We start from the raw sequence: 115,343 nt of genomic DNA on the forward strand, positions 1-115,343 counted from the left end.
TTCAAGATCATCTTTTTCGGAAGGACGATCTAGCTTGGTCATGATGTTAACATCAATACGGCCAGCTTTAATATTTGATTTAAGAAAATCGGCTAATTCCTTTTTCTTAGTATCGTCAGTGGTTTCTTGCATTTCAAAATACACCTGACGCAATGGATTTTCGTCAGGTAGCATTTCAAAGTATTTGTTTAAGTCAGAGCCTGGGCCAAACTCTCCCTGCTTCATCTCATCCACTTGGTAGCGAACGATTTTATTGATCAGGTTGAGGTAATCAGTGATTCGTCTGGCTCTGTAGTCAGTGCTTTTATCACTGATTACTTCATAAGTAAGGCCAAACTTTTCTCCCCAGGTTTGATAATAATGTCTTCTTGTAGTTTCTATAAGTTTATCCTGAATAATGGAGACTACCGAATTGATACCAAAGCGCGCTACCTTTACAGGCGAATCTATGGTAAAAGCCAGACCCATTACCGGAATGTGAAATTTATGCATATCAGTTAAATTCATAGCTTGTGATGTGTTTTGAAAATTAGGAGCTATATAGGTAACTCGGTTTTTTCATGTGTTTGATTTAATTGTTTCTGCTGCTTACCTGTGCTGCATAATACTCAAAGTATGTAATAATGGAGGCCGTAAAAAATGACTTATATCATGCTTCTTGGAGAAGTAAATCATTTTCGCCCCTGTGATCAAATGGGGAGGGGTAGGTAAAAGGTGCGGTTGATCATTTCAGGAAGAAAATTGGTCAATAAACAGACAGTTTTCTTCCATTTAATCATTTATATGATCGGAGTTATGACTTTAATGAGCTGGGCAGGTAGCCGAACTTCTTCTTAAAGGCAGTGGTGAAATGCTGCGGATTTTTATAGCCAATAGAATAGGCCACTTCAGATACACTACAATTATTCAGCAGCATTTTTTTGGCTTCCTCCATTCTAATACTTGTAAGGTATGCGAATATTGGCTCGTGAAAAACAGCCTTAAAATTCCTTTTCAATTTAGATTGATTAATGCCGGTAAGTGCTGAAAGCTCTTTAATGGTGATGGTTTTATTAAAGCGTTCTCTCAGGATTTTTTCCGCTACCAGTATTTGTGCTTTCTCTTTATCAGAAATAGAAATGAAATCTGTGCTATCTGTTTGCTTTGAAATATTCCATAATAACAAGCTGAAGATCTCTTTTACCTTTGATTCCAGATACACTTCTTTAATTTCGACCTCATAAGAACACTGAATAATGTCTTTGATGGTAAGTAACAAGTTAGAAGGTATAGGTTCACTCTCCTCAAACATTTTAAAAGGCTTATGCTCGTTGAGTGCCAGAGCAAGTGGAGAGATGTTTTTTTCAAAATGGCCTTTAAATGCGTTTCTTAAATATTCTTCTGTAACTATTATTTCCAGGTTTTTTCTGGTACCAACTTTATAATTTAACCTTCCCGCTACTTCAGGCAAGTAAAAAAAGTTGTATTGGCCTCCTTTAATCTCTACAGGTACGCTGCTGGTATTCGCAGGGGTATAATTACTATAGCCTTCTATTTCGAACTGTACTTTAATATATGGGAAGCTATGCTTTACTTCTACAGTTAATGGTTGGGTGATATGTTCGTGACGAACCACCATCATAATGCCATCTAAAAGTATCTCACGATTATCAATGGTAACATGATCACGCTCCAGAGCATCATGGTTTTCCTGCATGCTGGAGGTGTGAAAACCCGCCTCTTGTTGCTTAACTAGCGGTTTTTTGTCGTCTTTATTAATGATAAAAGTAGATTTCATCTCGTAAAAGTAATGGTTCTTCTTATAGCAATTGACCTTTTTGCGTAGGTAATAATTCCTTTTGCGTTAACAAAATTAAGTAGGCCAAGATAGCTTTGCGTCACTATTAAGATTCAGTCTAAATAAATGTAAAAGTAGTAAAATATTCGATGTGTTTAAAATATATCACTTTTTGGCTGTGCCTGTTAGCCAGTTTTTCACTGTATGCACAGTCGAGTATTAAAGGTAGGGTTAGAGATGAGGAAGGGGAAGCACTAGTTGGAGCTAGTGTAGAGCTGCAAGAAACTGGCAAAGGAACCATCACCGATATACATGGAGATTTTAGTATAGAAGGCCTACAGGCAGGGGATTATAATCTGGAGATACATTATATAGGTTATGAAAAGCAGGTAGTATCAATTACGCTTGCTGAGAATGACAGCCAATCCATATCTATTCAGCTAAAATCAAAAAATGAGCAGCTCGATGAAGTAGTGGTTAAAGGGAAGTCAGTAGAGCAGGCCAAGCGTGAAGAACCTATAAAAGTAGAGGTAATTGATACTAAAAAGTTTCAATCTCAGTCTATTAGCTTGCCTCAGGTTATTAATCAGGTTTCTGGGGTTAAGGTGCGGCAAAATGGAGGCATTGGTAGTGGTGCTACTATTAATATTAACGGGTTGCAGGGAAATGCTATCCGTTTCTTTAAAGATGGCATTCCTTTAGACTACCTTGGCAGTGCGTTTAACCTTACGGTACTGCCTGTAGATCAGTTGGCTAATATTGAAATTTATAAAGGCGTGCTGCCTGTAGATCTGGGAGCTGATGCGCTGGGAGGTGCAGTCAATTTTGTTTCCAGGGAAAATTATGATAATAACCTGGATGTTTCTTACTCTTTTGGTTCTTTTAACACTCATCAGGCCACAATAAATGGTTATTGGAATATCCCTAACACCAAGCTTTTTGCCTCTGTTTCGTCTTATTTTATCGCTTCGGCTAATGATTATAAAATAGATGTAGAAATAGCTGATCCTGAAACAGGAGTAAATCAGGAGCAAGAAGTAAGGAGGTTTCATGATGGAATAAACACATCATTTATTGAAGGTAAAATAGGTGTGAAAAATACCAAGGTGGCTGACCTATTTGAGGTAGGAGCTGCTTATTATGATCTTGAAAAAGAGTTGCAGAATAACATCAGGCTCACAGATGCTTATGGAGAGGCCATGAATTATGAAAATGACCTTATATTTAGCTCTCGCTATAAGAAAAGAATCAATAAACTTACCGTTGATCTTTTTGGTGCTTACAGTAATAGAAATACACTTTTCGATGATACACCTGAAAACCGATATAACTGGTTAGGAGAGCCCACTACCATTTCTGATAATGGTGGCGAGACGAGTTTAAATGTACAATCTTACCGAAATCTGGATTTTGATAACTGGATGGTACGCCTAAACCTACAGTATAAGCTAAGTGAAAATCAAAAGTTAAGCTTCAACCATAACTATATCTACGAACATAGAGTAGGTTCTGATCCGTATGCGGAGCTTTATAATGATGAAGTAGATGTGCTTACATTCCCTGCGAAATATGTGCGACACATCAGTGGTTTAGGTCTTACTTCACAGTTTTTTAATGGCCGTTTAGAAAATGTTTTTTCACTAAAGCGATATGCCGTAGTTACCAGCTCTGTCACTTCTTCAGCTGAGTTTTATGGTGAGGTGCCAGAGTTTTCTGACGACAGTTACGGCGTTAGCAATTCCATTAAATATAAGTTTAAAGAAGCTCAGTTTATAAGGCTTTCTTATGAAAGAGCTACCAGAATACCAGAATCAAGAGAATACTTTGGAGATGCAGTATTCATTACCGGTAACCCTGAGCTAGAGCCTGAGTATAGTCATAATGTTAATCTGGGCTTTTTCTCTGCATTGAGTAAAACGGGTAAGCTATCGCTAGATGTTAATGGCTTTTATAGATACGTAGAGGGTAATATATTCTTGAGGCCTTATTATTTAATCTCTTCTCGTTATGAAAACACAGATGACAGCCAGGTGCTGGGTGGCGAGATGACTTTAAAAGGAGCTTGGTTCGATGGTCGGCTCAAAACTAACCTGGCATTAACCTATCAGGATATTAGGCGCAAGAATGTGGACATTACCTCTATGCTGCTGCAAGATGCAAGACAACCCAATATCCCTTATTTCTTCGGGAATTTAGGGGCCAGGTATACGCCAAAATCATTCATAGATGGAGCCAATTGGGAGTTTTATGCTAATTATAATTATGTAGAAAAATACCTGCTTAACTCCATTCCTAAACAACAGGAGCCATCATTATTTGGCAGTACCAGTCATTTATCAGGAGCTGTAGTTATACCCAGTCAACATTTGGTAGATGCCGGGGTCACTTGCCGGCTGCAGAAAATGCCTTTGCACGTGAGTTTTGAGCTTAATAACCTGCTCAATGCGGATGCCTATGATGGCTTCAGAGTGCAAAAGCCAGGCATTAATTATCGTGTGAAACTTAAATATTCAATAAACTAAACTTTATAATGAAAAGAACCTTTTTTAAAAGCTTCGCAGTGGCATTAGCTATGACTGCTGCACTAACGAGCTGTTCTGATGATGATGATAATGAAGAAGTAATACCGGGAGGGAATGCTGATAATGGCGTAGCTATGTGGGTAATCACTGATCCTAATAATCTAAGTGGTGCTTTGCTAACTAATGAAGGCATGTTCTCAGGACAGGTAGACGTTGCTTCTGCTTCTAATGCTATTCAGCTTGGAGCTGCCCGTGATGCAGGAATTGTTTATAACGGAGACTTATATAACCCTTCAAGTCCTTCAGGTGATGTGGGCTTACAGAAATTTACTTATGAAAGTGGACACTTAACTGAAGCAGGTTTCATAGCAGTAGGAGAAGGCCGCTTTATATTCGAAATAGTGAGTGATACTAAAGGATATTATACTGATTCTGATAGAAGTACTACCGCTATCCAGACTTTTAATCCTAGTACTATGCAGCGTACAGGTGAGATAGATATCGCTGAAGAAATGGAGCCTTATATGTCTGCTGATGTGGTAAGAACCAGAGTAGGATCTTTTATGCTGGAAAGTCAGGGTAAATTATACACTCAGGTGTTCTTTTATGGTGAAAACGGAAATCATGTAGATGACAAATCTTATGTAGCCGTGTTTGACATCAATAGTGATGAGTTTATTGGCTTTGCTATTCATGATGATTTCATATGGTTAGGTTTCGAAAGAAAGAACCTTCATATGGCCTCTGTAGCTGATAATGGAGATGTTTACCTGGCCAGTGTAGTAGGTAATGTTACTGATCAGGCACATGCAAGATGTGTACGAATTAAAGCCGGAGAAAATGACTTTGATGAAAGCTGGAAGTTAGATTTCAATGATGTTATTGGCGAAGAAGGTAGCTACCTGCTAAGTGGACCTACAGTAGTAGGAGACAAGCTTTATGTACGCCTAAAAGGTGACGGCATGGCTCTGGATTATAGCAACAATGCTGAAGAGAACATTTATGCTTATGAGATTGACATAGAAACACAAACTGCTGACAGAATAGAAGGTATACCTGGTAGTGGAGCTGCTGGTTATAGTGTAAGTGGCCCCGTAGTAAGTGAAGGTAAAGTCTATTTCGCGGTTAGTAACTCTGACTATCAAGGATATTATGCTTATGATCTCAGTACAGGAGAGGTGGAAGAAGCATTTGACCTAACAGGTGGTATTCCAAGTCATTTATTATTAATTAATCCATAATACGTTATGCTTAGTGTGTCGGTTTTTATCATGTTCCTTTCGATATGGTGCTTATATGCCATTTCAGGAAAGGTAGAGTATGTCAAAACAGGCCTCACCTTAATATTATCAAAAAACAGCAGGGCAGCCACTATTGGCTCCCTGTTATTATTTGCGGTCTCTGTGGTGTTGTTATGTTTGAGCTATGGTCTGGTAGCGGGTATATTTTCAGCTTTAGTGCTATGGATGACCCTGGCTTCTAGCATAGTGCTTTTGGCACCTGCTCAGAGAATTAAATGGTTTCATATTGTCATTTTTTTAATGGCTACCGGTACGCTGGAAGTCCTTTATTTTTAGAATATGCCTGCCAATAAAAAATATCTTGCTAAGTCTGGCTGGACTAAAGCCAGCAAGCTATTGGCCTCTCTGGTGGGAGGAGTGGTAGCTTCAGTATCCATTCACCTGGCATTGGCCTTATGGTTAGGAGCTGAGTATATAGCCCCCATATCTCTATGCTCAATTTTTATGCTTTGGGGCTTTTTTATGGCCATAGTGTATTGGATCAAAAAGCCCTGGATGGCATGGAGTGTACTCACACTCGTGTCTCTCATTTCGATAGGCTTTATTTATATAGAAAAACTTTAATTAGATGAACAAACGGGTTTATAACGTATTTTTTAATGTTCACACCGTTAGCGGAATAGTAATGAGTGTTGGGTTGTTTGTATGCTTTTTGGCGGGAGCCTTTGCCTTGTTTATGGGTAATATTAACAAATGGCAAATTAATGCTAAGAGTGCTGAAAACGTAAAGGTAGACTATGAGGGTATGATCTCTGTGCTGGATGATGAGGGGTATAACCTGAATGGTCGTACCATGTTTATGCAGCTGGTAGATGATCCTATGCCGTTCGTAATGGTGATGTCAAGACCGGTGAGAGGTGGTGAAAAAGGGGCAACCCGTAATGTGTATGAAAACAGTGGAGAAGGAATAAACCCTAATGGAGCCATTTCCCTCAAAATAGACCCCGAGACCTTTAAAATTATTGATAGTGCCGAGGCTGAGCCTAGTAATTACTTAGGCACCTTCCTCTATCATTTACATTATTTTGATCAGATTCCCCGTGTGGGTTTATATTTAAGCGGCTTTGTGTCATTGTTTTTCTTGCTGGCCATTATTTCTGGTACCATAGTTCATTGGCGCAAAATCGTTTCTAACTTTTTCACCTTCCGATTAAAAGCCTCTATTAAAAACTTCTGGACTGATGGCCATACTGCTTTAGGTATTATTGGTTTGCCGTTTCAGTTTATGTATGCCGTTACCGGCGCTATGCTGGGGCTGTTAGTGGTTGTGCTTATTCCTGCTAGTATGGTGCTTTTTGGTGGCAACACAGCCAAGTTGCTCGGCTATATTGCACCTGCTTACAAAACTTATGAGAAGGCCAATGAAATTCAATTAGAGAGAGAGAATATCAATGACCTGGTGCAGCAAGCACGAAAGGATCTCGATGTCCCGGATTATAAAATGGCAGCTGTTAATGTGGTAAATTATAATGATAAAAATGCCTATCTAATGGCTGAGTTCAGGCAAGAAGGAGAGAAGACCTTTTTTGATGATGGTCATGTGGTGTATCGCTTAAATGATGGTGAGCAAGTGGAAATAAAGCCATTTGGTGATAATGGATTGACCAAAGGAGGAGTGCTGCATACTATCAGGAAGCTACATTATGCTCATTTTGGAGGTTATTTCATGAAAATCATTTACTTCATCCTTGCCTTAGGTACCTGCTATGTAATACTCTCAGGGGTGATGATTTGGCTTGAAGCCCGAAATTCTAAAAAGTATGCTTCAAAAAAGAAGTTTAACACTGCCGTAGACGCTATTTATATGGGTACCTGCATGGGCTTGTTGCCTGCTATAGCCTTCTTCTTTTGTCTTGCCAAGCTCATGCCCGAAGGAATAGTAGATAGATTTGCGATGATGAGTAATATATTCTTCTTGTTTTGGCTCGGTTATATTGTTTATGCTTTCATTATTAAAGATTTATACAAAATAAACAAGCATGCACTTTTTCTTACTGGTATTTTAGGGCTTATTATACCTGTATTAAACGGTATTACTGCAGGCATGTGGTTTTGGAAGGCATTGCCATCGGGCTATTATGATTCCTTTTTTGTAGACTGCAGTTGGTTGCTGTTAGGCGCTATTTGTTTGATAGTGAGCAGGTACGTTAAAAGGCTGAAATGCTATAAAAAGGTAAAAGCTGCTCAGGTGTAGCAGGTTTGAAAATCGTATCTTTTGGTTTGACATTCTTTTTTTAGGCTATATGCATACGTCTATATTTGCATTATAGAAAAGAAAAAAGAATGTCATTAAATCTACTACATCGCACACCAGGAGTAGGTGAAGCCTATAAGCTTGATCGTGGCTATGTATGTGCTATTAAGCATTTTGAGAAGCATTCTAAAATCTTTTGTGAGAAGGGTTTTTACAAGATCTGCCTGGTAGCCAATGGCCACTCTTCTGTAGGAGCAGAGGCTCTATTGTTTTATGGAAACCCGAAAGCTTCTTGTTCTTGTGAAACTATGCCTGCTCCGGGCTTGGGTTATACCTTTCTGTTTTCTGAAGATTTTGTACTGTCATCCCCGGCAGGGAAACAAGTGCTTCAGTCACCCTTATTTAATAGTTTGAGTAATATCTTTTTAAAAGTGAGCCCTAAACATGCCAGCTTCCTTTGCAATGTGTTTAAGCAAATGATGAATGAGCAAGATTCACATTATTTGTTTAAAGGTGAACTCATGCTTAACTACCTCAATATCCTCGTGTTTGAGGGTATGAAAATATCTTACAAGCAAGGCGAATAGTTCTTTCGCTTTTAAAGCAAAACGGCATTTCTGTTACCCGTTTGTGACCGAGGTTTGAATTTATTAGTTTATGGATTGATAATCTTTATCTTAAAAATATTGACCATTCTAATTTTGTGTTATAGAAGGGAAACTTTTTTTAAGGATCAGAAGAGATTGTTAAAAGGTTTCTGTTAACAAAGAAAGTGTCTGGTAATCAAGGAATATGAGGCGTTTTGCCTCACAGGTAGATAAGGTAGGATGGCCAGGCTAAAACACTAACATAAAAGACAGAAAATTATGAGTAATCTTTCAGAGACAATAACAGAAGAAGAAGTAAAGCAAATTGCTGAGAAAAATGATTTTCATATAGCCCCATTTAGAGAAGATGGAGAGACTTATGGTACGCTTACCTGGATATGGTCTGTAGAAGTAGATGGCGAGCTATATGTGAGAGCCTATAACGGGACATCATCAAGATGGTATCAAGCTGCCTTGAGTCAAAAAGCTGGTAAAATAGAAGGGGCTGGCTTAGCTAAGAAGGTGAAGTTTGAGCCCACAAGCGGAGAAGATATTAATGCTAAAATTGATGATGCTTACCGTGCTAAGTATAGTGACAGCCCATACCTGAGCTCTATGATTAGCGAGCGAGCTAAGGCAGCTACGGTTAAAATATTACCTGCTGCTTAAGGCATTTTAATTTCACACAGGATTGAACAGTTAAAAATAATTCAACAACCAAAAGAACAAAATGGAAACTATTGATTCAAAAGCCTATGGCGCGGAAGCTGCAGAAGCTCCCGTGAAAGAAATGGACATTAAGAGAAGGACCATTCTCTCTAATGACGTGGAAATAGAAATTTTATATTGTGGTATTTGCCATTCTGATCTACATGCGCTTCATAATGATTGGGGTGGTACTACTTATCCTATTGTACCAGGACACGAGATAGTAGGTAAGGTAACTAAGGTAGGGCCTGCAGTTACTAAACTTAAAGAAGGAGACTTAGCAGCCATCGGTTGTATTGTAGATAGCTGTGGCCACTGCCAGCACTGTAACCATGGTGACGAGCAGTTTTGTGAAGAAGGTTGGACGCTTGTGTTCAATGCTCCTGACAGACACCTTGGTGGCGTAACTTACGGTGGATTTTCTGAGCGCATAGTAGCAGATGCTGATTATGTGTTGAAAATGCCTGAATTTGATGATCTTGCTGCTACTGCACCACTTTTATGTGCAGGTATCACGGTATATTCTCCTTTAAAACATTGGGAAGTAGGCCCTGGTAAAAAAGTGGGTATTGTAGGTATTGGTGGTTTAGGTCATATGGCTATTAAAATTGCCAAAGCTATGGGCGCTGAAGTTACCGTATTTACCACTTCTCCTTCTAAGGTAGAAGATGCTAAAAGACTTGGTGCTGATGAGGCAGTATTGTCTAAAGATCCTGAGCAAATGAAAGCACAGTCTGGTTTTGATATGATTCTGGATACAGTATCGGCTAAGCATGATGTAAATGCTTATATCAACACCTTAAAAGTTGATGGTAGCTTAGTATTAGTAGGTCTGCCTAATGAGCCATTAGAAATAGGAGCATTTAGCGTGGTGAGTGGTAGAAGAAGCTTCGCTGGTTCAAATATCGGTGGTATTGCCGAAACTCAGGAAATGTTAGAGTTCTGTAAAGAGCATAACATTACTGCTGATATCGAATTGCTTAAAACAAGTCAGATCAACGAAGGATTTGAAAGACTTGAAAAAAATGACGTGAAATACCGTTTTGTAATAGATTTAAAATCTTAATCTATACTTTGTAAAGCACCTGTGGCGCACTTTGCCATAGGTGCTTTTTTTTGATATCGGTACTCAGGTATTAGCTTCTATAACCATTCGCACTTATGAAATCCCTTTCATTTATCTCTCTACTGTGCATTATCAGCTTTACAGCATGTACTCAGAATAAAGACAAACAAACTACTCACAAGCAAGAAATACTTCAAAATATGAAATTGAAAATAAAAATAGGAGAGGTGGAGCTCACGGCCACCATGTATGATAATCCTACTACTAAGGATTTCATTTCTATGCTGCCTATTTCTACTCCTTTAAAGGACTATGCCAGCAATGAAAAGATTTTCTATCCTGAAAGAAAACTAAGCACGGCTGATGCTCCCAGTGGCTATGAGGCCGCTAAAGGAGATATTACCTACTATGCTCCATGGGGAGATATAGCCATTTTTTATAAAGATTTTAGTTATGCAGGCGGCCTTATCAGTCTTGGTAAAATAGATGATAACCGCATAGAGCAACTAAAGACTCTATCAGGTGATAAAGAGGTAACTTTTGAGTTAGCTGACTAATCATAAATAAAACATATCAATCTTAATCTTAAATTTTTAATCACTAGTGTCCGACTAAACTCTGGTCTAAGAAATTTTAGCGATTCTAAGCAAAAATAAAGTGGTTTTCTTCTAATCTGGAAAAGTGAGCCCTCTATGGACTAAATAAAGGGTATTGATTGGTTTTATATATTGTTTTTTGAAGTTCTAGGTCTGGATTGTTTAGAAAGCGGGTAAGGTGAACATAGGCCATCAAGTGAAACCTTACCAATGAGACCATATTAGAGAAGGCCCATCTTTTTTTGATCTGTTTTCGGACTACTTCCATCAATAATAGACAGATCAGGGCACTCCAAATTTGGATCTCAATAGCATTTTGGTTGTCCCCCAGAAAATATTTGAGAGGAAAGTTCTGCTTCAGCTTTTTAAATAAAAGCTCTATCTGCCATCGGTATTTATAAATGGCCGCTATTGTGGCTGCTTCCAACTCCATATTATTGGTCATAAACACTAATAATTTATTATTGAGGTCATCATAATAGGCTATTCTTCTATTTTGAAGCTCTTGCACTTGTCCATCAGTCTTGAAACTGATAACAACTTTTTCATCCTTAAGTACACAAAAGTCTTTATCTTCAGGCAGTTCTAGCTCATCTATTGATTGATATCTGGCATTTTCCTTCATTCTAGTAATGTAAAATATCCCTTGATGACTCCATTGTGCGTATTGTCTATAATCGATATACCCTTTATCCATCACCACATAGGATCCTTCTGGGAGTTGTAATTGCTTTAAAAATGTATGATCATGCTGACTTCCCTTGGTCAACCGTACTAAACATGGCATTAATTCTGCCGCATGAATCATTACATGAGCTTTAATGCCTCCCTTGCTTTTGCCATCTTTTCTAGGGCGTCCTGCTACCTTGAGAATATCTTTAAACAGACTAATAATCGTTGAATCAACAATATAAAGTTTATTGAGAACTTCCATTCTCAAGCGGCTGTCCGGCAAAAGGTGCCGATACTTTTTAAACAATTTCATGTAAATGTCTGCAAAGACTATACTACTGCGTTTTTTGTTGCTATCTGATAAAGTGGAACGTCTGGGTATAAATTGAATACCTAAATGGATCAGCTTGTTTTGGCAGGCCAAAAGCCCCGTAGTAAGCTCTCTGAGAGCACTTGCCCCACTGAAACAGCAGTATAACATGCTTACTAGGTGATGCCAAGTATTCAATTTCTTGTAATATCTGTCAGATTGGTATTTTGATATTATTTGATTTAACACCGATTTATCTATCAGCGATAATAGTTGAGAAAAGATTGGCTGTCCGTAGAAATATGTATTTTTACTCATGTGTGATTTTTTGTTGTGGTAAACCGAAAATACACATTATGGGGCACTCTTGAAATTATTCAGAGGCCCCTATCTTTTTTCTCGGACACTAGTGATTTTTAATGAAGAAACTTCAATTAACCTTATTAGGAATGTTAACGTGCATTCTTACTCACGCACAAATTACAGTTCCATCTCCAAGTCCCGCAGGCTCAGTGTATTCTAAGGTAGGACTTACTGACGTAACCATTGATTATCACAGACCTAAAGTGAGAGATAGAATCATTTTTGGTGCAGGAGAAGAGGCATTATTGCCTTACGGAAATTTGTGGAGAACAGGAGCAGGTAACGGAACCATACTCACCCTTTCTACTGATGCTAAAATAGCTGGTAAAGAAGTGAAAGCCGGTAAGCATTTAATATTAACCATTCCTGAAGAAGAAGATTGGACCTTCATTTTGTACAGTGATTTGGATATTGATGGCGCTAATTTGAGCGGTAATTTCACTGAAGATAATGTAGAATTAAAAACTACAGTTACAGCTACTACACCTGCAGAAGAGGTGCAGTCTTTAACCTTCCAAATAAGTGATATTAGTGATGATAACACTACAGCTAATATCGTTTTTTCTTGGAGCGACGTGCGTTTTGAGGTGCCAATAGAAGTGTCTTTTGATGACATTGTGCTTCAAGATATTGCCAATAAAACAGTAGTAGAACCTATTAACTACATAAGAGCGGCCAGCTATTATTACACCTATGATAAAGACCTGGATCAGGCTCTGACATGGGTTAATACTTACCTTGATATGGAAGGGCATGATACTCATTTCTGGTATATGTACCTGAAAGCTCAGATCTTGGCCAAGTTGGGTAAGAAAAAAGAAGCCATTAAAACTGCCACACGATCAATAGAATTGGCCGAAAAAAGCCCAAGAGGAGATTTAGGTTATACTAAGAAAAATAAGGCTTTAATCGCCTCTTTAAAGTAGTAAATAATCAATTTCATTAATCTGGTTTGAATTTCTTAATTATTGATTTGAAGGTTATTAACCTTTGTTATGCTATGTAGCGGAATTTTGTATTCATAATAAGCAAACAAAGAAGTGATCATGGAAAATTCAGAACAGAACGATAAAGTAGGGATTTTAGAAACACTAAAATCCGGCGAGTTGGTAAAAATGGATCATCCTGAAATAGGGCATCTGGCAAAGATAGCTACTGATGCCTTTAAGATTTTGGAAGAATTCAATCGTACTTACGACATTCCAAAAGCAAGGTCCATTTTTGGTAAGCTAATAGGTAAAACGCTGGATGATAGTACTACCGTTTACCCTCCATTTTACACTAACTACGGAAAAAATATATCACTCGGAAAAAGGGTGTTTATCAATCACGCATGTTCTTTTCTTGATCTCGGGGAGATAGTAATAGAAGATGAGGTAATGATAGGCCCCAGAGTGAATATCACTTCAGAAAACCACCCGGTAAAACCTGCGGAGCGTAAAGCCTTGGATCCCGCCAAAGTGACTATTAAGAAGAATGCATGGTTAGGAGCTGGAGTAACTATACTGCCTGGTATTACGGTAGGAGAAAATTCAGTAGTTGCTGCTGGTGCGGTAGTTACTAAAGATGTGCCTGCCAACACCGTGGTGGCCGGAGTACCTGCTAAAGTGATAAAAGAAATAGATTAATAATTTGAAAAACTAATAAATACAATGGCCTTATTAGATGATTTGAACTGGCGTTATGCCACTAAAAAATACGACACAGAAAAAAAAGGTTTCTGATGATGATATCGCTAAAATAGTAGAAGCAGCTAGAATGGCACCTTCTTCATATGGTATTCAGCCTTGCAGAGTAATAGCAGTGAGTAATCAGGAGCTTAAAGAGAAAATGGTGCCTGTAGCCTGGAATCAAAAAATAGTTGCAGAGTGCTCTCACGTGCTGATATTTGCCGCATGGGATAAGTACACTTCTGAGCGTGTTCATAACATTTTTGACTATACTACAGACCAAAGAGGAACGCCAAGAGGATCAGCCTTTGGTTCTCATACAGAAGCAATAGCTAATTCGCAGATAGAAATGACTGATGAAGAAGCATTGCAAGATACTTCACGCCAAGCATGTATAGCTTTTGCTATGGCTATAGCTCAGGCTGCAGAGCTTAAAATAGATAATACGCCTATGGGTGGTTTTACTAATTCAGAAATGGATGAGCTTTTAAGTCTAAATGAAAAAGGCTTGAAAAGTGTTTATATGCTCGCTTTAGGGTATAGACAAACAGAAGGAGACTGGTTAGTAGATCTAAAAAAAGTAAGAACTCCTACTGAGGAATTTCTTATTGAAATGAAATAAACTGGTATTGGCTTTTTAGTCAATAAAATATTTCCTTAAGCAATTGGAGTGTCAGGTGCTTGGCATATAGTGGTCTGGCACTCCATGGTATTGAGCCTGATAACAAGTTTATAACCTTAATAGATACTGATTTATTATAAGCCGCTTAATCTCCATCAAACCTAATTCATTCGTCAGAATCGAAATAATAAAGTCAGTTTAAAATACAATAGTCATTTATAACCACCGGTAGTCTGTACTTATCAAGTGCAGGGGTGGGATTGCTAGATCAAAAAAATAATGGAAATAATTAAAGATAAGTTTTACGAAGGGGAGAGGCCTCTTTATGCGGCTAAAGATGTGCGTTTAGAGAACGTAAAGTTTTACCCGGGAGAGTCTGCGCTTAAAGAAGCTAGTAACATAGAGGCTGATAACTGCTATTTTATGGGTAAGTACCCTTTTTGGCACAATGAAAATACAGAAATAAGAAACTCTCTGTTTACGGTATATGGAAGAGCAGCCATTTGGTACTCTAAAAACATTAGAATGTATGATACGGTAGTAGAGGCTCCTAAAATGTTTAGAGAAATTGACGGCCTGTATCTGGAAAATGTGAAATTGCCTAATGCCGGTGAAACTTGCTGGAACTGTAGAGATCTGGAATTGAAAAATGTAGAGGCATATGATGCTCCTTATATTTTCATGAACAGTCAAAATATTAAAATTGAAGACTTCAAGCTTAGAGGAGATTACTCTTTTCAGGATGCTAAAAATGTGGTTATAAGAAATGCCCATTTAGATTCTAAAGATGCATTTTGGAAAACGGAAAATGTTACAGTATATGATTCTGTAGTAGATGGAGAATACCTGGGTTGGCATTCTAAAAACCTTAAATTTGTTAATTGTAAAATTAATGGTACTCAGCCGTTTTGTTATGTTGAAAATCTCACATTAGAGAACTGTGAAATGTTGGGTAACTGTGACCTTTCGTTTGAATATAGCACAGTAAATGCTGATGTAACTACACACATTGTAAGTGTGAAAAATCCTATGGGTGGCGTTATTAAAGCGAAGAGCATAGGTGAGATTATTATGGATGAAAACGTGAGGAAACCAGGAGAATGCAAAATTGAAGTGCTTGAAAATCAGAAATAATGAAATATAACTTTGATAAATCTGTGGATAGGCGTAATAGTAACTCTTACAAATGGGATGCTAATACCGCTGAAGATATCCTCCCTATGTGGGTGGCTGATATGGACTTTCGTACGGCAGAGCCTGTAATAGAGGCTTTGACTAAAAGAGTACAACATGGAGCTTTTGGATATACTAAAGTGCCACAGGCTTATTTTGATGCTGTTACCGGCTGGTTTGAAAGGCGGCATAATTTCAAGTTTAAAGCAGAATGGCTATTGTATACTACCGGAGTGGTTCCGGCATTATCCGCAGTAATTAAGGCACTGGCTCAGCCTGGTGATCAGGTGATAGTACAAGGGCCGGTGTACAATTGCTTTTTCTCTTCTATTCGTAATAATGATTGCGAAATGGTTTCTAATGATTTAGTATATGCCAACGGCACTTATAGCATAGATTATGATGATTTAGAACAGAAAGCAAAGAACCCGAAGGCCAAGTTAATGCTTCTTTGTAGCCCTCATAACCCGGTGGGTAGAGTGTGGACTAAAGAGGAGTTGGTGCGTATAGGTGAAATATGTATTAAAAATGATGTGACTATCATTTCTGATGAAATTCATTGTGATCTGGTATATGAAGGTCATACGCATATTCCTTTCGGTTCTATTAGTGAAGAATTTCTAATGCATTCGGTTACTTGTTCTGCGCCAAGCAAAACGTTTAACCTGGCAGGGCTTCAGGTGGCTAATATACTGGCTGCTGATGCTGAAATGAAAAAGAAAATAGATAAGGCCCTTAATATTAATGAGGTTTGTGAGATCAATCCTTTTGCAGTAGAAGGGCTCATAGCTGCTTATAATCAAAGTGAAGATTGGCTCGATCAGTTAAGACCTTATCTGAGAGAAAATTACCTCTATCTAAAAGGCTTTTTTGAAGAGCATCTGCCGCAGTTTCCGGTATTACCATTAGAGGGTACTTACCTGGTTTGGGTAGATTGTGCTGTGCTTAAAAAGAAATCAGAAGAGCTATCAAAAGAATTGGTAGAAAAGGTGAAGTTGTGGGTTAATGAAGGTACACTTTACGGAGAAGCAGGTGAGGGATTTTTACGTTTCAATATTGCCTGCCCTAGGGCCCGCATGATTGAGGGGCTCAAGCGATTTGAAGAAGCCTTTGGCACAGTAAGAGGTTGATGCCCAAGCAAAGGATAGTTGCTTTTCTTGTAGAGGCTGGGAAATGATTTTAGCTTCACGAGCCTTCTGGTTGGCTAGTCTTACAAGTCATGAATTAGATACTTTTAAATTAACAACTGTGCCTGCCTATGTTTGGTGGGCATTGCTGTATCTGGTCACTTTCGTATCGATGTTGCCTTATTTCGCGGTTGTTTGTATAGTGCTAAGTAGTTGCCATGCTCCAAGAAATAGGTTTGATATTTATTGTCAGCGGTATTGTAGTAGTGCAAATTTCGAATAATCTCTAATAGCCTTCAATTTCTTATAATGGTTAATGGAATGGTGAACGTATAATGAGTTGATGCTGAGATTCTTTTAACTAATAATTCGCTGAATTACTGCTTAAATACCGGCTTGTTTTTATAAAAATTAAAGCATGTTTGATTTTTATAACTTTTGGTTTGGATTTTATATAAACTAAAAAAGAATATAGTAGTTTATATAAGTGAGGTTTCACTAATGAAGCTTCAGAGTTTTAATCAAAAGCGAATAAAGATGAAAGTATTAATAATAGGAGCAAATGGTAAGGTGGAAGAAGAATCGCTCAGCAAATGAGCGAGGCAGAAGGGTTTGAGCCCACCGCATTTATAAGAAAGGAAGAGCAGAAAGATTATTTTGATTCCATTAATGTCCCATCTATTGTAGAAAGCCTTGAAAGTACTGAAGAAACTATTTCTGGAGCCATTAAGGGCTTTGATGCTGTAGTGTTTTCTGCTGGTTCTGGCGGGTCAACCGGTTATGATAAAACCATTGAAATAGATCTTTATGGAGCGGTGAAAAGTATTAATGCAGCAAAAACAAACGGTATAAAAAGGTTCGTTATGGTAGGAGCGGCATTTTCTGATGTGCCTGCTTATTGGTCAGACACTATGAAGCCATACTATATCGCTAAACAATTGGCCGACAAAGAATTGATAAGAAGCGGTTTGGATTATACGATTTTAAGGCCTGTTAAACTTACAGACGAAGATGAGCCAGGTAAAATAACTATAGAATCAGATCCATATCAGTTAAACAAAGAAATACCTAGATCGGCTGTAGCTAAAACAGTTTTAACTGTGTTGCCAGATGAAAGCTCATATGGTAAAATTCTAGAAATGAGTGAAGGTAATAAAGAGATAGAAACAGCGATAAAAGAATTTGTATGACAGGTTTATGGCAACTTTAGGTTGCTCATTTAGTCAGTACTACTGAATGTAAATGTGCTAAAAACTTAAAGTTGCCTTTTTTAATCTGCTGCTGACATTAAACTTCACTTTTAGGTTTGAATTTATTAGTAATTGATTTGAAATTATTACAAACTTTTAAGTGATTGAAGAGTTTAATATAGTATAGGTTAATCGCGAAATAATACAAGGAAAACAAAACCCTAAACAGCTAAATATTTATTAACAAAAAACAAAATACACTATTAGAAGAAAAATATAAATTAAATAACGGAGTAGAAATCCCAAAATTAGGTTACGGAACTTGGATGATTGATAATGCTGATGCTCCGGATGCAGTAAAAGAAGCTTTAAAAATAGGATACAGACATATTGATACCGCTCAGGCTTACCAAAACGAAAGCGGAGTAGGAAAAGGTATTAGAGAGTCTGGTATTAACAGAGAAGAGATATTCGTAACTACCAAATTAGCTGCAGAAGCTAAATCTTACGATGAAGCCAAAAAAGCTATTGAAGGTTCTCTTGTAGCACTTGACTTGGAATATATTGATCTAATGATTATTCACAGTCCTAAACCATGGGCTAAATTTGATGGAGAAGACAGATTCTTCGAAGGAAACCTGGAAGCATGGAAAGCGCTGGAAGAGGCTTACGAAGCAGGAAAAATTAAAGCTATTGGTGTATCTAACTTCCAGATAGAGGATATTGAAAATATTGTGAATAATGGTAAAGTAAAACCTGCTGTTAACCAGATTTTAGCTCATATTAGTAATGTGCCTACAGAGCTGATCGAATTTGCTAAATCAAATGATATCTTAACAGAGGCATTCTCACCAATTGGTCACGGAGAGTTATTTAAAAACGAAGAGATAGAAAAAATCGCTAAGAAATACGATGTTACTATCCCTCAGTTGGCCATTAGATATGACTTACAATTAGGTCTTCTTCCACTACCTAAAACAGGTAATCCTGATCATATGAAGTCAAATGCAGATGTTGACTTTGTGATTTCAGATGAAGATATGGAAACATTAAATAACCTGGAAGAGATCAAAGATTACGGTGAAGCAAGTAACTTCCCTGTATTCTCAAAATAAGAAACTACCACTAAATAAGTACACAAAAAATGATTGAGTTACTGCGGTTCTGACTTTGAGCCGTAGTAACCTCTATGATATAATTATGTATTTGTCAGTGATATTAAGTATAAATTAACCCTGATTATGCATTAGAAAACTAAAAGTTTAGAAAATCCTTCGATAATTGTGTAAAAAGATCGATTTTGATGAGGTATAAAAATCACCAGAATGGTTACTCAAAATATAGGGTCTTTACCCATTGAATATTCCTCCAAGCCAGTGACACCCTTTGGAGGGATGAGTTTAATGAAACGATTTATCGATCAGGTAGGGATACGAGAAAAATTAGCCGAACTGGCACTTCCATCTCCTGGTTCTAACCGAGGGTATGACCCCAAGCAAATCGTAGAGAGTTTTTGGCTGAGTATCTGGACAGGGGCTAGTAGATACATCCATTGTGACTGGTTGAGATATGATACTGTTTTACAGTCAATTTTTGGATGGGATGGTATGCCTAGCCAAAGTACCTACAGTCGTTTTTTTGGAAAATTCTCTCAATCCCTAAACAACGAAGTATTTCCAGAGCTTCAACAATGGTTCTTTGACCAGCTCCGTTTAGGAGCACTCACCATTGATTTTGATAGTACTGTGATCACTCGATATGGAGATCAACAAGGGAGTAGTAAAGGTTATAACCCCAACAAAAGAGGGAGAAATTCACATCATCCTTTGATGGCCTTTGTGAGTCAAACCAGAATGGTGGCCAATGCATGGCTCAGGCCAGGCAACACAGCGGCCAGTAGTAGTTGCAGGGAGTTCATGGAAGAAACCTTTAAGCACGCCTTGGCAGGACAAAAAGTAGGTCTGGTAAGGGCCGATAGTGGTTTTTACAACGAAGAAATCATGTCATATCTAGATGAAGAACTCATCAATTACATTATGGCTGTACGCATGTACCCCAATGTAAAAAGCGAAGTTTGGGGACTTAAAGATTGGGTCAAACTGGCAAAGGGAATAGAGCTGAACGAGATGGTTTTCAGTCATGAAAACGGTAAGCCAAGACGATACATTATTGTAAAAAAGCAAGTTGACATCAGGCCACATGCAGGAGGCAAGGAACTTTTTGAAGATCAGCCTGGCTATCGATATAGTTGCTATGTGACCAATATGGATTTACCTCTGGATCAGATTTGGAACATGTACAACACCCGCGCCGATTGTGAGAACAGAATTAAGGAATTGAAACAAGATTTTGGGCTTGAAAATTTTTGTTTACAAGATTTTTGGGCAACAGAAGCCTCCTTTCGCTTTATCATGGTGGCTTACAATTTGATGAGTTTATTCAGGCATTTTGCGTTGAACCATCATCGAAAAGCAACCCTATCAACCCTCAGATCCTATTGCTTTGCATTAGGAGCCTGGACAGCAAACCATGCTAATAAAAAGGTTTTAAAAATCTCATTACCCTCCAAAAGAAGACCCTGGATGGAGGGAATATTCTTGAACATATCGTCTACTAGTCCTCCTTTTGATTATTCTAATGAATAATCCGGGATTAATTTCAAGAGCAGCATGATTATTTAACCAAAAAATCTACTGCTGTAGGAGGAGAAAGAGATGAAAAAATCATTAGAAGGAAAAACAGCAATAATAACAGGCGCTAGCAAAGGTATAGGAAAAGCCATTGCAGAATTGTTCGCAGAAGAGGGCGCCTCTGTAGTATTAACTGCAAGAAAAGAAGATGAACTGAACGAAACTGTAAAAGGAATTACTTCAAAAGGCTACCCTGCACTTGGTGTGGTGGCTGACGCAGGAGATCCTAAATCTCCAAAAGAAGTATTTGACAAGGCTATTGCCGAGTTTGGGCAAGTAGATATTCTTGTAAACAATGCCGGATTTGGTGAGATGGCCAGTATAGAAGAAACTACTGATGAGCACTTTGAGAATACCTTACAGGTAAACTTATTCGGTGTGTTCAGGTATAGTAGAGAAGCTATACAGCACTATATACCTAGAGGTAAAGGTGTTATCATAAATATATCATCAGTTAATGGTAATAAGCCTGTTAATGGAATATCATACACCACCAGTAAAGGAGCGGTTAATACCATGACTAAGCATTTGGGTATGCGCTTCGCAGGTACGGGCATTCGTGTTAATACTATTGCTCCTGGTGTTACCGTGACTGATGCTTCTAAAGCTTGGAAAAACGGAGAGCAAGAAGGTGGAGAGGAAATGATGAAAGTGACACAAAAATATGTAAATCTGGAAGTAGAAGAAGCTGACCCTATAGATATGGCTCATGCGGCTGTTTATTTTGCCAGCGATGTTTCTAGAAATACTACTGGTCAGATTTTGCAAATAGATAATGGTGGATGGCTATAAGCCAACTGCTATTTAGGTGAAAAATGGTAGAGTAACTCAATGGAAAACTTTTATAGACCGATGCTTGTGATAGCATTAGCCATTACTGTTTGTTTAGGCTGTCAACCTGAAGGAAAAACTGATAATGACATCAGTTATATTCAACAGGGAACACTAGCTTCTAAAGAAAATAATACCGGTAATGTGTGGGTGAAAATGCATTTGGAGAGTGACAGTATTTATAATACTATGGTAGTGACTGAAGCATTTGAACTTGGAGCCAGAACTAACTGGCATATTCATCCTTCCGGAGAAATATTGGTTATAACAAAAGGTAATGGTTTTCATCAGTTACGAGGTGGGGAGATGGAAAAAGTGAAGAAAGGCGATGTGATTAAATGTCCTCCCGGAGTGGCTTATTGGCATGGAGCGGATAGCAATAATGTGCTTAGTCACATTGTTGTGGTCCCTAATACTGAGAAAGGAATGGTGAACTGGTTAGAGCCCGTTACTGATGATGAGTATTCACAAGCAAAGCGTTTATAAGGTTTTCTGAGTATGTTTAAAACTAGCAAAGCCACATGGAATTATTAATCGGTTTCATGTGGCTTTTGTTTTTAGCAGGCTTTTCATATGATCATTCATAGGTTAGCTTACCACATTTTAAAGATACACACAATAGCGTCCTAAATAATAAATGAGAGGCCGTGAATTTAGCCTAAAAAGATTATTTTAGGTTTGACTCCAAAAACACACGCCTCTCATGAGTAATATTACACTCTTTTCTCAGATTATTAAAAAGATTGATCGGTCTATTTTCAATAAATTGGTACGGGAAAAACAAGCCGACAAAGGATGTAAGGGTTTTAATAGCTGGACTCATTTGGTATCCATGCTATTTTGCCATTTTGCCAAGAGCACATCGGTCAGAGACATCTCCAATGGGCTTCGTTCTGCAACAGGAAACCTCAACCATTTGGGTGTTAGGAAAGCTCCGTCCAAGTCAAGTGTAAGCTACCAAAACAAGCGTAGAGATGCGGATTTATTCAAAGATCTGTACTATTCACTGCTGAAAAGTTTAGGACAGCAGGCAGCTCTGAGACGGGTAAAACTGAAGGTCAAGGTTCCGGTATACCTGCTGGATGCCACCGTTATCAGCCTGTGCCTTTCGGTGTTTGACTGGGCTACCTTTCGGACAAAAAAAGGAGCTGTAAAAATGCATACTTTATTGGACTATGATGGAAAGCTCCCTGTTTTTGTGAACATTACCGAAGGCAGTGTGGCCGACAACAAAGGGGCTTATGGTATCCCATTGGAGAAAGGGGCAGTGATCGTGGCCGACCGCTATTACAATGATTTTCCGATGATCAACGTCTGGGACAGCAGCGGGGTGTATTTTGTCATCAGGCATAAAAAGAACTTATCTTATACCTCTATCAAAGAACGGGACCTGCCAGAGCACACTGCACAGCATGTGCTCAAAGATGAGGAGATAGAACTGTCCAACGCCCAGTCCAAGGCTAAATATCCAAAAACGCTAAGACGAGTGGTGGTTTGGGATGAGAGAAACGGGCAAACCATTGAAGTCATCACTAACAACTTCAAGTGGGCAGCACAGACCATCGGAGAACTATACAAGGCCAGGTGGGAGATAGAGGTGTTTTTCAGAGATATCAAGCAATTACTGCATATAAAAACTTTTGTGGGCACTTCCAAAAATGCAGTGATGATACAAATATGGACTGCATTGATTACAATACTGCTACTAAAAGTAATGAAAGCAACGGCAAAATATGGCTGGCACTTATCAAACCTAGTGGCCTTTATACGGCTCAATATTTTTGTTAAAATTGAGCTTCAAAAGTGGCTCGACAAACCCTTTGAAGTACATAAAGAACCACTCCTAGATGTGATACAGGGGGATCTATTTTCAAATTAAGTTCAAATTGCAAAGGAAAGATATCTCAACAAAGAAAATTTCAACAAACCAATTTATTTAGGACAGCATTGAGATACACAAGTAAATGAAAGAGCTTTAATCAGCTGCTGAATATCGTGTTTCAGAACCGATTAATGTTTTGTAATAACAAACAAAAAATTAAACATGAATAAAGAGAGATGAAAAAAACTGTTTTTACAATCCTGCTTATGTGGTGGGTGGCATTCAATATACATGGTCAGCAAAATATATTTGGACCAAAGCAGCTGGAATCCCCAGTAATCAATCAGGACAACTCAGTCACTTTTAAGGTGATGGGACCAGAGGCCAGTAAAATATCTATTACCGGAGATTGGATGGCCAGAGAAGGGTTCAATACGCCGTATCAGGCCTTGCAAAAGGGAGATAGCGGAGTTTGGACTTATACTACTCCGCCTTTGGAACCGGAATTTTATAGTTATTCCCTGTTAGTGGATGGTGTCAGAACTTTAGATCCTGCTAATGCACATGCGGTTAGAGATGTGGCTTCGCTCTCAAATGTTTTTATCATAGAAGGAGGTGTTGCAGATTATTATAAAGTACAAGCTGTGCCTCATGGTACAGTAGCTTACCGGTGGTATGATTCTCCGGGTAATGATAAGCAACGTAGGTTAGCGGTTTATACACCACCGGGTTACGAAAATAGCAAGAAAAAATACCCCGTTCTCTATCTTTTACATGGTATAGGAGGAGATGAAGAGGCTTGGTTGGGGTCTGGTAGAGCCAGACAGATATTTGATAACTTAATTGCTGCCGGGAAAGTGGAACCCATGATAGTAATTATGACCAATGGCAATGTATCTCAAAAAGCGGCTCCTGGTCAGTCAGATGCAGGTTTTGTTACACCTTCTTTCATGTTACCTCATACCATGGATGGTAAGTTTGAGGAGACTTTTGTAGATGTGATGAAGTTTGTGGAAGATAACTACCGCACTATAGAAAAGAAAGAAAGCAGAGCAATAGCAGGCTTGTCTATGGGAGGTTTTCATACTTCATTTATTTCTAGAAATTACCCAGATACTTTTGATTATGTAGGCCTTTTCTCACCGGCTATCAATGTGCAGGCGCCAGACAAGGAGACTTCACCTATTTATCAGAACCGTAAAGAGAAGCTTAGAAAGCAAAAAGAGAATGGCGTAGCATTATACTGGATCGGCTTGGGTGAAGATGATATGGAGCAATTGTATAATGGCGTTCAGAAATTTCGTAATGATCTCGATGAGGTAGGTATGGATTACGTGTATAAAGAAACCAGCGGTGGTCATACTTGGGATAATTGGCGCCAATATTTAGTAGAGTTTAGTCAGCAGTTGTTTAAGTAAGCAGAATGATTATGACTCGTTTTAGTGTTTGCACCGTGATATTCATGCTGTTCAGTAGCATTAGTGTCATAGCACAACCACCCAGGTCGGCACCAACTCCTAATGACACTTTGCAGTCTGTACGTGTCATGGATGACGGTAGGGTAGAATTTAGTATTTATGCTGCAAAAGCTGAAGAGGTACTGATAGATGGTGATTTCCTGAGCCTATCCGGACAGGTTTTTGGAAGGAAAACCGCCATGCAAAAGACTAATAATGGTGTATGGAAATATACTAGCAAGTCATTGCCCGCTGATGCTTACACTTACTCATTTGTGGTGGATGAGGTGAAAACACTGGATCCTCTTAATGCCTTGATGAAGGAGAGTGAGAATGGCTATGATAATTATTTTGTAATGCCTGGCGATGCCGCGGCCTATTGTCAAAATGTAGATGTACCTCATGGTTCCTTACAGGAAGTATGGTTTCACTCTGATGTAACCGATAAAATGACCCGCTTTCATGTATATACTCCACCTGGGTATGAGTTGATGAAAAAGAAGCTTCCGGTGCTGGTATTGCAGCATGGAGGTGGAGATAATGATGGTTCATGGTCTACTATCGGTCGGGCTAACTTCATTATGGATAATTTATATGCCAAAAAGGCGGCTCAGCCCATGGTGATAGTTATGCCTATGGGGCATCCCACAGATGGGTTTTATTCTAGCCTGGGCTTAGATGATGATCCTTATTATGATCAGTTATTTAAGGAGATACTGCCTTTGGTAGAAAAGAGATATCGGGTAAAAAATGATCGTTATAGCCGAGCGTATGCCGGCCTTTCTATGGGCGGCATGCAGGCGCTGAACATTGCTTTGTTTGCTCCGGAGAAATTTGGTTATGTGTTGCCATTGAGCACGGGTTTCTTCGAGCCCCAGAGAAAGAAACTGGTAAGTGATTATGAAGAGGTTTTGAAAAACCCGGAAATCAATAAGTTGAAATTATTCTGGATTGCCATGGGCGGTGAAAAGGATATAGCTTATGAAAATGGGAAAGCCTTAAACAAGATTTTTGATCAGTATAATATCAAATACCAAACCAGTACTTATGATGCAGGTCATACCTTCATAACCTGGAGGCATAACTTGCTGGAATTTGCTCCACTGTTGTTTCAGGATTAAAACCTGACAAAGGAGTGATTTAAAATAAATAGTAAGCTGACTTATGAGTTAGCATAAATAATAGAAAAGAAGAATTATATGTTTGAATTTAAAGGAAAGGTGGCCATAGTTACCGGTGCTGCCAGTGGAATGGGCCTTGCCGCAGCAAGAGCTTACGCTAAAGGAGGCGCAGCCGTAGGGTTGGTAGATATCAATGACGCTTCTGAATATGTGAAGGAAATAGAATCAGCAGGAGGAAAGGCCATTGCTATTCAATGTGATGTTAGTGATGAAAATAGTGCCAAAGAAGCCGTGAAAAAGGTGGTTGATACCTTTGGTCGCTTAGATGTGGCTTTTAATAATGCTGGTATTCAAAATGATGCTAAAGATATAGTGGAAGTAAGCGGTGAAGAGTTTGATAAAACCGTAGCCATTAATCTTAAAGGCATTTGGAATTTCATGAAATATGAGCTGGAGCAAATGGGCAAGCAGGGCAGTGGTTCTGTGGTAAATAACTCTTCACTCGGCGGCTTGGTTGGTGTAGCAGGTAGAGGGGCTTATCATGCCGCTAAACATGGTGTGCTAGGGCTTACTAAAAGCTCTGCTTTAGAGTATGCCGAAAGGGGAATTCGTATCAATGCGATATGCCCGGGAATTATAGAGACACCTATGGTTACGGCTATGCTAGAGCGAGAACCTGATGCTATGAATTATCTGATAGAGGATGTTCCCGCTAAGCGTTTAGGTGAGGCTGAAGAGATAGCAGATGTAGTTATGTGGCTATCAAGCAACTACTCTAGCTATGTAACAGGACAAGCAATACCAGTAGATGGTGGATATACTAGTAAATAGTTTATGATCGAAAAGTTAAACCCGGATTATTCATTAGAATAATCAAAAGGAGGACTAGTAGACGATATGTTCAAGAATATTCCCTCCATCCAGGGTCTTCTTTTGGAGGGTAATGAGATTTTTAAAACCTTTTTATTAGCATGGTTTGCTGTCCAGGCTCCTAATGCAAAGCAATAGGATCTGAGGGTTGATAGGGTTGCTTTTCGATGATGGTTCAACGCAAAATGCCTGAATAAACTCATCAAATTGTAAGCCACCATGATAAAGCGAAAGGAGGCTTCTGTTGCCCAAAAATCTTGTAAACAAAAATTTTCAAGCCCAAAATCTTGTTTCAATTCCTTAATTCTGTTCTCACAATCGGCGCGGGTGTTGTACATGTTCCAAATCTGATCCAGAGGTAAATCCATATTGGTCACATAGCAACTATATCGATAGCCAGGCTGATCTTCAAAAAGTTCCTTGCCTCCTGCATGTGGCCTGATGTCAACTTGCTTTTTTACAATAATGTATCGTCTTGGCTTACCGTTTTCATGACTGAAAACCATCTCGTTCAGCTCTATTCCCTTTGCCAGTTTGACCCAATCTTTAAGCCCCCAAACTTCGCTTTTTACATTGGGGTACATGCGTACAGCCATAATGTAATTGAGGAGTTCTTCATCTAGATATGACATGATTTCTTCGTTGTAAAAACCACTATCGGCCCTTACCAGACCTACTTTTTGTCCTGCCAAGGCGTGCTTAAAGGTTTCTTCCATGAACTCCCTGCAACTACTACTGGCCGCTGTGTTGCCTGGCCTGAGCCATGCATTGGCCACCATTCTGGTTTGACTCACAAAGGCCATCAAGGGGTGATGTGAATTTCTCCCTCTTTTGTTGGGGTTATAACCTTTACTACTCCCTTGTTGATCTCCATATCGAGTGATCACAGTACTATCAAAATCAATGGTGAGTGCTCCTAAACGGAGCTGGTCAAAGAACCATTGTTGAAGCTCTGGAAATACTTCGTTGTTTAGGGATTGAGAGAATTTTCCAAAAAAACGACTGTAGGTACTTTGGCTAGGCATACCATCCCATCCAAAAATTGACTGTAAAACAGTATCATATCTCAACCAGTCACAATGGATGTATCTACTAGCCCCTGTCCAGATACTCAGCCAAAAACTCTCTACGATTTGCTTGGGGTCATACCCTCGGTTAGAACCAGGAGATGGAAGTGCCAGTTCGGCTAATTTTTCTCGTATCCCTACCTGATCGATAAATCGTTTCATTAAACTCATCCCTCCAAAGGGTGTCACTGGCTTGGAGGAATATTCAATGGGTAAAGACCCTATATTTTGAGTAACCATTCTGGTGATTTTTATACCTCATCAAAATCGATCTTTTTACACAATTATCGAAGGATTTTCTAAACTTTTAGTTTTCTAATGCATAATCAGGGTTAAAACAGAGAGGCAATGAATCTATGAGGTTCATTGCCTTCCTTTTTTATGCCAGTCACCTTAAGTGATAATCAAACAATTTTAATAGCTGAAAAAAAGATGCAAGTGTCTGGTAAATCACTTGTCAAGGAGCATAGTTTAAACAGAACCTATTGAATGAATAAAGACCGAAAACAGGGAATTATAGCTATACTGATAGCCAATACTATTTTTGGATTAAATATTCCTGTAACCAAGCAGATAGTGGCGGAGTGGATGTCGCCAATGGGATATACAACTACCAGAATGGTGCTAGGTGCAATCATCTTTTGGATAATTAGTGTTTTTCAAAATAAGGATTCTGTAAAAGGAAAAGACCTGATTATCATTTTTATAGGAGGGCTTATTGGGTCTCTGGGTACTCAATTTTTATTTTCAAAAGCCTTAGAATATACCACTCCAGTGGTGTTTTCTCTCATTATGGCACTTACACCAGTAGTGGTGTTATTGATGTCTGCTATTTTCTTAAAGGAGGTTATACCAGTTAGAAAGGCCTTGGGTATACTCATCAGTATATCGGGAGCTGCTATGATTATTTTGGTAAGTGGCTCCTCAGATCATCAAGGTAGTAATAATGTATTGGGAATAGTAGTAGCATTGTTTTGTGTACTCTGTTACGGTGGATATATGATGCTTACCAGAAATGTTTCTATGAAATACAAACCAGTTACGGTGGCTAAATGGATGTTCTTTATTTCAGCCATTGTAGCATTTCCCTTGAGTTATCAGGAGCTGCCAGAGCAACGTATGTTTTCGGCGGAAGCTAATTTTGAAGCATATAGTCTTATGGCTTTTGCTATTGTCTTTTCTACTACACTTGCTTTTTTTCTTATGCCGGTGGCACTAAAAAGACTCGAAGCTAATACAGTAAGTATTTTCATGAATATACAGCCCATTGTAGCTTTAGTGGTAGGACAAGATGTATTTAGCTGGGATAAGCCAGTGGCAGTGCTTTTAGTGGTAACAGGCGTATATCTGGTTACTGTGCAGAAGAAAAAGGCCATGCATGAGATCAGTGAATGAGTAGATGTTTTTGAACAAAGGCTATTCTTAATAGGTTAAAAGTTTCTTAGAATAAAATAAAGTCATGGATAGAAAGTCATATAATAATGGTAGTGAAGTAGAGCATATTAGAGGAGCCAGGGAAGCACCAGTTACCATTATAGAATATGGCGATTTTGAATGTCCTTCATGTAAAGATCTTTTTCCTGTTTTAAGAAGAATACAGAATAAGTTAGGCGATCGGCTAAAATTTGTTTTTCGTCATTATCCGCTTGTCGATCAGCATACGCTGGCGTATCAGTCGGCACAAGCAGCAGAGGCAGCCGCAGCTCAAGGCTCGGAGAAGTTCTGGCAAATGCATGACCTGATGTATAAGTCTGATAAGGCTTTGAAGTTAGATACACTAAAGGAATTCGCAGAGGAAATAGACTTGAATGTAGACAAGTTTGTTGAGGATATTAATGATGGTGTTCATAAGAATAAAATAGAGCACGACATTAAATCAGGAAAAGATGATGGTGTATCAGGAACGCCAATGTTTTTAATTAATGGAGAGATTTATCAAGGGCCTTTAAAATATGAGGCCTTATTAGAAGAAGTGGCTAAAGCCGGTGATTATAAGGATATTATAAAATCACTTACTCATCAGAATTATAAGATACGCGAGACTATAGATAGATCTAAGCGTGGAGCACCCGCAGCAGGCCAGGCAGTCAGAGATAGGTTTTCATCAGATGAGATTTTTCAACGCGTAATGGCCAGTGCTGATGAAGAGATAGACAGAGGGACACGCCTTTTGTTCTTTAGTGGCTTAGCTGCAGGGCTGATTATTGGAGCTAGCTTTTTCGCTCGTGTCATTATGACAACCGCCTATCCTAATGATACTGTGGGACTGGGCAACTTACTTTACCCTGTTGGCTTTGTGGCTATTGTGCTTGGCGGTTATCAATTGTTTACAGAAAATACATTAACTCCTATTACCCTTGTGCTTACCAGGCGCGCAAGTCTGCCTAGTTTATTAAGGCTTTGGGGCATAGTTTTATTTGCTAATATCAGTGGAGCCGCTATTGGGGCATTGCTCTTTGCTAACACTGATGTGTTAAGCTCAGAGGCTGCTAAAACAGCAGCGGAAATAGGGGAGCATGCTCTTAGCTATAGCGCTTCTACTTTGTTTAATAAAGCTACGATAGCCGGTGGACTGGTGGCTACGATGGTTTGGCTGGTGCATGCTGCCAGAGATACCATTTCCAGACTATTCATAATCTATATGACCATGATTTTGATTCCGGCAGGGGAGTTGTTTCATTGTGTAGTAGGGGCTTTTGAGATTTTCTATTTGGTTTATCAGGGTACGGCTAGTTTATATGACGTATTTATAAACTTTTTTGCTCCTGTAGTAGCGGGTAACGTTACCGGCGGAATACTCTTTGTGAGCTTCGTTAATTATGCCATGACCTCTAAAAGAGATATTCCTACTTATAATTTTAGAAAAAAGCTTTCTATTACCGAATGGTTTCTTGGTGAGAAGTTAGCAGAAAAAGTAAGTGGAAAAGAAGGAGAGTAAGAGGGAGTTTAACTCTGCCTTAAATGACTTGATAATATAAAAACCCATGCCTTTAATTCTTATAAAATAAGGTTAAAGACATAGGTTTTCTTTGCTTGATAAGCTTAAGTGGACTTATATTTTTTTGAGTAAGATCTTTTTCTGTGTGAAGTCATATGACTCATCTAGGAATTTTACCATTTCTGGCCATTTTTCGGCCTTTTCAAAATTATGGTTATAGTATTTTTTAGAATGAATAATCAGTTCGTCACCCTTTAATTCGGCGCTAGCAGTGAAGCCTCCTGTACTATTAACCACCTCAGTGTTTAAATCCTCCACACCATCAACGGTGTAACCCTTTGGAATATTTAGAGTAATACTGTATTCGAATGATCTTGCATATGGCATGTAAATATCATATTCTCTAATGCGTTCAGAGTCAGTTAATTGTACCTGCATATCAAGGAATTTGCCAATATCCATTATGTAGTTATTACCAACCTTCTTTAGAGCTCCACTGGCTTCTACATTACAGGCAAAAACAAACTCAGGATTCTCATTATAGCGGCCTGTTTGTAGAATAACCAGGCTGTCTGCTTTTTCTAATTTCAGGTCATAGTCATTAACCATCGAGTTTTTTAAGGCTTCATTAAAGTTTTCAGTTCTATCAGCTAGGTATTTCTTTTTAAGCTGCTCTAATCTTTCTATTTCCTTTTTTTTGCCACTGAAACCATCAGTATAATTATATCGTTTTTGTTCATCCTCATTGTAAGTGTAATAGTCCATTAAAAGGTCTTGGTAATACGCTTTACTTTCTCCTTTTGCTGAGCGCTTTAATTGAAACTTAACCAGATCCTCATCTAAATCTCTAATGTCAATACTTACATTAGAGATTGTGCTATTTTCATCTGCAAGAGATACAGGAACTAGCACTGACTTCATTTCTTTACTAGAAGGAGTCTGCTTCCATGAATAAACAGTAGAGCCTTGTAATGAAGGATTAATGCTACCATAGCTTCGGTTGATTCCGAGCTCGCTGATATAGAATGGATTTTTTGTATTTACTTTCAGCATAAAAATAAGCTCATTTTCTAATATCAAACCTTGTAGGTCAGAGATGTGCCTTGGGATTCCAATCAGAATTTCATGAGGAATTTTCATTCTACTGTAATACTTAGAAAGTTCGAATAAATCTTTTGAAGAACGGTTTTCAAAGTACTCCATATCACCATGGATGAGGGAGCTTTCATTAGCGCGGTAAGAGGTATGCCTAGATACATCATAAGCTTTTCGAGCGAGTTTATCTAAATCTTTCTCCTTGTTAAGCTTATTACTCTTCATATAAGCCCATAAGGGAGAAGAAATTTCAGAATGGTCATATAGGTATTTACAAACTTCTAATACTTCATCTTCAGAGATTTCTGATTTTAATTCTTCAGGTTTTCCATGAAACCCAGGGAATGATCTTGCTGCAGATTTCTCAGCATATATTACTTTAAATTTTATAGATGGAATTTGTCGGTACGGATAAAACCAGCGTAGATCATCTATGCTTTCTCTATTCTCATCTTCCAGGGTATAATAGTTTTTATCATTGGCTTTATCTTCTACTAATTTAAAAGCTGGGGTGCCGTTTAATGTTTTTAAGTTGATATAGCATTTTCGCATAACATCAAATGAAATCTTTTGCTTCATTATAGGATAGTCGGCCTGGAGCTTATAAAGGACAGGGTCAAATATATGATATGTATATGTAGGCATGAAGTTAACTTCTTCAGCTATATAATAATCAATTATATCACCTACCTCAACATTTGGAATAGCTAATTTTAGAGTTTTAAATTTGTCATAATTCAATTTTCTTTCCTCTAAAACCGCATCGGATACCGGAATAATAATTTCTTCACCATTAGCTTTTATTAACTTGAAACCGGCGTAGATGACAGAGCTTTTAAGATATGATGACTTAGTTTCCGGGAACGTGAATTGGGAGTATTCTTCTATAGCTTTATTGTCTAGCAACTTTATACGATAGTGTGTATAATTGTCAGAGTTCAGCCTCTGAATCCAAACAGACTTTTTATAGCTGAAAAGCATTGACTTCGCTATAATCACAGCTGATTCATCTTTCCATTTATCAGGAATTTCTGTGACATAGAAATTTTTATCGTCTCCATTCCACATAGATTCTCTTATCTCTTCAGAGCGCTTGGCATTATCATTTACTGCCAGCAAAGAGCCAGTAGCCGAAAAAAGAAAAATGAAGGCTACGGTAAGTGTTTTTAAAAAATTAGTTCTCACGAGTAAGAATGATTAGGTCGTTGTAAAATTTGTTTAAGTCTTTTATTGAGGCATTCCATTGGCCGAATTCGTTGGTAGGTAGCACTGTCTTTAATAATTTAATTTCTTTAAAATAGTAGAGACCATCTTCCTTTTCCTCATATCTGGCATTGAATGAAAAGTAATCGCTATCAATAGAAATAGCGTCAGGAAGGTGGTTCACTTTATAGCCTGCAGGTAGTAATACTTTTGCATGAGTACGACTATATCTTTTACTGGTAAAGGCATATGGGATTTTCCTTTCTTCCTCAATTTCTAAATTTTTATAATCATCAGAAAAATCAAGATCTAGGTACAATTCAGAACCAAAACTGCTAACCTGATCAGCTAAATTCATATTATATTCAATATGAATGGGAGTGTTTCTATTGATCTCATTATAGTTGGCTATTTTAAAATCATCAGGCTCACTACTTCCTGATACTATTACTTTTAATAATTCATCCTGGTCCGCTTTATCAGCCGTGAAGATGTAGTTCATCAGAATTTTTTGATATTCCCCTCTTATATCCGTTGTTCCTTTTCCTTGGAGGCTTCCATCTATAATGGTGTATTCCCAATTTTTTTCTTCCAAATAATCCTCCAGAGGTTGTTCGGCTACTTTGTCTCGTAAATAATTATCTCCATTTTCTATTAATACTTCTTTTCCCTGAATTCGCTCGGCATTAAAATTCATAGGGTTATATTTTTCGGTAGCATCCAGAATATAGCGATTGCCATTTAATAAAACTGTACACACCATATGGTTGTCTACCGCTAATGATGGAATATCATAAGTATAAGGAATTTTGTTGGTGCCTATCCAGGTTAATCGGGCGTCATAACCAACAAGGCGTAGCATTTCTTTGGTAAGATTAGCCATGCCTTTACAATCACCATATTTATTATAAAATACCTTGTTGGCAGGATCAGGTTGAAAACCAGCCAGACCGTTTTCAAAAGCGATGTATTTAATGTTATCCTGAACCCAGTAATATATGGCTTCTATCTTTTCCTTATCGGTAGTTTTATCTTTTATGAGCTCATTTACCTTACCGCTTAGTTCTGAAGACTTATTGTCAATGTTAGAAGTTAGCTCATGATACCATTTGTAGAGATCATTAGTTGAAGCTAATACTGGCATTCTACTACCTTGAGAGTTTTTATAGCTCTTGGTTAAAATTAATATATGCGGCATATAATGCAAATAACCAGGATCATGTTCCTGTGCTGTCTGGGCCGGAAGGTCTTCCAGGGTGTAGATGAATTTATTGCCAACGATTTTCTTTTGTATATCGTAACCTTCAAAGTTAATTTCTTTTAATTCTACCTCTATTCCTACAGGTATTTCAAATGTAATTTCCTTTTTTAGTACAGGTAAGTCTTCATGAAAAAACACATATGTCAAATATTTAGGATCCGAATAAGTGGTTTCAGTAGAAAAATGAACTACTGTTCCTGTTCTAGTTAGGTTAAGCTTATATGCACATATTTGCGCATCTGAATAAAATATTTCACCAGATTGGTAATGGCCGCAGAACTTATTATGATCAAATGATTTTCCTCTCTCTGTAGTGATGGATGTTTTTCCCAGCTCTACATTATCATTATAATGGATCCGCTTTACGTATTCTGAGTGATCTTTTAAACCTATAAAAAGTTCGTTTTCTTCATTAAGAACACGAATATTATCATCCTTTTTATCAATTGAAAAGGTATACTTTTCGGTAGACATAAGCGCTGCAACCGAAGCATCTTTATAATTAGAGCTTATTTCGTCAGAATCTTTTACTCTTTCAGGATCAATTTTCTTTTGTCCTAAAGAGAGTGAAGAAATAAATATAAATAAAGTAAAAGTGCAGCCTAATATAGAGTATTTATGTAGCACGGTAAAATGTGAATATGGTAAGTTTAAATTGAATTACTATATGTACTATATACTCGTAATCAGCTATATGTGACCACTAAAGGCTGCAAAAAAATCATTAATTTTTTAATATAAGAGAATGGATAATCTTAATGGGCAAGGGGAGTGAATAAAAGATAATATAGTTGATGAAAATTCTAATGTGACTCATATTATATAAACCAGAAAACAATTGTAACAAGGAAGAATCATTATTACTTTAGCTTCTTTAATCAATAAAATTTGGGAAGTATTATTTCCCCTTGCAGAGAGATGAATTCAGTTTTTAAGATTTGGAAGAGAAATAGGGAGCTCTATCAAGAGTTCTTTGAAAAATATAGTTTAGAGCAGCTAAACAAGATCCCGGAAGGTTTTAGCAATAATCTGATATGGAATATTGGGCACGTGCTGATAGCGCAACAGGTTTTAATTTATAAGTCTTCTGGACTGGAGGGGTATGTTTCTGATGATTTGATCAATAAGTACAAACCTGGTACACGACCAACTGATCCTGTTTCTGAAACGGAGGTAGCTCATATTAAGGAGCAGATGTTACAATTGGTATAAAAAACGGAAACTGATTTTCATGAAGGTAAATTTCAGATTTACAACGAGCGAACCACTAGCATGGGATTTCATTTGGCCACTTTTGAAGAGGCACTGACCTACAATAACTATCATGAAGCGCTTCACCTGGGATACATGATGAGTATTCGTAAGCTTGTTTAAGTAAAAGAATATGCTTGTTTCACTGTGATTTAAAAGATTAGAAAATGAATAGGGTAGAGAGCTATTTGTACAAAAGGAAGTTTTTAAAATTCACAGAAGCAAAACTCGCGGCTTGGAATGAAGGCGGATGCATTGATAACTTAATCTTTGCTGCCGAAAACGGAATGTTTAATATACGATATACGTGTATTAAATTGCTCTCATCTAAACTAGATCAATCAAAAGTGAAATATCTATTGATTACCATGATTAGAGATGATGTAGAACTGGTTTCCGAAGCTGCTATAGAGGCCTTAAAACCTTGTATAGATTCTAATATTTCTAAATTAATAGAGGAAGTCAGGAGTCAGCGAAAAATAAATAAAATGGCTAAAAACCCTTATTTATCTAATATTGGTTTTCATGAGGAATTAAAAGAACGCCCCAGTGATCGTTTGATGAATAGGCTTAAGGAACAGCAAAGGGTTAATCATCCGCCTTATTTTTGAGTATTAAATAGCTCATTATCTCCCCACCTCCTATAACTCCCCCGCAACACCCTCATGGCCATATCACTTCAGCTGCTTTGATTGCGTAATTCTCTTTCCTTCCATTCAATATTAAATAATTGGCTCATAATAAGGTGATTTTCTGCGAATAAATTGTTCTTTCACGTGCATTTCTGCTGAGTTATGATTAACTTATAACTGAAGAAGAATAGGGAATAGAAGCAAAGTGATATGTCAGATTTTAGTCAACTTATATACCGAAAAACACCTGTATTAGTAGATTTTCATGCCAGCTGGAGTGAATCTTGCAAAAAGGTGAATCCTGTATTAGAAAGAGTGAAATCAGAGCTGGGAGACAGGTTGAAAATTCTTAAGGTAGATGTAGATAGAAACCCATCAACTGTAAAAACATATGATATTTGGCGGGTGCCTACTTTGGTTTTGATATGGCGAGGTCAAAGACTTTGGAAGCATCATGGTATTATAACCACAGGTCCTTTGCTAGAGCAGATGAAAAGGTTTTTCTCTAAAAATATACTTAAGGGCTAGCTGAGATTTATAATTTATAGCCCTCTGGTTAACCATTTTATGTGAATAAACGTAAACTACACTTATATAAATTTGGGTGAACGATAATTACTAGTAACCCGTTTGCCGGATATAAAATCAACCTTAAATTTATGACTAGAGAGCAGGAATTAATTCAAATCCATGAATATGCAGAGAAGCTTAAGCAGGTAAGTCTTGAGATAAGGTCTAAGCTTACCAGCGTTATTTTATCTACCGAAAGCCGTGAACATCTTACTGATACTGATAAGGATTCAATCCTTCAATTATGTGACCTCATTAAATTTAAAGATGACGAACTGGTGTCAGTAGAAGGTAAGCTTCTGGAAACGGTAGACAGACTCAAGAAGGAGAGAGTCACCGCACATATATAGCAGTATTCACTTTAATAAAACTTAATATTTAGATATATAGTAAGGTCTTACTTATGACTGATTGATATGATTCAACGGTTTATAAATAAGACCTTTTTTTAATTATACTCTAAGTTTGTTATATGAAACCTTACATGATTATTTTCATTGGCTTCTCTAATAATTCTACTATTCTTTTTAAAAAGGCAGCGGCCTCAGCACCGTCTATTAACCTGTGGTCATAAGACATAGATAGAGGAAGTATTTGTTTGGGTTCCCATCCTTTTGATTCCTCAGAGTAAACAGGTTGCGTACTAGCTCTGGAGACCCCAATAATAGCTACATGTGGAGGAAATACTATAGGCGTAAATGCAGATCCGCCAATACCTCCCTGATTAGAAAGTGCTATATTTCCGCCTTCCATAGCCTGAGGAGCTAATTTTTTATTTCTCGCTTTGTCTGCAAGGGTATTTAATTCCTCCGCTAACTGCCTGACGCTTTTACTGTCTACCTTCTTAATTACTGGCATGAGTAAGCCGTTATCAGTGGCCACAGCAATGCTTATATTATAATAATCTTTGTAGATTACCTTTCTGTTGTCTAAGTCAAGACTAGCGTTAAATTTAGGGAATTCTTTTAGAGCTACCTGCATTACTTTAGTGAGTACTGCTGTGAGGGTCACTTTTTGCTCGCTATTCTCATTTTCATCTTTTAAAAATGAATTTAAGACTGTTATGTCAGCATTGTCAAATTGAGTAACCTGCGGGATTTCCTGCCAGGACAGTAGCGTCTTTTGGGCTATGGTATTTCTTATGGAGCTCAATGGCTTTTCCTCAATATTTCCCCATTTAGTGAAGTCCGGTAGCGTGATTTTGCTACTCGACCCACCTTGATTATTACTATTGCTGATGAGAGCTCTGGCATGTTCTATAACTGCATCATGGGTAATTCTTCCCTGTTCATTAGGATCAATTTCATATAGGCTGATACCTAACTGGCGGGCAAGCTTCTTAGCAAGGGGAGCTACAGCGGGTGAATCATGGTCTGGTGATTTGACTGATTTATCATCAGTATTGGTATCTTCTTTTGGCTCTCGCTTAGGTTCTTCCTCTTTAGCTTGAGCTGGTTGCTTTTTTTCTTCCTTTGTGGATGAATCTTCTTTATCATCTTTAGGCTCTTCTGTCTTTGCTTCAATTTCTTTATCATCCTTTGAAGAATTCTTATCTTCTGAGGCATCGTTGTCCTCTTTTTCATCAGCATTAGAGCTATCATTTTCCAGAATCATGATCAGGTCTCCTGCACCTATTTCCTGATCTTGCTTCACTTTGATAGATTTAACCGTTCCTTCTTCTTCTACAGGTACTTCTACGGCTGCTTTATCACTTTCTACTACTATTACGGCCTGTTCTTTGTCTACATGATCACCTTCAGAAACCAGTATTTCACTGATCTGACCTTTTTCTGCGTTATCAGATATTTTTGGGAGTGTTACTTCTATGTCCATATTATTAATATTCTGTGGGGTTGTTTTTACCTTTTTTGATTTTGTATTGATCTTTGAAGCGGTTAAGGACCTTCTTGTTAAGGTCGCCTGTGTTATAAAGCGCATGCAAAGCGGTCCAGGCGATGTGTATGGCATCGACCTCAAAATGGTGGCGTAGCTCGTTAACAGTATCACTCAGGCCAAAGCCATCGGTTCCTAGTACTGTGTAATTTTCAGGCATCCAACTTGAAATGGATAGGGGTAACGCTTTCACATAATCAGTAGCAGCAATGCAGATATCATTTTTAGAAAAGGCTGATTCTGTAAGAGATTGTTCTTTTTTACCTTCTATATTATTCATACGAGCGCTGTCTCGAGCATTGTCATATAGCTTTTTGTAGCTAGTAACACTCCATATAGACACTGGTATTTCAAATTCATCTTCTAAAATTTCAGCTGCAGCCAGTACTTCTTTCATGATGGCTCCACTACCTAGGAGATTCACTACCTTGTTTTTACTCTTGTTTTTCTTGGCTTCTTTGTAGCAATAAAGTCCATCTATAATGCCCTGATCTACTCCTGATGGCTTTCTGGGCATGGGATAGCTGTCATTATTGACGGTGATGTAATAGATCAGGTCTTCTTTCTTCTGATACATCCGTTGAATTCCCTTTTTTATGATGGCGGAAGTTTCATAAGCAAAAGCAGGATCATAGGCCTCTAAATGAGGAAAGGCGAGCGCAAAGAGATGTCCTTGTCCATCTTGATGCTGAAGTCCTTCACCTGATAGGGAAGTTCTACCAGCAATACCACCAATCATGAAACCTCTGGTGCGGGCATCTAAAGCGGCCCAAATGAGATCACTTATTCGCTGAAAGCCAAACATACTATAAAACATAAAAAACGGAATGGTATACAGCTTTTCTGCATTATGGTGAGTGCCAGCCGCTATAAAAGTAGATATGGCTCCCGCTTCGGTTATTCCTTCTTCTAATATCACGCCTTTTTTCTTTTCATTATATTGAAGAAGGCTGCCTCCGTCTACAGGATCATATTGCTGCCCCTTGGGGTTGTATATTCCTACATTGCCAAAAAGCGCGTCTAATCCTAGAGTCCGCGACTCATCTGGAATGATGGGTACTATATGATCTGTCGTGTTTTTATCTTTTAGCAAAGAGGAGAGAAGTTGCATAAAAGCACCATTGGTAGTGGCCTCTTTCTCGCCTGATCCGCTGTCAAATGACTTGAATATTTTGGCAGAAGGCATTTTAAAGTCATAGTCCATTACTTCTCTATTGGGTAATTGGCCTAAGAGATTTTTCCTTCTTTGCTTGATGTATTTTACTTCATCACTGTCTTCTTCAAAACGATAGAAAGGGTAGTCCTTCAATTTCTCATCGGTAAGTGGTATTTCTAGCTTATCTCTATAATCTTTTATTTCTTCTAGTGAAAATTTCTTTTTTATTGTGAGTGACATTACTGGCTTCTCCTGCCTCTCCCTGACCATGTCCCTTGGTGGTGTGAGCCAGAATTACTACCGGACCGTCTTTGTATTCTACGGCTTTTTTATAAGCGTTATAAATCTTTACTAGGTCATGACCTCCTTTGCCCAGTCTTTCCAACTGGTCATCAGAATATTCTGCTGCCAGCTGTTGGAGTGATTCACTTTGGCCAAATAGCTCTTCTCGTAATTGGCTACCAGAAGCAATGGACCATTTTTGTAGCTCGCCATCTGGGGTTTCTGCCAGTACTTTCTTTAGTGCTCCTGACGTATCTTTAGCCCAAATCTTATCCCACTCACTATTCCATACTACTTTTATGACCTTCCAACCAGCTCCTGAAAATATATTGGCCATTTCAGAAATAATATGGTTGTTACCCCTTACAGGTCCATCTAGTCTCTGTAAGTTGCAGTTAACTATAAAGATAAGATTATCTAATTTTTCTCTACTAGCTATGGCAAGTGCCCCGGTAGATTCTGGTTCATCCATTTCTCCATCTCCAAGATAGGCCCATACCTTAGTCTCTTTATAGGAGGTTAACTCGCGGTGCTGTAGGTATTTGAGGAAACGAGCCTGGTAAATGGCTTGAATAGGCCCAAGACCCATTGATACAGTGGGGAATCTCCAGTATTCAGGCATAGACCGAGGGTGGGGATAAGATGGAAGACCATCTTTATACTGAATTTCTTGTCGGAAATGCGTGAGCTGCTTCTCAGTCATATCATGAGCCACATATGAATAAGCATATAGCCCTGGGGCAGCATGGCCTTGCCAGTAAACTATATCAGGATGATCCCCCTCATAGCCTCTTAAAAAGTGATGTAGCGCTACCTGAAACAAATCTGCCTCAGAAGAAAAAGTAGAAATATGACCTCCTAATCCACTATGTGTATGATTAGCCTTTGCCACCATCATCATGGCATTCCATCGTATCGCCCTATCTATCCTTTGTTCCAGATCAATATCTCCCGGGTAGGCTACCTCTTCATCAGCAGAAATAGTGTTAACATATTGTCCAGATTGGGCCGTGCCGTTGAGATTTATGCCATATGACTCCGCTTTTTGGTTAAGTAACTTCAATAGTTGAGAAGCATGGGCCTTAGATTCATTTTCTATTATCCATTCGAGAGATGATATCCATTCTTGTTCTTCTTCCGTGTTGGTTAGTTTCTGATCCGCCATAGTAAAATATTTTATTAAAATGTGTCAAAAATTGTTCCTCAGGCCTTGATGAGCTCAGAGCTGGATTGGGCTGATTTGGTGTGAAAAAATATGCCCGATTTGTGGATGTTTTCGTAATGAAATATGCTGAGCCAAGTTAAGCGTTCAGAGGCTTAGTGGAGCAGTGTATATTTTTCTACGAAATAGGATAAATTTTGTGATATGTATTAAAAGTGTATTTTTTAAATTAAAAGTAATAGCTTCTCAATAATAGGGAGGTTAAATTAGTTTACCTATTTAAATCATTAAAGTTTAACCTAAACTACACCCTATGACAAAAGCTATAAAAACGGATAATTTTTTCCACCACGGTCTTTTTATGACTACTGTAAAATTAAAATAACTTCTTGATTTACAGTAATTACTACTAACCTGTACTACAGTTTCATTATTATTTAGGGTTCAATATCGTCGGTGTTGAGTAAGTAAGGCTTGGTTACCAGTAATGTAATTTAAGCTTCAGACTGACCTTTATATCCTTAAAGATTCTGTACAAACGTCAACTATTAGCTTCATGCGGCAGCTATAATAATAATGTTTCATCTGGCTAATATTTTTAACCAAGTGTAAGGTAAGTCCTTCAACTTGTGATTAAACGCACTTATAGTATTAAGTAACTGTATTTAACCTTGCTTTAAGGTAGAGATTGATGCAGTTATATCATCATTAAACACAATTCTTATGTTTAAACATTTAACTACTTTAATCTTATTATTATTAATAGGATCTGGAATAATTAATTATGCCAATGCCTATGAGCATGAGGTATGGCAATCAGGAGGTCGTTATTATTGGAAGACCTTTGATGTAGAACGAGGAAGTTCAACCGATTTGGCTGTAGCCGTAGAAGGGGCCATGGGAGATTCAGGTAATCGTGACATTCATATATTAACCAGTGGCACCTTATACTCTACCATTAATGTATCTCGCCCTGGTGTAAGGATACATGGACATGGAAACACATTTACCTGTAGTTTCTCAGGAAGTGGTATTCTAAACAATGGGCATGACGGATTTGAAATGCATAACTTAACCCTTAGAAATGTAGTGGGGGGCTACGGTATTCGAAGTAGTTCCGCCAGTAACCTTAGTTTTACTGACCTGAATTTGATCAATATCGATTGGATCGGTATACGCATAGATAGTAGAACCAGTAATCCGTGGAACTACACAGAGTACAATCTTTATATGAGAGATATTCTTGTTGAAAATATTGGCTCTCACGGCATCGAAACTTACAGTATTGATGGTGTAGACTTCGATGGTACGATGACTGCTAGGAATACTGGAGGTTGTGGTGTATTGCTCAATCAATCGCATAACGGAACTATTGAAACTGTAGATGCCTACAATTGTGATTGGGGAGGTGGTTATGCTGGTTTACGTTTCGCAAATGGATGTAGTAATATCACTGCCGAAACTCTCTATGCAGATCGTTGCGGAAGAGGATTTTTCATTGTTCAGTCAGGCCCTACCATCAATTGCCATTTGAATTACGCAGAAATTCGTGAATGTTCTGATGTCGGTATTTGGATAGAAAACGGAACTAACTGTAGCGTTGAATCAGGATGCAGCGAGTCAGGGGTAGCCGTATCCGGAGCCGGAAGTTATGCTAACGTAACAAATAATTGCTCTGGTGGCGGCTCAACCTCGTATGTTCAGTTTCAAAACCGTGCTACAGGCTTATATCTAGATGGCATGGGGCGTACAGCTAATGGGGAGACATGTGGACAATACGCTAATACCACTCATGTCAACTCACAATGGGAACTGGTAGATGCTGGGGGAGGCTATTATCAATTGCGAAACCGAGGTACGGGCTTATTTCTAGATGGGATGGGTCGTACCAATAATGGGGCCGAGTGCGGGCAGTATGCCAATACTACCCATGTGAATGCCCAGTGGTCTCTGCAACAATACAGTGGCAATTATTATCGGCTACAGAACCGGGGAACGGGCTTATTCCTGGATGGTCTGGGCTACACCGCCAATGGAGACGTGGTAGGACAATGGGCAAATTCAACCAGTCAGAATGCGCAGTGGCAGATGATCAATGTAGGAGCCGGTTCGCGTGTGGTTGCTACCAAGACCACCGTAATACCCCATTTAAATGATGTTCCCGATCAAATAGGAACAGAACTTTTTTATCCAAATCCGACGACCGGCGTGTTAAACATCCGGTTGAAAGAACATGGCGAAACAACGGTAGCCAAAGTATATGATCAGGCTGGGCAGATGGTGATGAGCGAAAAACTCACTTATCAAAACAGTCAGATTGATGTGTCTTTTTTAAAGTCGGGGGCCTATTTTGTAGAAGTATCAACTGCTTCAGGAATTAATAGGTGGAAGCTAATCAAACAGTAAGATATTCTTCCACCATATACTAGATTGCTTTAGTATAGGAAGAGAATAATGTCAAGGCAGCATTTTTTTATTAACTCTTTTAGCCACTCTATGGCCAGTGAGTAAAAATTATGAGCGCTGCCTTTCATTCGATCTTCCTATGCCAATTATCTCACAAAAGTCAATCAATACTGATATGAACAAATTACACTCAATTTTTAGCCTGCTATTGATAGCTGTTTTTTCAGTGACGGGCTACCTAATAGCTGAAGCGCAGGTAATTCAAAATAACGAATTTTGGCATGATACAAGCGGAAACCCCATTTATTCTCAGGGAGGAGGTGTGTTGAAAGTTGGCGATACGTACTATTGGTACGGCGCTAAGTACCGGGGCGCAATTACCTATTTTAACGATCCTTATTCAGGGAAGAACGGTGACACTGGGTTTCTTGCCATCACATGTTATTCTTCAACGGACCTGGCAAATTGGACGTATGAGGGGGATGTGATGACTCCTGCTGATGGTTTACAAGCTGGCTGGGTCGGTCGGATTGGTTGCGCCTATAACGCCCCAACCGGTAAATATGTGTTAATAGCCCAAATGTACCCTGGTCTCGCGTTTGGCACCAGCGACACCCCTACCGGCCGTTTCACCTTGGCTGCTACGCAATCGACCATCGGTAACGTGGTCAACGATATGTCCGGAGACCAATCGGTATTTACCGATGACAACGGGCAGGCTTATTTGGCTTTCTGCAACGTGCGAGGAAGGAACAACCAGTATGTTTCGCGGCTTCGCCCTTCTGATTATCTATATGTAGAACCGGCAACACGAATTCACCGGGCGTCCTCAGGCCGTGAGGGAAATGTGATGTTCAAACACAATGGCACCTATTATTTCATTTCGTCGGACCTTCATGGCTGGAATACATCAAGAACATATTGCATCACCGCATCAAACATTTTAGGACCATATTCAAATGAGTTTGTGATTCAAGGTTCAGAAAGGGATTACTCACATGTGACACAGAGTGGACTTGCATTTGCCGTTAATGGCACGTCCGGGTCTTTCGTTATGTTTGGTGGCGATCGCTGGGCCGACTTTGCCGGAAACGGAGTAGGGTACAACCAATGGGTGCCCATTTCTTTCAATGGAACAACCCCAATCTTTCATTCGCTGAGTCAGTGGAATATCAATGAGTCTGCAGGTACATGGTCGGTTGGCAGTGGTAACAACTACGTGCTAAACCCTAATTTTGAAGCCGATAGAATTGACGTGAGCACCGTGACCGGCTGGACTAACTGGGTAGGTAGTGGTAGCAACCCCAATGGAAATCTTCAAGGCAGCCATTTTCCCGGACGCTTTTGTTTAGAGCAGTGGAGTTCCTCGCCTTATGAGGCTAGTATGTTTCAAACGATCTCACTGCCCAATGGAACCTACACATTGAAAACCTGGGTAAAAAGCAGCGGAGGACAGACTGCTGCTCGCATATATGTCAAGGGCTTTGGAAGTAGTGAAAAGACTTATTCAATCAATCAGTCCATTAGCTCCTGGACCGAAATCACTATCCCAAATATCAACGTAACCAATGGCTCAATTGAAGTAGGCGTTTACTCTAACGCCAGCGGAGGAAATTGGGTGAATGTAGACGACTTTAGTCTGATTTCCACTGGCGGTGCTAATCCTGGTACTACCTACGTCCGGTTTCAAAACCGCGCTACCGGCTTGTTTCTGGATGGCATGGGCCGTACAGCCAACGGAGAAGCCTGTGGTCAATACGCCAACACCACTCATGTGAATGCACAATGGGAACTGGTAGATGCCGGAGGCGGATACTATCAACTACGAAACCGTGGCACGGGTTTATTTCTGGATGGGATGGGCCGTACCAATAACGGAGCTGAATGCGGACAGTATGCCAACACTACCCATGTCAATTCCCAGTGGTCGCTGCAACAGTACAGCGGAAGCTACTACCGGCTACGAAACCGCGGAACAGGATTATACCTGGATGGTCTGGGTTACACCGCCAATGGAGATGTGGTAGGACAATGGGCTAATTCTACCAGTCAGAATGCGCAGTGGGAGATGATCAATGTAGCGACTAATGCGAGGGTAGTTACTCAAGAAAATATAATGCTTGAACCAGAAGCTGGAAAAACCTCTGATGATATTCTCTTTTACCCCAACCCGACAAGCAATATGTTCAATATACAATTGAAACAGAATGATAGGGCTGCAGGTGTGAAAATCTTCAACTTATCTGGCCAGGTCGTGATGAGTAGTAAACTATATAACAGAAACAACCAGATTATTGTGAAGGATCTGCAAGAAGGGACTTACTTTATAGAAGTAACGTCTGATTATGGAACTACTAGGTTCAAGATGATTAAAGAATAAAAAACCCATTTCGGCAACTTTCTGATTAGGTTAGGCCCCTCATTTTAAACTGAGAAGGAGGGGCCAACCTTGCCTATAGATGTATTTATATCGGAAAAGCCAACCAGAAGCTACCCTTAACTAGAAAATTTATTAACCAATCAACCTAATTTTTTTATGCAACAACAGAATATCCTAAGGCAGTCTTTCATGATATTTTTCATGATAGCATCTGCTTTAAGTTTTAAGCCACAGATAGCATCAGGGCAGATTCCCAGTACTTATTCTACCAATGGAGCCTGGTGTTGGTTTGGTGATCCTCGAGCTGTTCATTATCAGGGAAATTCTGATAAAACCTATATAGGCTGGATTACCAGCGACGGATCTATTGTCGTATCCAGTTACAACCACGGCAATGGCAACGTTACTGACAAGGTTTTGGCGCCTCAATTTCAGCAAGATGATCACGCAAATCCATCAGTTTTTGTTAGAAATGATGGGCGTATTATGGTGTTTTATGCTGCACATTTTGGGGCAAGAATTTACTGCGTTACATCCGATAATTCTGAAGATGTTAGTTCATTTAGCAGCCCGATTACTTTTGGATCAAACGTTACTTACCCTTGCCCATTCCAGATTGGTGAGTCTATTTATGTTTTCTTTCGCGGAGGTTCGGATTGGCATCCGTATGTGAGTGTATCTCATGACGGCGGGCAGACATGGAGTACACAACGTCGATTTATTGAAGGAGGAGGCCAAAGACCATATACTAAGTATGTTCAGGATGATTCAGGTGGCATTCATGTAGCATTTACTCATGGACATCCCAGGCAGGAAGGTAACAACAAAATTTATTATGTCTATTTTAAAAATGGCAATTTCTATCGTGCCGACGGTTCGCTAATAAAGAGTTATTCAAATTTTACAAACCCAATCAATATTGACTCCGTAGAGGCAGAGGTGGTCTACGATGCCAGCAATGGCAAGGGGTGGATATGGGATATTGCTGTTGATAGCAATAATAGACCAGTATTGACTTATGCAGCTTTCCCTACTGATAATAATCATCAATATTACTATGCTCGCTGGAACGGTTCGTCTTGGTCAAATTATTATGTTTCAACGGGAGGCTCTTGGTTCCCACAAACTCCAGGAGGATCAACCGAACCAGAACCGAATTACTCAGGAGGTATTTGTATAGATCACAGCAACTCAAATGTAGTTTATCTTTCGAAGCCTGTAAACGGAAGTTTTGAAATTTTTCAATATTCAACTGCTAACGGTGGTGTCTCATGGTCTTCCTCTCAGGTGACATCAAACACGCCAAACGGGATTTTAAATGTTAGACCTTATGTTCCTGTAAACCGCAAATCTGGTGATGTTGATTTGCTTTGGATGCGGGGTACTTATGAGTACTATACAGATTATCACACAGCGATTATGTGCAGAAAATCAGAGGTGGAGCCAGTGTATAGAAACAGCTATAATTTAGATTTTGGAACATCAGAGTCACCCGTAGCACCCGGAGCGATAAGAGTTACCGAAGCTACTACTATGGGCGCATCTTTTGGCTGGGTTTCTGGTGTAGGGCTAAATTCAAGAGATAGGGGCATATCTAACTCAATAGAGACCGATTTTGTTTTTGGTGCCACTGGCCGGTTCAGGGTCAACATTGACAATGGTAACTATCAGATCTCCATAATTCAGGGAGACAATAATTATGAGCATGATAATATGTCGGTTACTGCTAATGGTAAAACAGTGGTCTCCAATCTGTCCACAACCGCTGGTGAATTTGTTACTACTGAGTTTGAGATTAATGTTACAGGTAATACGATTGATTTTGATTTTACTGATGACGGTGGTTCTGATGCTTATTGGGTAGTTAACTTGATTCAGATTTCACCTATCGATAACGCATACGGATATGTTCAGTTTAAAAATCGTGCTACAGGGTTGTTTCTTGATGGCATGGGTCTTACAACTAATGGAGAGGCTTGCGAACAATATGCCAACACCTCTCATGTGAACGCTCAATGGGAGCTATTAGATGCTGGAGACGGATATTATCAACTTAGAAACCGTGGAACAGGTTTGTTTTTAGATGGTATGGGGCGTACCAATAACGGAGACGAATGTGGACAGTATGCCAACACTACTCATGTGAATGCCCAGTGGTCACTGCAACAATATAATGGCAATTACTATCGGCTACAGAATCGGGGAACGGGCTTATTCTTGGATGGTCTGGGCTACACCGCCAATGGAGACGTGGTAGGACAATGGGCAAATTCTACAAGTCAGAATGCACAGTGGCAAATGATTAATATTAACACTAATAATCCTAGTGCAAGGATAGCAGACAAAGAGTTGGAACATAATGATGTAGATACTAATAGGGTTATACTTTACCCTAATCCGGTTGATGGAATATTAAATATTGTGTTAAAAAATAAAGCTCAAGCTGAGGTTGAAATTTCAAATCTTGCTGGTCAGGTAGTCATTACTAGGTTAATAACATCTAATGATAATCAGATTAATATGGATAACCTAAAGCCGGGCACTTATATAATTGAGGTTTCATCTGCTTCGGAAATATGTCGATGGAAGCTCATTAAAAAATAAAAAAGTAGTTGTAAGCCCATCGTTACATGAGAGTGAGCAATGGGCTTAAAACATGAAATTAGGGCAAAATGTGTCCTTTTATATAGTTAAATATTTCTGAGTTCAACCTATTAAATTTAATCTCTTATGAATTTTATTAAACCTATTCGAAATTTTTCCTCTTGGTGGGCCCAAGATAAGGAATTGAAAAACCCTACTGATTTTACCTTTAGAAAAAGTTTTAAAGGGCTGGTTCAATCATTAAGTAAATCAAGCTTTTTGAAGTGTTTTACCTGTTTAATGATCATCGCAAGCCTTGTGAGTACCGTAAAAGCACAATATTTAATGGAAGACCTAAATCGTGGGGTGGTAGCAGTAAGAACCAGCGGTAGTCAGGTTTTTGTTAGTTGGCGAATGTTCGGGACTGATCCATCCAATGTAGGATTTAACCTTTATCGAGGTAGTACTAAGGTTAACCCCACACTCATCACTAATTCTACTAATTATGTAGATAATACATCAACCAATGGCAGCTACTCTGTAAGGCCTGTCATAAATGGGGTAGAGCAGGAGGCATCCGAATCAGTATCCGTTTGGGGACAGAATTATATGACATTAAACCTGCAAAGACCAAGTGGAGGATCAACCCCTTCTGGCAGCTATTCATATTCTCCTAATGACTGTAGCGTAGGAGATTTAGATGGCGATGGCGAGTATGAGATTATTGTAAAATGGGATCCTTCTAATTCTAAAGATAACTCTCAGTCTGGTTATACCGGGAAAGTTTTTCTTGATGCTTATAAACTCGATGGTACGCAACTTTGGCGAATCGACCTTGGTTGGAATATTAGAGCAGGAGCACATTATACTCAGTTTATGGTTTATGATTTTGATTCCGATGGAAAGGCAGAGGTAGTTTGTAAAACTGCTGATGGAACACGTGATGGACAAGGCACCGTAATAGGAAATGCTTCAGCAGATTATAGAAATTCAAGTGGTTATGTGTTAGAGGGGCCTGAGTTTCTCACTATTTTTAATGGGCAAACCGGAGCGGCTATGCATACAGTTAGTTACCTGCCTGCGCGAGGTAGTGTTTGTAGTTGGGGAGATTGCTATGGCAACCGTGTAGATCGGTTTCTGGGTGGCGTTGCTTATTTAGATGGGCGAAACCCCTCTATCATTATGGCCAGAGGCTATTACACCCGTAGTGTGGTTGCTGCCTGGGATTTTAGAAATGGCCAGCTCACTTCCCGATGGGTGTTTGATACTAGTAATGGTTGGGGAAGCTATGCTGGCAAAGGAAATCATCAGTTGAGTATTTCAGATGTAGATGAAGATGGAAGAGACGAAATAGTTTTTGGAGCTATGGTAGTAGATGATGACGGTACCGGTTTATATACAAGCTCATGGGGCCATGGCGACGCTATGCACGTTTCTGATCTTATTCCAAGTAGGCCAGGCCAAGAGGTTTTTACGCCCATAGAGTGGGCCAGCGCCAACCCCTCTAACGGACGCCCTGCGGTGGTAATGAGAGATGCAGCTACTGGGGAAATTATATGGGCTAAATATAAAGATGGAGACATTGGCAGAGGATTAAGTGCCGATATTATGCCCGAGTATCCAGGTGCAGAAAGCTGGGCATCTAGTGGTCTTGGTGTATATAGCAGTACTGGTGTTTTGGTGAGTAACAATATACCTTCTATTAACTTTGCCATTTGGTGGGATGGTGATTTAAGTAGGGAATTACTGAATGGAACTACTATTTCCAAATATAACTCAGGAAATCTACTTTCTCCAGGAGGTGTCTACTCTAACAATGGTTCCAAATCCACGCCTAATCTTTCGGCTGATCTTTTTGGCGATTGGAGGGAAGAGGTGATCTGGAGAACCAGCGATAATCAAAGTTTAAGAATTTATACAACTACCGCCACTACTAATGAGCGTCTTTATACTTTAATGCATAATCCTCAGTATCGTGTAGCTATTGCATGGCAAAATGCTGGCTATAATCAACCACCATGGACTAGCTACTATTTAGGAAGCGGGATGTCTACTCCTCCGCAGCCTAATATTGAATTAGTGGGAGGGGGTAGTAATCCTCCTAATGAAGGTAATATTAGTGTGCGAGCCAGAGGGATTGATGGTAGTGAAATAATAGAAGTAAGGGTAGATGGTAACACTGTGGCTAGCTATCAACTATCAAGTAGTTATCAAAACTATTCGGCCGATGGTTCAGGAAATATTACCGTGCACTTTGTGAATGATGCTTCTGGGCGTGATGTTCAGATAGATTATATTGTAGTAGATGGTGTCACCGTACAATCTGAAGACCAGGTAACCAATACAGGAGTATGGCAAGATGAGTCGTGTGGAGGTTCTTACAGCGAATGGTTACATTGTGGTGGGTACATAGATTATGGCGCCTTTGAGGCTCCCGAGGTTACTACTATTCAGGAAAATACGCAAGGCTTCTGTTCAGTAGATGGAGCTATAGAAAGTAATAACAGTGGTTATACTGGTAGTGGTTTCGCAAACACAGACAATACGATCGGCTCGGGGATCAATTGGAGTGTAAGTTTTAATAGCCTGGAAAATTATAACTTCACTTGGAGATATGCTAATGGAGGTGGCACTGATAGATCAGCGAGGCTTCTTGTAAATGGTTCTGTAATAGCTTCTTCTGTGTCATTTCCTCAGACTGCAGAATGGACCAGTTGGAATACTGTAACAGTAAATGTTAGTTTACCAGCAGGAATAAGTGATATTAGGCTGGAGGCTACACAAGCCAGTGGTTTAGCTAATATTGACTTTATGGAAATAACCGGAGCTGCTTCTGCAGTGAACTGCAGCAATGATTTGAGTAGTGAATTAATTGCCAATTATAATAATCCTGACTCTAAAATAGTTAATAAAGAATCATTTGAAACTCATGAGTTATTGTTATATCCTAACCCTTCTGATAATGTGCTAAATATTAGCTGGCAAGGATCGATCAAGCAAGGAGATAAGCTTGAAATCTTTGATGCTAATGGACAAATCAAAATAGAGCAGGAAGTAATAGATAATTATTTTACTATTGATGTCAGCGATTATCCAAGTGGCATCTATATTGTTTCGTTCACAACTGAAAATGGAACAGTTTCTAAGAAATTTATTAAATGATTTAATTGGCATAAAACTGTTCTTCGAGTAAGAAGGGCAGTTTTATGTTAATTTATTTAGGTTTGAAAACCAACACTATTTTCAATTAGTTGCTGTGTACCTTTACATTCAATATTCTTTATTTTCTTCTACATAAATTTTATAAGCCAGAGCCGGTTTGTAATTATCGGATGGAGTAATTGGCTTATGGTTTAATGATGCTTTTCTCTCCGGCTTGAATGGTTTCCTTTGTGTGAAGAATCAGGTCATTACATTAAATATGAATGATAAAACCGCCTATGCAGTGAATAAGATGACAAGGGTATATTCAGAGATTTTTTGCGGGTATTGATAACCTGGATGGTATTGTTACCGATGGCAGTAATGGTTCTTTTGTATCAGGAAGCTGTCAAGGGCAAATATTTCATATTGATGCGCAAGGGCAAAAAGAACTAATCCTTGATTTGGGAAGAGATAAAATCATAACCGCAGATATTGAATATATAGCTGATCAAAATCTGCTATTAGTGCCTACATTAAATAAAACGGTAATTGCTTATAAGTTAAGAGCTCAATAATAATTTTCATGATGAGGGAACAATTGGTGAAGTTATATTAGTTATTCCAAACTTTACACCATGTTCCAGGTAAATGTAGATTTAGTGATACTTTACTGTGAAAGCACATTTTTGATCTTTTGCACCACATCGTGATCTTGTTTATACTTCTTCTTTCTCTGATAGATGAAAATAAGCAGAAAGGAAAAAACAAGCAGAACAGCAGTTACAATTAGGCCTGAAACCTTAAGGAAAATATCATGCTGACTGTTAATTCTTGACTGTTTTACATCACGGTAATGATTTTGAATTTCAGTATCTAGCAGAACCTGTAGCTTTTTGTAATCAAGCTGCTCTATCACTTCAGTTTTAAGTTGCTCTTGTTGTTTTTTCAGGTCTTCAATTCTGAAAATGTCATTAACATCAACTTGACTACTCACTGCGAGCTCTCTCTGAGATTTGGAGATAAGATCTAATGTGATGATAAAGACTTCATTATAAGAATCTTTATTGGCTATAGAAACAGCTTGATTAAGAAGGTTTAAGGCCTTCCCGTGCTGCCCTTGCAATTGGTATAATTCACTTTCAATATTGAGGGTTTTAATTTTATGTTCGATCTCTAATGGGGTGTTTTTTTCAATTTTATGAGCTTTAACCAGCCATTTTTCAGAGTTTTTGAAATCGCCCTTAAAATTTAAGGAGTTGGCAATATTTATATATACTGCGTGCTTTTGATTGTCAGAAATGTCGTTAAACGATAATGCTTTCTCATAGTTTGATAAGGCTTTTCCGTAATTCTGTTTTAGATATTCAACATTACCGAGCTTTTTATATAACTCACTTATTTTTTCATCCTGATTCTTACTTGATTTGTTTTGACTTACAATAGCCTTTTGATAGTAATTTTCAGCTTCTTGCCAATTGTCTTTCTTATAATAACACCCTGCTATGTTAGACTGAGTCCTGGATAGATAGTCCCAATCATTAACTTGTTCGTAAAGAGAGGCCGCTTTTTGGAAATAAGATAGCGCTTGATCATACCCCTCAATGTGGAAGAAAATATCGGCTATGTTATGTATTGCATCAGCTTCCCAAAGGTATTCATTTGAGTTAGCGAATAATTCTGCCGCCTTTATATAATGACTTACAGCCTGTTGATATTTCCCACCTTCATTTAAAATAAATGCTTTGCCATATTCTCCACGAGCTTGGAAATAAATACTACCAGTTTCTTTAGCTATGGTTAGTAGCTTATCGATATGGCTTTCAGCTATTGGTATATTAGTTTTTTTGTATCTCTTATATAACTCATAATAAGCAGATATGCGACTTTTAAGCTCTAAATCATCATTTTTCAAGAGATTTTCTATTGACTGAATGTCATTCGGTAATTCTGATGAAGCATTGATACTTTCAGGGTCAGCACATGCCATTAAAATGCTACATAGTAGAAGCAGGCAAGCGATTGCTTTAGGAGTTTTTTGTAAAATTTTCATTGGGTATAGGTTGGTTGATGTCAATAAATGTTAAATAACTAACATGTGTATCATATGGTATAATGTTAAAATTTCTTATTTAATCTCTTTCTCCGTGAGGTTCACTTCCGACTCCTTCAGGTTCAGTAGGTAATTCTTTTTTATGAATTTCTTCATAAGGGTCACTACAGGCTGACAATGAAAAAAAGCCGATTAATAAAGCCGCAAATGAAATTATTTTTAGAATTCTCATAGTATAGAAGTTACTTGATTAACGTTCATTAGTACAATATATCATTATATTGTTATTTAAAGAAATGTTTAAATACTGAAGGAGAGAAGGTGCTGTAAACTGCCTTATTAATTTAACATGTATTCAATAAATATGTCATTTCTTTAATAAATCTTGCATATCAATTATTAAAGGGGGGCTGGTACTAATTCCTATAAATCAATAGAAAGTATCTTGGTATGGACTAAAAAACTAATTCCTCGTATATAAATTGACCCCTTGTCTCAGGAATATTGCCTAAATAATTCTTACCTCGCAATTTTTGTACAGTGTGCCATTGCATTTGGCTTTCATCAAAGGGTTGTATTAGTTCTTCTATATGCTTTTGGTCGAGAGGATCATTCACAGATTGTAACCAAGCTCTTTCTAGTCCTTTGGGTAGGATGGCAGGCATGCGTTGGTTTTCTATTGCCTTGGGGTTATTGTGAATTTTAGCCATTATAGGGTTAGCAGCGGTGGTAACAATGGAGCAGGTATATAATCCTTGCCACTCTTCCCAGAGCCCGGCAAATGACAGAGGTTCTCCGTTTTTAAGGCTTATATAAAAAGGGTAGGCATGTCCATTAAAGTGATGATGCTCATAAAATCCGTCCGCTATTATTAGGCAACGTTTGTTTTTAGCTGAGCTCCTAAAGCTGTTCTTTTCAAAAATAGTTTCTCCTCTGGCGTTAAGCGTATTATTACTCATTTTGGTAGCGGAAGAGGCATCTTTTACCCATTTTGGGATCAAGCCCCATTGAAATAGCTTTACCTGATGAGGTTCAGTATTAATAATCACTGGTAAGTCAGGGTGGCTAAAGCCGGATGTATGATAAATAGGAGGGCCTTTGCGTGTTATTTCATCTATGCTGTTAGTGGAAACACCATAATAGGATGCATATTTCTTAGCCTTGAAGGTGAGTGTGCTAATATCGTAACACATAATTTAGGACTATTTATATTTGGCAAATTTGGGCAGATGGATTAATTGTCTTGCTAGCGTTAACTTTAATGATAAAGCATAAGCCTATGAGCAGCTAAAATAATCTTATTTTGTTTTGTCTATTTGAAAATACGCAAATAGCTATTAACTAACAAGTTATGGTGATTAGAAGAGTGAGAAATTCTTTTTTTAATATTAATGAAACGGATATTGACTTTTTTGATTTGGTTATAGAGCTAATGCTTTTTTTTTAATATGCGCGCCAGCAGCATGAGCCAGTTCAGGAAAATTTTCAAACAAAGTTCTGAATAACTGAATGTCTTTGAAGGATACTTGAAAATCATCACCATCCGTATCTGTCCATTCAAAAGTGATTTTAATTTTACTAATAGCCAGTGGTCTCCTAAGCTTTTTGCCAAATTTGATATCATCAAGAGGGACTTTACCATCATCACATTTTTGAGGAGGGTAATGATTTAGTTGAAAATACTTTACCTTACCCCGATAGAAAACTTTGAGGTAGTGACATTTACCACAAAATACATCTTCTCTAATCTTATAAAACCCCGCCTCTAACTTCATTTAACAAAATTAGCAAATACTAAATAAATTAGCAATTGTAAATAAAATGGTTAGTTAAATTCAGAAAATAGAAGAAGGGCTCCATAAAAATGAATTTATAAAACCGTCAGGTAGGATCTTCCGCTCACTGAAGCATTTCATAGAGAGGAACTGCCACTAAGGACTAGATAAAGGCCTATTTTTCAATCCTATTTCACCTCGCGACGGTCCAGCAAGATAACGTACTTACAATACAACTGGTCATTGCGAATGTAGCGAAGCGTAGTGAAGCAATCTCGAAGTTGCCTTTGCAGACCAGAGTAGTCCGCCTTCCATAGCTTCAAGATTACTTCGTCGTATCTTCCTCGTAATTACCAGGTAGGGAAGGTGACGATGCCACTCATAGAGTCGGCTTGGATTTAAATGCACCAATAGATGTGACATAATCTACTCTGCTCCCTAAAATCCGGGGTCATGTCGAGACCTAACATTTGTTTCAACCGCACAAAAGAAATGACGTTAAGAATAGAAGTGGCCTGTACAATATAGCCGAACCTGGTATAGTGCAATTTGCCTGTTGTCGAGCATGGTTGGATAGAAAGGAGTCACAAAGTATGGTACTTCCTTGTTTTTATAGGAATGTCCGATTGGTAGTCTGTCGTGTACAATATTTCATCCTACAGGTCTTTGTTTAACTTTTAGAAAATTAGTCATGAAAAAGATGAGAGCAAATGCTGCAGGCATAGATATAGGAGCCAAGCACATTTTCGTATCCGTGGAAAACAAGGATGTTCGTGTTTTTGAGACTTTCACTGAAAGTTTTAAAGAGGCATCGTGTTATTTATTATCAGAGGGGATCGAGACAGTGGCCATGGAAGCCACCGGCGTTTACTGGATCATCCTTTATGAAATCCTAGAATCAGCAGGTTTAGATGTCTGGTTAGTAGATTGCCGGCAGACAAGGCAAGTACCAGGTCGAAAGACTGATGTAAAGGACTGTCAATGGATTCAGCAACTCCATAGTCATGGTTTATTGAATCGCTGTTTTGTTCCCGATGCACAAGTGAAGGAAGTTCGTGCTTACCAGCGGTTGCGAGAAGATCATCTCAGAACAGCCTCTATGCATGTAAACCACATGCAAAAGGCACTAATAGAGATGAACATCCGGCTCAAAGAAGTGCTCAGTCAGATACATGGCGCCAGTGGTCTGGCGATCATAGAAGCCATCCTGGCAGGGGAACGTGATGCCCAAAAGCTCTTATCCCTGTGCCATAGCAGTATTAGAGAAAAGAAAGCCTCTCAAGTCATCAAGGCACTTTCAGGCTATTATACCGAGTCAGGGTTATTTGCTTTGGGACAGGCATACGGTGGTTACAAATTTTATAAACAACAAATACTGGCATGTGACCAAAAACTGGAGGAAGTCATGAAGCGGTTCAATAACTACGATTCAGATATGGAAAGCAAAAATGAAATAGATTCTGTCAAAGATCGAAAACCTGTTAGACATAATAAACCTGATATAGACCACTTAGGAGGACACCTGCTGAAAATCTTTTCAGGCAAAGATGCTACGTGTTTGCCGGGTATTACCGATTATACCTGGCTACAATTGTATTCTGAAATAGGCATGGAACTTTGTAAGTGGCCCAGTGAGAAACATTTCACTTCATGGCTAGGATTATCTCCAGGTCAACACCAGTCTGGCAAGAAAAATAAAACCAGAAACAGAAAGTACAGGCCAAAGGCAGGACAAATATTCAGACAAATAGCCCAAAGTTTAATAGAAAGCAAAAAGATAGCACTGGGAGCTTTTGGGCGTAGATTGAAAAGCAAAAGAGGTCCAGGCATAGCCACTAAAGCTACCGCCCGAAAACTGGCCGTACTCTACTGGCGGCTTATGGTAAAAGGGCTTGATTACACAGAACGGGGCATCAAAGCATATGAAGAAAAAATGCAGCTCCATAGGGAAAGATGGCTAGTAAAAACAGCTAAAGAATTAGGTTATGAGCTTAAACAAATACCTATTTAGTGTATTACGTCATTGGTACGAAAGGAGACATCTATGTATTCATCTAGGATAGGCTTTTCAAATATCTGCAGGCTTTATGAAGCCACTGTCTACATTCCATAGCTTGTGTTCTTTACTTTTTTGCAATCGATCAAAAAAGTAACAAAAAAATCTTTCTTGCTGTGAGGTCTTCCGCCCACAGGTGCATTTCATATAAATGAATTGCCACTAAGGACTTGAGAATAGCCTGTTTTCCAAACCTCTTTCACCTCACGACGGTACAGCAAGATAAAACCACTACCGAGTCACGCTGAACACGTCAAAGGGTAGACGGTAAATATTTCTTTCGAAACCTTCCTGTCAAAGACCCGGTGCTAGCACCAAAGTAATTTACTTTAAAGGCCCAGGAAAAAAGAAAAGTTGCCAGAAGTATTATCTCAAAATGAAGTAAAACGAATGATAGCAGCAATGAGCAACCTGAAGCACAAGTGCATCATTAGTTTACTTTACTCGGCTGGGCTAAGAAGGAGCGAACTCTTAAACTTAAAAATATCGGATATTGACAGTGAACGGATGCAGATAAGAATAGAAAACGCAAAAGGCGGAAAAGACCGTTATACTCTTCTAGGAAAGAATGTCTTAGAAGATCTAAGACAGTATTATAAGAAATGGAGGCCTCAGCACTATTTAATAGAAGGGCAGAATGGCGGACCATATAGTGGAAAAAGTGTGGTCAATGTGGTGAAAGAGGCGGCTAGGAGAGCGAAAATACAGAAAAATGTAGTTCCTCATATGTTACGGCATAGCTTTGCCACGCATTTATTAGAAGATGGCGTAAACTTAAGGCAAATACAGTTGCTCCTGGGGCATAACTCAACCAAGACCACAGAGGTATACACACATATAGCTAACACCTCTATGAAATTAATCAGAAATCCTTTAGATTGAACCCATAATAAAAATAAGGGAATGTGTTTCCCTTACACGGATGTTGGCTGTAATTTGAACTAAAATCTAGAAAATAAAAGAAATTGAAGAGAATTGAATACAAAAGAAATGACGAAAACCTGAAAAAAGATTTCGTTCGTGCGGGAAAACTTCTGCAAGATTTTAATTCGGCAAACTATGAGAACGAACAGCTGAAAACGGAAATATTGACCGAGCTTTTCGGAACTGTAGGAAACGGAATTTCAGTCGAACACAATTTTCATTGCGACTTAGGTTACAATATTCACGTTGGCAAGAATTTTTACGCAGGATTTAATTGTACTATTTTGGATATGGCGGAAGTAAAAATTGGCGACAATTGCCTAATCGCACCGAATGTTGGAATTTACACGGCAGGACACAATATAAGCCCGGTTGACCGACACAAAACTGGATTTGCAAAACCTATAATAATTGGAAACAATGTGTGGATTGGTGGACATTCTGTAATAATTGGTGGAGTGGAAATTGGAGATAATTCAATTATTGCTTCAGGTTCTGTTGTGACAAAAGACGTTCCAGAAAATACAATTTTTGCAGGTAATCCAGCAAAAAAACTGAAAGATATAGAAGTTGATTAATAAAAAACTACAGCCAATCGTGTAGACGGCCGTGAGCCATAAGCTCACGGTGCGCCTCACACACCACCCGGCGTACGGTTCTCGTACCGGGAGGTTCATTGAATCTCTGGTTGAAGTTTTAGGTAATAATCCAGCATATACTTTGATACCCTTTCTTTCTTAGTCGTGATATGGTGATAGTAGTTCTCAGTATGGGGCTTTGAGCTACTGCCCATCCACCCATTCTGGTTCTACTCCAAGCGTAAGCTTGTCCCTGTTTCACTCCTAATCGGATGAGGTTTTTGCGTTTCCGCTCCAGCTTTTTCCAGTCGTGCCAAATACAGTATCTCAGCCTGTTGCGAAGCCATTCGTCAAGCTCCTTCACCTTGGCCTGTATACTAGTCAACCGGTAGTGTTGTAGCCATCCGGTGAATACTTGCTTTATTTTGACTAATCTTTCAGCTAAGCTGTAAGGTTTGGTCTTTTTGGAACAAGCCTTGAGCTTACGTTTCAGGGTTTCCCACCCTGACTTATTGACTACCATTTGGTACTTACCTTTCTCTCCCTTTTTGTAGGTAGGCACAAAGGCATACCCTAAAATTTTGAAGTTATGAGGCCTGCATATGCTACTCTTTTCTCGGTTTATAGGTAATGCTAGCTTATATTTTAAGAACATATACACTAAATTACCTGCTTTTCGAGCTTCCGTTTTTGACTTGGTATAAATACTAAAGTCATCGGCGTATCGAACGTATTTGAGTCCTCTTTTCTTCAGGTATTTGTCCAGTACATCCAACATAATATTAGACAGAAGAGGACTTAAAGGGCTACCTTGTGGCATTCCTTTCCTGCGCTTATACAACTTTCCCTTAATAAGGATCGGTGCACGTAGCCATTTGCGGATTAGCCATAGGGTAGTAGGGCATTTAACTTTGTGGTAGATAAGTTGTAAGAGTTTATGATGGCTTACTTCATCGAAAAATCCTTTCAAGTCGATATCTACAATATCCTGATATCCATGGTTGATGTATTTTCTGGCTTGTAGTACGGCTTGTTGCAGGTTTTTCTTCGGCCTAAATCCATAGCTGTAGGGTTCAAACTGTAGTTCAAACCTTTTGGCTAATTGTTGGCTAACGGCTTGTTGCAGCCATCGGTCTGTTACGGTAGGTATCCCCAGCATTCTGTTTTTACCATTTCCTTTGGGTATTGTTACCCCTTTGATAGCATTAGGTACATATTTCCCCTGTAGAGTGCTCATGAGAATGTCTGTTTGATGAGCATCAAGGTATTCTTTCAGCTCATTAACAGTCATGCCATCCACACCTGCAGCTCCTTTATTAAGCACCACCTTTCGTTGTGCTTTGTAGAGATTTTTGGGTTGTAGAATTTCTGCTATCATTTACTTTTTTTTTCCTTCTGTCTGCTTAAGAAAAGGCTATACTGACTCAAAGACCAGTATTCCTAATCGAATTAGGACACGATTCAATGTTTAGTCCTTCGTCATCTGGTGAGTCCTCCTTGTTTTCAAGGCTCGTTACCAATAATTACTATGACCTCTGCTGACTTCTTCCCTCATTCTCGATGGTGGAAGACCTCCCTCGGTAAGGTGAATATCCTTGTGTCTATCGCTGCCACATCTACTATTTCAGCACTAGCCTCTTTCGAGGGGTTGGACTTCGGCAGCATGTGTTACCTCATCCGGCCTCATAGCCTCTGTATGTGGTTCATGTTCTTCAGTACAGACACCGCAGTCTGGCTTACTTCAGTTCTAACCTCACGGTTAACAACCTTGCCACTTGCTTCGCTTCCAGGCACGACCCCAGCGCGTAAAGGAATTTCACCCCTTGGAACACTCAAATTCTTGAGTTATATTCACCATTCAAGGCACACACACAAGGCAAGCAGCATGGCTGATTGAGATAGAAATTAAAACATTTTGGGAAGCAAGTAACTAATATGCTAACTCGGATGGAAAATGCGCCAAAGCCGCCACGCTGCCTGCCCCAACCGTTGGTAAACATTTGAAAAAAAAATAAAACTAAACTGTAACATTTTACTTGGTATTGTATCTAAAGGATATAAATACAAAAAATTAAAAAATGTGTACAAAAAGAAAATCAAAATGTTTTCCGTTAATTTCGATGGGACTTCTAATAGTTGTAATTACAAATTCTATTGAACATCTAAGTTCTTGGTATATTACAGATTTATTCAAAGGTATGTTAATGGGAACAGGAATTGGAATAGAAATTATCGGTTCAATCCTAATTAACAAAGAAAGAAGGCAAACGAAACAGCAATAAATTCTAATGAAAAATTTTTAAAAAAGTTTGGAACAAGTTTTATTAAATCAGTCCTATGGATTTTGACGTAATTTATAAAATTTATTCGCACAAAATCTTTCGTATTTGTCTTGGTTATTTTAACGATTATGACTTGGCAAAAGATATTACTCAAGAAACATTTATTTCAGTTTGGGAAAATCTCAAGAAATTTGAAAAGCGTTCTTCTATTGGAACTTGGATTTATAGAATAGCAACAAACAAGTGTTTGCGTCAAATTCAAAAAGAAAAATCCAATCCCACTTCAGAACTTCCTTCAACTTTAAAATATATAGAGCCAAATTTTGAGAAAGAAGAAAAACTTTCAAGATTACATAAATACATTTCAGAACTTCCGGAACTCGAAAAGATAATTATCACACTTTCATTAGAAGATATTCCACAGGAAAAAATTGCAGAAATTGTTGGTATTTCTCATTCTAATATTCGAGTAAAAGTTCATAGAATTAAAGCAAAACTGACTGATAAATTTAAAGAAAATGGATAATTTTGAAGATATAAAACGACTTTGGAATTCTGAAAACACTTCGGAAATACCCGACGTAAAGCAAATACAAACCATTTTTAAAAAATATCAAAATAAGAAAAAGCGAAATGCGTTTTGGTTAACAGGTTTGTTTATTGCTTGTAGCATTAGTTTTCTTTTCATTATTATTTTTCATAAGCCATTACTTTGGACAACTACATTTGGTGAAATATTAATTTCATTAGGTTTTTTATTGGGAATAATTCTAAAACTTAAAACGCTAAAAAAAATTTCAAAAGATGAATTAAAATCCAATAAAGAGTATCTTAAAGATTTAATGAAAAGTTCTTCTCAGGAAAAGTCAAAAGCAAATTGGCATTTAATTATTTCAGTTCTCTTTTTAACAATTGGTTATGGTTTTTTTCTTTATGAAGAATTTAAAGAGAATCAAACTCAATTGATTTTAAGCTACATTGGCATTACTCTTTTTACAGGAGTAATCTATTTTATTTTTAGACCTCTTGTAAAAAAAATCTCAAAGAAAAATATTAAAAAAGTGATTGAAGCAATGGAAGATTCAAAATAAACTTACAATTCAAATTTCAATGAATTAAAAACGTTTGCCAATAACTAAGTCTTCGTGTGGCTCATCGAGCCAAGCATGAAGACAGTGTTGAACGAACCGTGGCACAGTCTATGGGGATTAGTCATTATTGAGATATGATATTGAAGCCCTACTTATTGAGATTAAGGGCTGTGGCTTTGGATCAGAGTCTGGCTTTAAGCATGTAAAGGGTCTTGATAAGTTCCTATGAGTTAAAATTTTGTTTTTTGAAGTCCGTTTTATAGGATTTTAGGCATAGGATTTCCATTGCACCAGATTTGTGCATAAAAAAATCGTTAACTAAATTCAGGTAGGCAGACATTCTTAGGAGGTCCTCTGTTATCAAAGCGCATGATGGTAATGAGTTTACCTTTTCCGCAATGAGGACAAACCCCTTTTTTGATAGGCTCTCTTTTGATAGAGAGCTTAACAGTTCCTGTTTGTTCTCTTATATTTTGTATGGATCGGGCTTTTCGGTTTACACTAAGTATACCATAATGCCTAATTCTCACAAAACTTTTAGGAAGAATGTGCATAGCAAACTGTACGGCCCCCTAAAAATAGGACAGCTTAAAAGTAGAAAAATTTAATTAAATTTAAACTGTTCACTATGAAACGAAAGAAATTTTCACCCCAACAGATTGCCAGCATCTTGAAGGAATTTGATGCAGGTAAGACCGCGGCTGAGATCAGCCGTGAGCATGGTGTTAGTCAGGCAGCCTTCTACAAGTGGCGCCAGCGATTTGGAGGCATGGATGCTTCAGAGTTACGGAAGCTAAAAGAACTTGAAGAGGAAAATCGCAGGCTTAAACACATGTATGCGGAATTAGCCCTTGATCTTAAGCTTGCTAAAGAGATCATCGAAAAAAAGCTTTAAAGCCCTGCCAGAAAAAGCAGCTAGTTACGGAAATAAAAAGGGAATTTAATTACGCGATCAGCATCAGCAGGGCGTGCCGGGTTTTAAATCTTGCCAAATCCGTCTATTATTATTCATCTATTAAAAATGATGAGCTTATTATGGCTGCTTTAAACCCGGATTATTCATTAGAATAATCAAAAGGAGGACTAGTAGACGATATGTTCAAGAATATTCCCTCCATCCAGGGTCTTCTTTTGGAGGGTAATGAGATTTTTAAAACCTTTTTATTAGCATGGTTTGCTGTCCAGGCTCCTAATGCAAAGCAATAGGATCTGAGGGTTGATAGGGTTGCTTTTCGATGATGGTTCAACGCAAAATGCCTGAATAAACTCATCAAATTGTAAGCCACCATGATAAAGCGAAAGGAGGCTTCTGTTGCCCAAAAATCTTGTAAACAAAAATTTTCAAGCCCAAAATCTTGTTTCAATTCCTTAATTCTGTTCTCACAATCGGCGCGGGTGTTGTACATGTTCCAAATCTGATCCAGAGGTAAATCCATATTGGTCACATAGCAACTATATCGATAGCCAGGCTGATCTTCAAAAAGTTCCTTGCCTCCTGCATGTGGCCTGATGTCAACTTGCTTTTTTACAATAATGTATCGTCTTGGCTTACCGTTTTCATGACTGAAAACCATCTCGTTCAGCTCTATTCCCTTTGCCAGTTTGACCCAATCTTTAAGCCCCCAAACTTCGCTTTTTACATTGGGGTACATGCGTACAGCCATAATGTAATTGAGGAGTTCTTCATCTAGATATGACATGATTTCTTCGTTGTAAAAACCACTATCGGCCCTTACCAGACCTACTTTTTGTCCTGCCAAGGCGTGCTTAAAGGTTTCTTCCATGAACTCCCTGCAACTACTACTGGCCGCTGTGTTGCCTGGCCTGAGCCATGCATTGGCCACCATTCTGGTTTGACTCACAAAGGCCATCAAGGGGTGATGTGAATTTCTCCCTCTTTTGTTGGGGTTATAACCTTTACTACTCCCTTGTTGATCTCCATATCGAGTGATCACAGTACTATCAAAATCAATGGTGAGTGCTCCTAAACGGAGCTGGTCAAAGAACCATTGTTGAAGCTCTGGAAATACTTCGTTGTTTAGGGATTGAGAGAATTTTCCAAAAAAACGACTGTAGGTACTTTGGCTAGGCATACCATCCCATCCAAAAATTGACTGTAAAACAGTATCATATCTCAACCAGTCACAATGGATGTATCTACTAGCCCCTGTCCAGATACTCAGCCAAAAACTCTCTACGATTTGCTTGGGGTCATACCCTCGGTTAGAACCAGGAGATGGAAGTGCCAGTTCGGCTAATTTTTCTCGTATCCCTACCTGATCGATAAATCGTTTCATTAAACTCATCCCTCCAAAGGGTGTCACTGGCTTGGAGGAATATTCAATGGGTAAAGACCCTATATTTTGAGTAACCATTCTGGTGATTTTTATACCTCATCAAAATCGATCTTTTTACACAATTATCGAAGGATTTTCTAAACTTTTAGTTTTCTAATGCATAATCAGGGTTAAAAGAAAAAGCAGAGCAGTTTCCCAGAGAAGGTTTTTGGAAAGCTTTCAGGCGACTTCGCAATGAGGGGCATCAATGGAATCATAAGAAAGTGCATAGAGTCTATAAATCCATGGGATTAAGTATGCGTAGAAAGACAAAAAAAAAAGACTGCCCGCAAGAGTGAAAGAGCCTTTGGAGATACCGCCTGTAATCAATCATACTTGGTCTATTGACTTTATGAGTGATGCTCTATTGAACGGCAGAAAGTTTCGATCTTTCAATGTAATGGATGATTTTAACAGGGAAGCGCTACATATAGAGATTGACTATTCTCTTAAGAGCAATAAAATAGTATGGGTTTTAAACCATTTAATTAAACGTCGAGGCAAACCTGAGCGGATCAGGATGGATAATGGCCCTGAATTTATTGCAACATTAACTAAGGAATGGAGCCAAATGCACGAAATCGACTTCATTTATATACAACCAGGTAAGCCCACTCAAAATGCCTACATAGAAAGGCTGAATGGCACCTTCAGAAGAAATGTATTGGATGTGTATATTTTTGATGATATAAATGAAGTGCGTGAAGCTACTGAAAAGTGAATGAATGACTATAACTTTTTCAGGCCTCATGAAAGTCTGAATGACTTGAGTCCGGTGCTGTATGCACAGAGGGCGTTAACAGTGGATAACTCTATCGAGTTACCCACAATTAACACCTGATTTCAATAATAATAATTGTTAGAAATCTATACATTTAAACAGTCCTAATTTTGGGGTGCTTACAAAACCTTCTGACAAACTCATGGTGAGATAAAATAGCTACTTCCTTTTTGCCTGCATTTTTATAGTTTTTAGCAATGAAGGCTACAGATTTCGGGCTAATATCAGTTATTCTGTGGTTAGATATGGCAATTTTATGCGTGTACCTTCCTAGATATTCAGTGACCTGCTGCGGGCCAAGGAAAGGTCTTTTGGCATATACCACCCAGGGTTTCTTAAGTAGCTTTCGATGTAATTGATGATCTAAGAGACCGCTTTTGTTGAGATTATTCAAGAATTTAGCCCTGAACACCTTTCCCATAGCTTTTGGCTATAACGGTTTGAATTATGCCACCCATTTCGGTAAGGTATATGCCAGTGATTTCGGTTCAAACCGTGCCAGTGTATCTATTTGATTACGGTTCGATTTGTGCCACCATATTATAATAATTGATACCTATTACGGTTCGATTTATGCCACTTTAAGAGTTCATTGATTGTTAATATCGCCCCAAAAAAAGGATGGCGAATAAACTTGACATAATGGACTTAAAACAAATTATCAATCTTCATTTGAGAGGGCTGAGCAATCGGCAAATTGCTTTGACCCTGGGTGTGAATAGAAACACTGTTAACCATTATTTGCGATCACTTCAGTCAAGCGATCAGCCCATGGAAGCATTGCTACAGTTGGATACTGATGCCTTAGAAGAACTGTTTTCGTCTAAGACAACCATAAACAATGATCGTTATGCAGTTTTAATGCGTTTTTTTGAGACCATGCACCCACAGCGTCATCACCCAGGCTTTACCCTTCAGTACCACTACCAGTTGTATGCTGAGCAAACTCAGGATAGTTACAGTTACACTCAGTTTACCACCCATTATCAGCGTAAGTACAAACAGGCCAAAGGTTCTATGAAGTTAGAGCACAAGGCAGGAAAAGAGCTTTATGTTGATTTTGCAGGTAAGAAATTAGAAGTAGTAGATCCATCTACAGGAGAAGTAAGCCAGGTAGAAGTTTTTGTGGCCACACTTCCTTTTAGTCAGTATACTTATGTGGAAGCATGTAAAAGTCAAAAAAGGGAGGACTTTATTCAATGCCTCAATAATGCACTCCGCTTCTTTGGAGGAGTACCTGTAGCCATCGTGTCAGACAACCTTAAATCGGCAGTTACCCGATCCAGCAAGTATGAGGCGGTTATTAATAAAACTTTCAAAGACTTCGCTCATCACTATGGGTGTGCCATAAACCCTACACGTAGTTATGCCCCACAAGATAAAGCACTGGTAGAAAATGCTGTTCAGCTGGCCTATCAGCGCATTTATTACCCTATGCGTAAAATGACATTCTTCTCTATTGAAGCGCTTAATGAAGAGATCCAACATTATCTTAAGGGTTATAATAATGTACTTTTTCAAAGAAAAGAAGCTTCCAGAAAAGAGCTGTTCCAATCTGTAGAATCATCCCTTCTAAAAAGCTTACCTCAAACTACTTATCAGGTTAAAGAATACGCCAGAGCCAAGGTACAGAAGATGGGATATGTATACTTCTCGGCTGACAAGACTTATTATAGCGTTCCCTATCGCTACATTGGCTCTCAAACTCAGATACAGTATACCTCCAAACATGTTGAAGTATACTAAAAAAGCCAACGCATTGCGCTGCATAATAGAGTAATGAGTAAGGGAGCTTATATTACTAATAAGAATCACCTCTCCAGTACACACCGTGCTTATAGCCAATGGAGTCCTCAGTATTTTTCTGATCAGGGAGGTAAAATAGGTGTAAATGTAAAGCTGTTTATGACAGGTTTATTTCTGCAGGGTGACTATCCTGAGATTAACTACAAAAGAGCCATGGGCATTTTAATGCTGGCCAAAAACTATGGCCATGAGCGTGTAGATAAAGCCTGCCTAAGGGCTGTTCATCATGACACATACAGCTATCAAAGGCTCAAAAATATACTCAGCAATAATATGGACGAGCATGAAATAGAACAAGAAAACCATCAATCACATATCCCTTCTCACAAAAACATCAGAGGGGCTAACCATTACCAGTAAACAATAATTTTATGAACAATAATCAAACAATAGAAAAACTAAAATCCATGAGGCTATCTGCGATGGCTGAACTGCACAGACAACAACTCAGTAGCAATGCTTATCAAAAATGTACCCCAGATGAATACCTGGCCTTACTCACTGAAAGTGAATGGGAAGACCGTCAGAATAAGAAGATTACACGGCTGATGAAAAAAGCCACCTTCAAGCAGCAGGCAGACATGGATGAAATAATCTTCTCAGAAGATAGGAATCTGGATAAAAACATGTTCAACAGGTTGTCCTCCTTACAGTTCATCAAGCAAAGTGAAAACATCATTATTACAGGTGCTTCAGGAGTAGGCAAAAGCTTTATGAGTCAGGCCATAGGCAGACAAGCTTGTCTGATGGGCTATAGCACCATCTATCAGGTAACAGCTCGCCTGTTCAACAAAATGAAACTCGCCAAAGTAGATGGCACCTATATCAAAGAACTTAAAAGAATTACCTCTGCCCAACTCTTAATACTAGATGATTTTGGTTTACAAAGCATGGACAATATGGCAAGAGAAGTACTTATGGATATTATCGATGATCGTCATGGAAAAACTTCAACTATAATCTCCTCTCAAATACCAGTATCAGCCTGGTATGATATTATTGGTGAAGGCACTATTGCTGATGCCATATTAGACAGGCTCGTTAACTCTTCTCATAGAATAGATCTCAAAGGAGAATCTTTGAGAAAAGGTATGTTGAAACATTAATATTTACTAAAATTACGAAACTCTTAAAGTGGCATAGATACACCGAAATCACTGGCATAGTTTGACCGAAACAACTGGCATAGTCCGACCGAAATAGCCAGCTTTTACAGGGAAAAGGTACTTTCCTTTGTTTTTACACTCTTTCCATTTACCAGCGTCAGTAATTCCCCCTCCAGGTACAATGCAGTGTAGGTGGGGGTGCAGACTTAGGTTAGCTCCCCAAGTATGAAGCACGGCAATCATTCCAGTAGTAGCCCCTAAAAAGTTATGATTTAGTGCAAACCCCTTGATCACTTGCCAAGCAGATTTAAACAATATATTGTAAACCTGTTTGGGCATATTCAGAGCCAGCTCGTTGAGGTGATGAGGTATTGTGAAAACTACATGGAAGTAGGGAGTATTGAGTAGTTCATCTTCTCTCTTTCTAATCCATTCTTCTCTTTGATGTCCCTGGCACTTGGGGCAATGCCTGTTTCTGCAAGAGTTGTAGCTAAGATGGATCTTTCCACAGCTCTGATGGTTTGAGCAAATGTCAATATGTCCACCCATGGCCGCAGTTCTACATTTTGATATGGCGAACAGCGTTCTTTGTTTCCATTTATTTTGAGTAACCTGGTGGATTTTCAGTTTACTAATTACCTGAGCCAGTTCCCACCGAGGTTTTCTGCTACTCATATAGCTTGTCTAAAGTGGAGAAAGTATCCTTTCTGCCCACTCTGGCCACATGCAGATATACCATGGTGGTTTGTATGGCCTGGTGTCCGAGGAGTTCTTTAAGGGAGATGATGTCCATACCCATTTCCAACAGATGAGTGGCATAGGAGTGTCTGAGGGCATGAGCAGTGAGTTGTTTTTGTATTCCTGACTCCGTCCTTACCTGTCTCATGACCCACTGTATGCCTCTGGGAGTATACTGTTCGGCTTTATTGGAGAGTAATAAAAAAGAAGAAGGCCTTTCGGCATTTATATATTGTTTTATACCCCTTATGAGCATCTCGCCGATGGGGACATATCGGTCTTTATTACCTTTCCCCTTGCGCACATGTATCATTTTGCGGTTCAGGTCAACATCAGCTATTTTGAGGTTACATAGTTCGAAGTTTCTGAGTCCGCAGCCATAAAGCAGAGCAATGATGAGTCTATGCTTGAGTAGTTTGGGGGTTTTGAGGATGACCCTGACCTCCTGTTGAGAAAGCACAACGGGTAATGCTTTTTGTCTTTTGAGTGAAGGCAATGCTACCAGCAGTTGTTTGATTCCATATTGCCGATAGAGGAACCTGAGTCCGTAGATGGTGTGCTTAAAATAACTTTCAGAGGGCGTATTGTGCTTGTTTTTGAGCCATTGGAGGTAATCGAGCAGCTGTTCTTCATCGATCTCCAGTAGGCTACACTTGAAGTGCTTCACCATATGAGCCAGACAGCGAGCATAATTGTTAAGAGTACTTTGGCTTCTGCCTGCGAGTTCCACCGCTCTTTTGAGTTTGAGATACTGCTCAGCAAAGTGCGGATACTTTTTACAAGCCTTTTGGATGTTGTTTTCTCTTTTTTTTCATGATATTTGATATTAAGTGAATGAAAATAGAATATGCCAAGTAGGAAGAACTTATGCAAATAAACTCTTCCGCCTTGGCGGATTCGTTCAACACCATATAGCATTCATGCCTTTACTCACTTTTAATGAAGCAAGTGCGACTAGGTCATATTTCTTATGTTTCGTGTTCTTTGCTAAGTACTGTAGTTCTTACTTGAGGTTATTTGATCTGTGGCTCAGTCAACTTCGCTTTGGGGGCGGACCCAGAAAGCTCTTTACCAAAGACACTGCAACTTGGTTCAAAACACAAAAAATATTACTTTCAACACTATTAAGTATAGGTATGGCACGAAATGCTATACTCGTACGTTATCACAAATAAGAAATGGAACAGAATTGGAAAGAAATAACCACTGATTTGTATTCGAAAATCGCACCAATTGGAGGTGTATTACATAGTCAAATAGATAATTCATTCCCACGGACTAAAAAAATCTTAAATATATGGATTGAATTTGAAATGAATCAATGCTGTCCTAAATAAATTGGTTTGTTGAAATTTTCTTTGTTGAGATATCTTTCCTTTGCAATTTGAACTTAATTTGAAAATAGATCCCCCTGTATCACATCTAGGAGTGGTTCTTTATGAACTTCAAAGGGTTTGTCGAGCCACTTTTGAAGCTCAATTTTAACAAAAATATTGAGCCGTATAAAGGCCACTAGGTTTGATAAGTGCCAGCCATATTTTGCCGTTGCTTTCATTACTTTTAGTAGCAGTATTGTAATCAATGCAGTCCATATTTGTATCATCACTGCATTTTTGGAAGTGCCCACAAAAGTTTTTATATGCAGTAATTGCTTGACATCTCTGAAAAACACCTCTATCTCCCACCTGGCCTTGTATAGTTCTCCGATGATCTGTGCTGCCCACTTGAAGTTGTTAGTGATGACTTCAATGGTTTGCCCGTTTCTCTCATCCCAAACCACCACTCGTCTTAGCGTTTTTGGATATTTAGCCTTGGACTGGGCGTTGGACAGTTCTATCTCCTCATCTTTGAGCACATGCTGTGCAGTGTGCTCTGGCAGGTCCCGTTCTTTGATAGAGGTATAAGATAAGTTCTTTTTATGCCTGATGACAAAATACACCCCGCTGCTGTCCCAGACGTTGATCATCGGAAAATCATTGTAATAGCGGTCGGCCACGATCACTGCCCCTTTCTCCAATGGGATACCATAAGCCCCTTTGTTGTCGGCCACACTGCCTTCGGTAATGTTCACAAAAATAGGGAGCTTTCCATCATAGTCCAATAAAGTATGCATTTTTACAGCTCCTTTTTTTTGTCCGAAAGGTAGCCCAGTCAAACACCGAAAGGCACAGGCTGATAACGGTGGCATCCAGCAGGTATACCGGAATCTTGACCTTCAGTTTTACCCGTCTCAGAGCTGCCTGCTGTCCTAAACTTTTCAGCAGTGAATAGTACAGATCTTTGAATAAATCCGCATCTCTACGCTTGTTTTGGTAGCTTACACTTGACTTGGACGGAGCTTTCCTAACACCCAAATGGTTGAGGTTTCCTGTTGCAGAACGAAGCCCATTGGAGATGTCTCTGACCGATGTGCTCTTGGCAAAATGGCAAAATAGCATGGATACCAAATGAGTCCAGCTATTAAAACCCTTACATCCTTTGTCGGCTTGTTTTTCCCGTACCAATTTATTGAAAATAGACCGATCAATCTTTTTAATAATCTGAGAAAAGAGTGTAATATTACTCATGAGAGGCGTGTGTTTTTGGAGTCAAACCTAAAATAATCTTTTTAGGCTAAATTCACGGCCTCTCATTTATTATTTAGGACGCTAATGATATACAGTTAATTATAGCTAATTCGGTTAACAAAAATAAATAAAAAAACTGTTAACCGAATTGTTAACCGAATCAGGTGAAAAGGAATGTGTTTCGATGGTAGCTTAAAAAGCAAAAAGCCGCTTAAATCATACAATTTAAGCGGCTTTAGTGTTATTAGACTCTCGTCTTGCGGTCTGGACGGGACTCGAACCCGCGACCTCCTGCGTGACAGGCAGGCATTCTAACCAGCTGAACTACCAGACCGTGTTTCTAATAGGGCTGCAAATATAGGCGATAGTTGCTTATGTCCAATAGTAGAAAGAAAAATTTATCAATTATTTTTTGAATATTAGGTTAAGTATCTGTTAATCAGTGAAATAAAATTATAAATTTATTTGAGTAAACTATTTGTAACTCGTTAACTCTGTTGCCACCTTCATTAAATCGGGCTGAACAATTTCAGGAGTAGGGGCGAGAGGAAAAAGCTGATGTCCTGGTCTGCTTATGAAAGCTGCACGCCAGCGAGCCCACATAGCTCCGGCTACGTCCCAACCATGTGCCGCTATAAGCATGCTTTCCTCGGGCTTAATTCCCATCTTGCGAGCGCCCCAGTCATAGGTGTCAGCAAAAGGTTTAAACTTTCCAATGTCTTCTACACTTAACCGATCATCAAAGTATTCTAATAACCCTGCATTTTCAAATTGCGTCTTCACTCCATTGTTCGAGGAGTTGGTGAAAGAAACCATTTTATAACCATCCTTTTTAAGAAGCTCTAAGGCTGCCTTTACCTCAGGGTGAGCTGGTAAGGAGCGGATAGGTGTTACTATGGCTTCACGCGCTTCTTTTTCGCTAATAGATATATTATTATTAGCCGCTACCATTTGTAATGCTGCCGCCCCTATGTAAGCAAAGTGGTCATACTGGCGACTGGCTGTGGTTACTAAAGAGTATTGTAACATGGTGGTAAACCATAGTGGAAGTAAGTCATTACGACCGCCCAAAGCCTTGCTTACGCTTTGTTTCATTGCGGTGAGGTCTAGTAATGTTTCATTTACGTCAAAGAACAATACTTTTGGTCTTTTTACTGCTTCTGATGTATTTGCTTTTTCAGCTCCCAAGGCTGCGCTTGCGCCTGTCATGCCTACTGCTCCAGCCATGCCCATACTTTTAATAAAGGATCTTCTATTATTTGTCATACATTCTGATACGGATACCGCTAGCTGTGGTTACCCTAAGCAGAATTCTGAAATTTAGAATAGTAAGCAGCTTACATGATTCTATTGAGTTTGAAATGGTGTTTTTATTATAAATTGTATAATTTGCTAGTCTATTTTTTAAGCTTATGATCTTACGATTTTCACTCATAATTTTATTTAGCTTGGCTGGGCGTTTACTTTTTTCGCAAGACATAGAAGTGAAGGCGGGTAATCCTTATAAGGCTGTAGATGCATTAAAAAAGCTGTACTTCTATTACAATGATCAGGTCATGAGTGTTAAGATTGAAGACAAGGTCATTGTCATTCAAAAGTTCGACTCAAATGGTAATTTTAAGCAGCAGCGAGAGTACACAGATTTACCCAAAAATTCCTCTGTAGAGCGCATAGGAGAGCATAACGGTTCGTACTATGTATTTTATTCTGTTTGGGATGGTGGCACCAAGAAGCTCGAGTTATTTTATAGAGAAATCAATTTCACTACCGGAGTCTTAGAAAGAGAGAGTAAAAAATTACTTACAGTAACTGATAAAGTAGCTGGTAATTTTGCCTTGTCCTCATCTCGCTTATTGATTCGAAACCATTTTGATTTTCAATATTCGAAAGATCATTCCAGACTATTAATCCAATACAGAAGAGTTCCCAGATTTAAGAGCGATAAAAAGAATCATGATATTATCGGTTTTGAAGTGTTTGATAGATATTTCAATCACCTTTTTCATAGCGAAGTAGAGATGCCCTACACCGAGAAAATGATGGATAATCTGGATTATGCAGTTGATTTTGAGGGAATTCATATATCATAGCCAAGGTCTATAATGATGAAACTACTGATAGTAAAAGGTCTAATAAAGAATCTCCCAATTATCATGTTGAAATATTAAGAATTGCGGCGGGTACCAATAAAGTGAGCAAAACCCCAATAGCTTTAGAGGGTAAGTTCATTAATAGTGTCGCCATATTTGAGACATCAGAAAAATTCATGATGGGAGCGGGGTTCTATCATAACGGCACAGCTAAGCATGATGTGGATGGTGTTTTTGTATTCAAAATAAAGAAGGATGGCGAGGCTTATGATACCTTCGCTCATGATATCCCCTCTGAAGTCATTAATGCCCATGTAAAATCACGCATTGCAAGTAAAAATGAGGAGAAGCCTGATGAAGAGGAAGTGCTTAGTGATATGTTTTTTGATATTGTGAAAGTGCTGGAAGATGGCAGCGTAGTGCTGGTGGCTGAGCAGTATGAAGCACGCTCTATGACCAGCTCTTTGGGAAGCAGACAAGTGATGCACCCGTATTATCTCTATAATTCGGTTTTAGCTACTAAGATTAGTGCAGATGGGAGCATGGCCTGGATTAATAAAGTGCCCAAAAGGCAAGGAGGAAGAAGAGAAAGAGGAAGCATGTCTTATCAATATTTCTATCAGGGAGGAAAACATCATTTTATTTATCTGGATAATCCTGTTAACGAAGATCTTAAAGATGATGAGGTGCCGGCTTCTGTTGGTAATGATGGGGTAGGCTTACTTACAGATTATTGCGTGGATGACGAGTCAGGAGAGATGAACCGGGTAAATGTGTTTAACTCAAAGCACGTGGCAGAAATGAAGGTAAATAAGGTAAGTCCGTTCGGAATTGTACAGGTGAGTGAATATGAATTTTTAATGGAGGTTTATAAAAAGAAAAAGGATAATATTATGCTTAAATTTAATGTAAATCCTAATCCGGATTAAAAATGAGATTTAAAAATAGTACCAACTATGAAAACGCTATTAAACCTTGAAGCCTAGAACCGAAAAGAGCACTTTCAATTCTTTTCACAATTTGATGAGCCATTTTATGGTGTTAATGTGCAGATGGACTGTACTTATGCCTATAACAGAGCTAAGGAGGAAGGCATATCTTTCTTTCTCTACTATTTATATCAAACCTTAAAAGCGGTTAATGAAACGGAAAATTTCAGATACAGAATAAACGGAGGTGATGTGTTTGAATATGATCAAATTCATGCTTCACCAACTATTATGAGGCCGAACAATACTTTCGGGTATGGTTATATTCAATTTCATGAAGAACCTCAGGTGTTTTATACCGAAGCATTAAAAGAAATAGAAAGAGTTAAAAACACTGAGGGCTTAGATCCGGGAGCCAGAGAAGATGTTATTCACTTTTCATCCTTGCCCTGGATCAATTTTACTAGTGTGTCGCACGCCAGAAGCTATTCATTTCCTGATAGTTGTCCTAAAATATCTGTAGGCAAAATGACCGAAAAATCAGGCATAAGGTCTATGCCTGTTTCCGTTCATGTTCATCATGCTCTAGTAGATGGGTACCATGTAGGGCTATTTCTGGAAAGGCTGCAGCACCTATTTCATAATTGAATAAGTTTGAATAAGGAAGCTACTGAACCTCTGCAGGCATTTTAGAACCCTTTAGAGCGGCTATAATGTTTCTTGCAGCTAACTCAGCCATTCGAGCCCTTGTTTCTTCTGTAGCGGAGCCTATATGCGGCAGCGTGCATACATTTTCCATATTGAGCAGTGGATTATCCGGAGATGTAGGCTCTTGCTCAAATACATCAAGACCAGCACCCCAGATTTGCTTGCTCTCCAAGGCTTCAATCAGGTCTTGCTCCACATGTAGCGCACCACGACCTGTATTAATAAAAATGGCCTTTGATTTCATTTTATCAAATGCCTCCTTATCAAAAGTGCCTTTAGTCTCATCAGTAAGCGGGCTGTGAGCTGAAATTACATCGCTTTCTTGTAGTAACTCATCCATGGATACATATTTGGCATTGAGCTCTCTTTCAGCGTCTTCATTGGCTGTTCTGTTATGGTAAATTATATTCATTCCGTAAGCATGAAAGCATTTACGAGCCATTTCCAGACCTATTTTGCCTAATCCGAAAATGCCTAAGGTTTTTCCATATAATTCAATGCCCAGACCTCCGGTTGGTTGAAACATGCCCCAGGTGCCATTGAGAATTCGCTTATGGTGGAAGAAAGCTTTTCGGCTGGTGGCCAATAGAAGTAAAAAGGCAATATCAGCGGTAGCTTGACTTAACACATTGGGAGTGTGTCCAATTTTTATGTCGAACTTTTTAGCTGCAGCAATATCAATATTGTTAAAGCCTACTGAAGTAAGTGATATCACTTTCAGATGTGATAGTTTTTCCAACAAATCATGATCAAACTTATAAGCATCAGCATTAATTACGCCATCGGCTTTCATGCTTAGCGCTATCAGTTCATCTCTGGTCTGAGGGACATCTTTATCCCAAACCGTGTAGGTAATCTTCTCTTCATCTAGCAAACGGTAAGCTACCTCAGGAACGGGACGGGTTATAAAAATATGCATGGCAGTCTCTTTTCTCTTTATTCAATACTCTTCTTTTATAAAGAGCAAAAAACTAATTTAATTGTTTTATCCATAACATACGATATTTTCTTTTTTGTTAAACCTTGTCCTGATTTAAGTCTGTAATTAAGGAAATCGTCATTGATCATCTTAAAGTAATGAGGAAGCATAATGAGTTTTCATATAAGTAATTACTTTGGGAAAATATGATAACCTGCCTTATATTCACTTTTTAATGATTGATAGTCAAAAGTATAAATGCCTTTAATTCTACGGGTTTGCATAGCATAAGAAAATATTTCGAAACGCTGGTATGTATTTATGATCAAGACTGGAGTGTCTTCACTGCTAAGCTTAAGAGGCGGGAGTTTAAGGCCAAGTCTTTGATTGTAAAGCAGGGAACAACCGAGAATCACCTTTCTTTCATTGAGGAAGGGATGGTAAGGTTTTTTATTCCCAAAGAGGAAAATGACCTCACCTTTGGCTTTTGTTTTCAGCATGATTTTGTTAGCGCCTATGATTCATTTTTACTGCAAAAACCAGCCGCATACCATATTCAGGCGCTTATAGATACCACTTTATGGCAGATATCTTATTCAGACCTACAGCAGGTGTATAGCAGTACGAAAATTGGTAATGAGATAGGACGAAAAGCAGCTGAAAACCTTTATCAGATTAAGGCAGAAAGGGAGTTAGCATTATTAAGTCAATCCGCTGAAGAAAGGTATTTATCGTTATTTGAAAGACGGTCTCAATTGATAAAAGAAGTGCCTTTGAAATATATAGCTTCATACATCGGAATTACTCCACAAGCCCTCAGTCGCATCAGAAAGCGCATTTCTTAACCAAGGTTCATTGATTCGGGATGGTAATTTGTTCAACTTTCCGATAAAAAATGAAACCGCTTATAGTTCTAATTGTAGCCTCGCTGATAGCTCTTGTAATATTCAGGTTATTACATGGCCATTTTGATTTTCAACTTTCAGCTAAGGTAGGCATGTCTGTTATGTTGCTTTTTACCGCCATGGGGCACTACATGTTTCCGCAAGGTATGGCACTTATGATTCCTGATTTTATACCGCTAAAAAAGGAATTGGTCTATTTTACTGGAATTATTGAGGTAGCAGCCGCTATTGGTCTGCATATTACTCAGTTTAGACTGCTTACGGCCTGGTTACTGATCTTGTTCTTCATTTTAATATTGCCGGCTAACATTAAAGCTGCAGTGGATCATCTGGATTATCAGAAGGCTACATATAATGGGCCTGGTTTGGCCTATTTGTGGTTTAGGGTGCCTTTGCAAATGTTATTTATAGCATGGGTTTACCTGTCTGCCATAAAGAGTTTTTTGGTTGGGTGAATACATGATGTCATTGACGAAAGGAGACAGGGAAGTTTTATCTATTGCTTTTTTCTTATAGTTTGGTGTAAACTATTTTATATGAAAGCGCAACTGAGAAGGCATTTTGAAGAGTTAGTTTCTTTAACTGATGAAGAGTTTGAGTTTGTTCTTAATCATTTTTCAGAAGTTAAAGTCAAAAAGAAGTCATACCTCATAAAAGAAGGTGAGCCTGTTAAGTATGTGTATTTCGTAGTTTCAGGACTGTTAAAACTGGTTTATACCAATGAATCAGGAGAAGAGTATATAGTTTCTTTTGCTATGGAAGACTGGTGGGAAAGTGATTATTTCGCTTTTTACACTGGTGCTAAAGCTAATTTATCGTTGCAATGCCTTGAAGATTCATCGTTATACAGAATAACCTTGTCGGATTATCAGCACCTATGCTCTGAGGTGCATAAAATGGAGCACTTCTTTCTTGAGAAGGCGCAGCGTGGACATATAGGATCTCAACAACGAATCATTGCCTTTCTTACATTAAGTGCGAAAGAAAGATATGAACATTTGTTAGGTCGATATCCGGCACTGTTACAACGAGTGCCTAAAACACAATTGGCTTCATATCTCGGAGTGTCTCGAGAAACGCTGAGCCGACTGTATTCCTCAAAATAACCTTTACATAAAGCTGCTTCTATGTCAGATCAATCTGGGATAAAGCTAATAGTGACATAGGTCACAGGTAGTTGATAAGAAGGGTTTACAACTTTGCTGCATAAAAAATAAAGATCAGAGTGCAGTTGCGCACTTTTTAAAATTTATGAATATGCAAAAGAAAATCGTAAACCCCTGGAGTTGGCAAAATGAAAGAAACTATGTGCAGGCTGTAGAAGTGAAGCATGTGGAAAGTACTTTGTATGTTTCAGGTCAGACCGCCATAAGTGCTGATGGTGTATCCAGTAACGCTGATATGAGAACACAGTTAAAGGAAGCTATTCAAAACCTGGAGCAGGTAATTGATGAGGCTGGTTATTCGTGTGAAAATATTGTAAGACTCAATATTTATACTACTTCGGCAGATGAGCTGTGGCCTCATTTTGAGGTGTTTCAAGCTTGGACTAAAAAGCAAAACATGAAACAAGCTACTACTCTAATGGAGGTGAATGTTTTATTTGAAACCTTGAAAGTAGAGCTCGAAGCTACAGTGGTGAAATAATAAAAGCAATATTAAAATATGAAAGCTCCATTTTAAGAAAGTGGAGCTTTTGTTTCTTTATGGGTAATGTTTTGATAACTCGAAAGAGACGCCCTTGTAAAACTTAGGATATATTTTGGTGTATGTTTAACTTCCTGTCTCTGAATAATTATCAATACTACAACAATAAAATAATGAATAAACGCTGTATCATTTTATGTATACTTCTATTTAACTGTTTTTTTTATCTATTTGGTCAAGAGAGAGTTATATCAATTGACTTTGAAAAGACTAAAGGTGACTTAAACCAAATGTTTAAGGAGTGCATTGGTGCCGGAAGAGCCAATGAGGGGTTGCGTGCCGACTGGCAGCAACAGCTGGCCATAGCTAAGCAAGACTGTGATTTTAAATACATCCGAATGCACGGTCTTTTAACTGATGATATGGGGGTGTATAAGGAAGATGATAAGGGTAATCCTATCTATAATTATCAGTACATAGATGTGTTGTATGACTACTTATTAGAAATAGGAATAAAGCCGTTTGTAGAGCTTAGTTTTATGCCTTCGGCTATGGCTAGTGGTGAGGAGACTATTTTTTGGTGGAGAGGCAATGTAACGCCTCCTAAAGACTATGATAAATGGGGGGATCTGATCTTCAACCTGGTAAAGCACTGGACAGAACGCTATGGAGAAGAAGAGGTGAGTAGTTGGTATTTTGAAGTTTGGAATGAGCCTAACTTAACGCCGGGCTTTTTTACGGGCACTCAGCAAGAGTATTTTAAGCTTTATAAATATGCTGCCGAAGCCGTAAAAAGAGTGAATGCTGCTTACAAGGTAGGAGGGCCTGCTACGGCTGGGGCTGCCTGGGTACCAGAAACTATTCAATATTGTGAAAATAATGAGGTGCCTCTTGATTTTATCTCTACCCACACCTATGGCGTAAAACATGGCTATCTTGATGAATTTGGAACCTCAGGCACTATCTTAAGTAAGGATAAATGGGCAGTAAGTGGTGATGTTATCAATTCCAGAAAGCAAATTGAAGAATCTTCTATGCCTAATTTAGAGCTTCACTACACTGAATGGAGTGCATCGTATACGCCATCAGATCCCATACATGATAGTTATCATGAGGCGGCTTACATCTTAGAGAAGTTAAAGCAAATTAACGGTGCCGCTAATTCAATGTCTTACTGGGTGTTTACCGATATTTTTGAAGAAGCAGGACCGCGCTTTACGCCTTTTCACGGTGGCTTCGGACTTATGAACTATCAAGGAATTAAAAAGCCGGCCTATTATGCTTATCAATACTTGAATCAATTGGGCGAAACAGAGTTGGTAAATGCTGACAGCTCATCTTGGGCTTGTAAATCGGATAATGGTTTACAAATGCTGCTTTGGGATTATACTTATACGCATCCCGGTGATTCGGTTTTAAACCAGACTTTTTATAACAGAGATTTACCAGCTGCAGCTAAAGGAGAAGTGACTGTCAATTTAAAGAACATGGAGCCAGGAACTTATGAGCTTAAAGTTTACAAAATAGGTTATAAGGTGAATGATGCTTACAGTACTTATGCCTCTTTGGGCAAACCAGATCAGTTGACTAAGAAGCAGGTAGAGAAAATTAAAACAGAGAATGATGGCTCGCCAATTACTGCCCAAAAGGTTGAAATAAATAAAAAGGGGAAGTTCAAAAGGTCTTTTGATATCAGGGAAAATGATGTGATCTTATTGACCTTGGAGAAAGAGGATTGAATTCTAAAGCATTTCTGAAAGATAAAAAAGAGCTTGTGTTGAAGATGACACAAGCTCAATTTTAAAATATTACTTGGCTGAAGTTTCAACCTTGTTAAGTAACTGATGAAGCGCCAGGCCATCAGTAAAACTAGGAGCCTTTTTGCTTCCGGTTTTTATATCTTCGGCAATTAGTTTGTAGATATGACCTACATTTCTGGCTCCTGGAAATTCCGGCCAGCCTTCAAATACCTCAGCAGGAGGTGTAAGAGGCTTTAAGCCTTCGTCAGTGCTTTTAGCTCCGGCAATAGATAATTGAGCCATCTGTACATGGCCAGAATCTGCCGTAACCTGAATATCTCCTTCTGTACCGTTAATCTCCCAAAGTAAGTTAGTGCCTTTGCATACACCACCACGATAATGAACAGATAGCGCAGCGCCACTTTCTAAACGGCCTTGTATCATAATCTGATCTTCAGCTGTTTTAGGTTTTGCTTCGTTGGTATCAGTTATTTTTACTTCTGAAAAGTTGCTAAACATAGTAGCGTAAAGGGTATCTACATTACCCAATACTTCTGTAAGACCCACGAGCGTATGAGCTAATGGTATTTCAAGCATAGCAGCACCATTGGTTTTATCAAACAGATAGTAATACTCACTAATGGTTTCGCTGCTCCAGTTGCCGCCTGTGCCTATAAGCGAAGTAGACAATACTTTACCCACATAACCTTCAGCAATAAGCTGTTTTAAGTAGGTTACTTCGGGAGCATAGCGCATTTGTGTACCAATAGCGGCTACCACACCTTTTTCGCGAGCAAGTGCTTCCAATTCCTCAGCCTCTTTCAGGCCATTGCCCAGCGGCCACTCGCAGTAAATATGCTTTCCTGCTTCTAGTGCGGCTTTCACCATCTCATAGTGGTAAGGCACCTTCACTGTGATAGCCACAAGATCAACATCCGGTGACTCTACTAGTTCCTGATAATTTTTAAAGGCATGTTTTAGATTCAGGGCTTTAGCGGTTTTTTCTGCACTTTCCAGGCTGCTGTTAGCCACTCCTATAATCTCAAACTCTTCCTCTAATGACTGTAAAGCGGGCAGGTGTGCCGTGGCAGCCCAATGGCTGTCAGGGTTTAAACCTATAAATCCGATTCTTATTTTTTTATTCTCCATTGTGAATTCAATTTTAAACTTGCTATAAAAATTATAGTTGCAAAACTAAGTATGGTAATAATGCTTTGCAATAACGGTCAAATTGGATAGTAACTGAACTGACTTATAGGGCTGATGAAGGATAGGTGTTTAACTTGTTGATAATTAAATGATTATATGAATTCGGGATCCGGCTTATTTATAAAATCTATATTGCAATTTCTTTTAGATTAGGGTATTTTTTGATGTAAAAAGACTCATCAGAAGAGATTTTTGATAACCTAAATAAGTAGGCTATTACAGATAATCATGGCCTTCAAGCAACTCGGAAATGAATTAGAACCTTGGCAACAAAAGAGGATTAGTAAGGTGTTGATTACAGGGAGTAGCTATTGTAGTGAGTATTGAAAGGTTGGTTTTTCATTACCTTATCTTAGTGGAATATGGAGGCGTTTCGGTTATAAACTATGCAGCATGAAGTGGCTGCATAGTTTAAATATCTTTTAGGCAGTAGGAACAGACTTAAGTAGCTCTAAAAGCTCTGCCTGTAGCTGTTGGCCTTTATCAGTATTATACCAGTTTTGTATGTTCTCAGCTAGTACTTCGTGAGTTACTTCAGCAGCTTTTAGTTCAGTCACTAGAGCTTGAGCGCCATGAGGTCTAGGTCCCCAGGTGAATAAGTCATTATCATTTGCATCTCTTACTACAAGTTTAGGAATGCTTTTACCTCCATTAGTAAGGTAAGAATCAATTAAAAATGGCTCCTGATCTCTCAGCTGAATATCATAGTTGATTGAAGGATTTTGCTCAGCGATTTTCACCAGAAAGGCAAGTGACGCACCAGCATCTCCACACCATGGCTCTGTAATGATGATCCATTTTTGAGTTTTAACTTTCTTGATTTCAGCTACTAACTCATCATTTAATTGAAGGGTCTTATACCAGCGCTTTAAGCGTGAAAAATTGAGTTTTGTATAATTAAGATAGGCAGGGTTGTCATAAGGAGGGGCAGGGTTATCGTTTCCTAATATCTCCTCAAACAATCTCGTGTAATCCTGATAATCCATTGAAGTAATCTTTTAATTTGAAGGACCAATCCTTGTCCTCTATCTGTTTTTCGTATTCAATACCACTTGAGCCATTCTGCTTAACGGTATGAGCCAAAACCATTTTAGCACCACAAAACAAAAGCTTTCTTTTCATTCTTAGGTAATAGATGGTCATAATTTTAATGAGATGGCCACTTTAAATACCTGAGCTGAAGTTATTCATCTCATTTAAAAGCACTGTTGCCTTGTGTTTTTCATTAGTAGATTTGTGCAGGGATTATAATTTCAAAAGGTTAGTTTTGTGGCTTTAGCTGCCAATGTGTAAAGGCTATCAATTAATAATGAAACGATGACTAAGGAAGAGTATAAAAAGAAGTTTGATGAAGATGATGCCGTAGGTTGGCTAAGCATGGATGAGGTTACAGAGAGGTTATATCCTGGTCAGGAGCCAAGAAATTATGGGCCAAATGTGCGATATATACTCGGTGGTGAAGATCCATTAGATGGGGTAAGCATATTTGATTCTAAAAAGCAGCAAAAGCATTATCATATTGTTTCATACGGTATGTCTAACCTTTACTATGATCCGGAAAGTGCTAATAGTGAGTTTAGTGGCTGGGGCTTTGAGTTTACATTTAGGTTGGCTCCTTTTGATGGAGATAAAGGCGATCCGCTATGGGTGGCAGCACTTATGCAAAATTTGGCTAAATATGTGTTTGATAGTAAGAACTGGTTCGAAGAGTATCATTTTATTCCTGCGAATGGACCAATACGTTTAGATACTAATACCGATATAACAGCGCTGGCTTTTATAGAAGATCCTGAAATGGGCAGCATTGATACTCCAAATGGAAAGCTTCAGTTTTTGCAGATGGTGGGTCTAACCACCAAAGAATATGATCTTCTTGCAAAAAATCCTAAAACCACTGAGGCTAAAAAGCTGTTGGATAAATTGAAAAAGGGTAATCCATTACTAATTACAGACTTAACCAGAAAGAGTAGTTAGTTCTGGCAATAAATAGTGTACATGTTTTAATAAGACTTACTGAAGTAAAGAAATTAAATTTAGTAAGTCTTATAAAATTTTATGGCAAATTTCACTTAGATCATTTTAAACTTTAAGATAAAGGTTATATTAGCGGTTAGATTATATCAATAATTAATATCAACCATGACCCTAAACCTAGAAGCCCATTTATTAGAGGGCATAGATGTATTTGATTTTTTGCAACTTATAGTAAGTACCCCAAAAGATCTGGCAGGCAAATCTTATTTGTTAGTTACCAAGAGCCTGTTATCACAACTACCGCAAACTACAATAGACACCATAGATTACTGCTTAAAGCATGATTTTGTGGAAATAAAAGAACTAGGCCGTTCTAATGAATATTGGATCACCAGAAAAGGCCTGGAATATTATTATATAGAAGACTCCAGAGGAGCGCGGTTTAAGGTAAGTTAGACTAGTGATTGCTTTATTGGACTAATTGATTTCAAGTAAATACTTTGCTGGATTTATTGATTCAGTTATTTCTGCCAGATATGTTTTTTAAATATATCTACCAGATCTTCTTTGCCTATTGGTTTAGCCACATGCTCGTCGAAGCCAGATTCTTCTGATTGTTTTCTGGCTGAGTCATGGCTATACCCTGAAAGAGCCAGCAAGGTGCCGTTATATGATTTTGACCGTAATTGTTTTGCAATTTCATACCCTGAAATATCTGGCAAGCCAATATCTACAAAAGCTAAGTCTGGTTTCTTTTCCTGTATAAGTGGGATGCCTTGACTTCCATTAAAGGCTGTAAATACTTCACAGTTGAGGTGCTCTAATATCATAGTCATAGCTATGGTTATATCTTCATTATCCTCTATCAGTACTATAGTAACGTCTTTTTTAGCATCTTCAGAAAGGTGTACTGACATGGAGGACTTATGTTCTTGCTGTGGCTGTGCTATGGCAGGGAGAATTACTTCGAAAGACGACCCTTTCCCCGGACCATCACTGTGCACTTGCACCTGACCGTAGTGCATGGTGACAAGTTGTTTTACTAAAGCTAATCCTATACCCAAGCCTGATGCTGCTTTATTTTGCTGTTCTATTTGATAGAAATCTTCAAAAATAGCTTCTTGCTGATCCTTTGATATACCTATGCCATTATCTTGTATTTTAATATGGATATGGTCACCCTCAGCCCAGGAGCTTACTTCAATTCGTCCACCCTCTGGTGTATACTTATTGGCATTAGTTAATATATTAAAGAATATCTGCTCCAGACGTACGGCGTCTGCCTTTATGTAGAGGTCTTTTTCTATGTCAGTGGTTAAAGTTTGATTTTTCTCATTGATCTGATGGCTAATAATGATGAGGCAGTTGTTCAGATGGTTATATACATTTAAAGTGTTTAATTTTAGGTTGATTTTATTGCGTGAAATGCGAGACAAATCAAGTAAGTCATCTAACAAGTGCGCTATAGAGCTAACACTTCTTTCCATAATCTGAATCACCTTTTCAGGCGGATACATATCCATGTCAAGCAATTCAACGCCAGCCTTCAGCGAGGCCAGTGGGTTGCGCAGTTCATGACCTAAAATGGCTAGAAATTCATTTTTCTGTTTATCGGTAGATTCCAATTGTTTTATGACATCTCTTAGTGAATGCTCCAGTTCTAGTCTTTCACTTATGTCAGTATTGGTGCCAAGCCAACTTACTACCTAGCCATTTTTATCTTTTACAGGTTTGGCTCTGTAAAGAAACCAACGGTAATCTCCTGATGCATTACGAATTTTGAAGGTGTCTTCCCATTCTTGCTCTAGGTCAATATGTGTCTTGTATTTTTCTACTACACGCTCAAGATCATCAGGGTGATGAACACTTTTCCATTTCCAACCTTCTACATCTTCTAAATGAGTGCCTGTAAAGTCATACCAGCGCTGATTAAACCAATGAATTTCGCCAGTAGTATCTGCGATCCAGGCTAGTTGTGGAATAGAATTATAATCTTAAACTGTTCTTCGCTGGCGTAAATCTTATCTTTATCCTCACGAGACCTAAGTGCCGTGGAGATCATGTTAGCTACTGATAATAAGAAGTTGGCGTCATCTTGAGTATATTCTCTTTGTTTCTTAGTATGTACTGCTATAACTCCAAACGGGGGAGTAGTATGGTTAATAAGACAACTCATACCACTTACAACACCATTGTTTATAAGTAAGTCAGGTCCATGAAAACGCTTTTCCTCAGATAAGTTTTTTACTATAACAGGCTCTTTAGATAGTAAAGTATAGCCTGCTTGAGAATTATAGTCGTCAGGCACAGTTTCTTTGCCTATTATTTCTTCCTGCCAGCCGGTGCCAGCTATTAGAAGCAAGTTGTTTTTTTCTGGTTGGTACTTCAGTATTTTAGAAAAATCTGCGTCAAGCACATGTGCTACCTGACGAATGGCCTGATGCATTAATTCATAAGGATCTTTCCCTTGTAGTGCCTGCATGCCTAATTTGGCCACCACCTGTTGCTGCTTTTCTCTGGTTTCGGCTCTTTTAGAGAGGTGTTTTATCTCGGTGACATTTTGGAATGTAATTACCACCCCTTCAATTTTTAAATCTTCGGTTCTATAAGGGGTTATTCTTCTTGTAAACCAGTGGCCATCAGAGGTCTCTTTTTCTTTACTTATAGGTTGAAAATTTTTCAATACTTGCCTACACTCATCTACCAGATTATCATCTACCAGGTTTTTGCCTAAGGAGTATATATTTCTGCCAATGTCGTTTGGCACCATTTGTAATAATTGTTCAGCTGCTGGTGTGTAGCGCTGGATCTCCAGATTTGTGTTTAGAAAAAGTGTAGGTATATCAGTACTGGTGAAAAAGTTTTGTACGTCATTGTTAGCTACTTGTAGGAGCTCAATTTTTTCCTTCAACTGGCCGTTTACTGTACTAAGTTCTTCGTTTAACGATCTTAGCTCTTCAGAGCTGGCTTCTAGTTCTTCATTGGCAGATTGGAGTTCTTCATTAGTGGATAAAGCCTCTTCGTGTGATGCCTTGAGCTCTTCAGTGCTGCTTTCCAGTTCTTCAATGGTGTTCTGCAGCTCTTCCTTGGTTTCTGCCAGTTCTATCTCCAGATTATAGTTTATTGATTGATCATCATCATAACGAACAACTGTATCCTTATCAATAGGAGTCTTTTCTTTTTTGTATAAAGGTGATAACTACTGCCTCACCTTCGGTAAACTTTTGATTTTGTAAAACGGAAAGGTTCACCTCTATATCCACCTTTTCTTGGTCATCGGCTTTGGCCATTAGCGCACAATGGAAGGACTGTTTTTTATGGCTTTTTTTTGCCTTATATAGGCACCCTCTGAGGCGAGACCTTAAATCTGGCAGAACCATTTGCATTATATTATTTTTAGGTTCTCCTAACGGAAAATTAAGGAAGGGTTTTAGTTCTCCGTGATAGTAAATAATGTCTGCGTTATCATCAATTATTACCGTAGGGGGGAGTTGTGTTTCGAGTAATGCCACTCGCATTTGATCCGCCCGGGAGTGTAGGTGATCTTTACTATTTCTAAATGTTGGAGAAGTTAAATTTGGCGTTTGATTCTTTTCTATATGAAGATGTTGTAATAGTAGAGTGTCTTTATCTCGACCAGGAATTTTTTCATAGATTCTCCATTTTTAAGAGATCGATCTAAAAAAGTCAGTTTTGTTACTAATGGTTTCTGAGCTACCAAGAAACAGGTAGGAGTCTCGCTCTAGCGCAAAGTAAAAAGCATTGAGAATTTTCTCCTGAATTTCTTTTCGCATATAAATCAATAAATTACGACAGCTGATGAGGTGCATGTGCGAAAAGGGCGGGTTGGTAGCTACATTTTGCTTGGCAAAAGATATGAGGTCTCTTACTATTCCTTTTATTTGATAAAAATCATGTTCTTTTTTTACGAAGTATTTCTGTATGTATTGAGGGGGAACTTCTTTAATAATACTAGCTGGGTAAATGCCCTTTCGCGCTATTTTTATGGCGTTGTCATCTATATCTGTTGCGAAAATCTGCAATTCATTGTTAATGTTTTCTTTAGCCATTTGTTCTAAAAAGCAAATGGCTAAAGAATAGGCCTCTTCTCCACTAGCACAGCCCGCTATCCAAATGCGGATAGGCTGATCCTTTTCAATGTTTTTTATGATCTCTGGAATTACTTCCTCATTGAGAGTTTGGTAGGCTTCTTTATCTCTGAAAAAATCTGTTACATTAATCAGTAAGTCCTCTGATAACTGCTTTCTTTCTTCTGCGTTTTTTTCGAGTTCCTTTATATATTGTTCGTAGTCTTCTATGCCGGTTAAACTCATTCGGCGAGTTAGCCTACGGTATATTGTATTAGGTTTATATTGTGATAGATAAAATTTCTCGTGTTCTGATAATATTTTAGCTACTTTATCAAGCACGTCATTAGAAAAAGAACGTTGTATTTGATTCTCTTTTTTTAGAGTTAGTGGGTGTGTAAGATAATTTTTAATGATTTTGGGTATTTCATCTAACTCCGCTACCTTGTCTATTGCCCCGGCGTCTATGGCAGAATTAGGCATGCTGGGGTGGTCTGCTGATTGAGGCATTTGCGCCAGAGTAAGCCCACCAACGGCTTTAATTTCTCTTAGCCCAGCAGTACCATCGCTGCCTGAGCCAGATAGCACTATACCTACACATCGTTCTTCACAGTGGTAGGCTATAGATTTGAAAAAGTGATCAATAGCCATTCTAGAGCCACTCATCTCTTTTTTATCGACTAAGTTGATTTTATTGTTCTTAATTTCTAAATATTTTCCTGGAGGTATTACGTATACGTGACCTTTTTGAATAGTTGTGTTTGTGGTAGCATCGGCTACTGTGAGTGGTGTCTTTTTTGATATTAACTCACTTAGAAGACTTTTATGATTGGGGTCAAGATGTTGGATGATAAAGTAAGCTATAGGCAAATCAGAAGGAATAGTTTCAAACAATTGTTGTAATGCCTTAAGTCCTCCGGCAGAAGCTCCAATACCTACTATTAAAAGATTTTGATCATTATTCATGTCTATAGCGGTAGGGTGGGACATGGGTTAGGTGTAAAGTTGATTATTCAGACTTCCTTAATAATACAAGTAAATGAATAATCAGGTCTTAAGAAAGGATTTTAGGTAATAGTACCTAATAAAATAAACTTATTAAGTACTATTACCTATAGTTAGTTACGGCGTCATTACTACTTTAATGCATCCATCTTTTTTATCTCTAAAAGTTTCATAGGCATTGGGTGCATCTTCCAGCTTAAGTCTATGCGTAATAATGGAAGATGGGTCTATCTCTTCATTTTTGATTTTATTCAATAACGGTTCCAAATATGCCTGTACATGAGTTTGTCCCATTCTGAAAGTAAGAGATTTGTTCATGGCTGCTCCAAAAGGAATTTCTACGGTATCTACATATACCCCGGGTACTGATACATTACCACCTTTTTTGCAGCATTTAATTATTTGCTCCAGAGCATAAGGGTGGTCGCTGTCTAGCTTGACTATATCTTTTACTTCGTCTTTTATGATTTCCATTTTACCGGTACCATGAGCTTCTGCGCCTACCGCATCTATACAGCAATCAGGACCTTTTCCTCCTGTCATATCCATGAGTAAACTATACACTTCTTGTGAGTTGGTAGTACTTATAGTTTCTGCTTTACCAAATGTTTCTGCCAATTTAAGGCGCTCCGGAACAGAGTCAATAGCTATTACTCTGGAGGCGCCCAGCATCCAAGCACTTTTAATGGTGAACTGACCTACAGGGCCACAGCCCCAAACAGCCACTACATCGCCTTTTTTGATATCTGCATTTACCGCTGCCATGTAACCCGTAGGGAAAATGTCAGAAAGGAAGAGCACTTTTTCATCTCCTAATTCATCTGGTACTTTTACAGGGCCTACACTACTATAAGGTACTCTTACATATTCTGCCTGTCCGCCTGAGTAGCCTCCTGTCATATGAGAATAGCCGAAAATACCAGCTATGGCATGCCCCATGTTTTTCTGGCCTAATTCAGGCTCAGGGTTGCTGTTATCACATAGAGAGTACTCTTCGCTTTCACAGTAAGAGCAATGCCCGCAAGAGATGGTGAATGGTACTACCACTCGATCGCCCTTTTTAAATTTGGTTACATTTTTACCTAAATCTACTACTTCGCCCATGAATTCATGACCAAGGATGTCTCCCTCTTGCATGGTGGGCACTAATCCGCCTAGTAAGTGAAGGTCAGAACCACATATAGCGGTAGAAGTTACTTTTAATATTACGTCATCAGGATCTTGAATAATTGGATCTGGAACCGTGTCTATTCGCACATCATTTTTTCCGTGCCAGCATAATGCTTTCATATTAGTATGGTTAGTTAGTTGAGATTTTATTTAATTTATTGATATGCTAATATAATGCCGAGGGCATAAAATAGATTAAACTAAGATTTACAATAGATTAATGGGTAATAAATACGCGGTTGCGGGTTAAAAACTCTCGATTATAATATTAGTCTACTTATGGTTTTAAAACGATCTGTTTCTTATTTGAATGTAGAGGGGTGAAATATCTTGATGAGCTACTCTCTGTCATTTTTGGCATATAATTTCCTCTATTCAAGACTAATCATATTTTAAACCTAAAAATTTTGCTATGAGTAATGACTTAAAAGACCCCAAAACCTTATATAAAACACCACCTCATGATGAAGATTTGCAGTCGGAGCCTGGTGTAACTACGGAAATGAACATTAAGCCTGATCATGGAGAAAAATCCTATGTAGGGTCAGGGAAGCTTACTGATAAACGGATTATTATTACAGGAGGAGATTCAGGAATCGGTCGTGCTGTGGCCATAGCTTATGCACGCGAAGGGGCTGATATAGTGCTTTCTTACCTGGAAGAAGATGATGATGCTAAAGAAACTGCCAAATATATTAAGGAAGCCGGCAGAAAAGCGGTTTTGATAAAAGGAGACATCAGCGAGGAGCAGCACTGTAAGCATATTATTGAAACGGCAGTAGACCAGCTCGGTGGCCGCATAGATGTATTAGTGAATAATGCGGCTTTTCAAATGGCTCGAGAATCATTACAAGATATTCCATCTGAGGAGTGGGAATATACCTTTAAAACCAATATCCATAGTATGTTTTATCTCTGTAAAATGGCAGAGCCTTATATGCAGCCAGGCAGTAGCATTATAAACACTACCTCAGTAAATGCTTATAATCCTACTCCGGTATTATTGGCCTATGCCGCCACAAAGGGAGCTATTCAAAATTTCACCGCTAATTTAGCTCAAATACTAGGAGACAAAGGTATCAGGGTGAATTGTGTGGCTCCAGGTCCTATTTGGACACCATTAATACCTGCTACCATGCCCAAAGAAAAGGTAGAAAACTTTGGAAAAAATACGCCTTTGGAAAGACTAGGCCAACCCGCAGAATTAGCTGCTGTGTATGTGTTATTGGCTTCGGCAGAAGGTAGTTATATTAATGGAGCCACCATACCGGTTACAGGAGGAAGAATTACCATTTGATAATGATGCATTAGCGTTATTATCTTTTCATCACTGTGTCAGCGAGTATTTCCTGACACAGTTCACTTTAAACTACAATACCATGCTAGAAGACCTGAATTGGCTTTATGCCGATAGTGATGACATACTCATAACCATATTTTCTACCATCATCATCTACGTTGTAATCATTCTAATAACCCGTTTAAACGGTTTGAGGACTTTTGCAAAAATGAGTAGCTTCGATTTTGCTATAACCATAGCTATAGGAAGTGTAATAGCATCTACTATGCTTTTGCATAAAGAGAGCGTAGTGCAGGGGGCGGTGGGACTGGCAATATTGGTTTTGCTTCAGTTTATAGTAGCTAAGACAAGAAAAAGCAGTAATGTTTTTGATAAACTAATTACGAATCAACCGATCTTGTTAATGGATAAAGGAGTCATTATTCACAAAAACCTTAAAGCTACCAGAGTTACAGAAGCCGATTTATATGCGAAATTAAGAGAGGCCAATGTGCTTAATAAGGATCAGGTATTGGCTGTAGTACTAGAAACTACTGGTGATATGTCTGTTCTTCATAGTAATGATACTGATAAAGAACTGGATGAGGAAATGCTAAAGGGCGTGCACCTGACACCCCCTTGAATTGATTAATATTTAGTCATTTACAATAAATGCATGAATGACTCCCGGAAGCCAAGCAATTAGTGTAAGCACAACGTTAATTAAAAAGGTTTTGCCAAGGCCATGTTTCATAAAAACAGCTAATGGCGGTAAAAGTATATTTAAAATTATTGTAATTAATGACATATTGGTTTCTTATTATTGAATGTTTATAATTGTTTCTTTTACTAACCTTAGAGGTTGGCTTTTGTTATTAATAAAGTAAAAGAGCCTGTTTTCCAATCCTTTTCACCGCGTGACGGTACAACAAGATAGCGTACTACCCAAATAAACTGATTATTGCGAACGAAGCGAAATGAAGTAATCTCTAACTTAAATCTGCCGTCCTGTGAAGACTGTCTTCCATAGCATCGAGATTACTTCGTCATAACTTCCTCGTAATTACCAGATAGAAAAAAGACGTCATTCCTGAGTCATGCAGCATGGCATAGTGATATCAGGAATCTCACTTTTCAGCCAGCAGTAATGATCTCAGCAAGGTTATGACTCTTCACTTCATTGCGGCCAAGATAACGTAGTGATACTTATACTGGTTATTGCTTCTGCAGTTCAGCAAAGTACAGCATTCCATTACCTATATATTGCCAATAAAAAAGCCTGAAATAGCATTCAAACTATCCCAGGCTTTTAGAGAAACCTTATGCTTTATTACTCTTGAGAGAGTGGAATAAGGCGAGCTTTTAGATTTGGAGTATCCATATCTTTATCAAAAGGATACATAGGTCTGTTAATTCTTTTGTATTCTAATCGCTCCAGATATTGGTCTACACCTCCTGGAGTAAGCGCCATGATCCAGTCGGCACGAATGTCATACAGTTCGGGTACCAGATAGCCAATTTTTACCACTACTATGTCTGTCTCTTTAGGGTTCAGGCCTACATCAGTAAAATCTTTGATATAATGATAAGGCTTACGCTTTTTAGTAACTATTACATGAGCACTTCCTGTTTTTACTACTACAACAGTTTCGGCGCTTCTGTCACCATGTTCAATTGCTTCTATAGTTCCCTTTAGTCTAACAGGGGGAGCAAAACGATCATCTACATCAGCACCCGCAGTGGCGTCAATTTCACCGCCAACGCCAATCTCTACAGCTTTAGCTATAAAATTTGGCCCAGGTATAGAGGCATAGATCAATGAAGGGCCATCTTCTTTTTTAAATTCAGGTCTTTTAAGTATTTCGGTAATGGTCCAGGTAACATCTCCGGCGCCACCAGCTGTGGGGTTGTCTCCTGAATCGCTAATTATGAAGGGCACCTTGTCACTGGCTACAGCCGAGTCTAGGGCTTCTTCTAAACTGGCTGTGGGAGCTACAAAGTCGAATTCCTCTCTAACGGACCATAAACTTTGAGCGAGCTCTTCAGCTGCTTTGGTTACAGCTTCTTTATCATCACCATAGGTCATTATGGTAGCATGGTTTCTGGGTTCATCGGCCCAGGCATAGCCAATCCAGATAGAGGCATCTATAACGCCTTCTGGTTGTGTGGCTAGCGGTATTTTATCATACAAGCTCTTGGCGGGCTCTACTCTGGTGCTGGTTTGCTCACCTGGCAACAAGATGGGTACTGGAATCCATGCTTTGTAAGCAGGCTTGCCCAAGCCTTTTTCTAGGCGAGTAAGTAGATTGTCAACCGCTCTTTCTTTGGTCTCATATCGGTCTTCATGAGGAGCCATGCGGAAACAAGTGATCAGATCACTATTTTTGGCTAAACGCTGAGTTACATTACCATGAAGATCCATAGAGGTGGATATAAGTGTTTCCATGCCTACTAAATCGCGCACTCGCGTAATAAAATCGCCTTCTGGATCATCTAATCCAACCACGCTCATAGCTCCGTGGATATCTAAATACAGACCATCATAAGGAAGGTTCTTTTCTAATTTTTCTAAAATCTGAGTAACTAAGGACTCGTATGTTTCTTTAGGAACGGCTCCACCTGGAATAGCAGAAGCATACATGGCCGGATACCAATCCGCTCTTTTCAGATGAGTGCTATCGTCAGTAAGGAATGGGTAATTTTTATACATTTCTTCTCCTTCACTTTTATGAAAGGCATCTTCATATGAAAGGGCAGGAGAGAAGGTGCTTGATTCTATGGCTATACCAGCAATAGCCACTTTAGGTTTGTTGCTGTCAGATTGATCTTGCTCGCTGCCATTCGCTGACTCCTTAGAAGAGGTGCAGGCAGCCAGTAAGTAAAAGATAGTAGTGAAATACAGTAAAATTCTCATAGGCAAAATTTTGTTATCTATATAGTTAAAGGAATAAGTTAGTTGTTAAATCTAATAAAAAGAATTTGAAAATATTAGCTATTTTGGGGCAATGTGTGCGATAACGCAGGGTTTAATTGTATTCCATCACCAATGCTTTTAGGATTATAATGGGTTAATATTATGGAATTTGACTTTTATGGTGGTTGGTGTTGAAATAAATGATTTGGCGAAATAATATATTTAGTAGATTAATATTCACTAGTGTCCGACTAAACTCTGGTCTAAGAAATTTTAGCGATTCTAAGCAAAAATAAAGTGGTTTTCTTCTAATCTGGAAAAGTGAGCCCTCTATGGACTAAATAAAGGGTATTGATTGGTTTTATATATTGTTTTTTGAAGTTCTAGGTCTGGATTGTTTAGAAAGCGGGTAAGGTGAACATAGGCCATCAAGTGAAACCTTACCAATGAGACCATATTAGAGAAGGCCCATCTTTTTTTGATCTGTTTTCGGACTACTTCCATCAATAATAGACAGATCAGGGCACTCCAAATTTGGATCTCAATAGCATTTTGGTTGTCCCCCAGAAAATATTTGAGAGGAAAGTTCTGCTTCAGCTTTTTAAATAAAAGCTCTATCTGCCATCGGTATTTATAAATGGCCGCTATTGTGGCTGCTTCCAACTCCATATTATTGGTCATAAACACTAATAATTTATTATTGAGGTCATCATAATAGGCTATTCTTCTATTTTGAAGCTCTTGCACTTGTCCATCAGTCTTGAAACTGATAACAACTTTTTCATCCTTAAGTACACAAAAGTCTTTATCTTCAGGCAGTTCTAGCTCATCTATTGATTGATATCTGGCATTTTCCTTCATTCTAGTAATGTAAAATATCCCTTGATGACTCCATTGTGCGTATTGTCTATAATCGATATACCCTTTATCCATCACCACATAGGATCCTTCTGGGAGTTGTAATTGCTTTAAAAATGTATGATCATGCTGACTTCCCTTGGTCAACCGTACTAAACATGGCATTAATTCTGCCGCATGAATCATTACATGAGCTTTAATGCCTCCCTTGCTTTTGCCATCTTTTCTAGGGCGTCCTGCTACCTTGAGAATATCTTTAAACAGACTAATAATCGTTGAATCAACAATATAAAGTTTATTGAGAACTTCCATTCTCAAGCGGCTGTCCGGCAAAAGGTGCCGATACTTTTTTAAACAATTTCATGTAAATGTCTGCAAAGACTATACTACTGCGTTTTTTGTTGCTATCTGATAAAGTGGAACGTCTGGGTATAAATTGAATACCTAAATGGATCAGCTTGTTTTGGCAGGCCAAAAGCCCCGTAGTAAGCTCTCTGAGAGCACTTGCCCCACTGAAACAGCAGTATAACATGCTTACTAGGTGATGCCAAGTATTCAATTTCTTGTAATATCTGTCAGATTGGTATTTTGATATTATTTGATTTAACACCGATTTATCTATCAGCGATAATAGTTGAGAAAAGATTGGCTGTCCGTAGAAATATGTATTTTTACTCATGTGTGATTTTTTGTTGTGGTAAACCGAAAATACACATTATGGGGCACTCTTGAAATTATTCAGAGGCCCCTATCTTTTTTCTCGGACACTAGTGATTAATATTTAAAGACACTAGTGTCCGACTAAACTCTGGTCTAAGAAATTTTAGCGATTCTAAGCAAAAATAAAGTGGTTTTCTTCTAATCTGGAAAAGTGAGCCCTCTATGGACTAAATAAAGGGTATTGATTGGTTTTATATATTGTTTTTTGAAGTTCTAGGTCTGGATTGTTTAGAAAGCGGGTAAGGTGAACATAGGCCATCAAGTGAAACCTTACCAATGAGACCATATTAGAAAAGGCCCATCTTTTTTTGATCTGTTTTCGGACTACTTCCATCAATAATAGACAGATCAGGGCACTCCAAATTTGGATCTCAATAGCATTTTGGTTGTCCCCCAGAAAATATTTGAGAGGAAAGTTCTGCTTCAGCTTTTTAAATAAAAGCTCTATCTGCCATCGGTATTTATAAATGGCCGCTATTGTGGCTGCTTCCAACTCCATATTATTGGTCATAAACACTAATAATTTATTATTGAGGTCATCATAATAGGCTATTCTTCTATTTTGAAGCTCTTGCACTTGTCCATCAGTCTTGAAACTGATAACAACTTTTTCATCCTTAAGTACACAAAAGTCTTTATCTTCAGGCAGTTCTAGCTCATCTATTGATTGATATCTGGCATTTTCTTTCATTCTGGTAATGTAAAATATCCCTTGATGACTCCACTGTGCGTATTGTCTATAATCGATATACCCTTTATCCATCACCACATAGGATCCTTCTGGGAGTTGTAATTGCTTTAAAAATGTATGATCATGCTGACTTCCCTTGGTCAACCGTACTAAACATGGCATTAATTCTGCCGCATGAATCATTACATGAGCTTTAATGCCTCCCTTGCTTTTGCCATCTTTTCTAGGGCGTCCTGCTACCTTGAGAATATCTTTAAACAGACTAATAATCGTTGAATCAACAATATAAAGTTTATTGAGAACTTCCATTCTCAAGCGGCTGTCCGGCAAAAGGTGCCGATACTTTTTTAAACAATTTCATGTAAATGTCTGCAAAGACTATACTACTGCGTTTTTTGTTGCTATCTGATAAAGTGGAACGTCTGGGTATAAATTGAATACCTAAATGGATCAGTTTGTTTTGGCAGGCCAAAAGCCCCGTAGTAAGCTCTCTGAGAGCACTTGCCCCACTGAAACAGCAGTATAACATGCTTACTAGGTGATGCCAAGTATTCAATTTCTTGTAATATCTGTCAGATTGGTGTTTTGATATTATTTGATTTAACACCGATTTATCTATCAGCGATAATAGTTGAGAAAAGATTGGCTGTCCGTAGAAATATGTATTTTTACTCATGTGTGATTTTTTGTTGTGGTAAACCGAAAATACACATTATGGGGCACTCTTGAAATTATTCAGAGGCCCCTATCTTTTTTCTCGGACACTAGTGATTTAAAGAATATTAATCTAATTAAGCTTTTTTAGGCGTTTAATTATTTTGATTAGCTCAGGAAGTTAAGATCGGAAGGTAGTCTATTAATAATTCAATCATTACCACTTAATATTATTCTACCAAACCGGTAGTTTGGCAAACAGCAGTGTTATCTTTAAGCTTGTTTTTAAACCTGATTGTATATGGAGTTTGAAGGTTATTATGAGTCTAACTACCAGCGTTTCGGTGGGCTTACCATTCACAAAGAAAATTTGGACAAAGCTAATGAGGAGTCATTAAGAAATTATATTAAGGTATTACTGCTGCCAGCTGGTTATGAGTTAATGGTGGATTTTAATCATTATACTACCACTTCTCCTAGTTTATTCTTTATTAATAGCAATCAGTATCTACAGATGTTAAAAGTCTCTGATGCGCCGGGCTTTATGATTTATTATAACCGCGATTTTTATTGCATTCAGATTCATGATAGTGAGGTCGCTTGTGATGGACTGCTTTTTAATAACCTTTATCAAATGCCTATGACCGTTATTCCGAAAAATGAAATTTCGGTCATTTATTCATTGTTTGGTTTCATTCAGGAGGAGTTTACATTACAAGAAGTGTCGCAGGAAGAGATGATCCGAACCTATTTGAAACAATTGATCATTAGGGCCACGCGCCTTTGGAAAAAACAGCATTTGGATGACACCAGTGAAGAATCAGCAGATGAGGTGGAGTTCTTTAGGGAGTTCAGCCGTTTGGTGGAGATTCATTATAGAGAAAAGCACAGTGTGGCTGATTATGCTGAAATACTAGCAGTTGCTTCTAAAACATTGTCTAATAAGTTTAAAAGATTAGGTTGGCCGCAGCCTAATGATATTATCAAGGAGCGAATTATACTGGAGGCCAAGCGCCTGCTAAACTATACCAATAATAGCGTTAAAGAGATCGCCTATGAATTAGGGTATGATGATCCTGCCTATTTTAATCGGTTATTCACCAATAAAGTGGGAGATAGCCCTGCTGCTTTCAGGAAAAAGTACAGCCAAGGGAAAAATGTACAATTGAGATAGACTTTTCTGCATTTATTTCATCTAGGATCGGGACTACCTTTGGAATATCATTAATCATTAAACAAAGGAATTATGAAACGCAATGCAAAAGCCATATGGCAAGGAAGTATTAAAGAAGGGAACGGACATTTAACTACAGACAGTACCGTATTAGATCAAACACCTTATTCATTTAACAGCCGTTTTGCAGAGGGGAAAGGAACCAATCCTGAAGAACTATTAGCAGCGGCTCACGCAGGATGTTTTACCATGAAGCTGAGCCTGGATTTAACTACTGCGGGCTATCAGGTAGACCAGTTGGAGACCAGTTCTACCATTACGCTTAACGATGGGAAAATCACTCAGTCAGTGTTGAAACTGCAGGCTAAAGTCCCTGGCCTTACAGAAGAAGAGTTTCAGAAAATAGCCAAAAATGCTGAGGAAACCTGTCCGGTAAGTCAGGCTTTCAGTTTTGAGATTGTGCTTGAGGCAGAGTTAATTTAACTGACCTTTAAGCTATAAAATAACAGATCTGCCCGGGGATTGACATATTGAAAAGAGGTTGTATCAGTTGTAGTTACAGCGTTAGTAAAGATCATATGGATTTTAGAAACAGCTTAACTTCTGGCACAACCTCTCATTATTAATTTATATAAGTAACGAACTCATCTTTAGCAGTTCTTACCTTTTTAAGGTTTACTAACCAGTCACCTTCCTGCGCTCTGTAGCCTAAAGGAAGAATAACGGCACTCTTAAGACCTTTTTTGTCAAGTTCCAATAACTCATCCATTTGTTTAGCATCAAAGCCTTCCATAGGCGTTGCATCTACCTTTTGCTCGGCAGCCGCGGCTATGGCTAACCCAAAGGCGATATAGGCTTGTTTCGCAGAATGATGCTGATGCCATTCCGTTCCTAAAGGTTCATAGCTGCCCCATAGCATGTTATGGTAGTCATCCATTGTATTTTCAGGTAAGCCTCTTTCAGCTAATGTTTGTTTGAATACTTCACCCATTCTATCAGATGTGTAACCATCCCAAGCAGCAAATACCAGCAGGTGAGAGCAGTCGGTTATTTGACTTTGATTAAAAGAAAAGGCCTTAATTTTCTCTAAAAGCTCTTTATTGGTGATTACAAAAATTCTATAAGGCTGTAAACCCGATGAAGAAGGTGCTAAACGTGCTGCTTCTAATATATAGTCCACTTTTTCTTGAGGAACTACCTCTCCACTCATTTTTTTCGCAGCGTAGCGCCACTTAAGGTCTTCATTTAATGACATATGTGATATTTTAAATTTCAGGGGTACAAATCTAAGTCTATTTAATGGCTTTTAACAAGCCGCTGATCAAAAGTAGATTGAAATGAGGGGGTACTGGAGGCTTTCGCTGATAATTAGTGATATATGGTCAATAAAGATGCATATTGAATATAGAAAAATACATAATTTAAGATATTTTATTTATATTAATTAAGTGTTCATTTTTTGGCATTTGCTTAAGTAAAAACGTGTATGAAAGGGTTGTTAAATAATGAGATTCTTACCAATGTAATAGACGATTTGCCCATAGGTATAGGGATTTTTCAAGTGGTAAATCCTGAAGATCTGAAGAGTGTCCGCTATATTTTTATGAACAAAATTGTTCTTCATGAGATGAGGAAGGTAAAAGAAGAGGTGTTTGGCAAATATATAATAGAAGTGGCACCTGAGGCCTACGAACATGAAAATGGACTTGCGGTGATTAAGACCTATAGAGATGTGTCAGTACATGGTGAGAGTGTTAATTTGGGAATGGTAGAATATTCTAATCACGAGGTAGCAGGCACCTATGAATGTTCTGTACACCATATACGAGATAATTACATTTATGTAATGCTAAGAAATGTCACAGAGCTGGAGCAGTCTAGAAAAGAGCTAGCTGAGATTAATAAAAATTTAGAAAATATAGTTGACCAACGTACTGCCGCCTTAGAGCAATCTAGAGAAGAGCTAGCTGAGATCAATATAAATCTTGAAAGCAGGGTGAAGGAGAGAACAGCAGAGCTTGAGATTAAAAATAAAGAGTTAGAGCAATTTGCATATATATCTTCTCATGATTTGCAGGAGCCATTAAGGACTATTTCTAATTACATTCAAATCATAAGGGAAGATTATGAAAATGATTTAGATGAAGATGTAATTAATTATCTGGAAACTATCAGTAAGTCTACAGATCGTATGAGAACCTTGATTTTTGCACTTTTAGATTTTTCTAAAATAGGTAGAAATAGTGCCTTGAAAGAGGTGGACACCAATCAGGTATTGGCTGATGTGCTTGAAGATCTATACCAGCTAATACATCAGAAAAAAGCCAAAGTATTAGTAGATCATTTGCCCATAATGCATGCTTTTGAAACGGAGCTCCGGCAAATTTTTCAAAACCTAATAACTAATGCCATTAAATTTCAAAAGGAAGATCAGGCGGCTGAAGTTAAAATCCATTGTGAAGTGTCAGAAAATCAATATCAATTTTCTGTAGCTGATAACGGAATAGGCATCGCTTCAAAAGATAGAACACGCATATTTCAAATATTTCAAAGGCTACATTCAGAAAAAGTGTATCAAGGATCAGGTATTGGGCTGGCTCACTGTAAAAAGATAGTGGAGATGCATAAAGGAAATATATGGGTAGACTCTGAAGCTGGCCAGGGGAGTGTCTTTCATTTTACCATTTCTAAACAACTTATAGAATAATGAAGCAGTTAAATTGTGTGATGCTAGTTGATGATAACCCTGACGATAATTTCTTTCATAAACGAATACTCAAAAAATCAGGAAAAGTAAAATCTATAGTAGCCTTAGAAAGTGGAACCGAAGCATTGGATTATCTTAGAGATAGCCTAGATTCAGGAAACCCAAGTCCAGATTTGCTTTTTTTAGACATTAATATGCCCGGTATGAATGGCTGGGAGTTTTTGGAAGAATATAAAAAATTGGACCCTGAAAATCAGGCTAAGGTCGTGATGATTATGTTAACTACCTCTCGCAGATTGGAGGATAAAGAAACTGCAATGAATATTCACTCCGATATCGGATTTTTAAGTAAACCATTGACAAGAGAAATGTTTGATGATTTATTATCTAAGCATTTTAATGATCAGTAAGCTTTATTGATATTAAGTGTATTATAAGGAAGCGAATGTAAAATGTTATAAATTGATGATTGAAGAGCGATGTGGAACTGGCGAAATATCATTTTAAAAAATCACCCTGATAATATCCAGGTGAAATTTGTACACAAATTGGGGGATAATTATGAGGTAGAAGAGTTGGCTTGTAAAAGGATGGGTAAATATTATGAGGTGAATAATATTCCCTTTTTCATTCACAATATTGCTCTGGGAGATATAATATCGGTTGAGAAAAATCAAGGTTATTGGTATGATTCATTAATTAAGGAATCGGGAGCAAGTCTTATTCAGGTGGTTGCGTTGAGAGATACCAATATGAGGACCTATATGGAGGAGTTTAAAGAATATCAAACCGAAATGTATAGTGATTTGCTTATTTCCATTTCTATAAATCCATATCAAGATTACAAGTTACTAAAGAAGCGACTAGAATCAGGCCTGAAAGAGGGGATTTGGGATTATAAGGAGGCCTCTTTGTCAAAAGTGCATCGTGAAAATGTAACCGTGGAGTAATTGAATGACAGTCAAAGTTTATGGCTCTTTATATCTTTATTGCTGACGTTACAGCAAGGTGAAAACACTGCCGAGTCACACAGAGACCTACCATTTGTTTCAATCACACCAATAGAAGTGACATAATCTACTCCCTAAAATCCAGGGTCATCTCGACGGCAGGAGAGATCTATTTATTGGTTTAAGTAAAGCTTTTCATGCGGCTGTTTGCTTGCTTAATCCACTGTATGCATTACATAGCTTAGATACCTTACTTTTTTGCAATCGATCAAAAAAATAACAAAAAAAGCTACATTACTTCTGAGCTCAGGCGTAGCTGTAGTAGGCTTTGAAAGCCGTCATTCCTGAATCGTGGAGCATAGCGCAATGATATCAGGAATCTCACTGTTCGGTTAAGTTGTACCTGAGCGGTGAGCACTTCGTTTCGGCAGGGATGACGGTAATGATGATAGTGGTTATTGCGAACGAAGCGAAGTGTAGTGAAGCAATCCCGAGCTTTCTTCTACCGGCCAGGGCAGCCTGACTTCTCTAGGTCTTAGAGATTACTTCGTCCTATTTTTAATTAGTCATTTTATGAAATACTATTCGTAGATTGGCTTATTAAAAATATAGTGATTAATGAAAGAGCATAAACTATCTCTTATCATCATATTGAGTGTTTTATTTTGCTGTAATCAGGGGGAGAACACGGCATTAACTCATGATGTTATTGATATTAATTCAAAGGCAGACGGCTTGTCAATCTTTGCTGAAAATATTATTTCTACGCCTTTGTATGAGAGAGATATGGCAATTAACCCTGAAGGTAACGAGATGATCTATACGCTCGGAGACTATAAGCAAACGGCAAGGGCATTGGTAATATTAGAGAAAACCGATAGCAAATGGAGGGAGCCTAAAATAATGAGCATTTCCGGGAAGTATCAGGATATTGAACCATTTTATGCTAACAATGGGAATCGGCTGTTTTTTGCTTCCAACAGGCCTATATATAATGATTCTTCCAGAACGGATTATAATATTTGGTACAGTGACAAAATTGATAATCGCTGGACTGAGCCATTAGCGCTAGATTCGGTAATAAATACTGAAGGAGATGAATTTTTCCCTTCTTTAAGCGAAAAGGGAAACTTATTCTTTACTGCAACCAGGGGAGACGGAGTAGGTAAAGAGGATATTTTTATGTCAGAATTTAAGGCAGGTAAATTTACATCACCCATACCTTTGCCGATAGAAATAAATTCAGAAATGTATGAATTCAATGCCTATATAAGTCCTCAAGAGGATTTAATCATCTTCAGCTCATATGGGCGAAGTGATGATTTGGGAGGTGGAGACCTCTATTTTAGTATAAAAGATGCAGCAGGTAACTGGAGCCAATCAAAAAATATGGGTAAGTTAATTAATTCTAATAGATTGGATTTTTGCCCCTTCATAGATTGGGAAAATCGCAATTTTTATTTTACCAGTGAAAGAACTTATAATAGTAAAGAAACCATAAAAAGTGTAGACGGCTTAAAGCAAAAAGCCAATAGTCCTTTAAATGGTTTTGGTAATATTTATAGAATAGGACTAGATAAGTTAGAGATAGAATGAGGCCTAAAAATTCATTTAAATTAATGGCAATGAGCTTAAAATCTTTTCACCATTCCCTTAATAAAGTCATAGCATAAGATATTAAAAATCATGCTGCTGCAATCACTACAGCAGCATGATTCAAATTTAATGCTTACTCTACTATTTCAATGGTATTTTTCCATTCAAAAGTACCTACTCGTTTACTTACTAACCATTGGTTTTCAGTGCGTACATAATCATCTTCATAAGTAGCACCAATCGTGGTTTTTATGTTTTTGCCATTTTCTTCTCCTATCAAAGTAATTAAACAATAACACTTACCTGTTGCAAGATCTCCGTTGATGGAAACAATTTGTTGTCCGTTAAAATGATAAAGGGTTTCAACGTCCTTATTGAATTTTGCAAACGCTTTTGCCATCTCATTTCTACCTTCAATTCTTAATATGGTTTTACCTTCAGCTATTGTTTCGGAAAGTGCGTTTTCTGTAAAGAATTGAACCTGATTTTTAAAATCCTTTTTATCTCCGTAGATAGAAATATTATCTATCAGTTCTCTTAGAGCAATTTTGTCTGATAATTCATTCAAATTCATATCTTAAACTGTAAGTGCTATTTTACCTTGAATATGACCTTTTTCAGCTCTTTCATGTGCTTTTCTGGCATCCGCCAAAGTGTGGACACTGTCTATAACTACTTTTACAATACCGCTATCAAGTAATTCTGCGAGTTCAGCTAGTTGAGCTCCATCTGACCTAACTTGTGTTGCAGATACATTAACTCCCATTTTAGTGGCTTCATCAGCACCGGAGAAACCTAGTGGGAAAACCGGGAATAATGAACCTCCTTTTTTCAAGGTTTTTAAGAAACGGCCTGTAGTGGCTCCTCCCACACAGTCTACTACTAAATCAAGATCTGAAAGAGCTTCGTCAGCAGCTATTTTGGTATAATCGATGAATTCATCGGAACCAAGGTCTTTTAAAACCTTTTCTTGTTTGCCAGAAGCCACTGCTATAACATAAGCTCCCTTCCATTTGGCCAATTGTACTACAAAGTGGCCAACACCTCCGCCAGCACCATTAACCATTACCTTTTTACCTGAAAGCTCTACCGGTATATGCTTGTTAGGTTGGAGTGGGTTAGGCTCATCATGACCAACTTCAATCAAAAACTGCCAAGCGGTAAGTAGCGACAGAGGAGCCGCTGCTGCTTCAATAAAATCTATTTTTTTAGGCTTTAAGGCTATTTCATCCACAGAAACACTTACATATTCTGCATATGCCTGACTCGGGCCATAACTAGGGAATTTAACCATTGAATACACTTCATCACCAACAGAAAAATTACTTACGTCGTCTGCTACCTTCACTATTTCACCTGCGATATCGGTGCCCAATATAATAGGAAAAGGTACCTCAGGCTGCCATTCTGGAGGCAACATCTTATATCCATCACGTAAATACCAGTCAGGTGGGTTGAGTCCTATGGCTTTTACTTTTACAAGAACTTCTCCATTCGCAATGCTAGGAGTGGGGGCATCTTCATAATTGAGTACTTCCGGTCCACCATATTCATGCTGTCTTACGGCTTTCATTGTAGCGGGTATATTGCTTATTTGATTAATACTTGAATCCATAATTTTATTATTTAAATGAGTTACAAAGCTGAGGGAATAGTATACTTTTGTCAAGTATGTACTTTTTTGTATCTTACATACTAAAAAGAAAGTATTATTGATAATCAGTATGTTATGAGTAAAAGTAAAATAAAAGAATGTCCGGAGGCTCCCACTTGCTCAGTTGATTATGCCTTTAGACGTATAGGAGGAAAGTACAAAGGAAGAATTCTTTGGTATTTACATGAGCAAGGTGTTTTGCGCTATGGAGAATTAGGAAGGCATATGCCAGATATTACCACCAAGATGCTTACCCAAACACTAAGAGAGCTAGAAGCAGATAAGCTGATTAAGCGTAAAGTGTATCATCAAGTACCTCCTAAAGTAGAATATTCGCTTGACGACATAGGTAATGAGCTAATACCATTTATTCAGTATTTAAAAGAATGGGGAGATAAGCAGATTGCTAATGAGCAGGCTATTGAGAGTAAGTGAGTTAGAATTTCATAATGATTGTTTAGAGGTTGAGAATTAACATGTAACATACATTTCTTTCATAAAGCTACCTTTAATTATAAAATATTCTTTCTTATAGTTACCTGTAGAGAAAAGTAGTGTGTTTTTTGTTTTTAATCAACAAAGCGAAGTGCTCAGCTGATTGTTTGATTCTCTTATTGATTGGTTTGAAAATTATACAAACCTAATTTGATCAAATCCGATTAATAGAAGTAGAGAAAAGTAATAACAGAAATTTAAAATTCAATAAAATGAGCAGTAACACACAAGGAAAAGTAATAGTAATTACAGGAGCGAGTAGTGGATTGGGAGAAGCTACGGCTCGTCATATGGCTAAGCAAGGTGCTATTTTAGTGTTAGGAGCACGAAGGTTAGATAGAATAGAATCAATCGTGGCTGACATAAAAAAAGATGGTGGTGAGGCCTTAGCAATACAAACTGATGTAACCAAAAGGGATCAGGTTCAAAATCTTATTGAAAGTGCCCATGCTGAATTTGGAAGGGTAGACGTGGTGTTAAATAATGCAGGAGTAATGCCTCTTTCTCCTGTCGAAAATTTAAAAGTAGAAGAGTGGGAGCAAATGATAGATGTAAACATAAAAGGCGTGCTTTATGGAATAGCAGCAGCGTTACCTTTTATGAAAGAACAAAAATCAGGTCAATTTATTAATGTTTCTTCAGTAGCAGGTCATAAGGTATTCCCTGGTTCTGCAATTTATTCTGCCACTAAATCAGCCGTAAGAGTGATCTCAGAAGGGTTGAGGCAAGAGGTGAAAGGTTATAATATACGCACAACCATCATATCTCCTGGAGCTGTAAAAACAGAATTGCTGGAGCATATCAGTGTAAAAGAAGTACAAAAGGCTAATCAGGATTTTGTGGGCCAGATAGGCTTAACTCCTGATGCATTTACCAGGTTGATAGCTTTTGCCGTTAATGAACCTGAAGATGTAGATATTAATGAGATATTATTTAGAGACTGTCAATTCATCTCTGTCTAAACTTTGGATATAAAGAAATAATGTTTAGACTAAAGAGCAATGAACAAACAAGAGAAAGAAGAATTAAAGGAAAAAGCACTTAAACAATTTTTAAAAGGAGAATCTCTATTTGGTAAGGATGGGGCTTTCAGCCCCATGTTGAAGGAGTTCTTAGAAGAAGCTCTGGAAGCAGAAATGGAGGATCACCTATCCAGTGAAGAAAAAGGACGCTCTCATGGCAATAAGCGCAATGGCAAAGGCCAGAAAACAGTTAAGAGTAGTTTAGGAGACGTTGAGATAAATACTCCTCAAGATCGTCATAGCAGCTTTGAGCCAAGAATAGTAGAGAAACGCCAGCGTATACTGGCAGACAATCTTGAGAAGCAAATAATAGCCATGTATGGGCTAGGTAATAGTTTGAGAGATATTCAAGAGCACATCAAGGAGATGTATGACACAAATATATCAACAGAGGTGTTAAGTGATATCACAGACCGAGTGATCCCTAAAGTAAAGGAGTGGCAAAATAGGCCATTAGAATCGGTCTATTGTATTGTTTGGCTAGATGCCATGCATTTCAAGGTGCGAGATGAAGGTAAGGTGAAGCATAAAGCCCTTTATAATATCTTAGGGATCAATAAGCAGGGCAACAAGGAGATATTGGGCATGTACCTATCAGAAAGCGAAGGAGCTAATTTTTGGCTTCAGATACTTACTGAGCTACAAAATAGAGGCTTGAAAGATATTTTGATAGCCTGCACTGATAACTTGAAAGGTTTTAGTGAAGCGATACACTCCATCTACCCACAAACAGATGTTCAACTTTGTGTAGTTCATCAGATTCGAAATAGCTTGAAATATGTAGCCAGTAAAGAACAGAAAGTGTTTATACAAGATCTTAAATTAGTTTATCAAGCAGACACAAAAGATCAGGCAGAGACTGCTTTATTAGAACTGGAAGAAAAATGGGGAAAGAAATATCCTGTGGTGATACGATCTTGGAATGATAACTGGGAACTACTTAGCACTTATTTCGATTACAGTAAACCCATAAGAAAGTTAATATACACTACAAATCCAGTGGAGGGCTTTCATAGACAAGTAAGAAAAGTTACCAAGAGTAAGGGAGCATTTACCAGTGATATGGCCTTGATGAAATTAGTTTACTTAGTTTGCAGACGTATTGAGAAAAAAATGGACTTCACCTTTGCGGAATTGGGGTTTGACGGTGCAGCAATTAGCCATTAGATTTGAGGGAAGATTGGAACTGGAACTAAAAACCAGTCAAACCAAAAAATAAAAAATTCCCTCCCAGGGGCTAGCCCCTGGGAGGGAAGCAGACAGAGATGAGCTAACACTCCCATTATTTAGGCCAACTGCACAAGAACTTTAAGTTAAAAAGATCTTCAGTGGATAAAGAAACACTATTTCTATTGAGAAAATTATAACTTATTGAAAAACAATATCATATGATTTTAATTAGAAGGGTGAGTAATCACCCTTCTTTTTTGCTCAATTTTAAATTATTAATTTCATTCTCCTTTAATACAGAGCTAGTTCATATAATCTTGCCATTGAATCAGTACATATTTGGTGATACATTTCTTAATTCGTTTAAGGAAAGCTTTTCAAACATCTGCTGGCTTGGTTAATCCACAGTCTACATTCCATATCTTGTGTTCTTTACTTTTTTGCAATCGATCAAAAAAGTAACAAAAAACTCTTTCTTGCTGCGAGGTCTTCCGCTCACTGAAGCATTTCATAGTTATGAACTGCCACTAAGGACTTGAGAAAAGCCTATTTTTCAAACCTCCTTTACCTCACGACGGTACAGCAAGATAACGTACTGACCAAAATAAACTGGTCATTGCGAATGTAGCGAAGCGTAATGAAGCAATCTCGAAGTTGCTTATGCTGCCCAATGCAGACTGCTTTCCATAGTTTCGAGATTACTTCATCATATCTTCCTCGTAATTACCAGATAGGGAAGACCAGCGTTTCTTCCCAGTCAGCATGTCAAAAGGTAGACGGTAAATATTTCTTTTGAAACAGGCTTATCAAAGACCCGGTACTAGCACCAAAGCAATTCCCTTTAAAGGCCCAGGAAAAAAGAAAAGTTGCCTGAAGTATTATCTCAAAATGAAGTAAAACGAATGATAGCAACAATGAGCAACCTGAAGCACAAGTGCATCATTAGTTTACTTTACTCAGCTGGGCTGAGAAGGAGTGAACTCTTAAACTTAAAAATATCGGATATTGACAGTGAACGGATGCAGATAAGAATAGAAAACGCAAAAGGCGGAAAAGACCGTTATACTCTTCTAGGAAAGAATGTCTTAGAAGATCTGACAGTATTATAAGAAATGGAGGCCCAAGCAATACTTAATTGAAGGGCAGAATGGCGGACCATACAGTAGAAAAAGTGTGGTCAATGTGGTGAAAGAGGCGGCCAGGAGAGCGAAAATACAGAAAAATGTAGTTCCTCATATGTTACGGCATAGCTTTGCCACACATTTATTAGAAGATGGCGTAAACTTAAGGCAAATACAGTTGCTTCTTGGGCACAACTCAACCAAGACCACAGAGGTATACACACATATAGCTAACACCTCTATGAAATTAATCAGAAATCCTTTAGATTGAACCCATAATAAAAATAAGGGAATGTGTTTCCCTTACACGGATGTTATAGCCAATAAAAGAAAAGACACAAATGATAATAGGGCTCTCAATAAAATATTTTAAGACATATTCAGCTACCAATTACATCCCTTTATCAAATGGTCAAAACTTTAATGGTATTGTTGGTAACAATGGAATCGGTAAGAGTTCGGTTTTGGAAGCTTTAGATTGCTTATTTAACAATGGTGATTTCAATTTTAATACTACAGTAAGAAAAAGTGGTGAAGACACAACCACCCCTCATATTGTTCCCTTCTTTTTGATCAAAAAAGATTCAAGAATTATCAAAGAAGATAATTTGAAAGTGGCAGAAAAATATAGTGATTTCATATGGTCTATTAAAGAAGAAGATATTCTTTCTCAAAATCGCGAGCATCTTTCTTTGCTTTTCAGACAATTTGAAATTTTAAAGAGAGATTCTCTAAAGGACGACTATTTAATCCTTCCGATTGGGATTAATCACAAAAAGGAAATTGATTTAACTTTTTTCAATGTAAAGTCTTTGGCGGATATTTTAGGGGAAAATATCGGAGCAAACAAAAAAATCGAGCAAACACGATTAGATGAGCTTTTCAAAGGGATCTTGGAAGACCTGTTAACTTTTTATGAATATATATATATCCCAAACGACATTGACCCATCTACTTTTACGAATCTTGAAAATAAACATATACAAGCCTTAATGGGGAAAACGCTCATTGAAGTGATATCTAAATGTGTGCCCCGAACTGAAATTGCAAAAATCAACAGGAATTTAAATGACTTTTTAAAAGAGCTAGACACGGTCTTGTTAGAATACTCATTTAAAACCCCGACTGATAGGCAATTAATGATTCGTAAAGCAAATGTTTACAATCTGATTATTGAAGATTTTTTCCGAACCCGAAAATTGCATAAAAAATCGGGTACACATTGGTTGGATGTTAGTTTGTTAAGTTCTGGTGAAAAACAAAAGGCAATTATTGACCTGACACAACACTTTTTGAATAAATATCGTGAGAATTCAAGCAATATAATCTTGGCAATAGACGAACCTGAATCTTCGCTTCATATGTCAGCTTGCTATGAGCAATTCAATTCCCTATTTAAAATAAGTGAAATGTGCTCACAATTATTATTTAGCACACATTGGTATGGCTTCATTCCTACTATTGCAAATGGGAATGTTACTGTTATCACCAAAGACCATAAAAATAAACACCAATTTGACTTAATATCAGTTTCAAATTATCGCGAAGAAATTAAGCAAGACATAGATAGTTCTAGAGGTTCATTACCTTATGATGTTAGATTAAAAAGTCTAAATGACTTTATTCAATCTATTATTACGAGCATACTTAGTAATGAACCATTTAATTGGTTATTGTGCGAAGGCTCATCAGAAAAAAAATACTTTGAACATTATTTTAAAGAAGAATTAGAAAGTAAAAAATTACGGATTATCCCAGTTGGTGGTGCAACTCAGATAAAAAGAATTTATCAAAACTTATTAGTCACATACGAAGATTTTAAAAAAGATGTGAAAGGAAATGTTATTCTATTAATGGATACTGACGCCAGTTTAGTTGAATTTGAAACAAAAAACAATGAGAATAAGCATCTGAAATGTTTCAGAATTGTAAATGACGATTCAAAGAATGAAACCGTTTTGATAGATGTTCATAAAACTCCGAAAACTCCAAAAACTGAAATTGAAGATGTATTATGTGGGAAAACATTTTTTGAAGCTTTAAAAATGTTTTCAGGTGATGCAGAAATAGATGAATTCATTGAATCCATTAACGCAGATAATGTAACAACGGAATCAGTTTATTATTCTTTGGATTTATCTCCAAAAAAACAACAGGCATTATCCAAGATATTCAAGAAAGGAAATTTCAAGTTTGAATTCTCGGAAAAGTATATAGAATGTATATCTGATGAACACCTTGTTCCTAAATGGATATTACAACTAAAAGAATTGATGAATTAAAAGGCTATAATCGAGTAGACGGCTCTGACTCAAATTGAGCCAGAGTGCGCCTCTCACATCACCCGGCGTACGGTTCTCGTACCGGGCGATTCACTGAATCTCTGGTTGAAGTTTTAGGTAATAATCCAGCATGCTTTGATACCCTTTCTTTCTTAGTCGTGATACGGTGATGGTTGTTCTCAGGATGGGGCTTTGAGCTACTGCCCAGCCGCCCATCCTTGTTCGACTCCAGGCGTAAGCCTGACCCTGTTTCACTCCTAATCGGATGAGGTTTTTGCGTTTCCGCTCCAGCTTTTTCCAGTCGTGCCAAATACAGTACCTTAACCTGTTGCGTAGCCATTCGTCAAGCTCCTTCACCTTGGCCTGTATACTAGCCAGCCGGTAGTGTTGTATCCATCCGGTGAATACTTGCTTTATTTTAACTAATCTTTCAGCTAAGCTGTAAGGTTTGGTCTTTTTGGAACAAGCCTTGAGCTTACGTTTCAGGGTTTCCCTCCCTGACTTATTGACTACCATTTGGTACTTACCTTTCTCTCCCTTTTTGTAGGTAGGCACAAAGGCATACCCTAAAATCTTGAAGTTATGAGGCCTGCATATGCTACTCTTTTCTCGGTTTATAGGTAATGCTAGCTTATATTTTAAGAACATATACACTAAATTACCTGCTTTTCGAGCTTCCGTTTTTGACTTGGTATAAATACTAAAGTCATCGGCGTATCGAACGTATTTGAGTCCTCTTTTCTTCAGGTATTTGTCCAGTACATCCAACATAATATTAGACAGAAGAGGACTTAAAGGGCTACCTTGTGGCATTCCTTTCCTGCGCTTATACAACTTTCCCTTAATAAGGATCGGTGCACGTAGCCATTTGCGGATTAGCCATAGGGTAGTAGGGCATTTAACTTTGTGGTAGATAAGTTGTAAGAGTTTATGATGGCTTACTTCATCGAAAAATGCTTTCAAGTCGATATCTACAATATCCTGATATCCATGGTTGATGTATTTTCTGGCTTGTAGTACGGCTTGTTGCAGGTTTTTCTTCGGCCTAAAGCCATAGCTGTAGGGTTCAAACTGTAGTTCAAACCTTTTGGCTAATTGTTGGCTAACTGCTTGTTGCAGCCATCGGTCTGTTACGGTAGGTATCCCCAGCATTCTGGTTTTACCATTTCCTTTGGGTATTGTTACCCCTTTGATAGCATTAGGTACATATTTCCCCTGTAGAATGCTCATGAGAATGTCTGTTTGGTGAGCCTTAAGATATTTCTTCAGTTCATTAACAGTCATGTTATCCACACCTGCAGCTCCTTTATTAAGCACCACCTTTCGGTGTGCTTTGTAGAGATTTTTGGGTTGTAGAATTTCTGCTATCATTTACTTTTTCCTTCTGTCTGCTTAAGAATAGGCTATACTGGCTCAAAGCCCAGTATTCCTAATCGAATTAGGACACGATTCAATGTTTGGTCCTTCATTACCTGGTGAGACCTCCTTGTTTTCAAGGCTCGTTACCAATAACTACTATGACCTCTGCTGACTTCTTCCTGCTCAACTCGTGGGCGGAAGACCTCCCTCGGTACGGCAAACATCCTTGTGTATATCGCTGCCACATCTACTATTTCGGCACTAGCCTCTTTTCGAGGAGTTGGACTTCGGCAGCATGTGTTACCTCATCCGGCCTCATAGCCTCTGTATGTAGTTCATGTTCTTCAGTACAGACACCGCAGTCTGGCTTACTTCAGTTCTAACCTCACGGTTAACAACCTTGCCACTTGCTTCGCTTCCAGGCACGACCCCAGCGCGTAAAGGACTTTCACCTCTTGGAACACTCAAATTCTTGAGTTATATTCACCATTCAAGGACACACATTGGATAGAGACGAATGGCCTAAAGCATTTCATCGCCATCTGCTCTGCAACTTGACCACTAAATCTGCTCAGGGAAAGGAAGTGGTTATCTGCTGAGTGAATTACGAAGGATCGGTGACTTTCTCAACGCAATGCGAACTTGCCAGTTGTATCTCACTGCAGATTTAGCTACTTTAGATTTTCATTGAACCGGGAGGGCCACTCGCTCTATCCGGGCGTTAGAGTTCACTTAAGAAAATGTTAAATAAACTTAAAAAAACACTAGAATTAATTACTGGCTATTGGATTTATCAAAAACGACATCTGCCAGTAGGAACTGATTTAGAGGTAGATCTTCAGCGAATTAATCTTCTGAAAAGTATGATAGTTTTTGACGTTGGAGCTAACATTGGTCAGACAGCTACCTATTTCAATAAATTGTTTCCTAGAGCAACAATCTACTCTTTCGAACCAGTCAAAAAAAGCTATGAGGAACTTAAAGACAATACTCAAAATTTACCTAGGGTAAAAGCAAATAACATTGGATTTGGTGAACGAAATGAGTCTATTGAGATAACTCTTAATCCTAACCCAACTTGTACTGCAAACTCCTTAAAACCTGAGTTAATGAACACTAATTCAAATGGGGTAAAGGAAACGTTAGATATTAAGAAAATCGATACGTTCTGTGAAGAAAACGGACTTAAGAATATTGATTTTCTTAAGATCGATACTGAGGGCTGGGAAATTCAAACTTTAATGGGTGCTGCTAATACAATTGCTAAACACAATATAAAAGCGATTATTTGCGAAGTAGGGTTTACAAATGAAAACAATCGGAACACACCTTTTCAAAGGGTAAATGAATATATGTCTAACAATGGCTTTTACTTTTATGGGCTTTACGATATAAGTCACATCCAATTAAAAAAAGGAAGTCATTATGGCAATGCTCTATTCATCAATACAAGATATTTAAAAGAACTCTAATTGAGTAGACGGCTCTGACTCAAATTGAGCCAGAGTTCGCCTCTCCCACCACCGTACGTACCGGTCTGGTATACGGCGGTTCATTGAATCTCTGGTTGAAGTTTTAGGTAATAATCCAGCATACTTTGATACCCTTTCTTTCTTAGTCGTGATATGGTGATAGTGGTCTTCAGGATGGGGCTTTGAGCTAATGCCCAGCGCATGAAGACCCTCTCGAAAGCTGGCCCTTCAATAAAAACGTTACAGGACATTTTATTTACGCTCCGTCCTCTCGGTACGGCAAATATCCTTGTGTATATCGCTGCCACATCTACTATTTCGGCACTAGCCTCTTTTCGAGGAGTTAGACTTCGGCAGCATGTGTTACCTCATCCGGCCTCATAGCCTCTGTATGTGGTTCATGTTCTTCAGTACAGACACCGCAGTCTGGCTTTATTCATGCGTGTTTTATTTTAAAGGTATTCATAAATGCTTTGCATTTCTTCAGTTCTAACCTCGCGGTTAACCACCTTGCCACTTGCTTCGCTTCCAGGCACGACCCCAGCGCGTAAAGGACTTTTACCTCTTGGAACACTCAAATTCTTGAGCTATATTCACCATTCAAGGCACACACAATGGGTATAAAAACATAGGGCGGACGGTGCTTTCCGCAAGTTTTAGGCACTTAGCAAACTTGGTTATGGGCGGACAATTAAGTGCTTCGAATTGCCCTGCGTTTCATACCCGAGACCGTTATAGGCAATAGACCAAAACCTGAAAAGAGAAAATATGAATACTTACGATAACAAAACTCAAAAGAATAAGAGCCAATCGGCGGCAAATGCTGTTGGTCAAAAGAAGAGCGTTAGTGAGTCTACTTTTCAATTTGTCGATAATAGACCTCAGACTGTTACTCAACGAAAGCTGCAGGAGATGGCTAATAATAGCCCTCAAGCCAAACAAGCAGTACAATTGCAAGCCATGGCAGATAATTATTCTGCTCAACAACAGCAGCCCATCCAAAAGATAGAAAACAACACAGGTTTACCTGATAATCTCAAATCAGGAATAGAAAACCTAT

105 protein-coding genes, 1 tRNA gene and 5 pseudogenes (2 of these 111 running past the window's edge) are annotated in these 115,343 nt (G+C 38.4%); 69 read left to right on the forward strand and 42 right to left on the reverse strand.

The genetic code is table 11. The annotated features are described in order from the left end of the window. Together LVD15_RS20750 and LVD15_RS20755 are read right to left on the reverse strand one after the other, a co-directional pair. Positions 1–507: the 5' end (the start) of a hypothetical protein gene (locus tag LVD15_RS20750; RefSeq protein ID WP_233777121.1), read on the reverse strand. It extends 1,326 nt beyond the left edge of the window; only the first 507 of its 1,833 coding nucleotides appear in the window; the start codon lies at positions 505–507; the stop codon falls past the left edge of the window. 286 nt (positions 508–793) lie between these two features. Beyond that, positions 794–1,777 (reverse strand): helix-turn-helix domain-containing protein, encoded by a 984-nt coding sequence (locus tag LVD15_RS20755; RefSeq protein ID WP_233777122.1) that lies wholly within the window; start codon positions 1,775–1,777, stop codon positions 794–796. Between the two features lie 149 nt (positions 1,778–1,926). Here LVD15_RS20755 and LVD15_RS20760 point away from each other — a divergent pair, with 149 nt between their 5' ends. The 9 genes from LVD15_RS20760 to LVD15_RS20800 all read left to right on the forward strand — a co-directional run bounded on the left by LVD15_RS20760 (position 1,927) and on the right by LVD15_RS20800 (position 10,712). Next, on the forward strand, positions 1,927–4,299 hold the full coding sequence (locus LVD15_RS20760) for a TonB-dependent receptor (RefSeq protein WP_233777123.1): 2,373 nt from the start codon (positions 1,927–1,929) through the stop codon (positions 4,297–4,299). A gap of 8 nt (positions 4,300–4,307) precedes the next feature. Continuing rightward, complete coding sequence (locus tag LVD15_RS20765; protein WP_233777124.1) at positions 4,308–5,540, forward strand: DUF4374 domain-containing protein; 1,233 nt, start codon at positions 4,308–4,310, stop codon at positions 5,538–5,540. A gap of 30 nt (positions 5,541–5,570) precedes the next feature. Further along, on the forward strand, positions 5,571–5,876 hold the full coding sequence (locus LVD15_RS20770) for a hypothetical protein (RefSeq protein WP_233777125.1): 306 nt from the start codon (positions 5,571–5,573) through the stop codon (positions 5,874–5,876). 3 nt (positions 5,877–5,879) lie between these two features. Then, positions 5,880–6,164, forward strand: a complete 285-nt coding sequence (locus LVD15_RS20775) for a hypothetical protein (RefSeq protein WP_233777126.1) — start codon at positions 5,880–5,882, stop codon at positions 6,162–6,164. 4 nt (positions 6,165–6,168) lie between these two features. Continuing rightward, the gene (locus LVD15_RS20780; protein WP_233777127.1) at positions 6,169–7,794 is read left to right on the forward strand and encodes a PepSY-associated TM helix domain-containing protein; all 1,626 of its coding nucleotides are present in this window, start codon (positions 6,169–6,171) and stop codon (positions 7,792–7,794) included. An 89-nt stretch (positions 7,795–7,883) separates the two neighbouring features. Next, positions 7,884–8,381: a hypothetical protein gene (locus LVD15_RS20785; protein WP_233777128.1), complete on the forward strand. Its 498-nt coding sequence runs from the start codon at positions 7,884–7,886 to the stop codon at positions 8,379–8,381. A 279-nt stretch (positions 8,382–8,660) separates the two neighbouring features. Further along, positions 8,661–9,050 carry a DUF2255 family protein gene (locus LVD15_RS20790; RefSeq protein ID WP_233777129.1) on the forward strand — a complete coding sequence of 130 codons (390 nt, stop codon included), beginning with the start codon at positions 8,661–8,663 and terminating at the stop codon, positions 9,048–9,050. A 61-nt stretch (positions 9,051–9,111) separates the two neighbouring features. Beyond that, positions 9,112–10,155, forward strand: a complete 1,044-nt coding sequence (locus LVD15_RS20795; protein ID WP_233777130.1) for an NAD(P)-dependent alcohol dehydrogenase — start codon at positions 9,112–9,114, stop codon at positions 10,153–10,155. 95 nt (positions 10,156–10,250) lie between these two features. Further along, entirely contained in the window at positions 10,251–10,712 is a 462-nt protein-coding gene (locus LVD15_RS20800) for a cyclophilin-like fold protein (protein WP_233777131.1), read from the forward strand. A gap of 133 nt (positions 10,713–10,845) precedes the next feature. Here LVD15_RS20800 and LVD15_RS20805 read toward each other — a convergent pair whose 3' ends face one another. Then, on the reverse strand, positions 10,846–12,051 hold the full coding sequence (locus tag LVD15_RS20805; protein ID WP_233776251.1) for an IS4 family transposase: 1,206 nt from the start codon (positions 12,049–12,051) through the stop codon (positions 10,846–10,848). A 131-nt stretch (positions 12,052–12,182) separates the two neighbouring features. Here LVD15_RS20805 and LVD15_RS20810 point away from each other — a divergent pair, with 131 nt between their 5' ends. The 14 genes from LVD15_RS20810 to LVD15_RS20875 all read left to right on the forward strand — a co-directional run bounded on the left by LVD15_RS20810 (position 12,183) and on the right by LVD15_RS20875 (position 26,630). Then, positions 12,183–13,022 carry a DUF2911 domain-containing protein gene (locus LVD15_RS20810; RefSeq protein ID WP_233777132.1) on the forward strand — a complete coding sequence of 280 codons (840 nt, stop codon included), beginning with the start codon at positions 12,183–12,185 and terminating at the stop codon, positions 13,020–13,022. 120 nt (positions 13,023–13,142) lie between these two features. Beyond that, entirely contained in the window at positions 13,143–13,724 is a 582-nt protein-coding gene (locus LVD15_RS20815; protein WP_233777133.1) for a sugar O-acetyltransferase, read from the forward strand. Between the two features lie 55 nt (positions 13,725–13,779). Continuing rightward, positions 13,780–14,388 carry a nitroreductase family protein gene (locus LVD15_RS20820; protein WP_233777134.1) on the forward strand — a complete coding sequence of 203 codons (609 nt, stop codon included), beginning with the start codon at positions 13,780–13,782 and terminating at the stop codon, positions 14,386–14,388. 279 nt (positions 14,389–14,667) lie between these two features. Then, positions 14,668–15,522, forward strand: coding sequence for a DUF3737 family protein (locus tag LVD15_RS20825; protein ID WP_233777135.1), 855 nt, complete (start codon positions 14,668–14,670; stop codon positions 15,520–15,522). Then, the gene (locus tag LVD15_RS20830) at positions 15,522–16,691 is read left to right on the forward strand and encodes a MalY/PatB family protein (protein ID WP_233777136.1); all 1,170 of its coding nucleotides are present in this window, start codon (positions 15,522–15,524) and stop codon (positions 16,689–16,691) included. Before LVD15_RS20825 ends, LVD15_RS20830 begins: the two co-directional genes overlap by 1 nt. Before the next feature lie 578 nt (positions 16,692–17,269). Then, entirely contained in the window at positions 17,270–17,878 is a 609-nt protein-coding gene (locus LVD15_RS20835; RefSeq protein ID WP_370687429.1) for an SDR family oxidoreductase, read from the forward strand. Positions 17,879–18,177: 299 nt separating this feature from the next. Continuing rightward, entirely contained in the window at positions 18,178–18,993 is an 816-nt protein-coding gene (locus LVD15_RS20840; RefSeq protein WP_370687430.1) for an aldo/keto reductase, read from the forward strand. A 210-nt stretch (positions 18,994–19,203) separates the two neighbouring features. After that, positions 19,204–20,523 (forward strand): IS1380 family transposase, encoded by a 1,320-nt coding sequence (locus LVD15_RS20845; RefSeq protein WP_233777139.1) that lies wholly within the window; start codon positions 19,204–19,206, stop codon positions 20,521–20,523. 69 nt (positions 20,524–20,592) lie between these two features. Further along, positions 20,593–21,360, forward strand: a complete 768-nt coding sequence (locus tag LVD15_RS20850) for an SDR family NAD(P)-dependent oxidoreductase (RefSeq protein ID WP_233777140.1) — start codon at positions 20,593–20,595, stop codon at positions 21,358–21,360. A gap of 39 nt (positions 21,361–21,399) precedes the next feature. Then, complete coding sequence (locus LVD15_RS20855; RefSeq protein WP_233777141.1) at positions 21,400–21,885, forward strand: cupin domain-containing protein; 486 nt, start codon at positions 21,400–21,402, stop codon at positions 21,883–21,885. A gap of 217 nt (positions 21,886–22,102) precedes the next feature. Then, positions 22,103–23,278: an IS4 family transposase gene (locus tag LVD15_RS20860; protein WP_233777142.1), complete on the forward strand. Its 1,176-nt coding sequence runs from the start codon at positions 22,103–22,105 to the stop codon at positions 23,276–23,278. 179 nt (positions 23,279–23,457) lie between these two features. Continuing rightward, positions 23,458–24,639 (forward strand): alpha/beta hydrolase, encoded by a 1,182-nt coding sequence (locus tag LVD15_RS20865; protein WP_233777143.1) that lies wholly within the window; start codon positions 23,458–23,460, stop codon positions 24,637–24,639. An 11-nt stretch (positions 24,640–24,650) separates the two neighbouring features. After that, positions 24,651–25,799, forward strand: coding sequence for an esterase (locus LVD15_RS20870; protein ID WP_233777144.1), 1,149 nt, complete (start codon positions 24,651–24,653; stop codon positions 25,797–25,799). A 78-nt stretch (positions 25,800–25,877) separates the two neighbouring features. Further along, the gene (locus LVD15_RS20875) at positions 25,878–26,630 is read left to right on the forward strand and encodes an SDR family NAD(P)-dependent oxidoreductase (RefSeq protein WP_233777145.1); all 753 of its coding nucleotides are present in this window, start codon (positions 25,878–25,880) and stop codon (positions 26,628–26,630) included. A 26-nt stretch (positions 26,631–26,656) separates the two neighbouring features. Here the strand turns inward: LVD15_RS20875 and LVD15_RS20880 are convergent, their stop codons facing one another. Next, positions 26,657–27,976, reverse strand: coding sequence for an IS1380 family transposase (locus tag LVD15_RS20880; RefSeq protein ID WP_233776077.1), 1,320 nt, complete (start codon positions 27,974–27,976; stop codon positions 26,657–26,659). A gap of 249 nt (positions 27,977–28,225) precedes the next feature. On the opposite strand from LVD15_RS20880, the gene LVD15_RS20885 reads away from it, so the two are divergent. Together LVD15_RS20885 and LVD15_RS20890 are read left to right on the forward strand one after the other, a co-directional pair. Next, positions 28,226–29,131, forward strand: coding sequence for a DMT family transporter (locus LVD15_RS20885; protein ID WP_233777146.1), 906 nt, complete (start codon positions 28,226–28,228; stop codon positions 29,129–29,131). 64 nt (positions 29,132–29,195) lie between these two features. Next, a complete protein-coding gene (locus tag LVD15_RS20890; RefSeq protein ID WP_233777147.1) occupies positions 29,196–30,674 on the forward strand; it encodes a formate/nitrite transporter family protein in 1,479 nt (492 codons plus the stop codon). Positions 30,675–30,788: 114 nt separating this feature from the next. Here the strand turns inward: LVD15_RS20890 and LVD15_RS20895 are convergent, their stop codons facing one another. Both LVD15_RS20895 and LVD15_RS20900 read right to left on the reverse strand, forming a co-directional pair. After that, a complete protein-coding gene (locus LVD15_RS20895; RefSeq protein ID WP_233777148.1) occupies positions 30,789–32,954 on the reverse strand; it encodes a DUF3858 domain-containing protein in 2,166 nt (721 codons plus the stop codon). Continuing rightward, positions 32,944–34,860: a transglutaminase-like domain-containing protein gene (locus tag LVD15_RS20900; RefSeq protein ID WP_233777149.1), complete on the reverse strand. Its 1,917-nt coding sequence runs from the start codon at positions 34,858–34,860 to the stop codon at positions 32,944–32,946. Before LVD15_RS20900 ends, LVD15_RS20895 begins: the two co-directional genes overlap by 11 nt. Positions 34,861–35,151: 291 nt before the next feature. On the opposite strand from LVD15_RS20900, the gene LVD15_RS20905 reads away from it, so the two are divergent. From LVD15_RS20905 to LVD15_RS20920, 4 genes are all read left to right on the forward strand, one after another. Continuing rightward, positions 35,152–35,445: a DinB family protein gene (locus LVD15_RS20905; protein ID WP_233777150.1), complete on the forward strand. Its 294-nt coding sequence runs from the start codon at positions 35,152–35,154 to the stop codon at positions 35,443–35,445. Positions 35,446–35,651: 206 nt separating this feature from the next. After that, positions 35,652–36,095: a hypothetical protein gene (locus tag LVD15_RS20910; protein ID WP_233777151.1), complete on the forward strand. Its 444-nt coding sequence runs from the start codon at positions 35,652–35,654 to the stop codon at positions 36,093–36,095. 231 nt (positions 36,096–36,326) lie between these two features. After that, positions 36,327–36,644 (forward strand): thioredoxin family protein, encoded by a 318-nt coding sequence (locus LVD15_RS20915; RefSeq protein WP_233777152.1) that lies wholly within the window; start codon positions 36,327–36,329, stop codon positions 36,642–36,644. A gap of 131 nt (positions 36,645–36,775) precedes the next feature. Next, the gene (locus tag LVD15_RS20920; protein ID WP_233777153.1) at positions 36,776–37,036 is read left to right on the forward strand and encodes a hypothetical protein; all 261 of its coding nucleotides are present in this window, start codon (positions 36,776–36,778) and stop codon (positions 37,034–37,036) included. Positions 37,037–37,166: 130 nt separating this feature from the next. On the opposite strand, the gene LVD15_RS20925 is transcribed toward LVD15_RS20920, so the two are convergent. Genes LVD15_RS20925 through LVD15_RS20935 form a run of 3 tightly spaced genes read right to left on the reverse strand, consistent with a single transcriptional unit; the run spans position 37,167 to position 41,182 of the window. Next, positions 37,167–38,519: a dihydrolipoamide acetyltransferase family protein gene (locus LVD15_RS20925; protein WP_233777154.1), complete on the reverse strand. Its 1,353-nt coding sequence runs from the start codon at positions 38,517–38,519 to the stop codon at positions 37,167–37,169. Between the two features lie 4 nt (positions 38,520–38,523). Further along, the gene (locus tag LVD15_RS20930) at positions 38,524–39,975 is read right to left on the reverse strand and encodes a transketolase-like TK C-terminal-containing protein (protein ID WP_233777155.1); all 1,452 of its coding nucleotides are present in this window, start codon (positions 39,973–39,975) and stop codon (positions 38,524–38,526) included. Next, a complete protein-coding gene (locus LVD15_RS20935; protein WP_233777156.1) occupies positions 39,923–41,182 on the reverse strand; it encodes a thiamine pyrophosphate-binding protein in 1,260 nt (419 codons plus the stop codon). Before LVD15_RS20935 ends, LVD15_RS20930 begins: the two co-directional genes overlap by 53 nt. 720 nt (positions 41,183–41,902) lie before the next feature. Between LVD15_RS20935 and LVD15_RS20940 the strand changes: the two genes are divergently transcribed. The 4 genes from LVD15_RS20940 to LVD15_RS27020 all read left to right on the forward strand — a co-directional run bounded on the left by LVD15_RS20940 (position 41,903) and on the right by LVD15_RS27020 (position 51,710). Further along, complete coding sequence (locus LVD15_RS20940) at positions 41,903–43,585, forward strand: RICIN domain-containing protein (RefSeq protein ID WP_233777157.1); 1,683 nt, start codon at positions 41,903–41,905, stop codon at positions 43,583–43,585. Positions 43,586–43,760: 175 nt separating this feature from the next. Then, positions 43,761–45,965, forward strand: coding sequence for an RICIN domain-containing protein (locus LVD15_RS20945; protein ID WP_233780994.1), 2,205 nt, complete (start codon positions 43,761–43,763; stop codon positions 45,963–45,965). 156 nt (positions 45,966–46,121) lie between these two features. Continuing rightward, a complete protein-coding gene (locus tag LVD15_RS20950) occupies positions 46,122–48,569 on the forward strand; it encodes a BNR-4 repeat-containing protein (RefSeq protein WP_233777158.1) in 2,448 nt (815 codons plus the stop codon). A gap of 324 nt (positions 48,570–48,893) precedes the next feature. Continuing rightward, the gene (locus tag LVD15_RS27020; RefSeq protein ID WP_305038972.1) at positions 48,894–51,710 is read left to right on the forward strand and encodes a rhamnogalacturonan lyase family protein; all 2,817 of its coding nucleotides are present in this window, start codon (positions 48,894–48,896) and stop codon (positions 51,708–51,710) included. 649 nt (positions 51,711–52,359) lie between these two features. On the opposite strand, the gene LVD15_RS20965 is transcribed toward LVD15_RS27020, so the two are convergent. From LVD15_RS20965 to LVD15_RS20980, 4 genes are all read right to left on the reverse strand, one after another. Further along, positions 52,360–53,742, reverse strand: coding sequence for a tetratricopeptide repeat protein (locus LVD15_RS20965; protein WP_233777159.1), 1,383 nt, complete (start codon positions 53,740–53,742; stop codon positions 52,360–52,362). A 79-nt stretch (positions 53,743–53,821) separates the two neighbouring features. Beyond that, positions 53,822–53,974 (reverse strand): YgdI/YgdR family lipoprotein, encoded by a 153-nt coding sequence (locus LVD15_RS20970; protein ID WP_233777160.1) that lies wholly within the window; start codon positions 53,972–53,974, stop codon positions 53,822–53,824. A gap of 223 nt (positions 53,975–54,197) precedes the next feature. Beyond that, the gene (locus LVD15_RS20975; protein WP_233777161.1) at positions 54,198–54,935 is read right to left on the reverse strand and encodes an SOS response-associated peptidase; all 738 of its coding nucleotides are present in this window, start codon (positions 54,933–54,935) and stop codon (positions 54,198–54,200) included. A gap of 228 nt (positions 54,936–55,163) precedes the next feature. Further along, positions 55,164–55,517, reverse strand: coding sequence for a hypothetical protein (locus LVD15_RS20980; protein WP_233777162.1), 354 nt, complete (start codon positions 55,515–55,517; stop codon positions 55,164–55,166). Positions 55,518–56,208: 691 nt separating this feature from the next. Here LVD15_RS20980 and LVD15_RS20985 point away from each other — a divergent pair. The 3 genes from LVD15_RS20985 to LVD15_RS20995 all read left to right on the forward strand — a co-directional run bounded on the left by LVD15_RS20985 (position 56,209) and on the right by LVD15_RS20995 (position 59,075). Then, positions 56,209–57,528 (forward strand): IS110 family RNA-guided transposase, encoded by a 1,320-nt coding sequence (locus tag LVD15_RS20985; protein WP_233777163.1) that lies wholly within the window; start codon positions 56,209–56,211, stop codon positions 57,526–57,528. Between the two features lie 399 nt (positions 57,529–57,927). Beyond that, complete coding sequence (locus LVD15_RS20990; RefSeq protein WP_233777164.1) at positions 57,928–58,455, forward strand: phage lytic cycle repressor MrpR family protein; 528 nt, start codon at positions 57,928–57,930, stop codon at positions 58,453–58,455. Between the two features lie 83 nt (positions 58,456–58,538). Next, a complete protein-coding gene (locus LVD15_RS20995) occupies positions 58,539–59,075 on the forward strand; it encodes a sugar O-acetyltransferase (protein WP_233777165.1) in 537 nt (178 codons plus the stop codon). 118 nt (positions 59,076–59,193) lie between these two features. Here LVD15_RS20995 and ltrA (LVD15_RS21000) read toward each other — a convergent pair whose 3' ends face one another. Beyond that, positions 59,194–60,453 carry a group II intron reverse transcriptase/maturase gene (gene ltrA / locus LVD15_RS21000; protein ID WP_233777166.1) on the reverse strand — a complete coding sequence of 420 codons (1,260 nt, stop codon included), beginning with the start codon at positions 60,451–60,453 and terminating at the stop codon, positions 59,194–59,196. A 959-nt stretch (positions 60,454–61,412) separates the two neighbouring features. On the opposite strand from ltrA (LVD15_RS21000), the gene LVD15_RS21005 reads away from it, so the two are divergent. Beyond that, positions 61,413–61,883, forward strand: coding sequence for an RNA polymerase sigma factor (locus LVD15_RS21005; protein WP_233777167.1), 471 nt, complete (start codon positions 61,413–61,415; stop codon positions 61,881–61,883). Then, positions 61,876–62,448, forward strand: coding sequence for a hypothetical protein (locus tag LVD15_RS21010; protein ID WP_233777168.1), 573 nt, complete (start codon positions 61,876–61,878; stop codon positions 62,446–62,448). The genes LVD15_RS21005 and LVD15_RS21010 overlap by 8 nt, the downstream gene beginning before the upstream one ends. Positions 62,449–62,762: 314 nt before the next feature. On the opposite strand, the gene LVD15_RS27320 is transcribed toward LVD15_RS21010, so the two are convergent. After that, entirely contained in the window at positions 62,763–63,002 is a 240-nt protein-coding gene (locus tag LVD15_RS27320) for a hypothetical protein (protein WP_441708619.1), read from the reverse strand. A 74-nt stretch (positions 63,003–63,076) separates the two neighbouring features. Here LVD15_RS27320 and LVD15_RS21015 point away from each other — a divergent pair. Next, a pseudogene (locus LVD15_RS21015) lies at positions 63,077–63,477 on the forward strand (transposase); the annotation flags it as partial. A 26-nt stretch (positions 63,478–63,503) separates the two neighbouring features. Here LVD15_RS21015 and LVD15_RS21020 read toward each other — a convergent pair. Further along, positions 63,504–64,823: an IS1380 family transposase gene (locus LVD15_RS21020; protein WP_233776077.1), complete on the reverse strand. Its 1,320-nt coding sequence runs from the start codon at positions 64,821–64,823 to the stop codon at positions 63,504–63,506. Positions 64,824–64,915: 92 nt separating this feature from the next. Here LVD15_RS21020 and LVD15_RS21025 point away from each other — a divergent pair. Further along, a pseudogene (locus LVD15_RS21025) lies at positions 64,916–65,574 on the forward strand (IS3 family transposase); the annotation flags it as partial. 85 nt (positions 65,575–65,659) lie between these two features. Here LVD15_RS21025 and LVD15_RS21030 read toward each other — a convergent pair. After that, the gene (locus LVD15_RS21030) at positions 65,660–65,986 is read right to left on the reverse strand and encodes a transposase (RefSeq protein ID WP_233777169.1); all 327 of its coding nucleotides are present in this window, start codon (positions 65,984–65,986) and stop codon (positions 65,660–65,662) included. Between the two features lie 221 nt (positions 65,987–66,207). Here LVD15_RS21030 and istA point away from each other — a divergent pair, with 221 nt between their 5' ends. The 3 genes from istA to istB are packed head-to-tail and all read left to right on the forward strand — an operon-like array spanning position 66,208 to position 68,477. Then, positions 66,208–67,311: an IS21 family transposase gene (gene istA / locus LVD15_RS21035; RefSeq protein ID WP_233777170.1), complete on the forward strand. Its 1,104-nt coding sequence runs from the start codon at positions 66,208–66,210 to the stop codon at positions 67,309–67,311. Positions 67,312–67,344: 33 nt separating this feature from the next. Then, a complete protein-coding gene (locus LVD15_RS21040) occupies positions 67,345–67,731 on the forward strand; it encodes a hypothetical protein (protein ID WP_233777171.1) in 387 nt (128 codons plus the stop codon). 11 nt (positions 67,732–67,742) lie between these two features. Next, the gene (gene istB, locus LVD15_RS21045) at positions 67,743–68,477 is read left to right on the forward strand and encodes an IS21-like element helper ATPase IstB (RefSeq protein WP_233777172.1); all 735 of its coding nucleotides are present in this window, start codon (positions 67,743–67,745) and stop codon (positions 68,475–68,477) included. Positions 68,478–68,576: 99 nt separating this feature from the next. On the opposite strand, the pseudogene LVD15_RS21050 reads toward istB, so the two are convergent. The 6 genes and pseudogenes from LVD15_RS21050 to LVD15_RS21075 form a co-directional block, all read right to left on the reverse strand. Then, a pseudogene (locus tag LVD15_RS21050) lies at positions 68,577–69,152 on the reverse strand (IS91 family transposase); the annotation flags it as partial. Continuing rightward, the gene (xerA, locus tag LVD15_RS21055) at positions 69,145–70,008 is read right to left on the reverse strand and encodes a site-specific tyrosine recombinase/integron integrase (protein ID WP_370687431.1); all 864 of its coding nucleotides are present in this window, start codon (positions 70,006–70,008) and stop codon (positions 69,145–69,147) included. The gene xerA and the pseudogene LVD15_RS21050, both read right to left, overlap by 8 nt. Before the next feature lie 597 nt (positions 70,009–70,605). Continuing rightward, the gene (locus LVD15_RS21060; protein ID WP_233777174.1) at positions 70,606–71,328 is read right to left on the reverse strand and encodes an IS4 family transposase; all 723 of its coding nucleotides are present in this window, start codon (positions 71,326–71,328) and stop codon (positions 70,606–70,608) included. Then, positions 71,306–71,782: a DUF4372 domain-containing protein gene (locus tag LVD15_RS21065; RefSeq protein ID WP_233777175.1), complete on the reverse strand. Its 477-nt coding sequence runs from the start codon at positions 71,780–71,782 to the stop codon at positions 71,306–71,308. Before LVD15_RS21065 ends, LVD15_RS21060 begins: the two co-directional genes overlap by 23 nt. A gap of 260 nt (positions 71,783–72,042) precedes the next feature. Then, a tRNA-Asp gene (locus LVD15_RS21070) sits at positions 72,043–72,116 on the reverse strand. A 140-nt stretch (positions 72,117–72,256) separates the two neighbouring features. Continuing rightward, entirely contained in the window at positions 72,257–73,009 is a 753-nt protein-coding gene (locus tag LVD15_RS21075) for a haloacid dehalogenase type II (RefSeq protein ID WP_233777176.1), read from the reverse strand. A 221-nt stretch (positions 73,010–73,230) separates the two neighbouring features. On the opposite strand from LVD15_RS21075, the gene LVD15_RS21080 reads away from it, so the two are divergent. The 3 genes and pseudogenes from LVD15_RS21080 to LVD15_RS21090 all read left to right on the forward strand — a co-directional run. After that, positions 73,231–73,872 carry a hypothetical protein gene (locus LVD15_RS21080; RefSeq protein WP_233777177.1) on the forward strand — a complete coding sequence of 214 codons (642 nt, stop codon included), beginning with the start codon at positions 73,231–73,233 and terminating at the stop codon, positions 73,870–73,872. Positions 73,873–73,973: 101 nt separating this feature from the next. Further along, a complete protein-coding gene (locus LVD15_RS21085; protein ID WP_233777178.1) occupies positions 73,974–74,801 on the forward strand; it encodes a hypothetical protein in 828 nt (275 codons plus the stop codon). 69 nt (positions 74,802–74,870) lie between these two features. Beyond that, positions 74,871–75,449, forward strand: a pseudogene (locus LVD15_RS21090) (CatA-like O-acetyltransferase); the annotation flags it as partial. A 19-nt stretch (positions 75,450–75,468) separates the two neighbouring features. On the opposite strand, the gene LVD15_RS21095 reads toward LVD15_RS21090, so the two are convergent. Continuing rightward, a complete protein-coding gene (locus LVD15_RS21095) occupies positions 75,469–76,428 on the reverse strand; it encodes a 2-hydroxyacid dehydrogenase (protein WP_233777180.1) in 960 nt (319 codons plus the stop codon). A 278-nt stretch (positions 76,429–76,706) separates the two neighbouring features. On the opposite strand from LVD15_RS21095, the gene LVD15_RS21100 reads away from it, so the two are divergent. The 5 genes from LVD15_RS21100 to LVD15_RS21120 all read left to right on the forward strand — a co-directional run bounded on the left by LVD15_RS21100 (position 76,707) and on the right by LVD15_RS21120 (position 80,719). Further along, positions 76,707–77,273 carry a Crp/Fnr family transcriptional regulator gene (locus tag LVD15_RS21100; RefSeq protein WP_233777181.1) on the forward strand — a complete coding sequence of 189 codons (567 nt, stop codon included), beginning with the start codon at positions 76,707–76,709 and terminating at the stop codon, positions 77,271–77,273. A 50-nt stretch (positions 77,274–77,323) separates the two neighbouring features. Further along, a complete protein-coding gene (locus LVD15_RS21105; protein WP_233777182.1) occupies positions 77,324–77,788 on the forward strand; it encodes a DoxX family protein in 465 nt (154 codons plus the stop codon). An 81-nt stretch (positions 77,789–77,869) separates the two neighbouring features. Further along, on the forward strand, positions 77,870–78,439 hold the full coding sequence (locus LVD15_RS21110; protein ID WP_233777183.1) for a Crp/Fnr family transcriptional regulator: 570 nt from the start codon (positions 77,870–77,872) through the stop codon (positions 78,437–78,439). A gap of 151 nt (positions 78,440–78,590) precedes the next feature. Further along, the gene (locus tag LVD15_RS21115; protein ID WP_233777184.1) at positions 78,591–78,980 is read left to right on the forward strand and encodes a RidA family protein; all 390 of its coding nucleotides are present in this window, start codon (positions 78,591–78,593) and stop codon (positions 78,978–78,980) included. Between the two features lie 173 nt (positions 78,981–79,153). Next, on the forward strand, positions 79,154–80,719 hold the full coding sequence (locus LVD15_RS21120) for a GH39 family glycosyl hydrolase (protein ID WP_370687377.1): 1,566 nt from the start codon (positions 79,154–79,156) through the stop codon (positions 80,717–80,719). Between the two features lie 69 nt (positions 80,720–80,788). Here LVD15_RS21120 and LVD15_RS21125 read toward each other — a convergent pair whose 3' ends face one another. Together LVD15_RS21125 and LVD15_RS21130 are read right to left on the reverse strand one after the other, a co-directional pair. After that, a complete protein-coding gene (locus LVD15_RS21125) occupies positions 80,789–81,868 on the reverse strand; it encodes a Gfo/Idh/MocA family protein (RefSeq protein WP_233777186.1) in 1,080 nt (359 codons plus the stop codon). A 482-nt stretch (positions 81,869–82,350) separates the two neighbouring features. Then, a complete protein-coding gene (locus LVD15_RS21130; RefSeq protein WP_233777187.1) occupies positions 82,351–82,914 on the reverse strand; it encodes a thioredoxin family protein in 564 nt (187 codons plus the stop codon). 331 nt (positions 82,915–83,245) lie between these two features. Between LVD15_RS21130 and LVD15_RS21135 the strand changes: the two genes are divergently transcribed. Both LVD15_RS21135 and LVD15_RS21140 read left to right on the forward strand, forming a co-directional pair. Beyond that, complete coding sequence (locus LVD15_RS21135) at positions 83,246–83,902, forward strand: suppressor of fused domain protein (RefSeq protein ID WP_233777188.1); 657 nt, start codon at positions 83,246–83,248, stop codon at positions 83,900–83,902. A gap of 165 nt (positions 83,903–84,067) precedes the next feature. Then, positions 84,068–84,358, forward strand: a complete 291-nt coding sequence (locus LVD15_RS21140) for a hypothetical protein (RefSeq protein ID WP_233777189.1) — start codon at positions 84,068–84,070, stop codon at positions 84,356–84,358. A gap of 65 nt (positions 84,359–84,423) precedes the next feature. Here the strand turns inward: LVD15_RS21140 and LVD15_RS21145 are convergent, their stop codons facing one another. The 6 genes from LVD15_RS21145 to LVD15_RS21165 form a co-directional block, all read right to left on the reverse strand. Further along, the gene (locus LVD15_RS21145; RefSeq protein ID WP_233777190.1) at positions 84,424–85,527 is read right to left on the reverse strand and encodes a hybrid sensor histidine kinase/response regulator; all 1,104 of its coding nucleotides are present in this window, start codon (positions 85,525–85,527) and stop codon (positions 84,424–84,426) included. Between the two features lie 81 nt (positions 85,528–85,608). Beyond that, positions 85,609–85,884 (reverse strand): PAS domain-containing protein, encoded by a 276-nt coding sequence (locus tag LVD15_RS27325; protein ID WP_370687432.1) that lies wholly within the window; start codon positions 85,882–85,884, stop codon positions 85,609–85,611. Continuing rightward, positions 85,872–86,813 carry a PAS domain-containing protein gene (locus LVD15_RS21150; protein WP_233777191.1) on the reverse strand — a complete coding sequence of 314 codons (942 nt, stop codon included), beginning with the start codon at positions 86,811–86,813 and terminating at the stop codon, positions 85,872–85,874. Before LVD15_RS21150 ends, LVD15_RS27325 begins: the two co-directional genes overlap by 13 nt. 250 nt (positions 86,814–87,063) lie before the next feature. Then, a complete protein-coding gene (locus LVD15_RS21155; protein ID WP_233777192.1) occupies positions 87,064–87,414 on the reverse strand; it encodes a hypothetical protein in 351 nt (116 codons plus the stop codon). A 153-nt stretch (positions 87,415–87,567) separates the two neighbouring features. Continuing rightward, positions 87,568–88,980 carry a CheR family methyltransferase gene (locus tag LVD15_RS21160; RefSeq protein ID WP_233777193.1) on the reverse strand — a complete coding sequence of 471 codons (1,413 nt, stop codon included), beginning with the start codon at positions 88,978–88,980 and terminating at the stop codon, positions 87,568–87,570. A 132-nt stretch (positions 88,981–89,112) separates the two neighbouring features. Continuing rightward, positions 89,113–90,285, reverse strand: a complete 1,173-nt coding sequence (locus LVD15_RS21165; protein ID WP_233777194.1) for a zinc-dependent alcohol dehydrogenase — start codon at positions 90,283–90,285, stop codon at positions 89,113–89,115. A 292-nt stretch (positions 90,286–90,577) separates the two neighbouring features. Between LVD15_RS21165 and LVD15_RS21170 the strand changes: the two genes are divergently transcribed. Together LVD15_RS21170 and LVD15_RS21175 are read left to right on the forward strand one after the other, a co-directional pair. Continuing rightward, positions 90,578–91,462, forward strand: a complete 885-nt coding sequence (locus LVD15_RS21170; RefSeq protein ID WP_233777195.1) for an SDR family oxidoreductase — start codon at positions 90,578–90,580, stop codon at positions 91,460–91,462. Between the two features lie 82 nt (positions 91,463–91,544). Then, complete coding sequence (locus LVD15_RS21175) at positions 91,545–92,087, forward strand: DUF421 domain-containing protein (RefSeq protein WP_233777196.1); 543 nt, start codon at positions 91,545–91,547, stop codon at positions 92,085–92,087. Positions 92,088–92,099: 12 nt separating this feature from the next. Here the strand turns inward: LVD15_RS21175 and LVD15_RS21180 are convergent, their stop codons facing one another. The 6 genes from LVD15_RS21180 to LVD15_RS21205 form a co-directional block, all read right to left on the reverse strand. Further along, complete coding sequence (locus LVD15_RS21180; RefSeq protein WP_233777197.1) at positions 92,100–92,252, reverse strand: YqaE/Pmp3 family membrane protein; 153 nt, start codon at positions 92,250–92,252, stop codon at positions 92,100–92,102. Positions 92,253–92,774: 522 nt separating this feature from the next. Then, the gene (locus LVD15_RS21185; RefSeq protein ID WP_233777198.1) at positions 92,775–94,358 is read right to left on the reverse strand and encodes a M81 family metallopeptidase; all 1,584 of its coding nucleotides are present in this window, start codon (positions 94,356–94,358) and stop codon (positions 92,775–92,777) included. Between the two features lie 330 nt (positions 94,359–94,688). Then, positions 94,689–95,528, reverse strand: a complete 840-nt coding sequence (locus LVD15_RS21190) for an IS4 family transposase (protein WP_233777199.1) — start codon at positions 95,526–95,528, stop codon at positions 94,689–94,691. Then, positions 95,512–95,895 carry a DUF4372 domain-containing protein gene (locus LVD15_RS21195; protein WP_233777200.1) on the reverse strand — a complete coding sequence of 128 codons (384 nt, stop codon included), beginning with the start codon at positions 95,893–95,895 and terminating at the stop codon, positions 95,512–95,514. Before LVD15_RS21195 ends, LVD15_RS21190 begins: the two co-directional genes overlap by 17 nt. Before the next feature lie 201 nt (positions 95,896–96,096). Beyond that, the gene (locus tag LVD15_RS21200; RefSeq protein ID WP_233777199.1) at positions 96,097–96,936 is read right to left on the reverse strand and encodes an IS4 family transposase; all 840 of its coding nucleotides are present in this window, start codon (positions 96,934–96,936) and stop codon (positions 96,097–96,099) included. Beyond that, positions 96,920–97,303, reverse strand: coding sequence for a DUF4372 domain-containing protein (locus LVD15_RS21205; protein WP_233777201.1), 384 nt, complete (start codon positions 97,301–97,303; stop codon positions 96,920–96,922). Before LVD15_RS21205 ends, LVD15_RS21200 begins: the two co-directional genes overlap by 17 nt. Before the next feature lie 279 nt (positions 97,304–97,582). Here LVD15_RS21205 and LVD15_RS21210 point away from each other — a divergent pair, with 279 nt between their 5' ends. Both LVD15_RS21210 and LVD15_RS21215 read left to right on the forward strand, forming a co-directional pair. Next, on the forward strand, positions 97,583–98,455 hold the full coding sequence (locus tag LVD15_RS21210) for a helix-turn-helix domain-containing protein (protein WP_233777202.1): 873 nt from the start codon (positions 97,583–97,585) through the stop codon (positions 98,453–98,455). 72 nt (positions 98,456–98,527) lie between these two features. Continuing rightward, a complete protein-coding gene (locus tag LVD15_RS21215) occupies positions 98,528–98,938 on the forward strand; it encodes an OsmC family protein (RefSeq protein WP_233777203.1) in 411 nt (136 codons plus the stop codon). 139 nt (positions 98,939–99,077) lie between these two features. Here the strand turns inward: LVD15_RS21215 and LVD15_RS21220 are convergent, their stop codons facing one another. Continuing rightward, positions 99,078–99,710, reverse strand: a complete 633-nt coding sequence (locus tag LVD15_RS21220) for an NAD(P)H-dependent oxidoreductase (RefSeq protein WP_233777204.1) — start codon at positions 99,708–99,710, stop codon at positions 99,078–99,080. Between the two features lie 231 nt (positions 99,711–99,941). Here LVD15_RS21220 and LVD15_RS21225 point away from each other — a divergent pair, with 231 nt between their 5' ends. The 4 genes from LVD15_RS21225 (at position 99,942) to LVD15_RS21240 (ending at position 103,708) form a co-directional block, all read left to right on the forward strand. Next, positions 99,942–101,162 carry a sensor histidine kinase gene (locus tag LVD15_RS21225; protein WP_233777205.1) on the forward strand — a complete coding sequence of 407 codons (1,221 nt, stop codon included), beginning with the start codon at positions 99,942–99,944 and terminating at the stop codon, positions 101,160–101,162. Continuing rightward, complete coding sequence (locus LVD15_RS21230; protein ID WP_233777206.1) at positions 101,162–101,572, forward strand: response regulator; 411 nt, start codon at positions 101,162–101,164, stop codon at positions 101,570–101,572. Before LVD15_RS21225 ends, LVD15_RS21230 begins: the two co-directional genes overlap by 1 nt. Positions 101,573–101,641: 69 nt before the next feature. Further along, positions 101,642–102,112, forward strand: a complete 471-nt coding sequence (locus LVD15_RS21235) for a DUF4265 domain-containing protein (RefSeq protein ID WP_233777207.1) — start codon at positions 101,642–101,644, stop codon at positions 102,110–102,112. Between the two features lie 618 nt (positions 102,113–102,730). After that, positions 102,731–103,708, forward strand: a complete 978-nt coding sequence (locus LVD15_RS21240) for a sialidase family protein (protein ID WP_233777208.1) — start codon at positions 102,731–102,733, stop codon at positions 103,706–103,708. A gap of 133 nt (positions 103,709–103,841) precedes the next feature. Here LVD15_RS21240 and LVD15_RS21245 read toward each other — a convergent pair whose 3' ends face one another. Further along, positions 103,842–104,282, reverse strand: coding sequence for a nuclear transport factor 2 family protein (locus LVD15_RS21245; protein WP_233777209.1), 441 nt, complete (start codon positions 104,280–104,282; stop codon positions 103,842–103,844). A gap of 3 nt (positions 104,283–104,285) precedes the next feature. Then, positions 104,286–105,323, reverse strand: coding sequence for an NADP-dependent oxidoreductase (locus LVD15_RS21250; RefSeq protein WP_233777210.1), 1,038 nt, complete (start codon positions 105,321–105,323; stop codon positions 104,286–104,288). Between the two features lie 114 nt (positions 105,324–105,437). Here LVD15_RS21250 and LVD15_RS21255 point away from each other — a divergent pair, with 114 nt between their 5' ends. The 6 genes and pseudogenes from LVD15_RS21255 (at position 105,438) to LVD15_RS21275 (ending at position 111,452) form a co-directional block, all read left to right on the forward strand. Then, the gene (locus LVD15_RS21255) at positions 105,438–105,797 is read left to right on the forward strand and encodes a winged helix-turn-helix transcriptional regulator (RefSeq protein WP_233777211.1); all 360 of its coding nucleotides are present in this window, start codon (positions 105,438–105,440) and stop codon (positions 105,795–105,797) included. Positions 105,798–106,069: 272 nt separating this feature from the next. Further along, positions 106,070–106,819: an SDR family oxidoreductase gene (locus LVD15_RS21260; protein WP_233777212.1), complete on the forward strand. Its 750-nt coding sequence runs from the start codon at positions 106,070–106,072 to the stop codon at positions 106,817–106,819. 39 nt (positions 106,820–106,858) lie between these two features. After that, a pseudogene (locus tag LVD15_RS21265) lies at positions 106,859–108,098 on the forward strand (IS256 family transposase). Between the two features lie 865 nt (positions 108,099–108,963). Continuing rightward, on the forward strand, positions 108,964–109,158 hold the full coding sequence (locus LVD15_RS26925) for a phage lytic cycle repressor MrpR family protein (protein WP_255763408.1): 195 nt from the start codon (positions 108,964–108,966) through the stop codon (positions 109,156–109,158). A 64-nt stretch (positions 109,159–109,222) separates the two neighbouring features. Beyond that, a complete protein-coding gene (locus tag LVD15_RS26930) occupies positions 109,223–109,441 on the forward strand; it encodes a tyrosine-type recombinase/integrase (protein ID WP_305038973.1) in 219 nt (72 codons plus the stop codon). Positions 109,442–109,511: 70 nt separating this feature from the next. Continuing rightward, positions 109,512–111,452 carry an AAA family ATPase gene (locus LVD15_RS21275; protein WP_233777213.1) on the forward strand — a complete coding sequence of 647 codons (1,941 nt, stop codon included), beginning with the start codon at positions 109,512–109,514 and terminating at the stop codon, positions 111,450–111,452. Positions 111,453–111,542: 90 nt separating this feature from the next. Here LVD15_RS21275 and ltrA (LVD15_RS21280) read toward each other — a convergent pair whose 3' ends face one another. Further along, positions 111,543–112,823 carry a group II intron reverse transcriptase/maturase gene (ltrA, locus tag LVD15_RS21280; protein WP_233777214.1) on the reverse strand — a complete coding sequence of 427 codons (1,281 nt, stop codon included), beginning with the start codon at positions 112,821–112,823 and terminating at the stop codon, positions 111,543–111,545. A gap of 728 nt (positions 112,824–113,551) precedes the next feature. On the opposite strand from ltrA (LVD15_RS21280), the gene LVD15_RS21285 reads away from it, so the two are divergent. Both LVD15_RS21285 and LVD15_RS21290 read left to right on the forward strand, forming a co-directional pair. Then, a complete protein-coding gene (locus LVD15_RS21285) occupies positions 113,552–114,283 on the forward strand; it encodes an FkbM family methyltransferase (protein ID WP_233777215.1) in 732 nt (243 codons plus the stop codon). 768 nt (positions 114,284–115,051) lie between these two features. Further along, positions 115,052–115,343 carry the 5' portion of an eCIS core domain-containing protein gene (locus LVD15_RS21290; RefSeq protein ID WP_233777216.1) on the forward strand. The gene runs 1,571 nt beyond the window's last position, so only the first 292 of its 1,863 coding nucleotides appear in the window; the start codon lies at positions 115,052–115,054; its stop codon lies beyond the right edge, outside the window.

Source organism: Fulvivirga maritima (assembly GCF_021389955.1).
GTDB lineage: Bacteria > Bacteroidota > Bacteroidia > Cytophagales > Cyclobacteriaceae > Fulvivirga > Fulvivirga maritima.

Bases quoted from the DNA above. Each gene is read 5' to 3' on its own strand.
- LVD15_RS21260 (WP_233777212.1), top strand. From the start codon at position 106,070: ATGAGCAGTAACACACAAGGAAAAGTAATAGTAATTACAGGAGCGAGT.
- istA (WP_233777170.1), top strand. From the start codon at position 66,208: ATGGACTTAAAACAAATTATCAATCTTCATTTGAGAGGGCTGAGCAAT.
- LVD15_RS20970 (WP_233777160.1), bottom strand. From the start codon at position 53,974: ATGAGAATTCTAAAAATAATTTCATTTGCGGCTTTATTAATCGGCTTT.
- LVD15_RS20790 (WP_233777129.1), top strand. From the start codon at position 8,661: ATGAGTAATCTTTCAGAGACAATAACAGAAGAAGAAGTAAAGCAAATT.
- LVD15_RS20830 (WP_233777136.1), top strand. From the start codon at position 15,522: ATGAAATATAACTTTGATAAATCTGTGGATAGGCGTAATAGTAACTCT.
- LVD15_RS21175 (WP_233777196.1), top strand. From the start codon at position 91,545: ATGCTAGAAGACCTGAATTGGCTTTATGCCGATAGTGATGACATACTC.
- LVD15_RS20760 (WP_233777123.1), top strand. From the start codon at position 1,927: ATGTGTTTAAAATATATCACTTTTTGGCTGTGCCTGTTAGCCAGTTTT.
- LVD15_RS21075 (WP_233777176.1), bottom strand. From the start codon at position 73,009: ATGGCTGGAGCAGTAGGCATGACAGGCGCAAGCGCAGCCTTGGGAGCT.
- LVD15_RS20945 (WP_233780994.1), top strand. From the start codon at position 43,761: ATGAACAAATTACACTCAATTTTTAGCCTGCTATTGATAGCTGTTTTT.
- LVD15_RS21185 (WP_233777198.1), bottom strand. From the start codon at position 94,358: ATGAGAATTTTACTGTATTTCACTACTATCTTTTACTTACTGGCTGCC.
- LVD15_RS20910 (WP_233777151.1), top strand. From the start codon at position 35,652: ATGAATAGGGTAGAGAGCTATTTGTACAAAAGGAAGTTTTTAAAATTC.
- LVD15_RS20885 (WP_233777146.1), top strand. From the start codon at position 28,226: ATGAATAAAGACCGAAAACAGGGAATTATAGCTATACTGATAGCCAAT.
- LVD15_RS21180 (WP_233777197.1), bottom strand. From the start codon at position 92,252: ATGTCATTAATTACAATAATTTTAAATATACTTTTACCGCCATTAGCT.
- LVD15_RS20805 (WP_233776251.1), bottom strand. From the start codon at position 12,051: ATGAGTAAAAATACATATTTCTACGGACAGCCAATCTTTTCTCAACTA.
- LVD15_RS21275 (WP_233777213.1), top strand. From the start codon at position 109,512: ATGATAATAGGGCTCTCAATAAAATATTTTAAGACATATTCAGCTACC.
- LVD15_RS21095 (WP_233777180.1), bottom strand. From the start codon at position 76,428: ATGCATATTTTTATAACCCGTCCCGTTCCTGAGGTAGCTTACCGTTTG.
- LVD15_RS20800 (WP_233777131.1), top strand. From the start codon at position 10,251: ATGAAATCCCTTTCATTTATCTCTCTACTGTGCATTATCAGCTTTACA.
- LVD15_RS21200 (WP_233777199.1), bottom strand. From the start codon at position 96,936: ATGGAAGTTCTCAATAAACTTTATATTGTTGATTCAACGATTATTAGT.
- LVD15_RS21060 (WP_233777174.1), bottom strand. From the start codon at position 71,328: ATGCATACTTTATTGGACTATGATGGAAAGCTCCCTATTTTTGTGAAC.
- LVD15_RS21120 (WP_370687377.1), top strand. From the start codon at position 79,154: ATGAATAAACGCTGTATCATTTTATGTATACTTCTATTTAACTGTTTT.
- LVD15_RS20795 (WP_233777130.1), top strand. From the start codon at position 9,112: ATGGAAACTATTGATTCAAAAGCCTATGGCGCGGAAGCTGCAGAAGCT.
- LVD15_RS20755 (WP_233777122.1), bottom strand. From the start codon at position 1,777: ATGAAATCTACTTTTATCATTAATAAAGACGACAAAAAACCGCTAGTT.
- LVD15_RS21285 (WP_233777215.1), top strand. From the start codon at position 113,552: ATGTTAAATAAACTTAAAAAAACACTAGAATTAATTACTGGCTATTGG.
- LVD15_RS21225 (WP_233777205.1), top strand. From the start codon at position 99,942: ATGAAAGGGTTGTTAAATAATGAGATTCTTACCAATGTAATAGACGAT.
- LVD15_RS20935 (WP_233777156.1), bottom strand. From the start codon at position 41,182: ATGGCGGATCAGAAACTAACCAACACGGAAGAAGAACAAGAATGGATA.
- LVD15_RS21160 (WP_233777193.1), bottom strand. From the start codon at position 88,980: ATGTCCCACCCTACCGCTATAGACATGAATAATGATCAAAATCTTTTA.
- LVD15_RS21130 (WP_233777187.1), bottom strand. From the start codon at position 82,914: ATGGATTATCAGGATTACACGAGATTGTTTGAGGAGATATTAGGAAAC.
- LVD15_RS21065 (WP_233777175.1), bottom strand. From the start codon at position 71,782: ATGAGTAATATTACACTCTTTTCTCAGATTATTAAAAAGATTGATCGG.
- LVD15_RS21125 (WP_233777186.1), bottom strand. From the start codon at position 81,868: ATGGAGAATAAAAAAATAAGAATCGGATTTATAGGTTTAAACCCTGAC.
- LVD15_RS21105 (WP_233777182.1), top strand. From the start codon at position 77,324: ATGAAACCGCTTATAGTTCTAATTGTAGCCTCGCTGATAGCTCTTGTA.
- LVD15_RS20980 (WP_233777162.1), bottom strand. From the start codon at position 55,517: ATGAAGTTAGAGGCGGGGTTTTATAAGATTAGAGAAGATGTATTTTGT.
- LVD15_RS20870 (WP_233777144.1), top strand. From the start codon at position 24,651: ATGACTCGTTTTAGTGTTTGCACCGTGATATTCATGCTGTTCAGTAGC.
- LVD15_RS21190 (WP_233777199.1), bottom strand. From the start codon at position 95,528: ATGGAAGTTCTCAATAAACTTTATATTGTTGATTCAACGATTATTAGT.
- LVD15_RS21235 (WP_233777207.1), top strand. From the start codon at position 101,642: ATGTGGAACTGGCGAAATATCATTTTAAAAAATCACCCTGATAATATC.
- LVD15_RS20850 (WP_233777140.1), top strand. From the start codon at position 20,593: ATGAAAAAATCATTAGAAGGAAAAACAGCAATAATAACAGGCGCTAGC.
- istB (WP_233777172.1), top strand. From the start codon at position 67,743: ATGAACAATAATCAAACAATAGAAAAACTAAAATCCATGAGGCTATCT.
- LVD15_RS26925 (WP_255763408.1), top strand. From the start codon at position 108,964: ATGAGCAACCTGAAGCACAAGTGCATCATTAGTTTACTTTACTCAGCT.
- LVD15_RS20975 (WP_233777161.1), bottom strand. From the start codon at position 54,935: ATGTGTTACGATATTAGCACACTCACCTTCAAGGCTAAGAAATATGCA.
- ltrA (WP_233777166.1), bottom strand. From the start codon at position 60,453: ATGATAGCAGAAATTCTACAACCCAAAAATCTCTACAAAGCACAACGA.
- LVD15_RS20785 (WP_233777128.1), top strand. From the start codon at position 7,884: ATGTCATTAAATCTACTACATCGCACACCAGGAGTAGGTGAAGCCTAT.
- LVD15_RS20965 (WP_233777159.1), bottom strand. From the start codon at position 53,742: ATGAAAATTTTACAAAAAACTCCTAAAGCAATCGCTTGCCTGCTTCTA.
- LVD15_RS20915 (WP_233777152.1), top strand. From the start codon at position 36,327: ATGTCAGATTTTAGTCAACTTATATACCGAAAAACACCTGTATTAGTA.
- LVD15_RS20905 (WP_233777150.1), top strand. From the start codon at position 35,152: ATGAATTCAGTTTTTAAGATTTGGAAGAGAAATAGGGAGCTCTATCAA.
- LVD15_RS20855 (WP_233777141.1), top strand. From the start codon at position 21,400: ATGGAAAACTTTTATAGACCGATGCTTGTGATAGCATTAGCCATTACT.
- LVD15_RS21240 (WP_233777208.1), top strand. From the start codon at position 102,731: ATGAAAGAGCATAAACTATCTCTTATCATCATATTGAGTGTTTTATTT.
- LVD15_RS21115 (WP_233777184.1), top strand. From the start codon at position 78,591: ATGCAAAAGAAAATCGTAAACCCCTGGAGTTGGCAAAATGAAAGAAAC.
- LVD15_RS21205 (WP_233777201.1), bottom strand. From the start codon at position 97,303: ATGAGTAAAAATACATATTTCTACGGACAGCCAATCTTTTCTCAACTA.
- LVD15_RS21040 (WP_233777171.1), top strand. From the start codon at position 67,345: ATGAGTAAGGGAGCTTATATTACTAATAAGAATCACCTCTCCAGTACA.
- LVD15_RS21010 (WP_233777168.1), top strand. From the start codon at position 61,876: ATGGATAATTTTGAAGATATAAAACGACTTTGGAATTCTGAAAACACT.
- LVD15_RS21020 (WP_233776077.1), bottom strand. From the start codon at position 64,823: ATGGTTACTCAAAATATAGGGTCTTTACCCATTGAATATTCCTCCAAG.
- LVD15_RS20810 (WP_233777132.1), top strand. From the start codon at position 12,183: ATGTTAACGTGCATTCTTACTCACGCACAAATTACAGTTCCATCTCCA.
- LVD15_RS21255 (WP_233777211.1), top strand. From the start codon at position 105,438: ATGAGTAAAAGTAAAATAAAAGAATGTCCGGAGGCTCCCACTTGCTCA.
- LVD15_RS20940 (WP_233777157.1), top strand. From the start codon at position 41,903: ATGTTTAAACATTTAACTACTTTAATCTTATTATTATTAATAGGATCT.
- LVD15_RS20820 (WP_233777134.1), top strand. From the start codon at position 13,780: ATGCCACTAAAAAATACGACACAGAAAAAAAAGGTTTCTGATGATGAT.
- LVD15_RS21005 (WP_233777167.1), top strand. From the start codon at position 61,413: ATGGATTTTGACGTAATTTATAAAATTTATTCGCACAAAATCTTTCGT.
- LVD15_RS21215 (WP_233777203.1), top strand. From the start codon at position 98,528: ATGAAACGCAATGCAAAAGCCATATGGCAAGGAAGTATTAAAGAAGGG.
- LVD15_RS27320 (WP_441708619.1), bottom strand. From the start codon at position 63,002: ATGCACATTCTTCCTAAAAGTTTTGTGAGAATTAGGCATTATGGTATA.
- LVD15_RS20860 (WP_233777142.1), top strand. From the start codon at position 22,103: ATGAGTAATATTACACTCTTTTCTCAGATTATTAAAAAGATTGATCGG.
- LVD15_RS20985 (WP_233777163.1), top strand. From the start codon at position 56,209: ATGAAAAAGATGAGAGCAAATGCTGCAGGCATAGATATAGGAGCCAAG.
- ltrA (WP_233777214.1), bottom strand. From the start codon at position 112,823: ATGATAGCAGAAATTCTACAACCCAAAAATCTCTACAAAGCACACCGA.
- LVD15_RS20880 (WP_233776077.1), bottom strand. From the start codon at position 27,976: ATGGTTACTCAAAATATAGGGTCTTTACCCATTGAATATTCCTCCAAG.
- LVD15_RS20770 (WP_233777125.1), top strand. From the start codon at position 5,571: ATGTTCCTTTCGATATGGTGCTTATATGCCATTTCAGGAAAGGTAGAG.
- LVD15_RS20780 (WP_233777127.1), top strand. From the start codon at position 6,169: ATGAACAAACGGGTTTATAACGTATTTTTTAATGTTCACACCGTTAGC.
- LVD15_RS21030 (WP_233777169.1), bottom strand. From the start codon at position 65,986: ATGGGAAAGGTGTTCAGGGCTAAATTCTTGAATAATCTCAACAAAAGC.
- LVD15_RS20825 (WP_233777135.1), top strand. From the start codon at position 14,668: ATGGAAATAATTAAAGATAAGTTTTACGAAGGGGAGAGGCCTCTTTAT.
- LVD15_RS21230 (WP_233777206.1), top strand. From the start codon at position 101,162: ATGAAGCAGTTAAATTGTGTGATGCTAGTTGATGATAACCCTGACGAT.
- LVD15_RS20875 (WP_233777145.1), top strand. From the start codon at position 25,878: ATGTTTGAATTTAAAGGAAAGGTGGCCATAGTTACCGGTGCTGCCAGT.
- LVD15_RS21245 (WP_233777209.1), bottom strand. From the start codon at position 104,282: ATGAATTTGAATGAATTATCAGACAAAATTGCTCTAAGAGAACTGATA.
- LVD15_RS20925 (WP_233777154.1), bottom strand. From the start codon at position 38,519: ATGGACATAGAAGTAACACTCCCAAAAATATCTGATAACGCAGAAAAA.
- LVD15_RS20775 (WP_233777126.1), top strand. From the start codon at position 5,880: ATGCCTGCCAATAAAAAATATCTTGCTAAGTCTGGCTGGACTAAAGCC.
- LVD15_RS21140 (WP_233777189.1), top strand. From the start codon at position 84,068: ATGACCCTAAACCTAGAAGCCCATTTATTAGAGGGCATAGATGTATTT.
- LVD15_RS20815 (WP_233777133.1), top strand. From the start codon at position 13,143: ATGGAAAATTCAGAACAGAACGATAAAGTAGGGATTTTAGAAACACTA.
- LVD15_RS20930 (WP_233777155.1), bottom strand. From the start codon at position 39,975: ATGTCACTCACAATAAAAAAGAAATTTTCACTAGAAGAAATAAAAGAT.
- LVD15_RS20890 (WP_233777147.1), top strand. From the start codon at position 29,196: ATGGATAGAAAGTCATATAATAATGGTAGTGAAGTAGAGCATATTAGA.
- LVD15_RS20845 (WP_233777139.1), top strand. From the start codon at position 19,204: ATGGTTACTCAAAATATAGGGTCTTTACCCATTGAATATTCCTCCAAG.
- LVD15_RS21195 (WP_233777200.1), bottom strand. From the start codon at position 95,895: ATGAGTAAAAATACATATTTCTACGGACAGCCAATCTTTTCTCAACTA.
- LVD15_RS21210 (WP_233777202.1), top strand. From the start codon at position 97,583: ATGGAGTTTGAAGGTTATTATGAGTCTAACTACCAGCGTTTCGGTGGG.
- LVD15_RS20920 (WP_233777153.1), top strand. From the start codon at position 36,776: ATGACTAGAGAGCAGGAATTAATTCAAATCCATGAATATGCAGAGAAG.
- LVD15_RS21220 (WP_233777204.1), bottom strand. From the start codon at position 99,710: ATGTCATTAAATGAAGACCTTAAGTGGCGCTACGCTGCGAAAAAAATG.
- LVD15_RS21250 (WP_233777210.1), bottom strand. From the start codon at position 105,323: ATGGATTCAAGTATTAATCAAATAAGCAATATACCCGCTACAATGAAA.
- LVD15_RS20765 (WP_233777124.1), top strand. From the start codon at position 4,308: ATGAAAAGAACCTTTTTTAAAAGCTTCGCAGTGGCATTAGCTATGACT.
- LVD15_RS21110 (WP_233777183.1), top strand. From the start codon at position 77,870: ATGAAAGCGCAACTGAGAAGGCATTTTGAAGAGTTAGTTTCTTTAACT.
- LVD15_RS21165 (WP_233777194.1), bottom strand. From the start codon at position 90,285: ATGAAAGCATTATGCTGGCACGGAAAAAATGATGTGCGAATAGACACG.
- LVD15_RS27020 (WP_305038972.1), top strand. From the start codon at position 48,894: ATGGAAGACCTAAATCGTGGGGTGGTAGCAGTAAGAACCAGCGGTAGT.
- LVD15_RS21135 (WP_233777188.1), top strand. From the start codon at position 83,246: ATGACTAAGGAAGAGTATAAAAAGAAGTTTGATGAAGATGATGCCGTA.
- LVD15_RS20950 (WP_233777158.1), top strand. From the start codon at position 46,122: ATGCAACAACAGAATATCCTAAGGCAGTCTTTCATGATATTTTTCATG.
- LVD15_RS20865 (WP_233777143.1), top strand. From the start codon at position 23,458: ATGAAAAAAACTGTTTTTACAATCCTGCTTATGTGGTGGGTGGCATTC.
- LVD15_RS21170 (WP_233777195.1), top strand. From the start codon at position 90,578: ATGAGTAATGACTTAAAAGACCCCAAAACCTTATATAAAACACCACCT.